This window comes from Cytobacillus sp. FSL W7-1323, assembly GCF_038595015.1.
GTDB lineage: Bacteria > Bacillota > Bacilli > Bacillales > Cytobacillaceae > Cytobacillus > Cytobacillus kochii.
On record NZ_CP151998.1, the window covers coordinates 2,188,538 to 2,303,880 of the forward strand.

Below are 115,343 nucleotides of genomic sequence, written 5' to 3' on the forward strand. Positions count from 1 at the left end.
TTCTACAAATAAATGCATATGGAGGGTTATCATGTCAATTAAAAACGCTGCTGCCATTGTCGGAGTAGGTGATATTGAGCTTGAGGAAGGAAAAGTAAAAGACGGTTTATCTGTCTTGCAAATTCAAGCAATCGCAGCAAAACGAGCACTAGATGATGCAGGTTTAACAAAGTCTGATGTAGATGGTCTGTTTGTTGCTGGTCTATGGGGATTACCTGGTGTTGGTACATTTCCTTCTGTTGTAATGGGGGAATATTTAGGGATTGAGCCGAACTATACAGATTCTACACAGATAGGCGGTTCTTCATTTGAAGCTCATATTGGCCATGCTGCAGCTGCCATTCAAGCAGGGCTTTGTGAAGTAGCATTAATTTTATATGGAAGTACACAGAAGTCAGAGAGGTCGCGATCTTTAGCAGGAAGACCACCTACGTTTACTGCACAATATGAAACACCTTTTGGCTTACCTTCACCAGCTGGTGCTTACGCGATGGCGGCACATCGTCATATGCATCAATACGGAACCACGAATGAAGACCTAGCAGAAATAGCAGTGGCAACAAGAAAGTGGGCTCAATTAAATCCATATGCGACAAAAAGGGATACGATATCCATTGAGGATGTGCTGCAATCGCCAATGATTACTGATCCTCTTCATATACTAGATTGCTGTCTCGTAACAGATGGAGCAGGGGCAGTAGTGCTTGTATCACCCGAACGGGCGAAGGATTGTCGGAAAAAACCGGTCTGGATCCTTGGCCAAGGTGAGGCACATAGTCATTGGTCTATTCAAGCGATGCCTGACTTAACCATGACATCTGCTGCGCAATCAGGTAAACGAGCGTTTGAGATGGCTGGAGTTGGCCATGATGACATTGATTTCGTTGAAATCTATGACTCTTTCACGATTACGGTGTTGCTCACATTAGAATCTTTAGGCTTTTGTAAACGTGGTGAAGGTGGCGATTTTGTGAAAAATCAACGTACAGCTCCAGGCGGTGATTTTCCGATGAATACGAACGGCGGGGGCCTTTCATATGCACATCCAGGTATGTACGGGATTTTTTTAATTATTGAAGCGGTTAGGCAACTAAGAGGTGAGTGTGGAGAGAGACAAGTGAAAGAAGCAAAAATAGGACTTGTAAATGGAACAGGGGGAACACTTTCCTCAACATCAGTCGTCATTTTAGGGAGGGACTAAACAGATGGATAAGATAATGAAGCCATTACCAATTATTGATAATGATTCGAAGTTTTTTTGGGAAGGGTGTGAGAAAGGAAAATTATTCATACAACAATGTCAAAGTTGCTCTTTGCATATCTTTTACCCACGTATTCTATGTCCTCACTGTGGAGAGGAAAACGTTACTTGGGTAGAAGCAAGCGGAGAGGGGACGATTTATTCTTATACAATTGCGCGAAGGGCTGGTGGACCTGCGTTTAAAGAAGATTTGCCGTATTGTGTTGCCCTCATCGATCTAAAAGAAGGGGTTAGGATGATGACGAACATTATTGATACGGATATGGAAGCAATTCATTGCGATCAACAAGTAAAAGTCGTCTTTCAAAAAGTCGGAGAGATGACGCTACCCATGTTTACGCCTGTATAACTTTGTTTTCATTGGCCATATCTGGATGGGAGGTTATTACATGAATAAAGGGAATAAAATGCTTCCATTAGTACTGCTGCTATTACTATGTTTTCTTTTAGCTGGATGTAACTCTGCTCCTCAAGCTTCGTTGCTCGCAGATGAATCGGGCCTAGCTGAGCAAATGACGTGGAGTGTATATGATGTAGGCTCTGGTGGTTATGCAGAAATGTCGGCTATTGCGAATGTGTTGACAGAAAAATATGATACAAAGGTGAGAATGCTTCCATCTGCAAGTGGTGTTGGAAGAATGGTGCCTTTAAGGCGTGAAATTGCTTCTGTAGGTAAAGTTGGAGATGAAATTCAACTGGCATTCGAAGGAAAGGAAGAATTCACTTCAAAAAAATGGGGACCTCAAAATGTTCGAGCTTATTGGGCACCCATTAGTCAATTCGGATTTGCTGTAAGAGAAAACTCAGATATACAAACTCTCAAAGATCTAAGGGGAAAGAAAATTCCAATAATAGCTGGAAACACTTCCGTCAATTTAAAAAATGAAGCAATGCTTGCTTTCGCCGGCTTAACTTGGAATGATGTGGAGCCAGTAAAAATCACTTCCTATTCAGGACAAGGAGAAGCACTTATCCAAGGGCAAATTGATGTTGCCGGTATTAATCCGACTGCATCTACAATGTTTGAAGCCCATAGTAAAGGTGGGATTCGTTGGTTAGAAATGGATAAAGATGACAACGGGGGATGGGGAAGAGTAGAGGAAGTGGCTGCGTGGTTATTTCCTATTAATACAAAACAAGGAGCAGGTATGGAAACAGGTATGGATGTTATGGGACATGGCTATTTAATTGGTGGATACGCAGATCAAAGTGAAGAGGCAATCTATCAGTTTATTAAATCGTTAAATGATTCTTTCCATTTATATGGCGATGCCCTACCTAATTTAGCTTTATATAGTAAGGATGAAGTCTTAACAGAGCCAAAAGGGATTCCGTTTCATGAGGGCACAATTCGTTTCTTTAAAGAAGAAGGCTTATGGAGTGAAGAAAAACAACAAAAAAATGATCAATTAATAGAACGGTACGAAGCGTTAAATGAAGTATGGGAAAAAACGGTTGCCTTCGCTGAAAAAGAAGAATTAACAGATGAGGAATTTGAAGCGCTCTGGTTACGGGAACGGGAATCTGTAAATTAAAAATGAGAGAATCATAACCATCCATTCTGATAAATGTGAGGTGAGGTTAGTCTATGGTGCAATCACGTTTAAACACTTTTTGGAAAACGATTATTATTAGCTCCACTTTAATAGGCATTTTCTTATCTGTAAACATGTTATTCTATCTTGAATTATTTGGCATAAATCCGATTCAAAATGCTTACATGATTTTATTATTAGCCTGTTTTCTCCCTTGTGCCTATCTTATGTTTCCCGCAAAGAAAACGGATCTTTCGATTAAATGGTATGATATCGCCTGTTTTTTATTATCCATGATCATTGCTATAGCCATTGGTTTGAATGGTGAACGAATTATTATTGAGGGATGGGATTGGGAGGCTCCAGTTTTACCGACAATTGCAAGTATTCTTCTATGGGGGTTAATTATTGAAGCTTTAAGAAGAACAGCTGGTCTTGTTTTAGCGATGATCTGTCTAGTAATCTCACTGTATCCCCTTATTGCTGGAATTATACCGATAGAATTGCTCCAAGGACAGTCTTATGATTTTCTTACCTTAGCGAGAAATCACATCATGAGTTCTAATAGCGTGTTTGGTATTGCTTATACAACGATTGGGAATTTATTACTAGGATTTTTAGTATTTGGTGTAGTCATTACGAAAACTGGTGGTGGTGACTTTTTCTTCAACCTCGCTCTTTCTATCTTTGGCAGAACGAGGGGTGGCTCTGCGAAGGTTGCCGTTGTAGGGAGTGCATTTTTTGGCATGTTGAGTGGTAGTGCCGTTTCAAATGCAGTGACAATAGGTGCAATGACCATACCGGCAATGAAGAAAACAGGCTATAAACCCCATTATGCAGCAGCTATTGAAGCGACAGCGTCTACAGGTGGTACCATTACGCCACCGATTATGGGTTCGGCAGCCTTTATCATGGCCTCTTTTTTAGCGGTCCCTTATTATGAAATCGCTTTAGCAGCTGCAGTCCCAGCATTTCTTTATTATCTTGGCTTATTTATTCAAATTGATGGGTATGCTGCCAAAAATGGATTGAAAGGGATGGCTGCTAAGGAAATACCATCATTCTGGAAAACGTTAAAAGAGGGTTGGTATTATATTTTTTCAATCGTAGTCATGATTTTCTTCTTAGCAGTACTAAACTCAGAAGGGCAAGCCCCTTATTATGCAAGTGCTGTATTGTTACTCATTGCCATGATAAAGAAATCAACGAGGATGTCAGCTAAAGATCTAGCAAATATGGTCGTGAATATAGGAAAGGTCTTAACTGATATCGTTGTTATTATTGCTGGGGTAGGCTTTATTGTTGGTGCGTTGTCTGCTACAGGTGTATCGTTTTCATTTTCTCGTGAATTAGTGGCTGCTGCTGGAGATAATACTTTCTTAATCCTAATTGGTGGAGCACTTACCTGCTTTATTTTAGGGATGGGTATGACTGTATCCGCTGTATATGTATTTTTAGCAGTTATTATGGCACCGGCACTTGTTGCTGTTGGTGTGGATCCAATAGCAGCACATTTATACGTTGTTTATTGGGCAACTGTCTCCTATATTACGCCACCAGTAGCATTAGCTGCCTTTTCGACAGCAAGTATAGCAGGAGCAAGTCCGATGAAAACAGCTTTTCAATCTGTCCAGTTAGGATCCGTCAAGTTTATCGTCCCTTTCTTCATGATTTATAATCCTTCCATATTAATTGGTCGCGGAGATCCGTGGGATACGGTCCTTAGTATAGTTGTTGCCGTCATAGGAATTGCTTGCATTTCCTTTTCATTAGAAGGATATCTTGTGGGAGCTGGTACTTTAGCCATAGTAGAGCGAATCATTTTATTTATCGCAGGATTGTTGATGTTTGTCCCAATGTGGCCGTTTATTATCGGTGGTATCGTGATTGCATTATGTCTTTATTTACTTAAATGGCGAAGAAAAAGAAGTAATTATAATCAAGGCAATGAACTGGAGGTATAACGAATGGATAAAAATGAAGCGATACAAAAATTTCTTCACCCAGAATCAATCGCCATTGTAGGCGTATCAAAAGATTTCACATCCATTAGTGGTAAACCGATCAAAAACCTTATTCAGCATCAATATAAAGGCAATATTTATCCTGTTAACCCTAAATATGAAGAAATTGGTGGTTATAAGTGTTACCCTTCTTTGGTTGATATTCCTGACTCCGTTGATGTCGCATTAATTGCTGTTTCAGCTAAAAGAATGTTATCTATCATCGATCAATGTAAACAAAAAGCGATTAGAAGTATCGTACTTTTTGGCTCAGGTTTTGCAGAAATAGGAGAAGAAGGTTCAAATCTACAGAATGAAGTGTTAGAAAAGGCTAAGGAAGCGAATATTCATATTCTTGGTCCCAACTGTGTCGGTTTATTAAATGTTCATTTATCACTACCAATGGGGTTTGCTACCTCGTTTGAAACAGATCGGCCCTTTATTTCTGGACCAGTCGGGTTTGCTTCTCAAAGTGGAGCGATTGGCTTTTCATTATTCGGGATGGCACAAGAAGAGAATATAGGATTTTCCTATGTCGTGAATACGGGAAATCAGATGGATATTACGACACTTGATGTCATGAATTATATGGTAAAGGATGAGCAGACATCAATCATTACTGGTTATTTAGAAAGTATTCCAGACGGGGAACAATTTATTCGATTAGCGAAAGCCGCAAAAGAAAAAGATAAACCACTCATCATGTTGAAGGCTGGAAGGTCAAAATTAGGACAGAAAGCGGCTTTATCGCATACAGCCTCAATGACTGGTTCTGACGAAACGTATCAAGCAATCGCCAAACAATATGGCATTATTACAGTGAATGATATTGATGACTTAATCACAACAGTCAAAGTCTTTTTAAATCAAAAAAGGGCAGCTGGAAATAAAGTGGTAACGATTTCTAATTCTGGAGCTGCAGGTATTGCAATGGCTGATTATAGTGAAGATTTGCAGCTTAATATGATTACGTTGACTGAAGAAACGAAGAGAAAAGTGGCAGATTTAATCCCTACTTACGGATCTGCGATGAATCCGATTGATGTGACTGCGCAAAGTTTAAAAGAACAACATATTCTAACCGATACATTGAAAGTATTATTAGAAGATACAACAATAGACAGCATTGTTTTTCAAACGACATTTGGAGGCGAATTAGGCTTTAATATTTGCAAAGCAATAGCGGAAATAGACGCGAAAACAGATAAACCGATACTCGTGACGATTACTGGCACAGATGAATTAACAGGCAAAGGAAGAAGGTATTTACAACAAAATAATATCCCAGTATATAAAACATCTTATGAAACGATGGTTGCACTAAGTTTACTAGTACAATATTCAACAAAGACTGTTAATGATGTTCAGGTAGCTGGTGAAAACATTTATCATACTGATGAAATAAAAGAACGAATTTGGACTGAAGTGAAGGTTAAACATTTATTAACAAACTTTGGCATCCGTACACCTAAAGGAGTACTCATCAATAAGGTAGATGAGATAGAGACTATGAAAGTAGACTGGGATATTCCTAAGGTGTGCAAAGTCATTTCTTCCGATATTCTTCATAAAACGGATGCAGGTGGTGTTATTGTTAATATACAGAATGAACAAGAATTAGCGTTAGCGGTTAAGGAGATAACAGAAAGTGTAAAGAAATATAATAAAGAAGCACAGATAGATGGCTTTCTTGTGGAAGAGATGGTTAAGCAAGAAGGTGTAGAATTTTTCATTGGCGTGAAAGAGGATCCTCAATTTGGTGCGATTATTGTCTGTGGGCTAGGAGGGATATTTATTGAAGTATTTAAAGATGTATCGCTAAGAAAAGCTCCAGTCAGTGAGGAAGACGCAATTGAGATGCTAATGGAATTAAAAGGTTATGCCGTTTTGCAAGGAGTTAGGGGAAAAGGCAGTCATGACATTCAGGCATTAGCTCGAGCGATAGAGAAGATATCACATTTTGCTGCTAATCAAAATGGTAGATTAAAAGAGATGGATATCAATCCTCTGATTGTGCTTGAAGAAGGAGAAGGTGTGCTTGCCCTAGACGGTGTCATCGTTTGGGATGAAAAAATTGATCATTTAATAGAATCCTTATGAATGGAGAAGTCTCTATTATGAAGAATGAATACTTACAATGGCTAGAAAAGGAGTTTAATACATCTCCTTATTGGCAGCTTCTTGGTATTACAATGGATGAATTGGAAGCAGGGAGAGCGCGCATTAAGATGTCAGTACAAAAACAACATTTAAACTCTAATGGTGTGGTTCATGGAGGCGCAACTGCCTCCTTATTGGATTCGGTTATAGGTGTCACTATTCGGTCAATGAAAGATGTTAAAGTTGCGACGATTTCATTAACAACTCAATTTCTCGCCCCTGTTAAAGAAGGGATCTTGTATGCAGAAGCGAAAATGATACATGAAGGAAGAAGAATCCAATATGTTGAGTCTATCCTTACTCAGGAAGATGGAAGTGTTGTTGCCAAAGCGCTAGGTACCTTTTCTATTAAACAGCGGATAAGTTAGGAGGTGGATTTATGGATGAGTCTATTAAAGTACCTCAACCGGAACCGATAAAAGGTGGCATGCCAGAACCGACAGAAATCAATTATTTCTTATCAGATCCCCATATTCATTTTTTATTAGCACACTATGTAAATGATGATTATCAATTAGTTAAAGATAAGTTAATTGAGTTAGGGGATAGAGCAAATAATGAAATCGATCCGCTTTCGAGAGAGGCGGACAGACATCCACCAACATTAACAATGTATGATAAGCGTGGACAACGAATAAACGATGTTAATTATCATTCATCCTATTCACGTCTCGAGGAAATCGGTTATGAAGAATTCGGCTTGGTTGCCATGAGTCATCGTAGCGGTGTCATGGGGGCTGAAACGGCTTTTAATAAAGTGATGAAATACACTTTTTGGTATGTATTTGCTCAAGCTGAATTTGGTTTATGTTGTCCGATGAGTATGACAGACTCAGCGGCGAAGATTTTGGAGGATTATGGAAGTGTAAAACTAAAGAAAGAATACTTACCCCAATTAATTAGCACGAAGAGTGATAGAATGACGGCTGCTCAATTTATGACAGAAAAGCAAGGCGGCTCGGATGTGGGTGCCAATTCAGTCAGAGCAGAAGCTAATGGAGATTCATGGTTAATCACGGGGGATAAATGGTTTTGTTCAAATGTTAGTGCTGATGTAGCACTTGTATTAGCGAGACCAACAGGTGCAAAAGAAGGAACAAAAGGGTTGGCCATGTTCTTAGTACCAAGAATCTTGCCTAGTGGAGAAAGAAATCATTATACGATCAATAAATTAAAAGATAAATTAGGGACAAAAGGAATGGCTTCAGGAGAAGTAACTTTTGAGCGGGCGACTGGTTACTTAGTTGGGGAACTTGATCATGGGTTTAAACAAATGATGTCAATGGTCAACGCTTCAAGGTTATCAAATAGTGTCCGTTCTACAGGTCTCATCAGGCGCTCTTATTTAGAAGCCTTATACACAACTAGAGGACGTATCGCATATAAAAAACCATTAGCCAAACTTCCTCTCATGCAGAAACAATTATTTGAAATGATGCTAACATCGGAAGTGGCGACATCCATGTCACTATACACGGCACATACCTTTGATTTGACCGAAACTAAAAAGGATGAGAAAGCAAAAACGATGCTAAGATTGTTAACACCTTTGTTAAAAGGTGTAATATGCAAACAAGCAAGAGTGATTGCAGGTGAATCAATGGAAATGAGAGGCGGCAATGGATATATTGAAGAATGGGCAAATGCTAAACTTGTACGTGATGCACATTTAGGGTCAATATGGGAAGGTACGACGAATATTGTTGCGCTGGATGTTTTAAGAGCAATTACAAAAAATAAGGCAAATACTGTGTTAATACAAACAATGAAAACGATTTTAAATGAAGTGACGTTTGTTGATTTTACCCCATTGAGAAAGAAGTTATTAACTAATATGCATCTATTAGAGGAAGATCTTAATCTAATAGGGCAAGTTAGCCCTACAGAAGTAGAAATGGAAGCTATTTCTATCATGCAACGCATTTATTATTTATTAGCGAATTGCTTATTGTTGAAAGAAGCTGAAATTGAAACAAAGGAAACAAGCAGTTATAGAAAATATTTTAATGCTTGTTATTATTATCATCTGCATATCCAAGAAAGTAAGTGTCGGTGTTTTCACCAAAGTGTATGGCAATGGGGAGAAGATGTTATCAATTGGGTGATTATCCCCAAATCAGCGATCTCTCATTTTAATGAGCAATTAAGTAAATAGAAAATTCTAAAAAATATTGCAATTGAAAATTGGATACAGTATCCTATAGATAACCATTTTTATAAGTAGGGTGAAGACGAACGACAATTTGTGAGAAAAAACGTGAAGCTTCGTTGTTACTCCTAGCAAACCATTAAAAACATCATTTAAAGGAACCTTTAATGATTGAATGAATGTTACGATGCATTTCCACAAAGAACATCTACGAACATTTGGCGAAAAATGAGCAGGTATTCGTCTCCACTTCTTTTAATGAATCATACTAAACCAACAAGAATATTAGGAGCAACTATGTCAATGATTGCGTATGGAATAAATGCTCATTTATAGCAAAAAAGGAGGATATAAATGAAAGTTGAGACATATGAAACGATTGACCTAAAAAAAACTCATCATAATCAAATTGCTATCTTACGTTTAAACCGTCCACAATCAATGAATGCATTGAACACCAAAATGGCGAGTGAAATCGTATCAAGTTTAGAAATCTTAAAATATGATCCAGATTTACGAGTCATTATTTTAACTGCAGAGGGGGATAAAAGCTTTTGTGTTGGAGCTGATTTAAAAGAGCGAAACGGAATGAGCCAACGTGACTGGAAAAAACAACATGATATTTTTGAAAGAGTGACTGAATTAATTCGTGAGTTTCCTTTTCCTATTATTTGTGCTGTAAATGGTTATGCGCTAGGCGGTGGTATGGAGATTGCATTAAGCTGTGATATGCGCACGGCAAATGAAAACGCTTCATTCGGTTTACCTGAAGCGAAACTCGGTCTCATACCAGGGATAGGTGGTACACAAATGGCCATAAGAGTATTACCACTTGCAATAGCTAAAGAAATTTTATTTACAGGTAAAAGAATCAGTGCTACAGAAGCTGAGACATATGGACTCGTGAATAAAGTTTGTCGAGAAGAAAGCTTATTAGAAGAGACAATTAAGTTGGCATCAGAAATTGCAGAGAACGCGCCACTTTCATTAAAGGCATTAAAGAAAGTTGTTAATAAAGGAGCAGATTGCGATTTATCTACGGGAATCGCACTAGAATTAGAAGCATATTATCGTTGTGCTAATTCTAACGATCGTTTAGAAGGAATTTATGCTTTTAATGAAAAAAGAAAACCACAATGGCAAGGAAAATAAAGGAGGGTAAAAATGGCACAGACGAAAGTCAATACTGAACATGACATGATTAGAAAAAGTGTGAAAAGTTTATGTGAGAGATTTCCGGAAACGTATTGGCAAGAAACGGATGAAAGGGAAGAATATCCAACAAGTTTCGTTCAAGCCTTAACAGATGAGGGGTGGCTTTCAGTTCTTATTCCAGAACAATATGGCGGAGCTGGTTTGGGAATGACAGAAGCGAGTATTGTATTAGAAGAAATTAATCGCTCAGGCGGGAATGCGGGTGCTTGCCACGCACAGATGTATACAATGGGTGCAATATTAAGGCATGGTAGTGAAGAACAAAAACAGAGATTTCTCCCAAAAATCGCCAGTGGTGAAGCAAGACTCCAAGCATTTGGGATTACGGAACCTACAGCTGGCAGTGATACAACTAGTATTGAAACTTTTGCCCACAAAGAGGGAGAAAAATATATAGTTAACGGACAAAAAATTTGGACATCTAGAGCTGAGCATTCTGATTTAATGCTACTTCTAGCAAGAACAACACCGAAAGAAACTGTAACGAAGAAAACAGATGGCTTAAGTTTATTCATACTAGATATGAAAGAACAACGCGATAAAATAACCATTCGTCCGATTGATACAATGATTAATCATGCGACAACAGAAGTATTCTTTGAAAATGCGGAAATTCCTGTAGAAAACTTAATTGGTGAAGAAGGTAAAGGGTTTAAATATGTTCTTAGTGGAATGAATGCGGAGAGAATATTAATTGCCTCAGAATCTGTTGGAGATGGTTTATACTTTATAGATCGCTCAGTACAGTATGCTAATGAACGTGTAGTATTCAATCGCCCTATTGGAAAGAATCAAGGTGTACAATTTCCAATTGCTAAGGCATTTATGGAAATAGAAGCTGCAAAGCTAATGAGAGATAGGGCGGCTGAATTATTTGATGAGGGAGTCAATTGCGGTGCAGAAGCAAATATGGCTAAATACCTTACTTCCGAAGCGACATGGAATGCTGGAAATGCGGCAATGGATACTTACGGTGGCTATGGTTTTGCCAAAGAATATAATATTGAACGTAAATTTAGAGAAGCGAGATTATTTAAGGTTGCCCCAATTGCCAATAATTTAGTATTAAGCTTTGTCGGACAGCATGTATTAGGATTACCAAGGTCTTATTAACTTGTACCATTTCTTTTACTACAGGGAGGGATAAGGATGACGGGACCTTTAGCAGGCATGAGAGTCGTTGATGTCACAACCAATATTTCTGGTCCAACTTTAACAATGATTCTAGCGGACTTAGGTGCAGAAATTATTAAAATTGAACGTCCGGGTACGGGAGATGACGCCAGAGGAATGGGGCCATTTATGAGTGGAGAAGGTGTATATTTTCTCCATATTAATCGAAATAAAGAGTCGGTTGTCATCGACCTTAAGAAACAAGATGGGAAACAAATCGTTTATGATCTTGTCGAATCGGCAGATGTATTCGTTGAGAACTTCCGACAGGGAAAAGCTGAGCAAATGGGATTAGGTTATGCTAAATTGAAAGCAATAAACAATCAAATCATCTATTGTTCATTATCAGCATATGGCCAAAGTGGGCCGCAAAAATTGCAACCGGGCTATGATGCTATTGCTCAAGCTGAAACAGGTATCATGGGTATCAATGGAGCCAAAGACGCTGAATTAGCGAGAGTACCTGTCTCTATTTTAGATCAAGGAAGTGCAATGTGGGGTGTGATTGGTATTCTATCTGCACTTTTGCATCGAAAGCATACAGGTGAAGGGCAATTTGTTTCTACTTCTTTATATGAAACCGGTTTATTTTGGAGTAGTTATCATATGCTTTCCTTTTTAGCGACAGGAGAAGAACCACAGAAAAACGGCTCTGGTCACACGGCATTTGCTCCTTATGGTGCTTACTTGGCAAGCGATACGTATATCATGATTGGCATTTCTAATCAATCGCTATTTGAAAGATTATGTCGGGTTTTAAATAGTATGGAGTGGCTATCAGATCAGCGATTTAGAGATAATAAAAATCGTGTGGAAAACCAATACATCTTAAAAGAAAAAATAGAACTGATACTTCAAAGGGAAACTGCTGATTATTGGGTGACGGAATTAAGCGCGGCAGGTATCCCAAGTTCCAAAGTGAAAAAAATATCTGAAGTCATTGACGCAAAACAGACAGAAGCCCTCGACATGTGGGAACAAGTAACACATGATACAATTGAAGATTTACGTCTCCCAAGACTACCTTTTCAGCTAAGTAAATCTACACCTAAGGTGAAAACGGCATCGCCAAAACTAGGGGAAAATACGGATTATGTCCTACAATCATTAGGCTATACGCAAGAAAGAATAGCAGAACTTTCATCCAGCCAAGTTATTGCACCTTATGAAAAAGAACTGAAAAACAGATAAAGCATTTATGAGCTCTTCTATTAATGTGGTAAGACATTTATAGGAAGAGCGTTTCTCTTGGTTCAACTAACACGTAAAATAGAACAACTGTTTTTCATCTACAGTATCAAAAAAGTTGAAGAAAAGATGTGTTTGATGAATATTACATATGAAGTGGTAATATTTCATTACTACGATAAATATTTCTTTTCATGAGAAAGATTTCTGCTATAATAGTTGTAATACTGAAACGTTTTAATAGAAGAAAGAGTCAAAATTATAAATGAACGATTGAAAGAGGGCTAGTAAATAGGGATTGGCATGAAAGAGAGTGGAATTTATCAGCTGAAAGATTCCACCATGTTTCAACCTATTGAACCTGCCTCTATAGTCTGGTGAAAACCATCAGCGGTGATTGAGACGTTAACTCATAAAGTGGAATGTTTAAAAGAGAGCATTCAATTAAGGTGGTACCGCGAACCTAACTCGTCCTTATGTATTAAGGCTTGAGTTAGGTTTTTTTTATCTTTTAAAAAACTAGACTGAGACATCACTACATGGGTGTTCGCGCTCTTAAAAGGAATGAATCATATGGGGAAGAAAAGAATGATCGTTAAAATTGGCAGCAGTTCATTAACGAATGAAAGGGGAGAGATTGACCGCTATAAATTTACCGATCATATATTAGCAATTGCAAAAATACAGAAGATGGGCCATGAAGTGATTGTCGTATCCTCGGGAGCAGTAGCAGCAGGTTTTAGAAAACTAGGTTATTCTTCCCGTCCCATTACATTAAAAGGGAAACAAGCTGCGGCTGCTATCGGTCAAGGATTATTAATTCAAAGTTACATGGAAGCTTTATTAAAATTTGACACCTTGGCAGCGCAAATTTTACTGACTCGATCCGACTTTAACAATCAAGTCCGCTTTAGAAATGCGTACGATACGATTATGGAACTGTTAGATCGTAAAGTCATACCGATTATTAACGAAAATGACACTGTTTCTATTGAGGAATTGACTTTCGGGGATAATGATATGTTATCAGCACTCGTTAGCGGGCTTGTTCATGCTGATTTACTTGTAATTTTAACAGATATTAATGGCTTATATGATCAAAACCCGTTTAAGTACCCAAATGCCAGCCGAATTGACTTCTTAAATGAAATTACTGATGTGCAAATGAAAGCGACAGACGGTGCGGGCTCTAAAGTTGGTACTGGCGGCATGTACTCAAAGTTGAATGCTGCTAAAACAGCTATGGAATTAAATGTTCCGGTTTTTATCGGTACTGGTAAAGGTGAAGACAAACTTATAAGCATCCTTAATGGAACTGGAGACGGTACATATCTTTCTAATCAGCAAATGAAAAAGATTAATACGAAACGGCAATGGATTGCCCTTCATTCAACGGTCAAAGGAAAAATCTATGTGGATAAAGGTGCCGAAAAAGCACTTGTGCATGGTGGTGGCAGTCTATTATCACCTGGAATTGTTAAAATTGATGGAAGTTTTCTTTCGGGTGAGGTTGTTGAAGTGAGGTTTGAAAATCAACTAATTGCTAGGGGAGAAGTAAGTTGTTCTAGTCAATATCTTACGCAAACAGCACATGAGAAAAACCGAATTAAAGAAGTGATTCATCGTGATAAATTAGTTTTGGAATCGAATAGGAGTGAAGGGAAATGACAAGTGAAGTATATGAAAAAGGTAAGTTAGCAAAAAAAGCGAGCTATCGTTTAAATGGAGCTACGACAGCAGAAAAAAATCAAGCATTAAAGGCCATTGCCAATCAATTAATAGAAGATCAAGAGGAGATCCGTTTAGCCAATGAAAAAGATATAAGGATGGCGCGTGGCCACATGAGTGACAGTATGATTGATCGTCTTATGTTAGATGAGTCTAGAATAAAAGCAATGGCACAAGCGGTCACTGATATCGCACAACTTGACGATCCTATAGATCGTGTATTGCAGACAATAAAAAAAGAAAATGGTCTACTTATTCAACAAAAGTCAGTCCCACTGGGTGTTATAGGCATGATTTACGAGGCAAGACCTAACGTAACTATTGATGCAGCTTCACTAGCTTTAAAGACAAATAATTGTGTAATTTTACGAGGGAGTAAAACGGCTCTACATAGTAATCGTGCGCTTGTCCAAACTGTTCATCGGGCATTACAATCGACGGAGCTACCAATTGATAGCGTCTTATTAATTGAAGATACGAGTAGAGAAGCTGCCAAAGAATTATTTCATCTTCATACTTTTCTCGATGTGCTTATCCCTAGAGGTGGAAAAGGATTGATTGATACTGTTGTACGTGAGGCATCCGTGCCGGTTATTGAAACAGGCGCAGGCAATTGCCATATGTATATTGATGAGTTTGCGGAATTAGAAATGGCGAAGAAAGTAGTATTAAATGCGAAGAAACAAAGACCTTCTGTTTGCAATAGTATCGAATCTCTTTTGATTCATACTCATTGGTTGGAAAAATACGGGGGAGAATTTTTAGCTTACATGGAGAACGAGGGAATTGAAATGGTTGGTGATCAATATGTGAAAGCCATTCTTCCTCACATCGAATTAGCCACTACAGAAGATTTTCACAGTGAGTTTCTTTGCTTAAAAATGAGCGTTAAAACAGTTGCCTCTGTTGAAGACGCCATTACTCATATTCGTCAATATGGGACAAAGCATTCAGAAGCAATTATAACTGAAAATAATAGTCGTGCAGCAACCTTTATGAATCATGTAGATGCTGCTGCTGTTTATCATAATGCTTCAACAAGATTTACAGATGGATTTGAATTTGGTTTTGGCGCTGAGATTGGCATTAGCACACAAAAAATGCATGTGCGTGGACCAATGGGATTAAAAGCATTAACATCAAGTAAATATTTTATTGAAGGCAATGGACAAATAAGAGAATAATTGTTAGCTAGAAGTTAGAGGAATTTTGCTAGCGTTAGAGAAGTATAAATGAATAAGATGATATTCTTCTAAAAAGGTGTGACTTATACATGGAAACTATTCCTAAGCCAGCGGCGACAGTCTTATTAATCAATCCACAAGGACAAGTATATATGACGAAACGCCCAGCAACAATGAAATTTCTTGCTGGGCATTATGTTTTTCCTGGTGGCGCAGTGGATGAGAAAGACTCGCTGCTATCTAATAGATTAATTGCTCCAACAGATCAGGCAAATATCCCTTTAGCTTATTATGTTGCTGCCGCAAGAGAAGTCTATGAAGAAATTGGAGTTTTCCTTGGATGTGATAGAACAGGGGAGCCGCTCTCATTTCAAAGAGAAGAAAGTTTGAACGATAGGAAAAGGCTCTTAAAAAAGGAAATAAGTTTTATCGAGTTATTAAAAGAAAAAGAAGCCGCGCTAGATTGTCGCTGCTTCACATATATCGGCCATAAAACGACACCAGCAAAAAGTCCAATACGTTTTGATACACGTTTCTTTATTACGCGTCTTCCAAAACGGCAACAACCAATTCCTGATCCTTATGAAGTGGCAGAAGCCAGGTGGATATATCCAAAAGATGCTTTGCATGCATATGAGAAGGGTGAAATTAAACTCATACACCCGACTATCCGTTCACTTGAAAAAGCAATTTGTTGGTTAGATGCAACTTCATGAATAACTTGAGTAAGCATTTCTGTTCTGTATAACCTTTCTTTCTTCTATCAACTTAATTAAATGAGCTTCTGTTGTTTTTTCTGCCACTACTTTGTTTGAAGGGTGAATATGACCAGCGTATATCTTATTCGTAATTTCGTGTAATAACAGGGGCTCATTCTCTTTTAAAATTTGTAAAATTTGTTCTTCTCTCTGTATCCTTCTATTCAGTACATAATCAATATGTTCGTATGGATTATTAATCCAATCGCCATGACCAGGACCAACCATTGTTAAGGATAATGATTTTATTTTTTCTAATGTGATGAAATAATCTTTCATATTCCCATCTGGTGTACCAATCCAAGAAGTTCCCTTTTCTATTAAATTGTCACCTGCCAGTAAAATCTTCTTAGAAGGTAAATAAAAGCTTAAATGGCCTGAAGAATGCCCTGGGAGATGTAATGCGATCAGAGATTCATCGCCTATAGATATTTCTTCGTGATCAGAAAGGTAATGGAGGTGATCAATTTGAACATTCCTTCTGATTTCCGGTTCCTCAAGTGGATGAGCAAATATAGGTATTTGCCAATCAAGAAGTTGTTTCACTCCAGGTGAATGATCTTTATGTCCATGGGTGAGAAGAATCGCTTTCGGAATGGGAAGCTCATGTTTTTTTAGTGCTGTATGTAGTGTTTCTCTTGTAATGGGTTGATTATAACCAGTGTCAATGATTAGAGTTTCCTCTTTATTACCAATGATGTAGCTATTTGTTGTTGTATATGGCCAAAGAGTGGGAGTAGGAATAGGTATTCGTAAAACACTAATATCAGATTTCATTATGTCCACCTTTTATAAATAATTTGAATATTATGAATATTTTTTAGCTATTGATACTTACTAAAAAAATATGCTATGATACATAAGTATGGCTGTTTGTTATTATTGTGTAAAAGTATCCAATATAATAATACCAAAAATATTGAGATGTGTCAACTAATTTTTTATCGAGGAGTGATTCTATGCAAGAGCGACAAGAAGAGCAAAAAAGGGTTGATAGAATAATACATGAAGTGATTAAGAAGCAAGTCGCTTATATAGAAAATCGCGACCACGTACAAAAGGATGTAAAGCAATTAAAAACAGGATTTTGGGATGATGTGACAGTCAACCTAGAGGAAATGGACGATGTAATTGAGACATTTCAAAGTGTAAAGCAGCAAGCAGAATTATTAGGGGAAAGAGAACGGCGAATGGGAATGCTCGATCAATATGTCAACATATTGTCGAAACAAAAAGACTCACCCTATTTTGGCAGAATTGATTTTAAGGAAGATGGGGAAGAAAAGGAATCCATATATATTGGTGTTGCCTCATTAATGGATGAAAACGATGAGCAGTTTCTTATTTATGATTGGCGGTCACCTGTTGCGAGTATGTATTACGATTACACACCTGGAAAAGCAAAATATGACACCCCTTATGAAACAATTATGGGAGAAATGTTATTAAAGCGTCAATTTATTATAAAAAAGGGGAAAATTGAAGGGTTATTTGATACGAGTTTAACGATTGGCGATAGTGTGCTGCAGGAAGTGTTAGGTGGACACGCAAATGCACAGATGAAAAGTATTGTTGCTACGATTCAAAAGCAACAAAATGCAATTATTCGCAATGTGAAAGACGATTTGATTATTGTTCAAGGAGTGGCAGGTAGTGGGAAAACATCAGCAGCATTACAAAGAATCGCTTACCTACTATATCATTATAGGAAATCATTACATGCTGAAAATATCATGCTATTCTCGCCAAATCCGCTATTTAATAGTTATGTTTCTCAAGTGTTACCAGAATTGGGTGAGAAAAATATGAAGCAGGATACTTTTTGGCACTTCATTCAAAGTAAGTATGATGCAAAGCTTACGATAGAAACACCGCTTGATCAATTAGAATTTCTTCTTCAAGAAAATGATTCAAGTGAAAAAAGAGTCCAGGAAATTGAAAATAAGTCCTCTTTATCCTATAAATCTTCTATGGATCAATATATTAGCCATTTATTAATAGAAGGGATGATTTTCCGTGATATCACCTTTCATAATGAAAAATGGCTGACTGTCGATGAAATCGGTGAGAAATTTTATTCTTACGAAAGTAATATCTCAATCGCGAACAGACTGCAACTTATACAAGAATGGATCCTTTCTATAATAAAGAAAAAGGAGAAAGCAGAACGGAAAAAGGCATGGGTTGAGAATGAAGTAGAATTACTTGATAAAGAAGATTATTTACAAGCATATAAAAAGGCACAGCAAATAGATAATGATGGCTTTATGCAACCAGAAGTTGAGCAAGCGTATTTGATGAAAATGGTTGTAAAAAGGAGACTTAAGCCACTTCGGAAACAAATCAAATCTTTCTATTTTGTTGATATACTTGCAATGTACGTTGAGTTTTTACGTACAAGTAACAAAGATGATTCGGGATTAGAGGCAACTGTATCTGGTGATATGCTGTATGAAGATGTGGTACCCTATTTATATTTAAAACAACAATTACTAAAGGAAGATGGTCATACGTCTGTACGTCATATTTTTATTGACGAAGCACAGGATTATTCACCCTTTCACTTTGCCTATTTAAAAGAGTTATTCCCGCATAGTAAGTGGACGTTATTGGGAGATGTGAATCAAACTATTCACTTTCACGCTGACAATCAGTCTGTCCTTTTTAGTAATGAAAAAGCTACAGTTTATCAATTAAGACAAAGTTATCGTTCAACAAAAGAGATTACGACATTTACTTCAAGTCTACTTTTGAATAATGAAGATATCATTCCTTTTAACCGAAGTGGCGAAAAGCCCGTTATCAAAAATGTGGATGAGAAAGAAGCGCTAACGATACTCATAGATGTCGTTCGTCGATCCGTCTCGCTAGGCCATGAAACCATTGCGATCATTGCTAGGAGTGCGAGTCAAAGTGAGGAGTGTTACCGTCAATTATTTCCTCATTTTAACAATGTGAACCTTATCCATCAAAAAACAACGGAATTTCAAAAAGGAATTACCATTATTCCATCTTATTTAGCAAAGGGGATTGAATTTGATGCTGTTGTTATCCCTGATGGTGAACAATATAAAAAAGAGAGGGACCGCTTTTTATTCTATACTGTGTGTACGAGGGCAATGCATCAATTAGTCATCCTGCAAAAATCGCAAACGAATCCGTTTATAAATGGAGCAAATGTGCACACATATGAATCTATATTATAATGATTGTTTTAGGTATGTAGGATATTATTCGTATCTTGCATACTTTTTTTATATCTTTTGATGTGTTTTTACAAATTAAAGGAGGAAAAGGGGATTTCTTGCATAACCCTTTTAAGGGAGCAATTTTTGCTTTCAACCTGATTAGAGGGAGGAATGTGAAGTGAAAAAAATGGTCGCTTGTATTGCCATCGTCACGCTATTTATGTTAACAACCTCTCAAGTATTTGCTGCTAAAACGATTACGCCTCAAGGAAAGCTTAAGCCACCAGGAGAAGTATTCACGCCGGGAGAATGGTTTCTCGGAAGTGTACCACCGAATTTAGATACAAGTAAACCCCCGCTTGTCTTTGTTCAAGGAAAAAATGGTAGTTCAACTAGTTGGTATGAAGAAACGGAATATCATGGTGTAAATGATATGTATACAAAAGCGTATGAATCTGGTTATCAAACTGTGTTTTTACAATTGCATGATGCGGCAGGGGAAGGTTCGGCAAGCCAATTTGATAACGGTGAACTTCTCGCTTCGATGCTTGCTGATATTTCCGCGCATTTTCAAGGGAGAAAATTAAATATTGTCGCTCACAGTAAAGGTGGGCCAGATACACAAGCGGCCCTCATTCATTATGGTGCACACGCATATGTTGGTCGAGTCATTACATTAGGTTCCCCTCATCATGGTTCACATTTGGCTGACCTTGCTTATAGTTGGTGGGCAGGGTGGTTAGGTACGTTGTTAGGGCAAAAGGATGATGGGACCTTTTCTTTACAGGTAGGTGAAATGGCTCACTTTCGCTCAATAACTGATCATCATTCTAATGCAACGAAGAATAAGTATTACACTGTTTCCGGGACAAATAAGGGACCGTCAATGTCCGCTTTATGGATGGGTGGCCAATACTTATCCTCTGAAGGTGAAAATGATGGTTTAGTTAATGATTGGAGTACAAGATTACCATATGGTACACATCTCTTTAATGACACCTCTCTCGATCATGATAAAATTCGTATGGGCTCCGCTGTATTTTCTAGAATTGAACCATATTTGCGTACATCATCTGTAGCCGGATTGAAAACGGATGATGTAAAAAGTAGCGACACATTTATGTCTGAAGATATTTCCTCCTATACCCACGGTGGCGAATGGCAAGGGAATGCCCCTTATAAACAATCCTTTCATGTGGATGAACAACTTAAAAACATACAAATCTGGACATCAACGAAGGATGTTAAAGTTAGATTAATCTCGCCAACTGGAAAAGAGTATCAAAGTTACGCTTCATCACCTAAAAGTGCAGAAATATTTAATGGGGCAGCAGCACATAGTTTTACTGGCATTATATCTGAAACAGGCCGTTGGCAAGTGCAACTAACATCTAATAAGAAAGATAATGCCTATGTGATGAATGTTACCCATGAAGGGAAAAATAATCTAGAACTAAAGATGAATCCACTTTTCTCAAAGGATCCAGTTGCTTTCTCCCTACAATCAAACAACAATATACAATCTATCACAATGAATACGAAATTAGTGGATAAGAACGGCAATACAGTAGTGGCACCTTTAGATGTACAAAACACTTCGCGTAATGGGTCAATTGGCCAATTTAATGCTAAGTTAAGTAGTGGTGTTTATAATATGACTATTGATATAAAAGGTAAAACACTTCAAGGGGCCCCTTATGAAAGAACAGTTATTCGCTCGTTTTATGTACAATAGTAGTGTTTGATTTATCGTTTGATTGATGTCTGAGGTGCTGATACTGGCATCTCTTTTTCTTTTTAACTAAAATAAAGGCAAGTCAATTGAATTAGATGGGGTGAGATGTGAATGAAGTTTATAAATAAAACAGTTATTGTCACTGGTGCAGGAAATGGAATTGGTCAAGGGGTTGCACTCGCTTATAGGCGGGAAGGTGCCAACGTAGTAGTGGCTGATTGGGATGATTCTAACTTTGCTGCGCTTGAAGCAAAGGGGCTTGATTGCCTTCAGATAAATGTCCAAGAAGAAGCAGACATTCAACGATTATTAGAACAAACAATCGAGAAGTATGGACAAGTAGATATTCTCATTAATAATGCTGGTGTATCTGTCTTTAAACCTTTGTTCGAATTAACATTAGACGAATGGGATCGTGTCATCAATACAAATGTAAGAAGCGTATTTCTAGCCACGAAAGAAGCGGCGAAATATATGAAAAATAACGAAACTGGTGGAGCGGTTGTAAATATGGCTTCTACTCGTTCGATGATGTCTGAAGTCAATTCAGAAGCCTATGCTGCTTCAAAAGGTGGCATAGTTAGTTTAACTCATGCATTAGCTCTTTCCCTAGCAGATTATCACATTACGGTTAATTGTATTTCGCCAGGGTGGATTGAGACGAATGAGAAGGCGGAACTGCGAGAAGTTGATCATCATCAGCACCCTTCAAGGAGAGTCGGGACGGTAGCTGATATAGCTAAAGCCTGTCTTTACTTAACAGATCCAGAAAATAACTTCGTGAACGGAGAGAATATTACTGTAGATGGTGGTATGACGAAGAAAATGATATATGAAGAATAAATAAATGATAAAAAGCAAGGTTCCTCTAGTAAAGAATAAAGGAACCTTGCTTGTTTATATTTCTATTTCATTGCGTCTGACCACTCTTCTACATTCCACACTTTTGTGACCCAATCTTCGTAAAAATCGGGTTCGTGGCAAACGAGGACAATGGTGCCTTTGTATGCTTTTAAGGCTCTTTTTAATTCTTCTTTCGCAGTAATATCTAAGTGGTTTGTTGGTTCGTCAAACAGCAGCCAATTGCTTTCGTTCATCATTAACTTGCAAAGACGTACTTTCGCTTGTTCTCCCCCACTTAGTTGGTTCATTGGTCTTGAAATATGTTCATTTTTTAGCCCGCATTTAGCGAGAGCTGCACGTACCTGATGCTGATCCATCGCTGGGAACTCGTTCCATACATCATCTATGGGTGTAATTTGCTCGCCTTTCACTTCCTGTTCGAAATAGGAAGGGTAGAGGAAGTCACCTCTTTCAATTTTTCCGCTAATCGCTGGGATTTTTCCAAGCATTGTTTTTAAGAGGGTAGATTTTCCGACACCGTTACAACCAACTATGGCAATGCGATCCCCTTTTTCAATCGTAATTGACATTTTTGGCAATAGGGCATGTGTATAACCAATTTCAAAATTCTCGCCTTCAAACACATAACGGCTACTAGCCCTCGACTCTTTAAATTCGAAAGTAGGTTTAGCGGCTGTTTCAGGACGATCAATTCTCTCCATCCGGTTTAATTGCTTTTGCCTACTTTTTGCACGACCTGTGGTTGAATATCTCGCCTTGTTTTTTGCGATAAAATCTTCTTGTTTCTTGATGAATTCCTGTTGCTTTTCATATGCTTGGATATGTTGATTTTTATTGATTTCTGCCAGTTCTAAGAATTTTTCATAACTAGCCGTATAGCGAGTAAGTTTAGAGAATTCTAGATGAAAAATAACATTTGAGACACCGTTCATAAATTCAGTATCATGCGAGATTAAAATGAAGGCATACGGATATTCTTTTAAATAGTTGGATAACCAGTCTATATGTTCAACATCTAAATAGTTTGTTGGTTCATCTAAGAGTAAAACTTGAGGTTGCTCAAGCAATAGTTTAGCAAGTAAGACTTTTGTTCTTTGCCCACCGCTAAGTGCTGCGACATCTCTATCCAAACCTATTGCATCTAATCCCAATCCTCTTGCGGCATCGTCTATTTTTAAGTCGATTGAATAAAATCCGCCTGCTTCTAGTGTATCTTGAATTTCTCCCATTTGCTCTAGCAAAACTTCTAATTCTTCTGGTGTGGCATCTGCCATCTTCGCTGTGACTTCATTTAATTCTTCTTCTTTTTTATATAATGGTAGAAAGGCATCTCTTAATGCATCGCGCATCGTTTTTCCAGGGGTTAAAACAGTATGTTGATCCAGATACCCATATTGAACATTAGGTGTCCATTCCACTTTGCCCCCATCGTGAATAAGTTGCCCTGTAATAATATTCATTAAAGTAGATTTACCTACCCCGTTCGCTCCAACTAACCCTACGTGATCTTCTGCTAATAAACGAAAAGACACGTCCTTAAATAATGTTCGATCGCCAAAAGTATGACTAAGATGATCAACTGTAAGTAAACTCATTTTGTAATCCTCATTTCTTCATAATCATTTAATAATCATACTAGATTTCTCGATGTTTAACTAGGGGAGAGGCGATATTTATCTATAAAAGAAAAATTCCTTTTGAGGAATGGGTGGTGGTATAATATGGTTTAAATACATATAAAAGGGGGATTGTTATGCAATTAACGATTCATGCAAAAGGAGAAGGAGCGAATGTCCTTTCTTTTTTATTGGCTAAACACCCTGAACGTCTTTATGAAAGAGATCATAAAGGGCATAAAGTACGTCTCTTTTATCAATCCTTTACTCCCAATGAGGTGAAAGTAACGATATACGTCGTTTTGGATGCTATAAGTTTATTAAGGGATAGTGGAGAGAAGTTAGATATTACACATTATATTAATGACCGTGAATTTGCAGTTAGTAGTTTGTTTTTATCGCTCATACGCTCTCCTCTTGCGACAGCCCTAAATGGCTTACCTAAGGAAGAATATTTATCATATGTGGGGCAGGTATTTCAATTTTCTTATTCATTTGGTCCAGTAAATACAGACCTTTCTGTAGAGAATCTTCGGGAGTTGTTTTCACCGCTTGGATTTAGCTTATCTGTGCAATCTGAAACGAAAAACAGTCCTCTTTATGTAACTGTTACAGGTGAGACAACGTTACAAAAGGGGTTAAGGCAGTTATTTATTCTCATTCCAGTTATTGATAATTATAAGCACTATTATATTGATGAAAAAGAGGCGGAAAAGCTTCAGCGTTTCGGAGAAGGTTGGCTAGATGATCATCCTCAAAAAGAATGGATTTATAAACGTGCCTTAAAGTATAAAGAGCTCTTAGGCGACAATATAACCGAACACACAAAGGTTGAAAAGGAAAAGAAGCAAAAAGGACTAAACCAACTACGTTATGAAAAGATAATCGAGATCATTCAATCTAAACCTCATCTTAGAAAGATAATAGATATGGGGAGTGGAGAAGGAAAACTTAGTACTAGATTAGGTTTTTTACCAAATGTGAGTGAAATAATCGCAGTTGAACCAAGTGAACGAGAAACGGTAAAGGCGACAAAAAGATATGCAAAAGCTGCCGAAAATCCGGGCTTCTTAATGCCAATGCAAAAATGGGGTTCGGTATTTTATTATGATGATGGACTAAAGAATAAAGACGTCTTTATTTTATGTGAAGTGATTGAACATATTGCCGAAGAAAAATTGCAAACGGCCATGCAACTTATTTTTCAAGAGTATAAGCCTGCGGTTTGTATTATTACAACACCTAATAAAGAATATAATACACTTTATCAACTTGGTGAATCCATGCGCCATTATGATCATCGCTTTGAATGGACAAGAGCAGAATTACATGCATGGGTTGAGAAGATGACTGCTATGTATGCATATAAGGCAAGCATTTCTAGTATAGGTGATATAGATCATGAACGAGGTGCGCCGACTCAAATAGTCGTTTTCGAAAAAGAGGTGATGGTATGAGGAGAAGAATCACAATTCCTAACGCTGGTGTCATTTTACTTGTTGGGCCTTCTGGTAGTGGTAAAACAACATTATTGCAGAACTGGATCGATAGCGGACAAATAAGAGACTCAGAAGTTTTAAGTTCAGATAAATATAGAAAAATAGTTGCAGATCAAGAGTACACCTCAGTTGAAAGCAGTAATAACAAGGTGGGGCAGATCTTATTTGAACAGTATCAAATGATTTCTAAAGAGGCATTTGAACTACTAGAATCAACCCTACAAGCAAGATGTCGTTTAAATAAATGTAGTTTCATTGATGCGACTAATATAAATAGTGATGATCGCAAAAAATTGATTTCCATTGCACATCGCCATCATTTACCGATAAGCGCAATTGTGATAGATATCGATTTAGATACATTATTAATGAGAGATAACGAACGAATATTCCCAAGGGGTTCAAAGCGCATTAAACAACAAATGAAAAGGTTCCAATATAATAAGCGTTATTTAAAAACAGAAGGTTATCATCAACTTCATATGATAAAAGAATTGAATCACTCTGTTGAAATAGCACGAATGGATGAAGTTCCTCCTATTGATGTGGGAGCAGGAATTGATATCATTGGTGATATTCATGGTTGTTATACTGAGCTATTACAATTATTAGAGAAGTTAGGTTATGAAGAAAATGAACAAGGGCTCTATACTCATCCCTTTGGGAGAAAGTTTTTATCACTAGGTGATATTATGAGTCGAGGACCGCGCTCTTTAGAAACGCTTTTATTTTTTAAAAATCATGTCAATAATAACTTAGCTTATATGATTGATAGTAATCATGGTTGGAAAATCTACAGATGGTTAAAAGGAAATCAAGTCACTTTGCAACATGGTGACGAATTGACGGCTAAAGAAATCAATCAATGGTTAGCTACCTATTCAGAAGAAGAGCAAAAACGACTGAAGGATGAGTTCATTCAGTTTTTAGGAAATGCTCCGGCACATTATATAATCGAGGATGAAGGTGTGCCGATGCTTATATGCACGCATGCAGGGATTAAAGATGAGTATATAGGTAAGAAATCCCAACAAATATCGGATTATTGTCGATACGGTGAATCATCAAGTCGCATGAAAGATGGTATTCCCATAAGAGATGAATGGTATCATCATCATACAGGTCATATGACCATAATATGGGGGCATGATCCGAGACCATATCCGACTACTATCAACTCTACGATTAATATTGATCAAGGTGTCGTATTTGGAGGGAAATTAACAGCCTATCGATATCCCGAGAAGTCATTTGTCGCGGTGGATGCTCTCAAAAATTATAACGGTGTAGAGCATAACCCAATAATAGAATGGAAGAGCAAGAGGTTGCAACCCCCTAATATACAAGCGCTTATTGAAGGTTATCGCATACAAATGGAAGAATTCGAAGATGTAAGTGTGAAAGGTAAGTATGTCAAACCAGTCATTGGTTCGTTATCTACAGCCGATACCCATTTTGGTCAACTGGTTTATCTCCCTCCTACTATGAGTCCTGTTCCTATTCCGAGTCAGTTGCCAGATTATTTAGAACATCCAGTAGAGGCTTTTAAATATTATCGGGATTATGGTGTTAATCAACTTATTGTTGAGAAAAAGCATATGGGTTCACGGGGGATTTTACTCATTTTTAAGAATGAGGAAGTAGCATTAAACTATACTGGGATTAGTAATTTAGGTGCTATATATTCAAGAAGTGGGAAGCGCTTTTTTAAAAAGGATATAGAAGAGCGAATATTAACGGTTATTCAATCTAGTTTAAAGAAAAATGACTATTTTGATAAGTACGAAACAGACTTTGTATTACTGGATTGTGAGATCATGCCGTGGAATTTAAAGGCACAAGATTTAATCAATAAACAATATAATCTTGTAGCTGAAAGTGCAATCTTAGACCGAAAAATCTTGGATAAAGCACTAAGTGAAGCATTGGTTGAGAACCAGTGGTTAAAAGAAAATGAAGAGAAGTTAGAACGTGCAGAAAGTTTTCAAAAAGTGTATGAAAAGTATTGCTGGGAGGTTTCTGACATAGATCGCATTGTGATAGCTCCATTTCATATCCTAGCACATAGTGGAAGAGTATATCACGAAAAACCCCATACATGGCATATGGCTCATGTGGAAGAACTATCCAACGTATGTAGTATTTTTAGGCCTACTGAATATTTGCTAATTGAAGATGAATCGGATTGGGAGCAAGTAATTAGTTGGTGGAAAGAAATGACAGAAGAAGGGCATGAAGGAATGGTTGTTAAACCCAACCAGTTTACCGTATGGGAAAAAGGGAAGCTGTTACAACCGGCGTTAAAGGTAAGGGGAAGAAAGTATTTACAAATCATATATGGCATGGATTATTTAGAAGAGAAATACTTAGAGCGGTTGAAGAAAAGAAACACGAAACGTAAACAAAAATTAGCTTTACAAGAATTTTCCTTAGGGATAGAGGCGTTAAACCGCTTTGTAAAGCAAGAAGAAATAGGTCGAATTCATGAATGTATTGTCGCTATACTTGCCCTCGAAGGAGATGAAGTCGACCCGAGATTATAGTCGTCATAGAGAAAAGTCATCTATATTGATGGCTTTTTTATGATGGAATTTTATCTTTCATAATCTTATTACCACAAGCGCAAATTGTACTATGCTTTAATTTAATCAATTTTGTTTTACATACTGGGCAAATTTTATCTTCTTTTTTCATCGGAATCATCCTTTCTCTATGCATTCTTGGCATTTCCCATACACTTCCATATTGTGATTATTGACGGAAAAACCTGTAAGATTAGCTACCATTTCTTCAATTTCTGTAAGTTCCGGATAGTTAATATCTGCAATTTTTCCACATAATTCACAGATAACGTGATAATGATTGGACTGACTAAATTCAAAACGACTTAATCCATTGCCATAAGGTAGCTCATTAATGATTCCTAATTCAACAAATAGTTTTAAGTTATTGTAAATGGTAGCGAGACTAATGATAGGGATTCTTTTTTGAATGTCTTCAGCTGTTGGATGTCCATTCATGTCAATCAGTGTCGTTAAAATTTGTATTCTTTGTGGTGTAACCCTTAAATTTTTTTCTTTTAATAAGGGAATTAAGCTTTCTATTTGGTCTTTGTTCATGCTATAACCCTCATTTATAATGATGTAATTGTAGAGAATGCCTTTAAGTAGAACTTAAAGGCATATGAGAAAAAGTGAAAAATAAACGAAATATGAGAATGACTAACATATTAACGATATATATTAATAATAACACTTCTCATTCGAAAATCAATACTTTTTTATAATAATTATAAATAAGGACTGTGTATAAATATAGTTTCGATATTTCCGGTAATATACCTTCGTTGAGTGTGTAATAATTTTAGTTTTTTAATCACCACTATACTAATATGTTACATGACATCAATGTGTGAAAGAATATTGAAAACGGAAGGGGATTATCAATTACACTTTGAATGGGGATTCTAGTTGATAAAAGAGTTTGAATTTTATACAAATATAAAATCCGTAATTTCTCAAAAACATTTGCGTTGTTTGGGACATTACGGATTTTTATATGTTTAATCTAATAATGGAAGTGAATGTTATTTTACTTTTTCTGACCAGTTAATAAAATTGATTACAACCTGATCTAAGAAATCTAAAGTTTGTTCGTGTACAAGTTCTCCTTGTTCATTTACTTTATCAAGGACGGTACCGATAAAAACTTCATTTCCTGGAAGCGTGACAGCGCCGACTCCAGCTGAGTTGAGTATTTGACGCAAGTGCATTTGCGCTTTTACTGTTCCCATTGCACCAGGCGTTGCACCAACAATCATCGCAGGTTTATTGACCATAACTTTTTCCACTCTTGAAAACCAATCAATGGCGTTCTTTAAAAAGGCAGGAATGGAGTGATTATATTCAGGGGTTAAAAATAATAACCCATCACTATCTTTAATTCTTTGGCGAATTTCTAAAACGGACGCTGGCGGTGTAAGTTCATCATCTTGATTATACATCGGTAATACTTCAAGAGGGAGGATATCTATCTCGAGCTCTTCTTTATAACGTTCTTTCATTAATAAGGCTAACTTTTTATTAATTGATTCTTTGCGATTGCTTCCGACAAATGCAGCTATTTTCATAATAAATGCCTCCATTATGTAATAATTAATGTTTCCATCATAGCATAGACCTATTTGAAATCTGTTATAAATGCTCAGAAAATCTAAACGTTTCCATTAAATTTGAACATTTTTTAAGTAAGATGGGTAAATTAACTAATAAAGTTCTTTTGAAAATATGTCCTCTATATGTGTACAATTATTTAAAATGTGGTAAAGTATAATTTGTAAAACCTATACATAGCAAATGTATAACTAGAAAATAGTTGTATTTTTACAGAGGACAGTTGTCTATTTTGAAAAGAAAATGAAGATGAAACACTAGGAGGAAAAGGAATATGTCAAGCAATATTCTAAATCAATTTTTAAGTGAAAATCTTGAGGATTTAAAAGATAAAGGATTATATAACGAAATTGACCCGTTAGAAAGTGCGAATGGTCCAATCATTAAAATTAACGGGAAAGAGTTAATTAACTTATCTTCGAACAATTATTTAGGTTTAGCAACAAATGATACGTTAAGAACAATTGCTAAAGAAGCGATTGATAAATATGGTGTTGGTGCAGGGGCAGTTAGGACGATTAATGGTACGTTGCAAATCCATGTAGAGCTTGAAGAAACACTTGCAAAATTCAAGCATACAGAGGCAGCAATTGCTTATCAATCTGGATTCAATTGTAATATGGCGGCGATTTCTGCAGTTATGGATAAAAATGATGCCATCCTTTCAGATGAGCTTAATCATGCTTCAATTATTGACGGTTGCCGTTTATCCAAAGCAAAAATCATTCGATTTAATCATTCTGATATGGACGATCTTAGAGCAAAAGCAAAGGAAGCAACAGAATCTGGGCAATACAATAAAGTAATGGTCATTACAGATGGCGTATTTTCAATGGATGGTGATATTGCTAAATTACCAGAAATCGTTAAAATCGCTGAAGAGTTTGATCTAATAACATATGTAGATGATGCTCACGGTTCTGGTGTATTAGGTAAAGGTGCTGGTACGGTAAAACATTTTGGTCTTTCTGATAAAGTGGATTTCCAAATTGGTACATTATCGAAGGCAATCGGAGTAGTTGGTGGTTATGTAGCTGGTAAACAACAATTAATCGATTGGTTAAAGGTGAGAAGTAGACCTTTCTTATTTTCTACATCTGTTACACCTGCTGATGCTGCTGCAAGTAAAAAAGCGATTGAGATGTTAATGGAGAGCACAGCGCTCAATGAAAAGTTATGGGAAAACAGTGAATACTTAAAAGCAGGCTTAAAGAAATTAGGCTTTAATATCGGTGAAAGTGAAACACCGATTACACCTTGTATCATTGGGGATGAAGTGAAGACGCAAGAATTTAGTAAGAAACTTAATGAAGCTGGAGTGTATGCAAAGTCCATCGTATTCCCAACGGTACCAAGAGGAACAGGCCGTGTACGTAATATGCCATCTGCTGCACATACGAAAGAAATGCTAGATCAAGCATTAACTATATATGAAACGGTAGGAAAAGAATTAGAGATTATATAAAATCACCCCTTTAGAGAGGGTTGAAAAGGGTAGGAGAAAAAATGAAAAAAATTATGATTACTGGTGCACTTGGCCAGATTGGCTCAGAGTTAACACTCAAATTAAGAGAAATCTATGGAACGGACCATGTCATTGCAACAGATATTAGAAGCAATGACTCAGAGGCAGCTACATCAGGACCTTTTGAAATGGTAGACGTTACAGATGGAAAAACGATGTTAGAAGTGGCGAAAAAGCATCAAGTTGATTCTATTATTCATATGGCTGCCTTATTATCAGCCACAGCTGAAGCAAATCCAGTGTTTGCTTGGAATTTAAATATGGGTGGATTGATGAACGCACTTGAAGCAGCAAGAGAAACGGGTGCGCAATTCTTTACACCAAGTTCCATTGGCGCTTTTGGACCTTCTACACCAAAAGACCTTACACCACAAGATACGATTTGCCGACCAACAACAATGTACGGCGTAAATAAAGTTTCTGGAGAGCTCCTTTCTGATTATTACTATCATAAATTTGGTGTGGATACACGCGGTTTACGATTCCCAGGATTAGTTTCTTACGTAACACCTCCAGGAGGCGGAACGACCGATTATGCTGTGGAGATTTATTACGAAGCGATGAAAAACAAAGCGTATACTTCTTATATTGCAAAAGGTACCTATATGGATATGATGTATATGCCTGATGCCTTAAATGCGATAGTCAACCTTATGGAGGCTGATCCAGCAAAATTATTACATCGTAATTCATTTAATGTGACAGCAATGAGTTTTGAACCGGAGCAAATCGCTGCTGAAATCCGTAAGCATATACCAGAATTCGTCTTAATGTATGATGTCGATCCAGTTCGCCAATCAATCGCTGATAGTTGGCCAAATGCCATTGACGCTTCAGCCGCAAAAGAAGAATGGGGATTTAAAGCAGAGTATGATCTCGCAAGAATGACTGAGGATATGTTAAATAAACTAAAATAAAGATAAAGAAAAACGCCCTTTTGTTACGCGGGCGTTTTTCTTTAAGTTAAAATAGATTTTAGTATATCCATGCAGGAGTTATCATATTGTAAATTTGTTTATTTTAGTTCGAATCCTGAGACGATAAAAGGTTCACATAATTTTATTATGTCAACTAAATATTGTATCATTATTTGTCTATGAAAATTTCCAAAATAGAATGCTGGTGAACGATTCGTAGTGGAGTTGTAATATGAGGAAGCATAAGTTTTCTGCTATATGTTGCACCATCACTTTTTGCAACAGCACTGATAATAAGCTCATCTCCCGTTGGTATAACTTGCACATGATGATAACGATCCTCTTCAATTAAGGCTTCAATTATATAAGCTGATTCAGTATCAAATACATCGATACGAAAGATAGACTCGTCTAAAAAAGATGTTAACGGATCAAGAAACATGCTTTCAAACCAACTCTGCCACTCCATATTCATACATATCACCCCAGTATGATAATGTATGCGTATACACAAATAATGTGAATCGTACAATCGATTTTTTTAAATGTTAATGTGGAAATTATATTTTCTTCCAAAATTGATGATAACTGTACAAGAACTACAGTTTATAAAATATATTTGTATGAAGCTACTTAATCAAGTTAAGGAAATGAATGATGTATTATTTTTATTAATAACAGTCCGGGGATAAGGTAAAATGAGTCCGATACAATACCGAACTCATTTCAAGAATGCAGAGTTATTTCATTAAGGTTTTTATTTTGATCATTTATTCAATTGTATCGAACAAACTTCTACATATCATGATGAGAGTGATTCTTTTGTCTTGAATGATTTCTATTCTTTACTTTCTTAGAGCCACTTAAAGGCTCAGGTTGTCCTGGGTTATCCCCTTTTGGAGCGTTTTTTCTCATATCTTTACCATCATTTTTATTCATTTTTTCATTTCCCTCCTTTTGTTTATAGGATGAAAGAATCCCCATTTTTTATACGGTATATTTTATCCTCACTCTGAACAATTTAATTGTAAGAAAAGCAAAAGAGGTGAAAACAAGTTATGCCTTATCATAAAAATAAACAGCAAGCATTTCAAGCAGCCCAACAAAGTATGGAAGATGTAGAAGAACAGTATCATGTAATAGATAAACATGCTAGTACGTATGGCCAACAACTCAAACATCTGTCTCAAGAAATAGCAGAAACTTATGAACAAATCCAAAATGCTTTAGAAGTTGCATCTGAGCATCAAAAAGAGCAATTGCTTAAATTTCAAACGGATTTGGATGCCATCACAAGCCAAGTGCAATCAGAAAAATAAAAATAGGGCTAAAAAAGTCGAAAAAAGTCAATTAAACGCGATTGGTTTATTTTCTTAATATAATAATTAAATGAAGTGTATTTCACACCGTAATTGATAACCTCTCTCAATTGCGGTGTTTTTATGTTTATCATATCATTTATTAGAAATACCATAAGAAAAACTTATCAATAACAATAACTTTCTTGTTATTTACTTATGTTGAATGTTGTATTATTATAGGAATTGTGAGAAAAGTGAGGATGGGTAAAAATTCAAACTTTTCGACTGATTACCATTAAGTGGTATTATAGTACTTTGTAGTTCGAATTAGGGGGTAATACTATGGCGAAAAATGATGTGTTTAATTCCCGTAAATCATTTGATGTAGATGGGAAACGTTATCATTACTATGACTTAGCAGCACTTGAAAATGCAGGTATAGGACAGGTATCTAAATTACCATATTCTATTAAAGTCCTACTTGAATCTGTACTACGTCAATATGACGGTCGTGTAATTACAAAAGAGCATGTTGAAAACTTAGCAAAATGGGGAACAGCAGATGTGAAGGAAGTGGATGTACCATTTAAACCTTCACGTGTTATCCTTCAAGACTTTACAGGTGTACCAGCAGTTGTAGACTTAGCTTCTTTAAGAAAAGCTATGGCTGATATGGGTGGAGATCCAGATATGATTAACCCTGAAAAACCAGTTGATCTTGTTATTGACCACTCTGTACAAGTTGATAAATATGGCACACCAGATGCACTAGATGCAAATATGGTTTTAGAATTTGAAAGAAACGCAGAACGTTACCAATTCTTAAGTTGGGCACAAAAAGCATTTGATAACTATCGTGCTGTTCCACCTGCGACAGGTATCGTTCACCAAGTAAACTTAGAATATCTTGCTGATGTTGTAATTGCAAATGAAACAACAGAAGGAGATTTTGAAGCATTCCCTGATACACTTGTTGGTACTGACTCTCATACAACGATGATTAATGGTATCGGTGTACTTGGTTGGGGTGTTGGTGGTATTGAGGCGGAAGCTGGGATGCTTGGACAGCCTTCATATTTCCCAGTTCCTGAAGTTGTTGGGGTGAAACTTGTTGGTGAGCTACCTAATGGAGCAACAGCTACTGACCTTGCCTTAAAAGTAACACAAGTTTTACGTACACACGGTGTTGTAGGTAAATTTGTGGAATTCTTCGGACCAGGTGTTCCTGCACTTCCACTAGCTGATCGTGCAACAATCGCGAACATGGCACCTGAATATGGTGCAACATGTGGATTCTTCCCAGTTGATGGTGAATCTTTAGAATACATGCGTCTAACTGGACGTAAAGAAGAACAAATCAAAGTTGTTGAAGCTTATTCTAAAGCAAATGGCTTATTCTTCGATCCTTCATTAGAACCAGTTTATACAGATGTAGTAGAAATTAACTTAGCTGATATTGAACCGAACCTTTCCGGTCCAAAACGTCCGCAAGATTTAATTCCGCTTTCTGCTATGAAAAAAGAATTTAATAAAGCTGTTACTGCTCCTCAAGGTAACCAAGGTTTTGGTTATGATGAGAAAGAGTTTGATAAAACAGCAACAGTTAACTTCAAAAATGGCGATTCTACGACAATGAAAACGGGTGCAGTTGCAATTGCTGCAATCACTAGCTGTACAAACACATCTAATCCTTATGTATTAGTTGGTGCAGGTCTTGTTGCGAAAAAAGCAGTAGAACTTGGTTTGGAAGTTCCTAAATATGTGAAAACATCTTTAGCACCAGGTTCAAAAGTTGTAACTGGATACTTAAATAACTCTGGTTTACTTCCTTATTTAGAGCAATTAGGATTTAACCTAGTAGGTTATGGATGTACAACGTGTATCGGTAACTCTGGTCCTTTAAAAGAAGAAATTGAAGAAGCGATTGCTGACAGTGATTTACTTGTTACTTCTGTTCTTTCTGGTAACCGTAACTTTGAAGGTCGTATCCATCCATTAGTGAAAGGTAACTACCTTGCTTCACCACCGTTAGTAGTTGCATACGCTCTAGCTGGAACAGTTGATGTTGATCTTCAACATGATGTTCTTGGTCAAGATAAAGATGGGAACGATGTATTCTTTAAAGACATCTGGCCAACAACTGAGGAAATCAATGCAGTCGTTAAACAAACGGTTACACCTGATTTATTCCGTGCTGAATATGAGCGTGTATTCGATGATAATGAGCGTTGGAATGAAATTAAAACAAGTAATGAACCATTATATACTTTCGATGAGTCATCTACTTATATCCAAAACCCACCATTCTTTGAAGGTTTAAAACCAGATCCAGAAGAAGTAAAACCATTAAATGGTTTACGTGTAGTTGGTAAATTTGGTGATTCTGTTACAACTGACCATATTTCTCCTGCAGGTGCAATCGGTAAAGATACACCAGCTGGTAAATACCTTCGCGAAAATGGCGTAGAAGTTCGTGACTTTAACTCTTATGGTTCTCGTCGTGGTAACCATGAAGTTATGATGCGTGGTACATTTGCTAATATCCGTATTCGTAACCAAATTGCACCAGGTACTGAAGGTGGATTCACAACGTACTGGCCAACTGGTGAAGTGACATCCATTTATGATGCATGTATGCAATATAAAGAAGATGGCACTGGATTAGTTGTACTTGCTGGTAAGGATTACGGAATGGGATCATCTCGTGACTGGGCAGCAAAAGGAACAAATTTACTCGGTATTAAAACAGTTATTGCCGAAAGCTATGAGCGTATTCACCGTTCTAACCTTGTGTTAATGGGCGTTCTACCACTTCAATTTAAAGCTGGTGAGAGTGCTGATACACTAGGATTAACTGGTAAGGAAACAATTAGTGTTGAAATTGGAGAAGACGTGAGACCTCGCGACTTTGTAAAAGTGACAGCAATTGCAGAAGATGGCACTATAACTACTTTTGAAGCACTTGTTCGTTTCGACTCTGAAGTGGAAATTGATTACTATCGTCATGGTGGTATCTTGCAAATGGTTCTTCGTAATCGATTGAAGAAATAATTGTAGCTTTCCTGCCCTCTACACCTCTAGATGTGTAGAGGGTTTTTAGTTTCCAAACTTCAACAAACTTCACCCCTTTTAGGAAGGAAATTGCCTCCATTCAATACACATAGAATCACGATGTGAAAGTTTAAAAAAACCTTAGAACTAAATGAAATGAGTAAAAATGATTGAGCATAGTAAAACAAAAGGAGATAACAATTGAAAGCATGGATGATTGGTCCGTTTTTAATTACTGTGAATCAGTTAAGTCTTGCGATAGCGTTTGTAATCACATATTTTCTTTTAAAAACTTTGTTTAAAGTTGATGGGAAGATAAAAGATGAAGTTAGTTCTAGTCTGGTGACTGGTCTAATTATTTTTCTCCTATGTTATAAAGGGCTACCACTAATAACGAGGTTTACAGATGTAATAAAAGACCCTCTTATAATTGTTTATTCAAATAGTGGACTGAAAGGTCTATTCTTCGCTTTAGTTATCATGGTAATTTATTTATTTATTAAAGCCTATCACTCGCATTTCTCTATGATTCAATGGATGCGTATCGCTTTTGTTTATTTATTTACGTATTTTCTTTCATTTTGGATGATCAGAACACTATATTTTCTTTTCTATTAGGAACAATAATGAAAGGAAGGAGTGTTCTAGTTGAAAAAAACCTTATTATTCCTTTGTTGCCTTTTACTATTTATCCCGCTAGAAACTGCAGCAGAAGATCAATTACCTGGTTTGAAGATCGGCACAAAAGCACCCGAATTTAAGCTTCAGACTATTGAAGGTAAAAATGTCAGTTTAACGGAATTTCGCGGAAAAAAAGTGATGCTCAATTTTTGGGCTACTTGGTGTGCGCCATGTAAACAAGAAATGCGTGATTTCCAATCATTTTATCAAAATAAAAAGGATACTAATATAGAGATCATTGCCATTAACATTGATACAAAAAGTAATGTCAGCAAATATGTTGAGCGATTAGGTATTACTTTTCCGGTTTTATTAGACGAGAATGATCAAGTAAATGAAATTTATCAAGTGATGGTAATACCAACTACTTATTTCATTGATGAAAAGGGCGTCATAAGGGATAAATACTATAGTGCTATGCCTTTATCATTAATTAAAGAAAAGTTAAAACAGTTTTAATCTATCTCTTTTATAATTCAATAACTAAGCCCATTATTAAATTTTCTAAAATTTGTAATAACTTTCTATTGAATGGGGCATACTGCTTATAAAATAGAAAGAAATGGTGGGTGAAGAATTTTATGAGAAAACCTAAAAGAAGAACGTTTGCTGATCTGGTATTAGAGAATAAGCTTCAATTAATGAAAGATCAGTCTGCAATGGATAAAATAGAAATGCGATTAGAAGAAAAACATGCTAGTCACCTAAAGGCAGAGTAGATTTTTACCTGACTATTTCACTTAACTTCCGAACATAATAAAATGAAGGAGGGATAAGTGATGGGTAATCCAAAAAAGAACAGTAAAGCTTTTGTCCCCAATCACCTTGGTACACAATCAAGAGGTTTTGGTGGCAATAAAGGTAAACAAATGCAGGATAAAACAGGCAAACAACCTGATGTGATTCAAACAAAAGGTGAATAAATGTCAAAAGGATGCTTAGGTAAGCCGTACCTAAGCATCCTTTTGTATGTAAGCGGCTTTACTTCAATATGAAGAAAAAAATATGGTATAGTTAGTTTAAACCATTGAATAAAGTGATGTGAATAGAATGAAACAAAAGAAAAAAACAGATATTGATAAAAATGGTTCCCAGCAAGTACATACTGAAAGAAATATATTTGAACAAATCTCTCGTTTAGATGAAAAAACGGATGCTGAACAATTATCAGAGTTGCTAACAGAAGCAGCGCAATTGTCTGCTATAAGGGACAAAACAGATGTTCAATTGCCAGTTGCATGGTTACAAAAGGCGATTGAATTATCACCGCAGAATCTCAGAGCAAAAGAAGCGCTCGCAGAAACAAAATGGATGATTAACAAAGAATTCATGGATCAACTTCAATATCCTATTATTCGTGAAACTGATAATCGTGCAACAAAAAAATATGCTGCAGAAGAAATGATAGCCATCACAAACCGTTTTATGCAACAAACTCATAAAGCAAAAGAACATTTAAAACGACAAAAAGAGGAACTACGTAAGTATAAAAATGATCAATTGAGTCCTTTTGTAAACGATTTATCTGCTATCCTCGAAGACGCTCTATCCATTGGCGGTGAATTAGTTGAGGTTGCCGAAGCATATGAGCAGTCGATATCTGGCGTATTTCATACAGCGATACATTATGATGAAGTAAAGAGAAAAATTGAGCAACTTTTGAAAGTGAAAGAAAAGTGGCAACAAAGAATTGAAGCCTACGAAATACAGAAAAAGCAACATGTGACTCCTTTAAATGAACTTGATGAAATGGTTGGTATGATAAATGTAAAGAAGAGAATTAAAGCTTATTATCAATTTTTACAGTATCAACATAGACGTCGTACTTTAGGTTTTAACCAGCGAGATCAAATGAGTCTCAATATGGTGATTACAGGGAATCCTGGAACAGGTAAAACAACTTTAGCGAGAACACTTGCGCGTATATACAATCATTTGGGTGTCTTACCAAGGGAGAATGTCATAGAAACTAATCGTTCACAATTAGTTGGTGCATATGTTGGGCAAACCGAAGAGAATGTTGGACAATTAGTCGAAAAAGCGCTAGGTGGAGTATTATTTATCGATGAGGCTTATACATTGAATCGATCAGATCAATCAAAGGACGATTATGGACAAGTAGCAATTGATACCCTTGTTTCGTTAATGACAAGTGAAAAGTATAGTGGACGATTGGCAGTAATATTGGCAGGCTATCCTGATGAAATGCGACAGTTTCTTGAAGTAAACCCGGGATTACGCAGTCGTTTCCCGCAAGCAAACCATCTCCATCTTTCAGATTACAATGACTACGAGTTGTTAGAGATAGGAAAGCGAATCGCTTTAAATAATGATTATGTGCTAACTAGTTCAGGAGAAAGGGCGTTGTTAAAGAGAATAGAAAGAGAGCGTGTTGATGATACCTTTGGTAACGCAAGAGCTGTACATGATGTCATTCTCGATGCGATATTTTCTAAAGGTATTAAGGGTGATCAAGCAGATATTAGAGAACTAACCATATTAGAAGAAGATGATTTTACCATCGATGAGGAAGAGTCTATTGATCAACCGCAGAAGCAACTGGATGAAATGATTGGATTGGAGCATGTTAAAGAAGAAGTAAAGACTTTAGTGTCATTTGTACAAGTACAGCATATGCGAGGGCAACAAGGATTACCGGCCATTCCTGTGCAGCTACACTCAGTTTTTACAGGGAATCCAGGTACTGGGAAAACGACGATAGCGAAAATCTTCGCACAATTATTAAAAGAATGCGGCTTGCTCAAACGGGGCCATCTTATTGTTTCGAGTAGAGCCGACTTTGTTGCTGGTTATATTGGCCAGACAGCATTAAAAACAAGAAAACTTATTCGCCAAGCATTAGGTGGTGTTTTGTTTATTGATGAAGCGTATTCTCTTTTATCTGATATCACTACTGATTTCGGAAAAGAAGTGATAGATACGCTTGTAGATGAAATGACTAAGCATAACGAAAACTTGGTAGTGATATTAGCAGGCTATCCAGTGGAAATGGAAAAGCTATTGGCAAGTAATCCTGGACTAAGGTCGCGTTTTAAAAAGTTTTTACATTTTCCGGACTATACTGCTGAAGAGATGCTGAAGATGATGAAAGCATTTTTAACAAGATATGAAATGAGTTTAACGAAGGCGGCCGAACAATTACTGCTGGAGTATTTTACGACTACAGTAACAGAAGGGAATGGTCGTTTAGTTGTGAATCTTGCTGAAGGGGCTATTCAGAATCAAGCAAGAAGAATTATGGAAGATTCACATACAAGTGAGTCATCGTTATCCACATTAACAGAGAGAGATTTTATAAATACAATTGGTCCGAATAGAAAGGAAGACAAGACTAGTGCTAGTTTCAACGAAAGAGATAGAAGTTAGATATGCGGAAACAGATCAAATGGGTGTGGTTTATCATGCCAATTATATTATTTGGATGGAACTAGGTCGAACGCAATTCGTAAAAGACCTAGGTTTTAATTATGCGGCATTAGAAGAACAAGGTGTATTATCACCTGTACTTGACATACAAGCATCTTATAAAAAACCTCTCCATTATGGAGAGACAGCTACAGTCAAGACTTGGGTAGAGGATTATGATGGTTTAAGGACAACTTATGGATATGAAATATATAACCAAGAAGGCATTCTCGCTGTTAGTGGGTCTTCATTACACACTTGTGTGAAGAAGGATAGTTTTCGACCGATTTCACTTCGGAGGAAGTTTCCAGATTGGCATGAAGCATACGAAAAAGCAAAGAAATAAAGAAAGAAGGCTTAAAAATGGCGTTCGGTATTACTAGGGTTGATGTAAGAAAGTGGAAATCTGATATAGATGCTGGAAAGATCGCCTTTCTTACTCATTATTGGCTTGATGATCGTTTTCCCACGTGTAAGACGGTCACGAAGGTGGGAGCGTCCGATTTGAATCAGCTCATTTTATGGGGGAAGAAGTACGGATTGAAGCCGGAGTGGATTCATCATCGTAAAGACGGATACTCTCATTTTGATTTATTAGGAGATAAACAAATTGAAATTATGAAGTTAGAGGGAAAAGAAGAGCATATTTGGAGATAATAAACATCACCCCTAGTTTTATAGAGCTAGGGGTGATGTTTATTTTTCATATTTATACTGCGGTTCGTTTAAGTCCTCGTCATATTGCACAATCAAATGATGATTATCGAAGTACCACAAGTCTTTTTCCTCGATAAAAAACTGGATACCGTCAGATTCTTTCGTAACGACAGGATTGACCGGTTCTTCATTAGAAATACCTAAAGAAAATCCTTGTTGTATCGGGCTTGAACCTCCATACCGGGCAAAAAAACGAACGTAATCTCCGGCAGTTAAAAGCATCTCATCTTTAAACCAGTTAATGGCTTTGTCACTCAATCGAATGTCCAAGGTCCCCACTCCTTTTATCTTTATAAGACTATTGTATACGAAAGCGAAACACACTGCTAAGATTTTGATTGGAAAGAGAAGGGAACCTTATTTATGCTCAGAAAAATATTCATTGATGGCACGAATCCAATTGATTCTTGTTACATCAGAGGCTGTTTGTTTGTCACCTGCTTCTAGCGCTTGTATGATCCGTTCATGCTCGTCGATAGATGATTCTGTTAAGATAATGGCTTTGTAATAGTAAAGTCTCATAACGTGAGGTTGGAGACCTTCAATCGCCTGAGTTATATAAGGGTTTTTTGTTTCATCTACTATTAATTGATGGAACTCTTCGTCATATTTAAGAGCAGAGAATGAATCCTCAGTTTTAATAGCTTCAGCAAATTTCTGATTAATTTCTTTTAAACGATTAATTACCTCTTGCCCCAGATTGCCTGCTACTAATTCAGAAGACAATGCTTGCAGGACACTTAATGGAGGAAGGATTTTCGTTATATCTTCGTGATTTACTGCAGTAACTTGTGTCCCTACACCCGGATACATTTCTACAAATCCTTGGGAATTTAATAATTGTAATGCTTCTCTAATGGGTGTTCTGCTGACTCCTAAAGCTTCCGCAAGATCAGCATCATTCAGCTTTTCTTTTGGTTTTAACGTGCCATCAATAATCCATTCTTGAATTTGCAAGAATGCTCGTTTTTTAGCTGAAAGTCGTTGTGGAGTTGAAAAATTACTTGGAATTGGCATAATATACCACCTTTGCGTATCAAATATCTGTAAATTACTCTGTTAGTATAGTGTGATTTTTCAAAATTGCTGAAAGAAATCCGGAAATATTCTATCCATATTAGTAATATATAGAAAAAATTATATAATAATATAGTTTTTAATGCAATATATCACCTTTTCCGTTAGTTTCTTAAGATAATTTATTGTGTTCATTATAGTGATATGTTATCTTATTAATGCAATATATTAACGGGAATTAGATAAGTGACAGAATTTTTAAAAATTATTTCAGAATATTTAATTTTATGAAGAATAAATATTCTGAAAAATACTAGCGGTGAAAAAATCATCTGCTAGTTGTAATTGAGAGGGGTAAACTTGTAAATATGAATCAAAAATCTTCAAATTCTTATGTGGTTGTATTAGGTTTAATGTTATTCTCTTTGTTCTTTGGAGCGGGTAATTTAATATTCCCGATTATGATGGGGCAAGAAGCGGGTACAAATGTTTGGGCAGCGACAGCTGGGTTTATTATAACTGGTGTGGGACTGCCATTATTAGCTGTTGTTGCTCTTGGCTTTTCAGGTAAGAGTGATTTGCAATCGCTTGCAAGTCGAGTGAATCCAACATTTGGACTGATTTTCGCTATTATATTGTATTTAGCTATTGGTCCATTATTTGCCATTCCGAGAGCAGGAAGTGTTTCATTTGAAATTGGAATTCGACCATTATTGCCAGAATCTTCACTGACGATTGGTTTATTAATATTCTCAATCTGCTTCTTTGGTGTTGCGACGATATTATCATTAAATTCATCAAAGATTGTTGATATTGTTGGTAAATATTTAACGCCTATTAAAATTAGCTTTATACTACTATTAATTCTTGTTGCTGTTTTTAATCCTCTAGGATCTTTTGGGGAGCCAACAGAAGCTTATTCACAACACTCATTCTTTAATGGCTTCTCAGAAGGCTATTTAACTATGGATGTACTGGCTGCATTTGTCTTTGGTGTAATTGTTATTAATGCACTGCGGGCAAAAGGTATAGAGTCAAATCGCTCTATTATGTTTGCTACGATGAAGGCTGGTTTGATTGCTGCGGTTTTATTAGCATTCTTTTATAGTGCGATGGCTTATATGGGTGCTAGTAGTGTTGCGGAATTAGGTATCCTTGAAAATGGTGGAGCTGTTCTCTCGGGTGTTGCCTATGCATATTTTGGCTCTTATGGAGGAATCGTTCTAAGTGCTGTTATGATTATTGCTTGTATGACAACAAGTGTAGGTTTGATCAGTTCATGTGCTAGCTATTTTAATAAGATCATGCCTAAATTTTCCTATAAGACATATGTAATTGCATTTGCTATTTTCAGTACTGCAGTTGCGAACTTTGGTTTAACAGAGTTAATAGCTATTTCTGTTCCAGTACTTACAGCGATTTATCCTTTGGCGATTTTATTATTAATTTTAACATTTTTCCATCAGTTTTTTAATGGGAAGAAGACTGTCTATCAAGTAAGTATGATTTTAACGTTTATTGTTAGTGTTTTTGACGGTTTAAAAGAAGCAGGAGTTCAAATAGAGCCTGTTTATCATTTATTCGCAAACATTCTTCCGTTGTATGAAGTGGGATTAGGTTGGATTGTACCAGCTATCATTGGTGTGATTTTAGGTATTGTAATAGATCTGTTTAAAAGAGAGACAAAGATAAAAGAGAATGAAGAAGTAATTTAACTGTTTTTTACCCTTACAAAAGATTTTCCTTTTGTAAGGGTTTTTTTATGTAACCTATAATAATATTCACTATTTTTTTGATAACTAGAAGGATTATTCTTAGTCATTCCAATCAAGAATGTAAAATTATCGAGGTCTCTACTAGTAAATTAAGTAAGAATAATTCTATTAATATATTACATATGACTATATTTTTTTAAAATAATATATTGCATTCATTACATGGATATGTTACTTTAATAATGCAATATATTGCTTGAATTTTTTCAGAGATTGTAATTCATACAATATTATATTTAAATATGAATTTTCTGAAGAATTAGTAAATTATAGTAATTGAAGATTGTTAACTACAACAGTAGAGGCAGAAGGGGGTAGAAGATATGAATCAAAAGGTTCCGTCTTCTTATATTATTGCAGTAGGATTTATGTTATTTTCATTATTTTTCGGTGCTGGGAACTTAATTTTTCCAGTAATGATGGGTCAAGAAGCAGGAACGAACGTATGGGCCGCAGTAGCGGGCTTTATTATAACAGGTGTTGGTCTTCCTTTATTGGGTGTAATCGCTTTAGGTTATTCTGGTAAAAGTGACTTGCAATCGCTTGCAAGTCGTGTAAGTCCACTCTTTGGTCTACTTTTTACAGTTGTTCTATATTTATCTATCGGACCATTATTTGCGATACCAAGAACTGGTACGGTCTCTTATGAAATTGGTATTAGACCATTCATTTCTGATGAATGGAGTACGATTGGATTAGTTATCTTCTCTATCATCTTCTTTGGAATTACCGCATTCTTCTCTCTGAATGCATCGAAAATTGTTGATATTGTTGGTAAAGTTTTAACACCTATTCTACTATTATTTATTTTAATTTTAATTGTAGTAGCATTTGTTAATCCACTAGGATCTCTACAAGCACCAAGTGAGGCATATACTGTTAACTCTTTCTTTAACGGCTTTACTGAAGGTTACTTAACAATGGATGCCCTTGCTGCTTTCGTATTCGGAATTATCGTAATTGATGCCATTCGTTCTAAAGGCGTTCAATCAACTAAAGTAGTGATGCTTTCAGTGATTAAAGCAGGATTAATTTCAGCCGGTTTGCTTGCTGTGATATATGGCTCACTTTCTTATATTGGTGCTAGTAGTGTTTCTCAATTAGGTATATTAGGAAACGGTGGGGCGGTTTTATCTCAAGTTTCCGGGCATTATTTTGGCTCATTTGGAGGAGTTATACTAAGTGTGATTGTCATTGCCGCATGCTTAACGACTAGTATTGGTTTAATCTCTTCATGTGCAGCTTATTTTAGTAAAATCATGCCTAAAGTCTCCTATAATACGTTTGTTATTGTTTTCTCAGTATTTAGTGCAGCGATTGCTAATTTTGGATTAAGTCAATTGATTGCTATTTCAGTACCGGTATTAACAGCTATTTATCCATTAGCGATTGTATTATTAATCCTTACGTTTTTACACCCGTTGTTTAATGGTAAGAAATCTGTTTACCAAATGAGTATGTTATTTACGTTTATTATTGGTATCTTTGATGGCTTTAAAGCAGCAGGATATACGATTACCTCAGTAGATAATCTATTCACTAGTATTCTTCCATTATATGATGTAGGGTTAGGTTGGTTAGTACCTGCATTTTTAGGAGCGGTTCTAGGAATAATCATTGGTTTATTTCAAAATAAAAAGGTTGAGGATGAAAAAGAACAATTAATTTAATAAGAAAAAAAGCCTCCGACTAAAACGGAGGCTTCTTTTTTTTGCTATAAAACGATGCCAGATCATTCGGATATGTGAAGTTAATCTCTCAATTGCTGTATGTATTTTCTTTATCTAGCGGTAAAGTAATCTTAATCGTTGTACCAACATTCATTTCAGATGAAATGTTAATCCAGCCATTATGTTGTTCGATAATTCTTTTACAAATGGATAACCCAATGCCTGTGCCCGTCGATTTAGTAGAATAAAAAGGTTGAAAAAGCTTTTCTAATGTCTCTTCATTCATTCCGAAACCAGTATCCTTTATAACGATTAAACATGTTTCAGCTGTCCTTCTAACAGAGATATTAATCGTATTTTCTTGATGCTGCTCTTGTGTATCAAATGATTCCAGTGCATTTTTAATTAAGTTGACTAGTACTTGTTTTAATTGTTTGGCATTACCATAAATATATGGATCGTCTTTTGATAATTGGAAGGAGAGTGCAGTATTCTTTAAAATCGCTTCACTCTGAAACAACAGGAAAGTATCGTGAACAAGTTTATTAATAGAAATACGTTCTTTAATATTGTCTGTTGGCTTTGCTGCATTTAGAAACTCATGAATAATATCATTGGCACGATTAATCTCATCTAGAGCAATATCAACATATTGATTTTTCCCTGACTCATTGAGATAGGGTTTTAACAATTGTAAAAAACCTTTAACTGTTGTAAGCGGGTTACGTATTTCATGTGCCATCGATGCTGCAAGTGTACTTAAATTTTGTGCGTACTCATTTGTGAAATTAGCTTCATTAATCTGAGACGCAGTTTCATGAATGATTTTCTTTTTTTCATTTAGTTCTAAGCTAAATCTGAGGAGTTTCTGCTCTAATTGTTGTGTTTGATAATTATGATCAGTAGATAATGAATGAAATAAGGGGTAGCAAAATAAATGACATGATTCTTCCTCAGGAATCGTATAGACGCGATAATTGTGATAACCGTTTCCGAAAAATAGCTGTAAATTAAGAACTGCTTTTTTCTTGCGTATTTCATTAAATTGTTCGACATCTTCGTAATTCATTAATTGTGTGAATGGGGTACCAATGATTGTATGCTGATTAACTATAGATGTTGAAACCACGTGATTATTGTTGTCAATTAAGAAGTATGGAAATGGTAGTTCTTTTAAGACAATCTCAGTTAATTTCATTTCTTATCATCCTTACCATTGTTTGTCATGTGGAAGTAGTATCTAATGTCATTCTCTTTTATTCTATTAGAAGAAATTGCATTATATGTTAGAAAAACATGTATATTGAGAAAAAAACACGAATCATCTCTACTTTTCTTGTTATGTATATGAGTTAAAATGTCATATTTTTAATTAAATCGCAATGATGGACTTATTAATCTTATCATACCAAAGTCATTCAATGGCTTTCAATCACCGTTTTCATTCGTTAAAGGAATTTTTTAGGAATTGTAAAAAAGATAGATTACTAGAAAAAATTATAGCTTCGATCTACCTAGTATAGAAATGAATAAATAAGAAAAGACAGCATTCTATAACGCTGTCTTTTGAATGTTAACTTTTCTTTTTAAATAAATTGACTTTTGGTTCGGTTTTATTGATAATCCTTTTAATATTTGTACGATGTCGATAAATGATGAACAATGTCATTAAGGCAATCACTATGATTAAAATTGAATCACCAAGAATGAGTGAATAAATCAATCCTGCAATACCAGCAATCATTGATGATAATGAAACATATTTAGTAGTGAGAAGTGAGATGAAAAATACAGCTAATATTACCACAAACATGACGGGCACGAACGCCAGCACAACACCTGCAGATGTAGCAACAGCTTTACCACCTTTGAATCCTGCAAATATCGGGTACATATGGCCAATAACAGCAAAAATTCCTATAATTACTGTATGTATATCTATATCAAAGAAGATTGGTAATAATCCAGCAGCTATGGTACCTTTCAGGATATCGGCCAGTGTAACGGTAAAACCTGCTTTTTTTCCTAGCGTTCGGAAAGTGTTTGTCCCACCAAGATTACCACTACCATGCTCACGAATATCAATGCCATAAAACACTTTACCAATGATTAATCCAGATGGAATGGAACCAATTAAATAAGCAATAAGAAAAACGATGATTACTTCAAATGTCATAAACTCTCCCCCACGGAATAAAAATACAGTTCTTATATTGTACCACGTAAATAAGTGAATGTACTATGTTGCTTTTAAATTATCTTTTCAATTGCAAAGATTACCCTAGTATGAAACGAATGTTAAATAGATATATGATTAAAATTAGTAGAAAAGAACTTTTTTGTTAAGTGGATTACGTGATATTTAGCGAAAAGGAAAGCTTTATAAAAAAGATGAAGCTGTATGTCAGAAAGAACAGCATTGCGATCTATTCGCATTTATACTTTAATTCAGATAAAATAGTGTAGAGTTCAAAATAAGAGGTGAATGTATTGAGTATAGAAAACCCATCAAGAACTGAAATCGGAAAGATGTTAAAACAAGCAAAGAGGATTGCCGTCGTAGGTTTAAGTGATAAACCTAATCGTACATCCTATATGGTGAGTGAAGCCATGCAAAAAAGTGGTTACGAAATCATCCCTGTTAATCCCAAAGTTAAGGAAGTATTAGGTGTAAAAGCGGTTGCATCATTAGCTGAAATAGAAGGCAAAGTGGATATTGTTAATGTCTTTAGACGTTCGGAATATTTGCCAAGTCTTGCGAGTGAATTTCAAAATATTGATTGTCCCATTTTTTGGACTCAGCTAGGTGTTGTAGATGAAGACGTATTTCAGCAGTTAAGTGATGCTGGTTATACCGTGATCATGGATCGATGCATTAAAGTAGAGCATGCGCTAACAAAATAACATTTGTAGCATGGGATCATGACATTGATTTCATGCTTTTTCTTTCATATGCGGTTTAGACGTATAAATATGATATAATGATTAGAACGTTTGTTCTTATTCACCTATTGCAACAGTATATACATGACCTTAATGCATGTTACAATGGGGAACATATATGCATACGACTCGCATGATAAGAAGGAATATAGTGAATAAGAATGGAATAATAAACCGATATCTATTGTAGAGAGGTGCATAAAGGCGCGGTTATGATATAATCAAACTCTATTGCCGACTCGGATTGATAGACAATAGATGGTTTTTGAAGAGATGAAAGGGGAATGCTTGTGGCAAAAAATCAGGAAGTATTTGACTATAATGATGATGCCATACAAGTACTTGAGGGATTAGAAGCTGTAAGAAAACGTCCCGGAATGTACATTGGAAGTACGGATGCAAGAGGGCTACACCATCTTGTATACGAAATAGTCGATAACGCTGTAGATGAAGCACTTGCAGGTTTCGGCGATCATATCATTGTCAAAATACATAAAGACAATTCAATTAGTGTTCAAGATAAAGGTCGAGGAATGCCGACCGGAATGCACAAGATGGGCAAACCTACAACCGAAGTCATATTGACTGTGTTGCACGCTGGAGGAAAGTTTGGCCAAGGTGGATACAAAACAAGTGGTGGACTTCATGGTGTAGGTGCTTCAGTTGTTAACGCCTTATCACAATGGTTAGTCGTTAAAATTAAACGCGATGGACTTGTTTATGAACAGCGGTTTGAAAACGGCGGAAAGCCAGTAACCACGCTTGAGAAGGTTGGTAAAACGAATCAAGTAGGGACAACGATCCACTTTAAACCAGATCCGACAATTTTCTCAACAACTACATATAATTTTGAAGTGCTAAGTGAACGATTACGTGAATCCGCTTTTCTCTTAAAAGGGATGAAAATCGAGATAACGGATGAACGTCATGATCTTAAAGAGATTTATCATTATGAAAATGGGATTGAAGCATTTGTTCAGTACCTAAATGAAGAAAAAGATACGCTCCATCCAGTAGTTAGTTTTGAAGGGGAGCATAATGGTATTGAAGTTGATTTTGCCTTCCAATTTAATGATGGTTTTTCAGAAAATGTCCTTTCTTTTGTTAATAATGTTCGTACGAAAGATGGAGGGACACATGAAGCTGGAGCTAAAACAGCGATGACTAGGGTGTTCAATGAATATGCCCGTAAAGTTCAGCTTCTAAAAGAGAAAGATAAGAACTTAGAAGGAACTGATTTACGAGAAGGTTTTGCGGCGATTGTCTCAGTACGTGTACCCGAAGAACTGTTACAATTTGAAGGACAAACAAAGGGCAAGCTCGGAACAAGCGAAGCGCGTTCAGCTGTCGATGCTGTTGTATCAGAGTATCTCTCTTACTTCCTTGAAGAAAATCCAGATACAAGCTCTTTATTAATTAAGAAAGCAATTAGAGCTTTTCAAGCAAGAGAAGCAGCACGTAAAGCAAGGGAAGACGCTAGAGGCGGAAAGAAGAAGAAACGGGCTGAAGCGGTTCTGTCAGGGAAATTGACACCTGCTCAATCACGTAACCCAGAAAGAAACGAATTATATTTAGTAGAAGGTGACTCTGCGGGTGGTTCAGCAAAGCAGGGGCGCGATAGAAGGTTTCAAGCAGTATTGCCATTAAGAGGTAAAGTAATAAATACTGAAAAGGCAAAGCTCGCAGATATCTTTAAAAATGAAGAGATAAACACGATTATACACGCTGTTGGAGCGGGTGTCGGTGGTGACTTTACGATTGAAGATATTAATTACGATAAAGTGATTATTATGACGGATGCTGATACCGATGGAGCCCATATTCAAGTGCTCTTACTGACCTTCTTCTACCGCTATATGAAACCGTTACTAGAAGCAGGTAGAGTCTATATTGCTTTACCACCATTGTACAAAGTGAGTAAAGGTTCTGGAAAGAAAGAAGTAATAGAGTATGCATGGAGTGATGAAGAGCTTCCTGATACGATTAAAAAGGTTGGTAAAGGCTATATTATTCAGCGTTATAAAGGACTTGGTGAGATGAATGCTGACCAATTATGGGAAACAACGATGGATCCAGAAACGAGAACGCTCATCCGTGTGAAAATTGATGACGCTGCGAGAGCGGAACGTAGAATTACCACTTTAATGGGTGATAAAGTTGAACCACGGAGGAAATGGATTGAAACAAATGTCGCATTCGGATTAGAAGAAGATGGCAGCATTTTAGAAAATGAAAACATTTCGACGCTTGAGGAGTTAGATTCATGAACAAAGCAGAACAATTTCGTGATCTGCCGTTAGAAGATGTCCTTGGTGACCGATTTGGCAGATATAGTAAATATATTATACAAGATAGAGCATTACCTGATGCGAGAGACGGGCTTAAGCCCGTGCAGCGTCGTATCTTATATGCCATGCATGTTGAAGGTAATACGCATGATAAAGGTTTTAGAAAATCGGCAAAAACGGTCGGTAATGTGATTGGTAATTTTCACCCACATGGTGACTCCTCTGTATATGATGCCATGGTGCGTATGAGTCAAGATTGGAAGTTGCGCAAGCTTCTTATTGAAATGCACGGCAATAATGGTAGTATCGATAATGATCCACCTGCTGCGATGAGGTATACAGAGGCGAGATTATCTTCTATTTCTTCTGCACTCTTAAATGATATTGAAAAAAGAACGGTTGATTTTATTCCGAACTTTGATGATACTTCGAATGAACCAACCGTTTTACCAGCTAGTTATCCCAACTTACTTGTAAATGGATCAACAGGGATTTCTGCCGGATATGCAACGGAAATCCCACCTCATCATCTTGGAGAAGTTATTGATGCTGTTATTCATCGTATGGATCGTCCACAAAGTACTGTCGATGATTTAATGCAGTATATAAAAGGACCTGATTTTCCTACCGGTGGAATCATACAAGGTGTAGAAGGCATTAAGAAAGCCTATGAAACGGGCAAAGGTAAAATTATTATCCGTGGTAAAGTAGATTTCGAGGATATTCGTGGTGGTAGAAAGCAAATAGTCATTACTGAAATCCCTTATGAAGTAAATAAAGCGAACTTAGTGAAGAAAATGGATGAATTTCGCTTCGATCGTAAAATCGAAGGAATCGCTGAAGTCCGTGATGAAACGGATCGTACAGGGCTAAGAATTGTCGTTGAATTAAAGAAGGATGCTGACCCACAAGGGGTTTTACATTATTTATATAAATATACTGATCTGCAAATCCCGTATAACTTTAATATGGTGGCTATTCATAACCGTCATCCGAAAACGATGGGTCTAGTCCCCCTACTAGATGCCTACATTGACCATCGAAAAGAGGTTGTCACACGTAGAACACAATTCGATTTAGAAAAGGCTCAAACACGTCAGCATATCGTTGAAGGCCTAATCAAGGCATTATCTATATTAGACGAAGTCATTGCGACGATTCGTGCTTCAAAAGATAAGCGTGACGCGAAAGAGAATTTAATGAGAGAGTATCAATTTACAGAGCCTCAAGCAGAAGCGATCGTCTCATTACAACTATATCGTTTGACGAATACAGATATCACTGCATTGCGTGCAGAAGCAGAGGAATTAGCGGCCAAAGTAGAGGAACTCACATCGATTCTTGCCAGTGACAAGAAACTCGCATCAGTGATTAAAAAAGAACTTCGTGAAGTGAAGAAGAAATTTGAAGACAATAGAAGAACAGTAATTGAAGCAGAAATAGAAGAAATTAAAATTAACCTAGAAGTTCTTGTAGCAAATGAAGATGTGATTGTTACTGTCACAAGAGATGGGTATATTAAGCGGACAAGCCAGCGTTCTTATTCAGCTTCAAATGGACAAGATTTAGCGATGAAGGAATCCGACCGTTTATTAACAAAGCTAGAGATGAATACAACGGATGTTCTACTTCTATTTACGAATAAAGGCAGCTACTTATATTGTCCTGTGCACCAATTACCTGACATCCGCTGGAAGGACATGGGTCAACATATTGCCAATATCATTGCCATCGATCGTGATGAATGTATCATTCACGCAATCCCTATTACTGATTTTGAACAAGAGAATGCAACATTATTATTTATTACGAAAAACGGTATGGTGAAGAAAACCGAATTAAAATCATATAAAGCTCAACGCTTTTCAAAAGCGCTCGTTGCACTTAACCTAAAAGGTGATGATGAGGTTGTCGATGTTCACCTAACACATGGCGAGCATGATGTGTTTCTCACAACTCATTTAGGTTATGGTCTCAGGTTTCATGAGAAAGAAGTAAACTTAGTAGGCCCAAGAGCTGCGGGTGTAAAAGGAATCAATCTAAAAGATGATGACTATGTTGTTTCTGGAAAAATGATTAGTAATGAGAAAGAAGAAGCAGTTGTCATTGCGACGCAACGCGGGGCAGTGAAAAAAATGAAACTGCAAGAGTTTGAACAAACATCAAGGGCAAAACGAGGTGTAGTGATGTTACGCGAATTGAAAAAACATCCGCATCGCATTGTTGGTATGGTTATAACAAATAATCATGAAACAGCATTTGTTGAAAGTGAAAAAGGGACAATTGAGTCCATAGCAATGAATGAACTTAGATACAATGATCGCTACTCCAACGGATCGTTTATATTAGATGAAGAAGAAAATGGTGCAATTATTCATTTATGGACTGAGACAAAGGAACAAACATAAACGATTTCTTCAAAAAGTTGAAAGGTTGTATTTAACTTAATGACACATTATTAAAAAAGTACACACTCATAAAAGTGATGTACTTTTTTAATGTGCATTATCATTCTTTTAGTTGATCATTTTAGTATTGAAAAAACACTGAAGGCATCCCTCTAACGTTTCTTGGTCAACAGGGAAGATTACTGTGTAAAGTAAATAATTTTTTTATTAATGTTAAGTCTTCTAGTTATCTAATCTTCATGATTAATGAACGGAAATAGACAGAACTTCTGTTCATTTAATCGTAGTTACTTCAAAATTTTAGATAGAATTTTTTTATGGGTGTTCGACAATTTTAACAAATTAAAGTTTCCAGCTCTAACTAAACTTTTAATGATTTTTACTTCTTTCCAAGCTAAATCATATAGAGGTTGATTAATAATACTATTTTTTAGCGCATCTTCAAGTTCGTCGTCATCCAAAACATATAATTCCCCGGTTGGTAATATAACAATATCTAAGAATAAATCGTCCATCCATGGAATATTATTGTCTATTCCATAATGGAGGCATATGTCTATATACCACTGAATGATATTCCCTTTAGAATCGAACATCGTAGTTACTGTATGGTTTTTTCTTAAAGGAAATTGTTGAAGCCACATATATCCATCATCCACTATACATAATTTCTTTCTCCCATAACTTACACATAATGGTGATGTAACGGATAGTGCATGTAATAAAGTTATGTGACCCTTAAAGTTTTTGGTATTGAGGAAAGCCTGTGAATATTTCCTTTTATCAATTCTTTTCCAATCTGAACGATCTCCGAACTTCCTCTTTAGCATCATCATCCCCCACGCAAGTTTTTATGCGAATTATAGCATTTGATTGTAACGAGTTTACTTATATTAAACAAAATTATTGGATGAAATTCTAAATTAAAGATTTATTCAACATATCATCACTTTTATTTGAAATATTAGATACTACCGAAGATATTTCATAAGTAATGCTGTTACCTCTAAAATTAATATGCTTCCTTTTACTGAGCTATATTAGTGAGAAAAAATTTAATTGAGGATAGAGGAATTTTACAATAGGAGGTCTAATACTATTAATAGTCAGAATATTTTACCTATAAAATGTAAGCGCAATCATTTAAGTAGAAAGGTGTGAGTAATTGATGGACAATCACAATCATCAAGATTTCCCTTCCTATGATGCAATCATTGTTGGTGCTGGGTTTTCTGGCATGTATATGCTCTACAGATTACGAGAACGTGGCTTAAGTGTCCGAGTGTTTGAAAAGGGAGCTGGTGTAGGGGGAGCTTGGTATTGGAGCCGCTACCCTGGTGCGAGGTGTGACTCAGAGAGCCATACGTATAATTTTACCTTTTCTGAAACGTTATATGAAGAATGGTCTTGGCGTTCTCGTTATCCGACTCAACCAGAAATTCTCGAATACTTAAACTTTGTAGCAGATCGCTTACAACTGAGAGAGGATATTGAGTTAGAAACAGAAATAAGAGCGGCTCATTTTGATGAAGAAATTACACAATGGAGAGTGTATTTACAAGATGGTCGACAATTGATATGTAAATATTTCATTACAGCTGTCGGTTGTCTGTCAGCACATGCGAAGAATATCCCGAAAATACCAGGTTATAGTCAGTATAAAGGTGAAAGCTATCACACAGGTACTTGGCCACATCACGAAGTAGATTTTCATGGCAAGAAAGTAGGGATTATTGGTAATGGTTCAAGTGGAATTCAAAGTTTACCGGTTATTGCAGAAACAGCAGCGGAAGTATATAGCTTCCAAAGAACTCCTCAATATGCGATTCCCGCACAAAATCACCCTTACACAGAAGAAGAAATCAATGAATATAAAGCAAATCGATTAGATACAAGAAAGAAAATGTTTCAATCTCATACTGGTTATCCCTTTTTTTCACGACCGATTTCTGCCTTAGAGGAAAATCAATTTAAACGGCAGGAAATTTATGAAACAGCATGGAAGAAAGGTGGCTTTGAGATAAGTGCCACTTATAATGATTTATTAATTAATGAAACCTCTAATGAAACACTTAGTCAATTTGTTCGAGATAAGATAAAACAAGTTGTTAAGGATCAATCGTTAGCAGAAAAATTGTTACCCACTTATCCAATTGCCACTAAACGTCTAGTTCTTGATACAAATTATTATGAATCATTTAATTTGCCACATGTCCATTTTGTCGATGTAAAATCTGCGCCTATAACACAATTCAGTGAAAAGGGTATTTGCACAACAGGCAGAGAGTATCCCTTAGATATGGTTGTGTTCGCTACAGGTTATGATGGAATGACCGGACCATTATTAACGATGGATATTAAAGGACGTGGAGGAGAATCACTTAAGGAGAAATGGGAACATGGAGCTAATGTATCAACTTATTTAGGTGTTGCCACTAACCTCTTCCCGAATATGTTTATGATTACTGGACCACAAAGTCCATCTGTAGCAACAAATATGCCGACAAGTATTGAACAGCATGTGGATTGGATTGACCGTTTTATTGCTTATATAGAGGCAGAGGGAATCGAAATGGTAGAAGCTAATGCGCAACAAGAAGAAACATGGCGTATCCACTGTGAAGAAGTATATAGACAAACATTATATAGTAAAACCCCTTCTTGGTATTCTGGAGCAAATGTAGAAGGAAAGCCTGAAGCATTTTTAATTTATCTAGGTGGGCTAGGACAATACGGGAAAATCCTCGAGAATTGTGCTACTAGTGAGTATAGTGGGTTTGACCAACATTCTTCCATCACAAAAAGTATGTAAAGGAGTGCTATTAATGGATTTTATCAGTAGAGTAGCAGAAGAAATAAGAGAAATCTGTGAGGTTTTCCCACCATTTAAGTTACCAGAGGGATTAGAAGCAGCAAGGCAGGCTGCATTCGTCCCAGTCGAAACATCCCCTTATGTAAGAATCAATCAGTTATCTATTCAAGGTGGAGATAAACAAAGAATGTTAGTGAAGATCTATGAACCTTCTAATAGAAATGAAGAGGCACTTCCAGCTGTTCTTTTCATACATGGAGGAGGGTATGTAACTGGTCATCCAGATGGTAGTGATGCTATTTGTCAAGCGTTTGTAAAAGAAGCTGAATGTGTGGTTGTGTCAGTCGATTATCGGTTAGCTCCAGAGCATCGCTATCCTTGTGCAATAGAAGATTGCTATGCTGCCTTGTTATGGATGCATGAGAGCTGTGAAGAATTAAAGATTGATAGAAGTAGAATCGCAGTAGCTGGTCAGAGTGCGGGCGGAGGATTAACAGCTGCCCTCTCATTGTTAGCACGAGATAGAAGCGGTCCGAAAATAGCCTTCCAAATGCCACTTTATCCAATGATAGATGATCGTAATACGACTGCATCAAGCTATGAAATCACCGATGAAAAAGCGATATGGAATCGTGGCAATAACCTAGCAGCATGGAGGATGTATTTAGGTAAAAATATCAATGGTGAGATTTCACCGTATGCTGCGCCGGCAAGAGCAAAAAATTATTCTGGCCTACCACCAACCTATACATGTGTGGGTCAATTGGATCCATTTAGGGATGAAACAATTGAATATGTCTCGAGACTTGCGAAAGATGGAGTCGATGTAGAGTTTCATATTTATCCTGGCGCTTATCATGCCTTTGAATTATTAAATCCAACTTCTGATTTGGGTAGTGCAGCCATTCACAACTATATACAAGCATTAAAGAAAGCGCTTAATCCAAAAGTAAAAATCATGAAATAAAAAAATGAGCTGCGAGATTGAATCGCAGCTTATTTTCACGAAAAATAATATTGTTAATTTAGAAATATCTGATATTTAATTGACGGGTAACAGAAATATGGGTTAAATTGGACATATAGAAAACAGATGTAAATAAGTGTTACCGTTTTCATTCGTTCTTTGAAGGGAGAAAAGAAAATGTCTCGTTTACCAAAACAATTTCAGCAATTACAGTTACCGGTCATTGGATCACCACTTTTTATTATTAGTAACCCAAAGCTAGTTATTGAACAATGTAAAGCTGGTATCGTTGGATCAATGCCAGCATTAAATGCCAGACCTTCTTCTCAGTTAGATGAATGGTTAGCGCAGATTACAGAAGAGCTTGCTGATTATAATGCACAAAACCCGGATAAACCGGCTGCACCCTTTGCAATTAATCAAATCGTACATAAATCAAATCAAAGATTAGAAAAAGATATGGAGCTATGCGTGAAATATAAAGTGCCAATTATAATTACCTCTCTAGGAGCGAGAGAGGAAGTATTCTCCGCTACTCATAGTTATGGTGGTATTGCACTCCATGATGTAATCAATAATACTTTTGCACATAAAGCGATAGAAAAAGGCGCAGATGGTTTAATTGCTGTTGCTGCAGGAGCGGGTGGCCATGCTGGTGATAAAAGTCCGTTTGCGCTCATTCAAGAAATTAGACAATGGTTTGATGGAACATTAGCGCTATCTGGCTCTATTGCGAACGGACAAGCCATTTTAGCTGCGCAAGCGATGGGAGCAGACTTAGCCTATATCGGCTCGCCATTTATCGCTACAGAGGAAGCTAGAGCCTCAGAAGAGTATAAACAAGCTATTGTTGATGGTTCATCCGATGATATTGTTTATAGTAATCTATTTACTGGGGTTCATGGTAACTATTTAAAACCATCCATAAAAGCTGCTGGTTTGGATCCTGATAATCTACCAGATAGTGATCCAAGCAAAATGAATTTTGGGGAAAATCGAGTAAAAGCATGGAAAGATGTTTGGGGAAGTGGACAAGGTATTGCTGCTATTTCCGCGGTGACAACTACCGCTAATTATGTCAATAAACTAAAACAGGAATATAAACAAGCACAAGAAGACTTGTTCGCTTATAGCAAACAATTTACGTGAACAATGAATCTTTTAGCCACCTTTTAGGTGGCTTTTTTAATGTTCGAAGTTATAAGCATACAAAAATTAACGAAAATAATTCTAACAGAACTATGTTCCAAATATTCAATAGATAAAGAAAAAACAAAAAATGCGATTAAGTAAGAAAAGGCCGAAAGTATAAAAAGTGACTTATTGCAATATACAGTTAGACTGTATATAATTGAACTATATAGTTTAACTGTATATATAGTGTCGGGGTGATTCAATGGACATAAATAAATATTCTCCATTAACCGAAACAACCTATTACATTCTATTATCATTAATTGAACCTTCCCATGGATATGTCATGATGCAAAAAGTGGAGGAATTAAGTGACAACAAAGTGAAAATAGCGGCAGGAACGATGTACGGAGCAATAGAAAATTTAGTGAAACAACGGTTAATACAATCTGTGGAAAGTGATGATAAACGTAGAAAAACGTATGTGATCACAGAGAAAGGAATTGAGGTACTAAGACAAGATTATAAAAGGATGAGCCATATGATTCACATTACTGATAACTTATTCTCTAATACAGATATTTAGTGGAGGGGAGAAGATGCGCAAATTCAAGGTTTTTATTGACTTTGATAAAGAGGAACAATGGTTAGAGAGAATGGCGAGTGAAGGGTACCAATTAGAAAGCACTTATTTCGGCTACAAATTTCGGTTAGTTGAGGCAAAAGAGAAGAAAATTAAAATAGATTTCAGAAAGTTCAAGCATTCAGCAGACTTTTTGGATTATATTACATTGTTCGAGGATAGTGGTTGGAGACATATTGCTGGATCAAAATATTCAGGGATTCAATATTTTGAGAAAATCGATGATCAAGCCACAGATGATATTTTTTCTGATAATGTTTCAAAGGCAAAAAGGTATAAACGTTACGCTCATTCTTCTCTCATGCTTGCCATTGGTAACTTCCCACTAATAGTCTTTCTTTATTATACAGGCATCATTGATCCAGCCTATTTCATTCGACCAAGTGAACTTTACTTAACTCCGGGGCTATGGGACAAAAGTGGAATGTCATTTTGGTTTTCGTTTATTTTTGAGACACCTTTTGCCTTGTTAAGAGGGGCAGCTTGGACATTCATTCCACTATCTGTTCTATCCTATTTATTCTTTAGTTATAAAGCAAATAAACGGTATATTCAATCAATGATAAAAAAATAACATGATTCTTCATAGCAAAGGTAGGAGAGAACAATGGAATCAGAATTAAAGAGGGGCTTTCTTGTAAGACAAAGAGCATTTTTGAAGTTATATTTACTAAAAATGATTGAAGCGAATAAGCGTTATGGTACTCAGTTTTTAGATGATCTTAGAACCGAATTTAAACCATATGGATATCATCCTACTCATTCCGAAATCTATAAAACATTACATGAATTAACGAGAGAGGGATGGGTGAGAAGAGAAAAAAAGTTACTTGGTGAACCTGGTGTAGATTTTCAAGAAATTATTATTTATCATCTTACGGATAAGGGGAAGCAAGAATACGAGCTATATAGAAAGCAAATGAAAGTGGAGTTTGACCGTTGTTTAGGACTGCTAAATCAGGCCATGAGTGATCATTATGGACCAATAAAAAGAAAATAAATTTTTCAAGTCTCTTTTTGCATTATTCTTCCAATAAAGGGCATCCTTATAATAATGTTAGGAGGGTCTTTATAATGAAGAAAGAAGTGCTTGTCGCATTAACTGCCTTTTTCTTGATGAGTTTATCCACGATGACCGCTGTATATGCCGGTGTAGACAAGAATGAAGAGCAAAAAACAGTCATTACCCAAGAAGCAGAGCTTTCTGGAAAAGAGATAAAAGAGACGATAAAGATTAAAGGTATCCGTTATGAAGAAGAAGCTGGTTTTTTTAAAGAATTATCATTAGAAGTAGAAGATGATCTTAAAAAAACTGTCAAAGTAGATTTAGAACCAGGGTTTGACCCACGATTAAAAATAATTGATTTTAATGATGATGGTAATAAGGAATTGCTAGTGAAAATCAACAGCGAAGATAGTGGAGAAAATGCTTCATTCTATCTTTATAGTTATCAAGATGGAAAACTAATTAACTTAGGTGTACCTGATCCAGTCACTTCTACTGCGCAATTAGAGGATAATTACGAAGCTGTTATCGCAGTAGAAAATGAAAATAGAGAAGTAACTTTTGATTTGGCTGAGAATGCAAAAGCATATGAAAAACTCGGTTTATATCATAAAGGAAAATTAAACGAACCTTTTGAACTAACTGTTAACTCATACAATATGCTTACTCCTTTTGAAAATACAAAGGGGGAAAAGGGCTTGAAGGGAATGCAAAGGGTCACAGGTATAGACCAAAATGATACTATAGCTTATTTGCAATCTTTTTGGAAAAGAGAAGATGAAAAATGGCAATTAGTGAACGTAGAAATTTTAGATGTAAGAAACAAATAAGCGGTTATTGCTAAAATGCTTATAGTTTATCTTCTTTTAAAGATAAACTATAAGCTATTTTTTATGATAAGGGCAGCTCAAGGAGCATTGAGTTTTCTTCTTTATGGTAAGAATGAGGTACAAATCTCTAGCTAGCACAACTTTAGTTAATGGGCATATGATGGATGTATAGAAGTAACAATCTTTTAATGAAGGGGAAGGATTCAATGAATCAAGAATTAGATTTAACAAAATTAAAGGTTGATATTCTTGCTCCTGCTACAAATGTTAAGCCAGTTGAATATAGAAATTATTACTTTCGACAGCCTTATGGAGATGAACAAGCTTATTTAAGCATTTCTATTGAGAGCGTAAAAGGCAATGAGAACAATCATTCTGACGCGCTTCAGGCACAGTGGATACCGCAAATGGGGCAATATGTATTGTTCTGCCGATTTCAAATTAGCAAAGGAGAATATACCGAACCGTATGCTAAGATACGATATCTTATTTATGAAAGAGAAATCAATAATTGGTTAACAGCGCTGGTTTTTGGAGATCAACAATTTTTACAGCATTATCCATGGTTACTTGATTCTCCAATCTACGTACAGTTTCAATCTGATTATCCTGCGTTTAATAAGATACAATATTACGGAAATGTAAGACAGTTTTTAAGCAAAGCTTTACAAAGACAATAATATTATTATGTAAACTAAAAGTTATAAATCATAGCATGGTTTATAACTTTTTCTATTTAAAATTCATAAAGTAGAAATATGTTGCAGTTAATTAAATTCGTGAATAATCTTAGTGATCAAGGAGTTATTTTTATATCATGCAGAAAGACATGATAATAGATAAAGCAATTTTTCTGTTACATCCAAACTTAATTATGAGCATTCAGCAGCTGGCAATGCTGGAGCAAGAGCCAGAGTACGATTAGAGGAAAAATAGAAAAGGTAGCTAAGAAAGAGCTAATACGATATTCTAATCGTATACAACATAGCTAGAGCAAGAACGTAAATAAAATTATTGAGTTAACTGGATTTTTTTATTGGATAATAGATTTATAAATACACTAAAACTTGAATCATATGCGAATCAATCATTTTGTTATATTTATTAAAGATGACATATTGATTTGCAATTTATCGCAGAATAAGATCAGAATCATAAAATTTTATTTTGTCTCAATGTTTTAAGTATACTTGGATATTGAGACAAAAATGATTATAATTATTTAACTTCCTATAATATATATTATGTAAACTAGATAAAAATGATAAGAATAGTAGATACTTTCATTTCATTGCGATTTCTCGCCTACGACTTCACCTCCATCTAACCGAAAAATAGCAACTCTATGTTTATTTTTTTTATGCCAGTTCTTTAAACTTTCATAATCCTTATTCTTTTGAATGCTCTGGATTATCAACTAATAATTTGTTTTAGATACTGAGGTACCTTAATCATCTCTATTTTTTTCTAAAGCCAAAAACCAGTCATCAGATGACTGGTTTTTGGCTTTCACTCTGTTAAAAGCATATTAATTGATAGCAACCTCGCTTTGATATTTTAAGTCACCTGCCGCTTTTACTCTTACTCTCGTTGCATTTCCTGGCAAGTAGGCCAATGGGACATCCTCAATATCTACAATCTCTACACTACTGGGTTCGGCTCCAGCTTGCACAGCTTCTTTTATTGCTTGTTCTTTTGCGCTTTGTAACGCAGCAGCTCTGCCGATCTCATCTAAAACAAATATCTTTTCCACTTGCCCGCTCACTTGAGCAATGGCTGAGCCGATGGCATTTGCTACTCCTGAATGGTTCGGGCGGATAACATGTGAGGCACCTTTAAGGGTTTCTGGTAGTAAAATACTACCTCCTCCAACAAGAATAACGGGAACTGGATCAGCACTTGTTTTCATTCTGTCTATTGCTTCTTCGACCATCTCAACCATTCTTACGTATATTTTTTCTAATAAATTTTTATCAAGATGTGACACTTTTTTAACGTCTCCTAAATTACTTTTCCCAAGTGCCACAACAACATCAGTAGTAGTTAATGTATCTCCACCGAAGACCAATCCTTTCTCTGGTAATCGATATCCCACACTTTCAGGACCGATTGTAAAAGAGTGTTCGTCTTCTATCTTTATAATTGTTCCGCCCCCTAAGCCTATAGAAACTAAATCCGGCATACGGAAGTTCGTTCTTGCTCCACCAATCTCAACTGCAAGAGAAGATTCTCGTGGAAATGATTGCACTAGCACACCTACATCAGATGTTGTTCCTCCAACATCTACGACTATGGCATCCGATAATTCACTTAAATATGAAGCTCCTCTCAAAGAATTAGTAGGTCCGCATGCAACTGTGAAAATAGGATATTTCATAGCGTATTTTACAGACATCAATGTTCCGTCATTTTGTCCAAAGAATACTTTCGCTTGAATCCCTTCATTTTTTAATGCATCGATAAACCCTTCTGCAGCCATCTTTGCGACATTAATAACTGAAGCGTTTAATATGGTCGCATTCTCCCTTTCTAAAAGCCCTACAGAACCAATCTCAGAAGATAACGATAATGCGATAGAGTCTCCCAATACTTCTTGAAAAATCTCGGCTGCTCTTTCTTCATGTGCCTTTGATACTGGAGAGAAAACAGAAGTAATTGCTATGGAATCCACTTTTTCCTTTAATTCATTTGCGATTTCATATAAGTGATTTTCATCAAGTTCAACTATTTCTCTTCCATCAAATTCATGACCCCCTCGCACTAAGAAGACATGTTCACCTAGTAATTCTCTAAGGTCATTTGGGACACCTATTAAAGGTTTGACTGCCAGTGTCGCTGGCGCACCAATTCGTACTACCGCCACTTGATTTAGTCTCTTTCTTTCAACAATCGCATTCGTGCAATGAGTTGTTCCTAGCATTGCATATTTTATATTTTCTTTTGGCACATTCGCATGAGAAACAATTTTGTGCATTGCGTGATATATGCCTGTAGCTACATCTTCAGTAGTTGAAGCTTTTGTTTCTGATATGACTTCATTCTTGTCATTTAACAAGACCGCGTCAGTATGAGTACCACCTACATCAATTCCAATTCTATATGTTGCCATCATTGTGTCACTCCTTTTTTTACAAGTTCCTCTACAGGTGTATATGCCATATCATAGCCAAAGTAGTTTGGTCCTACTGTTGCTATGCCTTTTTCTGTTCTCCATTTTGGATGACAAGGGATGCCAATTACAACACATCTAGATCCATAGCGTATGCCTTCTGTTGTTATAGGTAAACCTGTTTCTGAATCGAGTACAGCTATTAAATCCGGCGTCATACATAAAACCTTTTCATTCGTTTGAGCAATAAGATGTTCATTTTGAAAGCGGAGTTTTAAATTTTCACCTTTATTTTGTTCAAGCCCCTCAAAAGTAGCGACACCCTTTGCAAAACCTGATTCAGTTTTCCTATCTATATCAATGACTTTCCCTTTAAATAACTCAAAGCCATTGACTGTTTCTAAAATTTTTTCTATAGGATTCACATTATTTATTTTAGCTAATCTAATACTTTTACCAATTTCCTCTTCAAGCTTAAGAATATTTGTAATCCCACTTTTCTTAAGGTCTTTAGCTTTCATTGAATACATCGCACACATGACTGAACCACCCATTTGTATAGTTGCAGATCTAGCAATCCGCTCTGTCCATACATTATCAATTGTAGACAATAGCGCCGTATTTCCCTTTTCATCAGCTATTATTGCAGGAGTTGCTGATATCCCGTCTAAATAAAAGGTTACCATTTGGAGTTCTGGAAATGCTCGTCCCATCCCATCAGCATCTATTACTGGAATTCCTAATCTTGCAGCTAATGCAAAAGGTAACATGCTATTTACACCACCCGCTTCAATAGGAAAAGTCCCGTATATCTTTTCACCTAAATATTCCTCTAATTGATTAAAAGCACGAATAGCCTCCTCACCACTTGGTGCTTTTTCTAACATAACAGTGGGTGCACCCATCATTGATGATGGGACAACCAATGCATCGTCTGGTACTTCCTCTGGGTCTAATAATATTACTTCTCCATATTCTTCAATTGCTTGAAGCGCCATTAGCTTCCCGATGTACGGATCTCCACCTCCGCCCGTTCCAAGTAAAGCTGCACCAATTGCCATATCCTCAATTTCTTGTTTTCCTATTTTTCTCATTTCGCGCACTCCTTTGAAGTTTCTAAATATTTATGCTACATCTGCATGAATATCAGTTTTATATAATCGCTCCATTTTTTTTGCAACATAATAAATGACCGCACTAATCACTAACGAGTTAATAGACGGTATACCTATTGTAATAAAATAACCAGCTAATCCTCCGCATCCCCAGGCTAAAATCGTAGGCCAGCCAAGTTTCTCGGTATTTGCAGGCAATTGGCCCTTCTGGCGACTTTCGTCTAGTATTTTCCTATGTGTCTTTAAAATGAAATAGTCAATAACCATAATTCCCGCAACAGGTGGAACAAGTATCCCAAGTAAAACGAGAAAATCAGTGAAACGTTCTAGTATCCCTAATACAGATAATAGCGTCCCAATAATACCAATAAGTAACGTAACCATTCCACGATTTAATTGAATTCGAAATAATGAGTCAAAAATATTAGTAAAACCGAGGGATGATGAGTACAAGTTTAAATTATTGATTTTAACTGTGGAAAGGACCACAACCAAAACCCCTAACCAGCCAACTGTTGTCATCATAATATTAGCTACATCATTTGTTCTTGCTGCTAAAGCCATTAAGACAGCAATCATATTAATCCCTAACTCTCCAACTAATAATCCGATGGTAGTCATCCAGAAAACATCTTTTCCACTCTTAGCAAACCTACTAAAATCCGGGGTAATCACGGCACCTATGATAAATCCACCCGCAACCATCGTCGCAGCAACGCCAATTGATAAAGGCTCACCTGCTGGCTGTGTTGCTAGTAAATCAGAAAAACTCTGTCCTTTTAGTGTTTGATAAATTCCTATACTGACAGCTATTAGAAATAAAGGTACAGTGATAGAAGCAGTAATACTTAAAAGTTTAAAACCGAAAATAACCAAAATTGTTACGCCAATTCCTGTTAATGTTGCTGCTAAGGGTAAAGAAATCGCTCCATTCGTAGATTGTACAATTCCTTCAGCAAACACGGAATTTTGTACACCAAACCAACCAATACAAGAAATAGCTATAACTGCACCAATTATGCTCGAACCATGGCGCCCAAACCCTGTCCACCTAGCTAAAAGGCTTGTAGATAACCCTTCTTTCGCGCCTGCATACCCTAAAAGGAAACCAACCACTTGAAGAATCACACTACCTAGAAACGTAGCCCAAAATGCCTGCCAGAAAGTCATACCGTATCCTAAAGATGCTCCTAAAATAAATTGTGAAATGGTTGCTAATGCCCCGACACGAATGATCGTAATACTCCACAGTGATCGTCTAGCCTCCTGAGGCACCCTTGTTAATGAATAATCGTCCCCAATAGTAGAATGATTTGCCAACGTCCTATCCCTCCATTCAATTCGTATTCATCACCCTTTGTTTACTTGGCGGCTTCATATAAGTAATGCGACTTTGCTTCACTCCCATGCTTATTGTTGCTTCTAATAATTTAGTTGCAGCAAAGCCAGGATCTACAACTGGAATGTCATAGCCTTTTTCAGTTAGCTTCATTTGGAGTTCGCTAGCTACCCCCATAAATCCAGTACAGCCCAAAATTAGTGCTTCTGCTTGGTCTTCTTTAATCGCTTTTAACATTTCGTCTAAAAGGGCACTCTTTAACTTCTCTTTCTCATGTACTTCTAAAACGGGGATGTTTACATAACGAATAGAGGCAAGATTATGATAAACACCTGTTACTTTACTAATGTTACTAATCATTGAAACGACATTGGGGAGAACAGTTACAACAGAGAAACGTTTTGCCAGTGTGCTTGTAAACAGCATAGAAGCCTCGCAAGGGCCTATCACTGGAATATCAACGACCTCTCTAGCTGGCTTCACTCCTGGATCTCCAAAACAATTACTAATCACACCGTCGTACCCGTCTGCTTCCGCTTGTTTTACTTTTTCGATAAAATCAGGTACACATAAGGCTTCATCGTACTCACTTTCTATAGAAGCAGGCCCGTAATCTAGGTTTGTTACATCAATGGTTGTTTGAGGATAGGAAAATCCAGTAAATTCTTTTTTCATTTCATCCATAAATGTGTCTGAGATAATAGGTGCAATCACTTTAATTTTCATATTTCGCCCTCTCTTTTTTAAAATAAGATTATAAATCACCAAATGCCATTATTTTCAAACGAAACATTTCACCTTTTAAATAATCGAATGGAAATTCCTCCACTCTATTAATTTTGATCGTTTCAGGTTTTGCTCCTTTATGAATTAACTCTTTAATTACTCTCTCTTTCTCTCTTTCTACAATTTCTTCTTTTGTGCGATCATTTAGCCAAAAAACTTTGTCTAGACTTGAGCTTAGAGGAGCATAACAAGCCCCTACCGCATTACATATTTGATAACCTACAGGCTGGATAGCTTTATCAAATTTAGTGAAAATATTATTTAGAAGTAAAGGACTTCCACCCCCAACTAGAACGAGTGGGATGTATTGATCTTTAGGTTGTAATTGTCTGATTTTTTCTCTTATCCTGCTTGATACCGTATTTACTACTTTTAAACAATCTTCTGTTGAAATACCTTCTAAATTTTCATATTTAATGTGTTTATCCTTGAATGAATGAGGAAAGATTTTTAAAAACGAGTCGGATATTGTCCATTGCTCTCCTCCCCATGCAAGCCCATCTTTTGTTATATCACTTGCAATTGTATCTTCAATTAATAAATTCCCTTTATGAGTATTGACCAAATTGCCTCCACCTGTTGAAAGTGAATGTACTTTTGGAAGCCTAACATTTACTGGTATATCCAATACTTTTACAGGCCCTTCTTCTGTTTGTGGATGACCATGACTTACCATACCAATATCAATTGTGCTGCCTCCAACATCAATCGCTATGAAGTTCTTTAAACCAGTAAGTTTGGAAGCGCCGCGTAAACTATTAGTTATGCCAGAACCGATTGTGAAAATAGGTAACTTAATCGCTTCTTCTACTTTCATCAATGATCCATCATTTTGGGTTATCCAATAAGGGCAATGCAGACCTAAGTTTTTTAAGATATCATTAATGGAGCTTAAAGCATCCTTCATCACAAATGACAACATTGAGTTAAGCAAAGAGGCATTCTCACGATCTAAAAAGCCTATACTTCCTATTTCATTAGATACAGTGACAGAAAGAGAAGGCATATGAGAGGCGATCACTTTTTTTAAGTTATTTTCTTCATCCTCATAAAAGGAAGAAAAGGCGCCTACTATACATACAGCATCTACTTTTGCTTTTTCTATTTCCTTCATTATCTTCAATACACTTTCATAATCGATTTCATAATGAGGTATTTGCCTTGTAAAATCATATCTTGTTTCTAAATGAAACTCTTTTATAATGTATTTACTTAAATGACTTGGCCAAAATAAACCTGGTTTGATTTTCGATGGTTTCTTAGTTAAGCGAATCAAAGCTGTCTTGGCTAAATTTTTTGGATAGTACAATTCATTTAGTACATGTGTAGTGCCTAAGAAGACCCCTTTTATCGATTCTGACTTTACATTAGCCTCATTTAATAGTACTTTTGCGGTTTTATAGATGGTTTCTCCCAAGTTACTTGTCGTCAATTGCTTTGACCAGCCCTTTATATTGTCTGATTCATCAATGATAACTGCATCAGTATTTGTTCCACCTACATCAATTCCTAACCTCATTGGTCTTCCTCTTTCTTTAATAGTTGATAGGATTCTTTCATGTGTATGAGTGTTAACATATCTGTAGTATGCAATATGTTAGGAGCAGGTATAACTAAAACTATGACTGATTGAGCCTTTTGAATGTCTACAACACTGATTGGTTCAAGTGAATCTATATGGAGAAACACAATTAAATCTGGCACACGATAAATGTTTTCGCCATTATGAATGAAAAAAAATTCATTCATAAATTGGATTTCAATTTTCTGGTTATGTTGTTTTGTATAGCTTTCAATGAATAGTTTTCCAACAATCCCTTCATTTTCAAACCAACGAGAGACTTCTGTTACATACCCTTTAATCACAAAAGATAATTCTCCGTAGATAGAATTTTCAAATGCGTTCATTATTTGTCTTAATCGGGTCATTCCGTCGCCATAAGACGCAATAATTTTCCCTAAACGATAAGCTAAATAAAGTGTCCCTGACAACATGGAAGTTTTGATCTCATCTCCACTAGCACCATAGCCAACTAAGTGACTATGCCCTCCATTATTCTTAGCAAATGATTTCGCTTCATCTACTGCCTGATCGGAAGTGTATGAAGAAGGAATGAACTTCATATTTTCTTGCGTGACTAGTGAAAGAGGGGCAAGTGGAATACCATTTAAATGCAAAGTAGTCATATAAAGCTCTGGAAAGGCTCTTCCCATTCCATCTCCATCAATCACAGGAAGGTGCCGCTTTAGAGCAAGTAAAAGGGGAGCCAAAGCATTCACACCGCCTATTTCAATAGAAATGAGGGCATCTACATTTTTGTTAAATTCCTTTTCATATAAACTAAGTGCTGTTTCCACTTCTTCGCCTGTCGGTAAATCTTCATTAAAGAGGACTGTTGAACCCATAATTCCAATAGCAGTTACCCACCAATCATCCTTCACTTCATGAATGGGTATCACCTCTATCACATCATCGTCTTTCATCACAGACAAAATTAAAGCTTCAATTGATCTTGTATTACCACCACCTCCACAAGATAATATTCTTGCCCCAAGGGAAATGAATCGAATGTCTTCTTTAGTTATTTTCCAAGGCATTTCTTTATCTCCTTCCTTTACTAATTGCAAGTTCTGTACCAAAATTCAAAAATAAAATAATAACTTAAAAAACCACGAATCTCGTAACTTTATGTATCTAGATTAAACGTGAAAATCCTCTCAAGTGAGAGGATTTTTATATATTTACTTGAGAATGATAATTGAGAAAAACAGGTTAAATACATTGATTTCTCATTTTTTCTCAACTTTTCTCTTTGTTTCTCAAATTACTTAATTCTTAATTTATTCAGTTTGCGGTATAAGGTTGGTAAACTTATATTCAAAGATTTTGCTACTCTTTTTTTACCCAAGGTATCCCTTCCGAATTCATCTAATAGTCGGAGGATTTCCTCTTTGTTTTCATTGGATTGTTTTCTATATAAACGCTTTTGATTTGGTTGTAATTGTATTTGAGATTGTATTTCATCTTTAAGATACGTTGGCAAACTTTTTTGAGTCACCAATTCACCGATTTCTAATTGAACAAAGTGGTGAACGACATTTTGTAACTCTCTAATATTGCCGCTCCAATTGTTTTTCAATAAAATCTCCAATACTTCTTTAGAAATTCTTTTCGGTTTTTTTCCAGCTTGTTTTGATAAGTTTTTCATAAAATATTCAATCAATATCGGGATATCCTCCCTTCTATCTCTTAAAGGTGGGATGACAATCGGTATAACATTTAAACGGTAATATAAATCTTTTCTGAACTTACCTACTTGAACCAATTGCTCCAAGTTTTGATGAGTAGCAGTAATGATTCTTACATCAACTGGGGTTGATTGATTATCACCTACTTTTTCTATTCTTCTTTCTTGAACAACCCTTAATAACTTCGCTTGAAGAGAAGGAGATAAATCACCAATCTCATCTAAAAAAAGCGTACCGCCATTTGCGAGCTCAAAGCGCCCAACCCTTGTGGTATGTGAACCAGTAAATGCACCTTTTACATGGCCAAATAATTCACTTTCTAATAATGATTCCGGTATGGCCGCACAATTTAGTGCAATAAATGGCCTTTTACTTCGATTGCTTCCATGGTGAATAGATTGGGCAAAAATTTCCTTTCCCGTACCACTTTCACCTCTTAATAGAATAGATGAGTCACTATTAGCTACTCTCTGTGCTTTTTCAATCGTTTTTTGAATACTATGACTAGTCCCTTTAATTTGTTGAAAAGTATAGAGCGTTTGTTTAGCAATCGGTTTTTTCACAGTTCCTTTATCCATTAATATTTGTATTAAATAGGAGATTGTTACATCATTTGATTTGATTGTTCTTAAAGAAACCGTAGCTTTTCCTTTGTTCACCAATAATTCAACCTCTTCAATGACTTTATCCTTTTTGAGTCTTTCCCAATCTTTACTGTACATTAAAGTCGAAATATTTAAGCCTACTACATTTAATCTATCCTCATTAATAGATGAGAATGTTTGACTGGTCGTTTCAATGATGTCTTCTTTGTTAATTAGGACAAATACATCGCTTGTAGTTTGTAAAAAGATTTGCAGTTCATCTAACGTTTCATGATAAAGACGTTCTAGTTCTAGACTTTGTAATTTTATTTCGATCGTCGATTTACATAAGTCCAATTGAGAGTCAATGAGTTCTAATGTTTCATATCGCTGTTCATTTTTCATACCATTTTGAATAACAAGATATGCCACTATTTGATCCGCTATCCTAATTGGGGTCATACTTATTTCTTCATCTGGGTATTCAGTTAATGTACATAAGTCAGTACAAATGCTACATGATTCTTTAAATAATTGTCCAATATGGTTCCTCGTTTTCCGGAGTTTTTCTTCAATAAGGACACTAAAGGTTGAATTCTCCCTATCACAATTCTCAAAATAGATATGTATCTTACAAGAATAGTGGCGAAAGAACCTTATAGCAATTGTCGTTATTTCACTTTTGTATAATTCAGATAACAACAGGATCACCACTTTTACTGAGATTAAAGTTATTATAACAAATAATCTAGATTTCCCATTGGTATATTGACGCATTTAGATCAATGTTACTTTAAATGATCTTATGAAAAATAAACCTTAGTTTAAATAATTCCATTCATATAAAGGTGAATTAAGGTCGCGCCTCCCAAGGCTTAAGTGTGCCAATGATGGTGAAATCCCTCTCTGATTGCATACTGTCAATTGTACCAGCTGATATTTCTTCGTGTGTGAGCCACCTGGAAGATGTTCCGTTATATTTGAAGCCTAGTTGGATGATTTTAAGCTTACATTGGTCTTGGTAGTTTTGTTGGGAGGATTTGATACTTTCGATGTCTGAACTGCTGCCTTTTACAAGATAGAGTGTCCAAGGTTCATTTTGTAATTGCTCTATTTGTTTGTTCATTATAGGAATAGCGTTGGGGGCTGTATTGTGAATCCATGCTAAAACAGTGTGAATGGGACCGCCATCTTTGTGAGCAAGGGTAATCTCTTCAATAAGTTTGTCAGTATCTGTGTAATCTAAAAGGCGATAAGTTGTATTTGAATGCTCTAGGGATTTGCTCTTTCTTCCATAGATTCTTGTTTGAGTCGTGCGATCAATTAACCATTTTGTTGTTTCCTTTAACATACCTGTTCCTCCAAAAATGAGCGTATGTCCAAAGTTTTTCATACTGCTTCTCCCTCCTTCTAATTAGCTGCGATGTTACTGCGAGCGCATACATAAAACTTCCATTTATCAGCGATTAAACCCTCTTTTTTACAAAATTTCATTGAAGAATTTTGACGGTTTAAAGAACTTGCTTCTTGTATTGGAAATATTTCTTTTCTAATTTTGCAGAAGTTGCAAAGATATATTGGTAGCTTTGCTGAATAAGCTGAATTAAATCATTTAGTTGCACATTCGATTCATTCACTACTTCTTCTCTCATCTCTTTAAGTGATTGATGAAAGCCTTTAATGTCTTCATATTCCATAATGTCATAGAGTGTTTCCATATCTTCATATGATGTATAGATGAACCGTTTCATTAGTTCGTGTAATCTTTTTGCTTTCAGATGGTAATCAATGTCTAAATTAAAAACATTAGAGTATAGTAATGCTTCATTAGCAATCTCTTTATATTTAGGTTCAATCTTCGTCGTTATTAAAAGTAGTTTTGAGGTAGCGGTTGAGAGAAAGATTTCCTTATCACGATGCCAAATGGTTACTCTAACACCGTAGAAGGTAATCATTCCGCCAATAATCGCTCCAACAAATCCGATCAAACCAGCTATAATGGTCAAGTCCCATTCAAACATGATATGTAAACAAGCCCCTAGAATCAATGTAATACATAATAGTAATAGAGTAATGATGATGATTAAGAAGCTGTTTTCCTTTTGATGAATCATTGCCTTCCCCACCTATTTAAAAGGATTATTAAGAAAGATTATATTAATCAAAGGCTAATACTTTCCATTTTAGTTACTTTCATTTACAATAAAAGATAAATAGTCAGATTTTTCTATCTTTATTTTATGACCTCTATTAACTGATAATACCTTTTACTGATTTATTTTCATTTACATATTAATTTTATCAATTTCATTTGCGTTTTCTCATATCCTCCTTCTCTTTTTACTATTTTACAAGAATAAAAGGACCCTAATATTCCATTGTTTATCCTCTTAGAATATAATTTTCTCGTAAATTTCATCTTTTCCCTTTACTTTTTTTATTATATTTTATTATAATCATTATATAATAATTATTATTATCTGAGATTGATTAGTAGATGATGATAATTACCTCACTTCACAATAAAGGAGAATCAGTATGAGCGAAAATAATATTATTTCTGAAGCAAACCATTCAGGCGGAGGTGGCTGCCCTTTTCATCATGGAAGTGTAACGAAGCAGCAATCTGAAGCAACGACTAACAAAGATTGGTGGCCCAATCAATTAAACTTAAATATTCTTCACCAACATGATAAAAAGTCTAATCCAATGGGTGAAGATTTCGATTATACTGAAGAATTTACTAAACTAGATTACTATGCTTTAAAGCAAGATCTTCATAAATTAATGACGGATAGCCAAGATTGGTGGCCAGCAGACTTCGGTCATTACGGACCACAGTTTATTCGTATGGCTTGGCATTCTGCAGGTACTTACCGTACAGGTGATGGCCGCGGGGGTGGCGGTACAGGTTCACAACGGTTTGCCCCTCTTAATAGTTGGGCAGACAATGCCAACATTGATAAATCTCGTCGTCTTTTATGGCCTATTAAACAAAAGTACGGTAACAAAATTTCTTGGGCAGATCTCATTCTATTAGCAGGAAACGTTGCCATCGAATCGATGGGTGGTAAAACATTTGGTTTCGGTGGTGGCCGAGCAGATATTTGGCACCCTGAAGAAGATGTATACTGGGGTAATGAAAAAGAAATGCTTGGTGATAACCGCTACTCAGGAGATCGTGAATTGGAAAATCCTTTAGCGGCTGTACAAATGGGTCTGATTTATGTGAACCCTGAAGGTCCAAATGGGAAACCAGATCCTGTAGCAAGTGGTAAAGATATTCGGGAAACATTTGCACGTATGGGTATGAATGATGAAGAAACAGTTGCCCTTGTTGCAGGTGGACATACTTTCGGTAAAGCACATGGTGCTGGAGATGCTGCGCAAGTTGGCCCAGAACCAGAAGCAGCGCCAATTGAAGCGCAAGGACTTGGTTGGATCAGCTCACATGGTAGTGGTAAAGGTCGTGACACAATTACAAGTGGAATTGAAGGTGCATGGACTGCAAACCCTACTCAGTGGGATAACGGTTTCTTCGAACAATTATTTGGATATGAGTGGGAATTAACAAAAAGCCCTGCCGGTGCGTATCAATGGCAAGCAGTAGGTCAAGATGAAGCACATATGGCGCCTGATGCCGCAGATAGCTCTGTCCGTGTAAAAACAATGATGACAACTGCTGATATGGCGCTACGTATGGACCCTGCTTATGAGAAGATCTCTCGTAGGTTCTATGAGAATCCAGAAGAATTCGCCGATGCTTTTGCACGTGCTTGGTTTAAACTTCTGCACCGTGATATGGGTCCACGTGATCGTTATTTAGGTCCAGAAGTACCAGAAGAAGAATTAGTATGGCAAGACCCCATCCCTAAAGTAGACTATGAACTAACAGATGCTGAAGTGTCTGAGTTAAAAGCCAAAATTTTAGATTCAGGTTTATCAATAAGTGAGCTTGTTACAACTGCATGGGCATCAGCTAGTACATTCCGTGGTTCTGACAATCGTGGAGGTGCAAATGGTGCGCGAATCCGTTTTGCTCCACAGAAGGACTGGGAAGTGAATCAACCTGAACAACTTTCTAAAGTACTTCATACATTAGAAGGTTTACAAGCTGGATTAAATAAAAAAGTCAGCTTAGCTGATTTAATTGTACTTGGTGGTAGTGCGGCGATTGAACAAGCAGCAAAAAATGCTGGTTTTGACGTCACTGTTCCATTCTCAGCAGGTCGTGGAGATGCCACAGAAGATCAGACGGATGTAGAAAACTTCGAAGTATTAGAGCCAATTGCTGATGGTTTCCGTAATTATCAAAAGCAAGAGTACAGTGTAGCTTCTGAGGAGTTATTGGTAGATAAAGCACAACTACTAAACTTAACTGCTCCTGAAATGACTGTGTTAATTGGCGGTATGCGTGTATTAGGTACAAATCATGGTGGCACAAGCCATGGCGTATTTACTGAAAATGTAGGCACACTATCCAATGATTTCTTTACGAACTTACTTGATATGAGTGTAGAATGGAAACCAGTTCAAGGCGGTATTTTTGAAGGCCGTAATCGCCAAACAGGTGAAGTTGTTCGTACCGCTTCAAGAGTGGACTTAGTATTTGGTTCTAACTCTGTATTACGTTCGATCGCTGAAGTATATGCACAAGAAGATAATAAAGAGAAATTTGTTAAAGACTTTATCTCCGCTTGGGTTAAAGTAATGAATGCCGATCGTTTTGATTTAAAAATCAAGGATGCCGTATTAAGCAAGTAATATTATTCTAAAAAGAAACGCCGCTACTTATGTAGACGGCGTTCTTCTTATTTGCTTCTGCGTGCGGCTTGTTGCACTGGGTCCCATACCCCGTTGAAAGGTGGCGCATACGATAAATCTAAATCCATTAAGTCATCGATAGACATTTGATTGTATAACGCAGTGGCAAGAACGTCTATTCGCTTATCTACCCCGTACTCTCCAATTATTTGTCCCCCAAGTAATGTGCGATATTTCTTATGGTATAAAAGTTTAACCTTCATTCTTTTTGCATCTGGGTAATACCCAGCAATATCGTGAGCGTCTGTTACGACAATCTCGTAAGGAATATTTAGTTCTTTAGCTTCCTTTTCAGAAATACCTGTTCTTCCTAATGTTAAGTTAAAAAATTTAATGACAGATGATCCTACGATTCCTTTAAACGGCTTAGGAATTCCTAATAGGCTCAGACCTGCAATTTGTCCCTGTTTATTTGCGTGTGTGCCCAAAGGAATATGATCATCTAACGCTTTAATTCGATGATATTGCGTAGCACAATCTCCTGCTGCATATACATCTTTTATACTGGTTTGCATATAATTGTTCACCCGTATTGCCCCGTGCTGACTGAGTGAAATATCTGTTTTTTCGAGAAATGCTACGTTTGGCTTGACACCAATTGCCACTAAGACAAGATTTGTCTTGTATGACCCTTTATCAGTCGTAATGCTTTCGACAAAAGCCTTTCCTGAAAAGGATTGAACTTCTTCACCTAATTTTAAAGTTACTTGATGCTCTTTAGCCTTTTGATGGATTAGCTGTGCCATATCTTCATCAAAAATGGTAGCAAGTTGTTTATTCCGCTCGATAATGGTTACCCTTTTCCCTAACCTCACAAAGCTTTCAGCCATTTCCAAACCAATGTATCCACCACCAATAATCGTCACATGTTTAATCGTTCGATTATTCATTTCCTGGATTATTTCATTTGCGTCAGGTATGGTTTTTAAAGTGAATATTCCTGGAAGATCAGTCCCCTCCCAATCAGGCATAACAGGACTAACTCCAGTGGCAATCAATAATTTATCGTATGTAAGTTGAAATGGTTGTTGATCAATATAGTTATATCCCTCAACAATTTTCGTATCTGTATTAATATTAGAGACTTCATGTTGTACTTTGGCATCAATTCCATATTTCTCGCGGAAAGTTGTTACAGAACGGGCAATTAAGTCTTCTTTTTGAGGAATTACCCCACTAATATAATAGGGAAGACCACATTGTCCATAAGAATAAATCGTTCCTTTTTCTAATACAGTAATTTCGTGATTTTCCTTGCTGTTGCGAATGATTTGCATCGCTGCACTCATCCCGGCAGCATCGCCACCAATAATAATTATTTTCATCTTTCATTCCTCCCTTCACTAGTTTTGCTCAACAATGTGTTTTTCACACAATGATTCGTTTATTACCTACAATTAAACGATTGAACGAAGTTAATTGAGGATTAACGTTATCGTTTCTTATCCTCTTCCACCATCGTGAATTTCTTAATTGAATACCCTTTAGTTCATTTTAAGAAACCATAATGATTGCTTGAGTAATTTATACTCATTGATGGGGCCCAGTAGCAAAACGCAAACTTGTTCACTTATATCATCAGAAATGCTAACAAACGCTAACATTGGTTCTGATGTAAGCTATGCTCTTCCTCTTAACCACATTCTTTTACTATCTTACAAAATTGCTTGGCATTAATGTCGATACAGGGATGTCTTTATGTTTCACTTTTCATTTCCTTTTTTAGCCTGCTTCCTTATCTAAATAACAATAGATAGTTCTACGAAGAAATCCCCCCATTTAAGCAACATCCTTTATAGGGAGGCCGTTTGCCAAATTTGTTTTCTGCATTACTATTTCTTCCTTTCTAATTTTACTGATTTTCAGCCTCATCTACTTCTAACCTTCGCTGCTATCCTTCAGCTTGCTGAATGTTCTTGAATAAGGTTTCGTTCCGGAGAGATTCCTCAAATCCTTTTCTTTCCTCTTTTAATCCACTCATTTGTCAGTTAAGATTTCTTCACAACCATGACTTTTTAAAGCTCTATTGCAAGTCCAACTTCTGAAGACCAGTTGATAGACAAGCTAACTATTTTCATAGAGAACCACCATTTCTAATTATTCCCAAAAATAATTGTACCATAACTTGATGCAATGGTATTAAGGAAACATAGATTTATTAACAGAGTTAATGTGAATTATTTGCAATAAAATATAGAAAACTAGATTACAAAATATTTTCTACAGAAAAAGATGACTTTCCGGACTGAACTCAATAATAAAATAATCTTCTATTTGTATATTTCATTTTCTCTTTTCGGTTATTTATCTCTCTTTATATGAATGAACAAACCCCCAAATAGCGTTAAGATTCCTCCTATAACAGAAACGGTAGTCGGTACCTCTCCAAGCCAAACCCAAGCGATCACAAATGTAAGAGCTGGTGTTAAGTAAAGGGAGCTTGTCGCCTCTGAAGCTCCTACCCGAGATGTTACATAAACTAATACAAGATAAGGAATAACCGTAGGAAAGAGACCTAAGTACAAAATGCTATAGGGAGGATCTTATTATTTCCTGACCCAGTCCCGGGAGATAGAAAAGCATAAAAAATGTACCTGCCAAATCGTATATGTAGTAAAAGCAAGAAATCCATACTTTATTAAATACCGCTTTTGAAAAACGAAGTATAAACTTTCTGAAAAGGATGCTAAGAGAATCATTCGTGAATTAGTAAAGTGTTAATAAAAAATCCTCTTCCAATAGAAAATTGGTTGAGGATTTTTGTTTACGCTTCCTGTCTGTTGATTTTTGAAGTCTTTATTATATTCCTTAATCTTTTTATACAATTTACAATTAAACAGATTCTGGTGTTGCTATTATTGTTATTGTTCCATTTCAAGTAGGTTGAGATCAAATGATATCTTTTTCGACCATTGTCAATACAATCTGGACTGAATTCCAAGCAGCCCCTTTTAATAAATTATCTGATACAATCCAGAGGTGGAAACCATATGGATTGTCAGGGTCTTTTCGAACTCTTCCAACAAACGTTTCTGTTTTTCCTACCGCGTAAATAGGCATTGGATATAGTTGATTACTTGGAGAATCCTGCAAAACAACGCCCGGTGCCGAAGATAATACTTCTCTCATTTCATCAACAGTTGCTACTCGTTCTAATTCAATATAAACAGATTCAGAGTGCCCTGTTACAACTGGCACTCTGACACAAGTCGCAGCCATTTTTAGGTTAGAATCTTCGAATATCTTCTTCGTTTCTTGAATTATCTTTACCTCTTCAAAGGTGTAATCATTTTCAGTAAATACATCTACTTGCGGGATTACATTATAAGCAATTGGATAATGTTTCTTATCTTTTTTTGCAGGCATTATAGAAGCGGTAGCCTCCTCACCCGCGAGTAAACTCATTGATTGATCTTTTAACTCATTGATGGCATGTATTCCAGTTCCTGATACAGCTTGATATGTAGAGACAATAATTCTTTCTAAACCAAATAATCTTCTAATTGGCTGAAGTGCTGTCACCATTTGTAAAGCAGAACAATTGGGTACTGCAATAATCCCCTTGTGTCTAATAAGAGTATGTGCATTCACTTCTGGAACAACAAGTGGGACTTCACTTGACATACGATATTCGCTAGTATTATCAATCACCACTGCGCCACTTTCGACCGCGAATCTTACTAATTGTCTGGAAACTTCTCCGCCAGCACTAAAAAATGCAATATCAACATCCTTAAAGCTTGCTTCATCCGCTTCCTTAATGATGATTTCTTGACCTTTAAAAGAAATTTTCTTACCAGCAGATCGCTTCGATGAAAGAAGAGTGATTTCGTTTATATTAAATTCAGTTATTTGCTCCAGTAAGTTAATAATTTTCTGGCCAACTGCACCAGTAGCACCTACAACAGCGATATGATAGCTCTTTTTCCTCATATTATTCTCCTCCGTTAATTAATTTTAAGAAGTGGAATAGGTCCATTTTTTTATTCCTACTTTTACTATAATGGAAGAGTTATTATTTGATAAATTGAAATATATGATATAATCATTCATAAATTATGATACTAAAAAGAGGTTTAGCTATGGAGATGAGACATGTTAAGACTTTCTGTGCTGTTGTTAAATATGGTGGATTCTCAAAAGCAGCGCGTGAATTAGATTATGCACAATCCACTGTAACAACGCATATTAAAGCTTTGGAGAACGACTTACAATCTCCACTTTTCGATCGGTTAGGGAAAAAAGTACTTTTAACAAAATCGGGGCATCATTTTCATCCTTATGCGTTAGAGTTACTTGCGATTTACGAAAAAGCACAAGAAATCCCAAAAGATAGCAACCATCCTGAAGGTACGCTTACGATTACTGCGAATGAATCTTTAGCTGTTTATCGATTACCAAATATACTACAAAAATATAAACAGATAAATCCTAAAGTGAATATTGTTCTTGAGACGGGAACAAATGAACAAGCAATTAAGAAGCTGAGAGATGGAGAAACAGATATCATTTTTTTGATTGGACAATCAATGGAGTACGATGAGCTCATTACGACTCCTTTGTTTGATGAGACCTTAGGTTGGGTTTTACCGGCTGACTTAGCTTCATGTAAAAATCCATTAAAGATATTAAAGGATTATCAGTTTATCTATACAGAGAGAAATTGTGGGTACAGATCCATGGTGGATAATTACATACGTATGAGTGGACAGATGCCTGACAGAACATTTGAAAGTTCAAGTATTGAAGTTATTAAACAATCAGTTTTGTGTGGGTTGGGCCTTGCTATTCTTCCTTATATTGTTGTGAAAGAAAATTGTAACAATAACGAACTAATCTTTAAGCCAATTGAAGCATCACAACTTATTAAAAGTAATGTGATTTATCATAAATCCAGATGGATCTCTCCAGTACTACAATCTTTTCTTAGTATATTAGAAAAGTAGAGTAATTTAATGTATGATTAAATACTATTATTTTTTCAAACAGTTAGTAACGATTTTAAAGAGCCTTACTATGTATAAAATGTAGTAGGGCTCTTTAAAATCGTTAAGTTAAATAACCAAAATCGACTTTTTTAATATCAAATTTGCTTAGCGTATGTTTTCCGCGTATTGCTACCAGGCCCCCTTGATTTGGATGAGACCAATGTCCTCTAAAATATAATGAACTCGTACTCAAAAAAATCAGTAATATGATAATAATTAGCCCAATCTACTTCAGAGTATGTAAAATTACTCTCATCTATAATCACTATAAATATTTTTTATATCTAATGATTTAAACACTTCGATCGGAGCAACTCCACTATTAATAATAACAGTATCATTCATCTACTTTGAAAATTATTGTATCTTGATCAATATTAGTTACTATAAAATTATTATGTAAACTAATCCTCCTTCAGATTGTCATGTATACAAAAAATTATTACAGTGAAGCAAATAAGGATAAATTACCGGATTAGGTGTAAATTTTGTATAATAATAAATTTTATTAGATGATAGTCCCGATAATTTTGTAATAATATCCTTTTTAAAGTATAATTATGCATCGTAGTTTTCCATAAACAAAGGAATTATACTTGCTTTTTTCAACATGTGTTGTAGTAATATCTTTAATATCAGTTTACAATTTACACTTATTGTAAAAAAGGGGTCAAACTGAATAAAATATATCCTCTAAAGTATTTAGTCCATTTTTATAGTATTATAGTCTAAAAGGTTTGCCGCTTACATAAAGTGGATATGTCATAAGAAAGGAGAATTTACATGAAGACGATAGAGATAAAAAGATTTTCTGTTGGTAGTGTTGTAAAAAGCACATTGTACTTATTATTTATCCCCATTATTGGGATGATTATTTTCGGATTATTTTCTTCCTTATTATTGTTTACCGAAGATGGTGTCATCGCCTTTACTGGCATTTTATTTATGCTTTTATTATCTGTATTGTATGCGGCCATTTATTTTGGCATACTTGCACTCATGACCGTTATTTATAATTGGTTAGCTGGAAAGTTTGGTGGCTTGACGATGGTAATTGAAGAGAAAGAGTAAAGAAACTAGGCTGGGATCATTTCATCCCAGCCTTACTGGTGTTTTAAGAGTTTAAATGTAGCATTTTTTTATGGTAGATTCGAATGATTGTAAAGATAATTGCTGTTACCCATATGATTGCGACAGCACTATACACAATGGGATGAATCTCTTCATTACTAATCCATGTTTGTACAATTGTTTGAATGTTAATGAGAATGATGAATCCTCCAACAAGCACCCCCATTAATTGTGGATTTAATTTCTGTACAAGCCAAGCAGCGATAGGTGCTGCAATCACACCCCCTACCATGAGTGCTCCCACCCAAAGCCAATTTACCTCGTTCCATCCTAAAGAAATAAGAAAACCAATGGATGCAGAAAGGGCAATCGCAAATTCACTTGTGTCAACAGTCCCAACAACTTTCCTTGGGCTTACCCCTTTTTTTGAAAGCAATACTGGTGTTGTAACTGGACCCCAACCGCCACCACCTGTGGCATCAGCAAATCCGGCTATAAAACCTAAAGGAATCGATTGCTTTTTACTGAGATTGATCGATGACTTGTGGCTACTTTCCTTATATTTAAATAAAAATCGTATAAAGATAAAAACACCTAATAGTAAAAGGAAAAGGGCAATATATGGCTTAGCTAAATCACCTGGGATATTACTTAAAAATGTGGCACCTAAGAACGCACCAATGGAACCAGGGATGATTAACTTAAATACTGTTTGTTTATCTACATTGCCAAATTTAATATGTGAGATACCTGAAGCGGCAGTAGTGACAACTTCAGCAAGATGTACCGATGCGGAAGCAACGGCAGGTACAATGCCAAAAGCAAGTAAAAGCGATGTAGAAGTCACTCCGTATGCCATTCCAAGAGCACCATCAATTAACTGTGCGAATAAACCAATAAAAATAAAAAGCAATAAATTTTTCATGGGTAACACCTCTTTCGTTAAATAAAAAAAGACAAAATCTATTTTCTAGATTTTGCCTTCGGTTGACCGAACAGCAGCTATATGTAATGCTTCTAAGCTCTCTCTTTGTTGTTTATTATTTACACGGAATTCATCTGCTAGTACCTCTTGTAAATAGTCATTTTTTTCAATCTTACTTATAGGCAATTTTTTAACCAACTGCCTATATTCGGCAAGAAACGCTGTATACTCCGTCCAACTTTCATCAAATTGTTTACTTAATTGTTGTTTTAATGCTCTTGTTAACTTTGGACTACTGCCATTTGAAGTAACCGCTACTTGCAGATGCCCTCTCGTTACAGTAGCGGGGAAGATTGTATTGCCATCCGTTAATTCATCTACTACACAAACTAACTTTTGCTGGGTTAATATTTCGCCAAAATGGTTATTAATCGCTCGATTATTGGTGGCGAGAATACAAAGAAACGCATCCTCGAAATCAGCCAATTCGACCTCTCTTTCTATGCATTGAAAATGATTTTGTTGCGCTAATTTCAAGACTTCATTTGAAAATGCAGGTGCGATAAAAGTAATATTGGCTCCTTGTTCTAATAAAACTTTCGCTTTGCGTGCGGCAATCTTCCCACCTCCCGCAATGACAATTGCCTTATTACTTAAATCAATAACGAGTGGTTGCAATCTTCTGGGCCCCCTTTATTTAAATATTGCATCAATCGAAGTTGTATGTTGGAGATGCGACTTAACGGTTCAATGATGAAAGTTTGATCTCCTAAAGCTCTTTTTTGTTCGGTGAATTGCTGCAATTCATCTAGTAATAACCCTGAAAATAATAAGTAAGGGATAATAATTACTCTATTATTTGTACGATTCTGTGATAAATGGTAGCCCTCTTCAAGTCGAGGAGTGGCTGCAGCAAGAAAGCAGGAGGTCACGTTATTCACAGCTAACCTTTCCTTTAACCCAGTTGTAATTAAGTGGAAATCCTTATAAATGTTCATATCGCTACTTCCACGTCCTACTACAAGTAAATGATCTGTTTCGGTAATGGGAGAATATTTTTCGTTTATTAAATCAGTTATTCCGTCTAAAATATAGCTCTGGACGCCAAAAGGTGGATGCAAATTGATTTTAATAGCTGAAAAGCGCTTCTTCAATAATAGTAGAAGGCCAGGAATATCCTTCTTGTAATGCCCTCCTTTTAATAAAAGTAACGGAATGACATCAATTTCCCGTGCTCCTTGATGAACACAAGCTTCTATTCCTTGCTCAATCGTTGGGGCACATATTTCTAAATAGGACCATTCTTGTATAGGGACATTTACTTGTTTCATGATGGTCTGCAAAAAACCTTCTACTTCCCGTATCCCTTTTTTTGACCTTGTGCCGTGAGCAATATAAAGGATGGCTTTCATTCGCTATGTACCTTCTGAAGGGCTGAGCCATTTTCAATATACCAGTTCAGTTCGTCTCGTAGTTTAACGACCTCCCCAATAATAATCATACTTGGATTGATGATTGCTTCTTCTTCCGCTAAGTTTACAATCGATTTTAAATTTCCAGTTATCGTCCGTTGTTTTAATGTTGTTCCCCACTCCACAATAGCAATTAGGGTATCACTATTTTTTCCGCTTTTAATAAGATGATCGACAATGACAGGCAATTGTGAAACACCCATATATATACAAAGTGTATCAACCCCATGTGCTAAGTGATGCCATTTTTGGTCAGCAACTGAGTCACCCGCTTGATGACCGGTAATAAATGCAAAGCTTTGACTGATTTGCCGATGGGTGACAGGAATGCCGGCATAGCTCGCAGCGCCAATGCCAGCAGTAATCCCAGGAATCACTTCAAATGGAACACGATGTTTCACACATTCAAGGGCCTCTTCTCCTCCACGACCAAACACGAAGGGGTCCCCACCTTTTAGGCGAACAACTGCTAATCCTTTTTTTGCATATTTCACGAGGAAATTGTTGATCGTTTCTTGTTTCATCGTATGATAATGAGGAAGCTTCCCACAATAAATCAATTGTGCCTCTTCTCTCGCAAATGATAAAATTTCCTGATTGACTAGTCGGTCATATAAAATTACATCCGCTTGCTGAATTTTTTTTATTGCTTTTAATGTAAGTAATTCAGGATCACCACAGCCTGCACCAACAAGGTAAACATAACCCTTCATTTATCCGCCTCCATTATTCATCTAATATAAAACCGATTTTTTTCGTTATTCGTTTCTTTTCTCTTAACGTGACCTCGTCTATTTCTGGCAATTTTAAATAATATTTTTCTAGTTCAATATCTAATTGGGTAAATGCTTCATCATCAGAATCAGCTACAATGACTGCTGGAATTTCCTTATTTACCAATGACAATTCAAACCTATATAGAAAGGCCATCTTTATGATTCTCCAATACAATATTTAGTTGATCTTGCAAAGATTGTGTGCCATTTCTTTGTACAAAAGTATAAAAGTTCTCACCTGCCATTTTTTCTTTATTAAAAAAATGTAGTAGATGTTCAAGTGTATCTGTGAGGAAGTTGGCTGGTACTTTTCCTTTTAACTTTTTGTTAAACTCTCCGCCAGATTCTAACGTTCCTCCAACATACACTTCATAAGCTTCTTCCATTTCCTTATTCTTGTTTCGTACCATCACACCTTGTAAACCGATATCGGCTATTTGCCGTTGACCGCAGGAATTCGGACAACCGATCATATGCATGCGTACCGGAACATCAACAGTTAAGCGACGATCGAGTTCTTCTGCAATTTGGCGCATTCTTTCCTTTGTCTCAACTAAGGCTAAGTTACAAAATTGGATACCTGTGCAAGAAACGGAATGTCCGATGAAAGAATTCGGATTCACTGTAATTCTATTAAAAATGGGCTCGGCTAGTAGCGATTCTACATGTTCTTCTGGGATATGTGGAATAATCAAGTTCTGTGAATTACATGTTCTAATTTCACCTTGACCATATTGATCAGAGATTCGAACAAGTTCAAATACTTCATCAGCTGTTAAACGGCCGACAGGTACATTAAAACCGATGAACTTAAGCCCTGATTGTTTCTGATCATGGACGCCATAGAAATACCCTGCATTCCATTTCTTCACGGGTTCAACTCCTTTAGAAGGCAATTCCCCTGTATATTCTTCAAGTTTTTCTTTAAATTTCTCTACACCCCAGTCAGCAATTAAAAACTTTAATCTAGCACGATGACGTTTATCTCGATAACCGTAATCTCTAAATATTGTCGTTACGGCAATAGCAATCTGCAACACTTGCTCTTTTTCTACAAATATATCAACGGTTTCTGCCAGAAAAGGCTTAGCAGATAGGCCTCCCCCTACTTTTAAATGAAAGCCTTGTTTTACTTCACCATCAATGTTTTTTTCAGCCGGTGTAAAAGAGACACAGTTAATTTCTGCATTAGCGGCGTTGTGTAAGTTTGTACTGATAGACATCTTATATTTTCTTGGTAAATTCGAAAATTCCTCATTAAATTGAAAATACTCATACACTTCTTTGACAATATCTCTCGTATCAAATAATTCGTCAGGGTCGATGCCTGCAATCGGATTTCCGACTATATTCCTCGTTATATCCCCACATGCACCAGCACTGGAAAGGCCAACACTTTCTAGTCTTGTAAAAATATCAGGGATTTCCTCAATTGTTAACCAGTGAAATTGAATCGCTTGTCGCGTCGTAATGTCGAAAATCCCGCGACCATAATCTTTGGCAATACCAGCAAGAATATTCGCTTGTTCCTTCGTTAAAATTCCTGAAGGTACATTTACGCGCATCATAAAATAACCTGCTTCTTTAGGCTTTTGCAAATACAAGCCTGCCCATTTGAAAAGATCCCATTGGTCTTTAGGAATAGACGAGAAGCCATTCTTTGCATAATGTGGAATGTCTTCATAAATTTTCAGTCCATCTTTTTCGAGTTTAGCTATTTCGCTTTTGTTTAGTTTTTCATTATTTGACCAATGCTTTGTATAAGCCATTGCCTACAACTCCTTAATGATTTGTTGTTGTTGTAAAAACGATAGTATTTCAGTTATTGCTTCCTCAACTGATAACCGGTCGGACCTAATAGTTAAATCCGGATGTTTAGGAGGCTCATAAGGTGAATCGATTCCGGTGAAGTTTTTTATTTCACCTCTTCGCGCTTTCTCGTATAATTTCTTCGGGTCTCTTTTCTCACATTCTGCTAACGGGCAGTCAATAAATATTTCAAAAAATTCATTGGAAGCAAACTGTTCACGTACACAATCACGGTCTGCAGAAAATGGTGAGATGAATGCCGTAACAACAATTGTTCCACTATCAACAAACAGTTTAGCTACTTCCCCAATACGGCGGATATTTTCTGTACGATCTTTTTCAGTAAAGCCTAAGTCTGCATTTAGACCATGTCTGATATTATCTCCATCAAGCACATATTCCTTTATGCCCTTCTCAAATAGTTTGGCTGATAAGGCATTCGCTAAAGTTGATTTACCAGAACCTGATAATCCTGTAAACCATAATGTGCAACTGCTATGTTGCTGTTTACTACGGCGCTCGTCTTTTGTAATCACGGCATCATGCCAAGTAAGGTTACGATTCGTCATATTCATTCACCCTCTCGTAACCGTTGCATCTGACTTTAATCCGTTAATCAATACATCAATCACTTCTTTACGACTAAATGTGGAAGGTGGCTGTTCACCCTTACTTAATAGCTCTCGTACTTTTGTACCAGATAAAATTACACGATCTTCCATTTCATGAGGACAAGTTTTATCTGAAGCCATTCCCTCGCAACGGTGACAATAGAAACTATGTTCAAAGAACAACGGTGTAATACCCAGCTCTTCTTTCGTAAAGTTGTGGAAAATTTCTTGGGCATCGTATGTACCATAATAATTGCCAACACCAGCATGGTCTCGCCCAACAATAAAATGTGTACACCCGAAGTTTTTTCTAGCGATAGCGTGAAAGATGGCTTCCCTCGGCCCAGCATATCTCATTGCTGCTGGGTATACACCGAGGTGAACACGTTCACGAGGGAAATATTCTTTTAAAAGAATGCGATAACTTTCTAAACGAATAGTTGCCGGGATATCATCCGCTTTCGTTTCACCGACTAAAGGGTTCACAAATAAGCCATCGACAGTCTCAAGGGCGGCCTTTTGAATATACTCATGGGCACGATGAATCGGGTTACGTGTTTGAAAGCCAACAATCGATTGCCAACCTTTTTCTACAAACAAAGCCCTAGTGTCTTTTGGCTCTAACCAAACATCTGTAAAGTCTTTTTTCTCAGGTTTTCTTATAAGGGTGATCTCACCAGCTACGTAATGATTGCCTCTTTCAAAAAGTCGTTTCACACCTGGATGCTCATGGTCGTTAGTTTGATAAACATGATGTGCCTCTATCTCTAAATCTGGTCTAAACCATTCCGACACTGTGATGACTCCATAAGTTGTATTCTCGAAATCCAAGCGATATTGTTCCCCTTTATCGAGTTGTTCTGCAACCGATAGATCAACAGGTAATGTAATGGGAATTGACCAAACCGTGCCATCACTTAATCTCATTTTTTTCACGACAGATTCATAATCTTCTTTGCCTAAGAAACCGGTTAGTGGGCTAAATAGGCCAATAGCAATCAACTCTAAATCACTTAATGCAATTCGGTCGATTGCGATTGTTTTTGTCACTTTAGCTAGATCGAATTGTGGTTCATATTTTTGAATTAATGTTCCTCCATGTGGACTAGGTAAGCTCATTTGTTTACTCCTTTTTATGAATTAGTATGCAAGCCGCATTCTGTTTTCGTTAAGCCTTGCCAACGACCCGCGCGGGAATCAGCGTCTTCATTTGTTGGTTGCGTGCAAGGAAAACACCCAATACTCGGATAGTTCACATCATGTAAAGCATTATAGGGTAATTGTTTTTCTTTGATATAATCCCAGACATCTTTCGTGCGCCAATGAATAAGTGGACAAATTTTGATGTTTGTGAATTTCTCATCCTTGTTCACAAAATTAGTATGCTTTCTTGTGGGTGACTGTTCGCGCCTAAGACCTGAAATCCACGCTTTTTTTCCCACCATTGCTTCTTGTAAAGGTAGTATTTTACGTATTTGACAGCATTGATTCGGATCTTTTTTCCACAATGCCGACTCGTAACGAGCGGCTTGTTCATCTAATGTTAAATGAGGTTTTTTCATTTCAACTTGAAGCGCTGGAAAACGTTTTTTTATATCTTCAATCACTTGATAAGTTTCAGGAAAGTGTAAATCCGTATCAAGAAAAACCAACTTAGCCTCTCTTTTGATTTGCGTAATTAAGTCGATAAGGACGATGGCTTCGGCACCAAAACTAGAAGCATACACAATTTCATCCTCGTTGTACGTGTGATAGGCCCACTCTAGAACAGACAAAGCGCCTTTCGAGTGATCATCGGTAGTAAAGCTTGCAGAAATATCCTGCCAGTTCTCATAAGTAATCGCCTGTTGCATTTCATCCCTCCTTTTCCGATAAAAAAAGACGGCATTTCCCCATTGAAGGAAAATGTCCGCCTTTAGTTGTCTAATCAGCGAATGACTATTATTTTTTAAGAATCACCTCTTATACAAAAAACACCTTTTCAATAAGAAAAGGTGTGAGATAACGATTCATGACACCTTATCTTTCAAAATGAATCAACATTTTGCTGGAATTAGCACCTTGCATTAAGCAGGTTGCCGGGTTTCATCGGGCCAGTCCCTCCACCTCTCTGGATAAGAAAATATTGGATAAGATAAATCCTAACATACTATCAATAAAAGTCAATACAAAAATCTAATTTTTATGATTTGTCAGAATCATACTCCTATATCGCAATAATTTTCCGCTGAAAACAACTAGGTAAATACCTATTAAAAAAAAGATAATTTCGTCTGAGGGCGATTCTCAAGCATCCTAATTACTGGAAATATATAATTTTATTTTCATAGATTTCTATGATAATATATAAGTAAAGATAATTACGCATTATCTTTACTATACATAATATAATTATTGTTAATTATAAAGGAGTTCCTTCTTATGGATGAATTAATTTTATTACATACCATTTCAAATGAAGATTATTTACGGCAATTACAAAATCGGCTAGCATCTAGTAACTTACTAGATTCCAATCGAAATCTCAGCTTAAAAAATGCAAGTGATCAAGAATTACTTGAAATGTTTTTTGTCGTAAAGATTTTTACAAGTAATAAAGAGTTATCTCCCCATACTTTGAAAGCTTATCGTACAGATGCAAAAACATTATTAATTTTTATGAATGATCATCAGCTTGGATTTAGAGATATCGGTTTTCCAGAAGTGAAAGCCTATAATCATTATATTAATGAAAAATATGCACCAAAATCGGCAATTAGAAAATTAGAATTTTTTCGGAGAATATTAGACTTTGGCTATGAGACACAATTTTATGTCGCACATTTATCTACGTGGGTTTCGAAACCTTCTAGTAAAAAAGGGCATTTTGCCCAACCGGATAGCGGTCAAGTACGAGAACTAACACCTCATGATGCTGAACATTTGATAGCCTGCTTTCCCCAAGTTGTAAAAGCAAAGAAAAATCGAGAGGCCTTGCAAAATCGCAACTTATTAATTGGATATTTACTTTATACAACCGGTATGCGTGCCAGTGAGTTATTAAGCTTGAACTGGGGAAGTTTTCGTATTAACCGTAGAGGAGCACTTTATGCTGATGTGTTAGGAAAAGGAAAAAAGCATCGTTCCATACCCATTCGAGGAGAAGTAAAAGAAGTTCTCTTTACTTATCGAGAAAGTATTTGTGCACCGATAGAATGGAATAGCAATGATACAACGCCTCTCTTCTTCTCCCTCTACAATAAAAATGATATTGAGACAGATCCAAAGCGCTTGTCCTATCCTGCCTTGTATAAAATTGTAAAAGAAGCCGTTACCTTAGCAGGAAAACAATCAAATATCTCCCCGCATTGGTTCAGACATACATTTGTTACGATGTTGCTCGAAAACGATGTCCCCCTTGCCGTTGTCAAAGATTGGGCTGGACATGCAGATATATCGACTACCAATATCTACTTGGAAAGGATTAATCAAGATGATTCATTTAAACATTTACAAAAAGTGTCTATATTTCAATAATACCCCTATAAAGTTTGTTTTGCATGCCATCCCCTTTTGAATGTTTGAGGCAATGGCTTCGGACTATTCGCCTGTTTATCTTTAAATTGGTGAATAGTCATATCTATCAAGAAAAGAATATAAGCTTTTTCTCTATCACTCTGCATTCGTTTGTTGTTTGCTACCTTTAGATTTCATGTCAGTCCGTACCCTTTAGTTAGCTCATTACAATTTTTACCTTTGCTTATGTGGGAGTACTCAATAAAGGGGCTGGGTAATCACTAAATGAGCTAACCTTAAAAACAATCAGTAACAAATGATGATCTTAAGAACATCATTTGCAAAAAAGTCCTTACCATTGTGCTACAGACACTCGCTTTCCGAGATAAGGGGCTGAGCATCCACGGCATTGCTTGCGGGGTCGCAGCTTTCCCATTTCACTATTTACATCATATAAGGAAATCATTACAAAAAATCCGAATGATTAGATGTTAGATACGCCTAATCACTCGGATCAATCCTTAGCTAGAATACTTATGTCCCAACCTCTTTTTAAAATATGATGATGTCTAACAATAGGATGAAAATAAGAGCTACTACATGTGGAGATAGGCTGTTTGATTTTGAGTAATCGCTATCTTCTTATTGAGTCTCTTCCTATTTAATATATTGTGTTTTAGATAATGCTTGATTCATATAAGCCAGTTCACTGGCTAAGTTTTTCACTCTCAATAAGACATCTTTATCAATTAGTTCGTTCTTATGATTGAAATGATCAATATGTGCGTACACATAGCTTGGAGATACATATGCACGAAAATAGCCTGCAATCGGTTTTAATTGATTTTCAATTACGAGATAATGTTGATATGTTCCTCCTGTCGCAATAAATCCCATGACTTTGTTACGAAATACATCTGGAGGAACTAAATCAAACAAATTTTTAAGTACGCCTGTTATCGATCCTTGAAAAATAGGTGATCCGATAACATAAAAATCAGCGGAAGTGATGGTTTCAATCACTTTTTTTGTATCATCATTGTAATCAGAAGGATGTCTGCCATCACAAAATTGCAGGTCAAAATTCTTTAAGTCTAGTAACTCTACTTCTATTTCAGGGTGAATTGATTTTAATTCATCTAATACTTTATTTACTACGACTAACGTTTTCGAGCCTGTTATTGTTCCAGAAATCCCTAATAATCGCATCCTTAATCTCCCCTTTATTTAGCATTGTTAATATAAGATTAAGTTGCAATATTTATGCCAATTTAAAAAGTAGTGATTAGATGACACAGCTTATTTTATATGTATCATATTCGAACCAATATGATGAATTTTGCAACATTGGGAGCGTTAAGATTCGACGATGATTATATTCAAATTAATTCTTCTTCATTTAACTTCCGCCATAATGTACTTCTGCTGATCCCTAGTAATTTTGCTGCCTCACTTTTGTTCCCATTTGTTTTATTTAGCACATCTTTGATTGTACTCATCTCTGCCTTTTTTATTAGATCTTGATATGATGTGTTTTCCTCATAAAGGTCAGCACTTAATTGTGAAAAGTCATTATCCTCTAATGTTTCAATTAAATAATTCATTAACTCTTTTCTAGTCAACTTTATTGGTGATTCTAAGTAGGCAAATAATCGTTCAAGATTGTTTTCCAATTCCCTAATATTTCCCTGCCACTGGTACTCTGCTAATAGTTCTGTCATTTCATAAATGTGCTCATTTATCGTATGTAAAAAATGAGGATATCGCTTGGCAGTATAAGATAAAACCAAATCTTCCAAATCTTCTTTGCGTTGATTTAATGTCGGTAAAATAAGATTTAATACACTAATACGATAAAATAAATCTAAACGAAACTCACCTTTCCTCACTTTTTCAAGCAAGTTCACATTTGTAGCAGCAATAATTCTCACGTCTATTGGGATAATCGAAGCACTTCCCACACGTCTAACGACTTTTTCTTGAAGAATTCTTAATAATTTTGATTGCATGCTTAATGGGATTTCTCCTAATTCATCTAAAAATACAGTACCTTTATGAGCAAGTTCGAATAAACCTGCTTTTCCCCCTTTTTTTGCGCCTGTAAAAGCACCTTCTGTATAACCAAAAAACTCTGATTCAATTAAGTTTTCCGGGATTGCTGCACAATTGATTGCAATAAAAGGTTCAGATGAGCGAGAGCTTTCATTATGTATACTTTGTGCAAAAAGCTCTTTCCCAGTTCCTGATTCTCCAATGATTAAAACATTTGCATCGGTTTTCGCAAACTTTCTGGCCTTTAACTTTGTCTTTTGAATCGCTGTACTCTTACCGACAATATCATGAAAGTCGTAAATGGCGCGATTGGATTGATCATATAACTTTTTTCTTATTTTCTTTTCATGTTTTTGTATCTCGTCCGTGTCCGAAATAATGATAACCGTTCCGTCAAAAATATCTTTAACATAGATTGGGAAGGAGTTTAAAAATAAAGTTTTGTTTTTATAATCAAGTAATTTCCCCTTGATAAGAACATTTTGTTTTGAGCTTTTAGAAATAAAACCAAACTCCCCAATTTCATTGATTGAAATCCCTTTCAAATCTCGATATTTTTGTAGATCTAACAATTCGATTGCTTTTTGATTGATTTGAAGGATTCTGTTTGTTACGTTTAAACTAATGACACCTTCATTAAAGTGTTCTAATATATATTCTTGACGTTTTAAATTACTTTGCTCTTCAAATCTCCCGGCTAATACATTGAATGCAATATCGACTGCCTGTTTTACACTTTCTCTTCCATACCAAATGAACCCGCTTAATCCTTTTTTAATAGCTTTAGAGACAATTAAGCCAGAACCTATGACACTTTTTTGTTTGTTCGCAACAAGCTTATCTATTAAATCATCAATGGACTCTACATTCGGATAAGAGTATTGGTTAATCTTTATATTCAATAAATTTTCTAAATCCGACAAATCTTCCTTAAAAAACTTTTCTTTATAATTAATAATATTAATTTCATTTCCAAGTCGTACGGCTTGATTTAATGCTTTTAGAAATTCATTCGTTTGTACGCGAAATGGAATCAAATGCCCTCTAACATGACGCTTCTTAAACTCTTCATAAATGGTAGCACCACAAATTAATACATCATCATTTTGTATATAGGTAGGGTTTTTCAAAATATCTTTTGCTTCTAATTTTTGTACTACTAATTCTTGGAAATTTTGTTTCCTTATTGAGATTTCTTCTTCGACAAACACATCCAAAGGTGAAAAACCAGTTACAAATAACTTCATCCTCATCCCCCCTTATCTAACGATATTAATGAAACATTTGGGTATGTTGATTTTCAATTAATTTAACCATGTTTTCACATTTTCATAGAGCATCGTATGGATTTGTTCTTCACTTACCCCATCAGCTATCAACATAGGAACCACTTTATCTAATAAAAATGTCATTGACCAATCGGGGTATACTTCCTTTTTTAAACTTTCAGGTTTATATCTATCTGTCGTACAACAATAATCTTGTGATAAAAACATTCTATTAGTGTATCCTTTTTGAATAAGCGCGTTTATTGTCGCATTTCGTCTTTCTGTTGATAAAGTAGAGGTAAGACCATAGCGGTCCATTCCGATATAAACCCCTTTATCTAACAATCTTTCGAGATAACCCAGTTGGTCAGTGTCCCCACAATGACCGATTAGGACTTTATTCAATTGAACGCCTTCCTCTTCAAAAATTTCAATTTGAGTGAGGCCATTTTCTTTGGAGGGTACTGAATGAGTCATGATAGGTACTCCTGTGCGGAGGTGTGCCCGAGCGACTGCTCTTAAAACTTTTTCTACTTGAGGAGTAAGACCAGGTACATCCGTTGCACATTTTAAAAAGCCTGCTTTGATCTCACTATTTTGAACGCCTACTTCAATATCCCTTACAAATTGTTCTACCATAAAGTCGATGTCATTGAACATAAAGCGTGTCGGTAAATAATGAAATGTAAAGATACCTGTAGCAGCAATGATATTTACTCCTGATGCCCTAGAAACCCTTTGCATAAATCTGACGTCACGATCTAGTCCCATTACACTTGGATCAAAAATAGTCTGTACCCCTTGTTTCTTAACACCAAGCACTTGTTCTAAAGCTAATTGATATTCTTCATCATGATTGTATAAATGGGGGAATTGAACAGCGACTTCTTCTGCTCTTGTCCTTAAATGTTCATGGATAAGTGTTTTACCTAGTTTGTTGACTTCAATTGGCCCGGTAACCGAATGAATTACTTTCATATATTCAACCTCCATTCATTTTTTAATTATTTCATAAATTTATAATTTTGAATACAAATGAAGGGAGAAGATAGATGTAGTAAACGTTTTCATTTTCACCTTCTCCCTGATTGAAGCAAGTTGGATGTACTTTTGAAGAAAATTGAATCACCTTACGTAATTCGGTAGAAATAGGGCGATTTCAGGGAAAATATATAACAATATTATTAATGATAGAATTGGAATCATGAACAATAGTGCGCCTTTAAATATGGATTGAAGGTCAAGGTCGTCCACGACGCCCTTCAACACAAAACAATTCATCCCAACTGGTGGTGAAATTAAGGCCATCTCTACGAGGAGAACAATAATTACGCCAAACCAAATCAAATCAAATTCAAGCGCTTGAATGATTGGCATGATGATTGGGATTGTGACGACAATCATTGCCATTGTATCCATAATGGCTCCTAAAATTAAATACATAAGCACAATGAGTAAAAAAATCATTGTTGGTGATAATTCTTTACTAAATAAAAAGTCGGCTAATAGATTCGGTACTCTCGTAATCGTCAAAATAAAGTTTAAGAGAAATGCCCCCATCACAATAGCGAAAATAAAACCAGTCGTTTTTACTGTACTAAAAATCGCTTCACGAAATCGAGCGAATGTCAGTTTTTTTCTTAATAAGGCAACAAGTAAAGCACCTAATGCCCCAAAACCAGCTGCTTCTGTAGCGGTGAAAAATCCGATATATATTCCACCCATAACTAGGATAAATAGTAAAATAATCCATATATTCGTTTTTAAAGATTTAACTTTTTCACTCCAAGGTACGTTGTTCTCATAAGTCCCCGAAACTAAACTAGGCTTAATCAATATACTAATCCATATCGTTAGCATAAAAAAAAGCGTCAATAAAATTCCAGGTACAATGCCTGCCATTAGTAACTTACCTATAGATTGCTCGGTCATCATGCCATAAAGAATGAACATGGTACTTGGAGGGATAAGTATACCTAATGTTCCTCCTGCGACAATCGATCCACCTGTTAAGCTTTTAGCATAGCCCGCTTTGAGCATTTCTTTTGATGCGACGACTCCAATGGTTCCTGTTGTTGCTAAACTCGAACCTGAGGAAGCGGCAAACATAGCCGATGCCCCAATGGTTGCTATACCTAAGCCGCCTTTAAGCTTGCCGAACCAATTCTTGAATGCGGTGAATAATTCGTCACTAAATCCAGCAACATATAAAAATTGTCCCATTAATACAAATAGAGGAATGGTACTTAATGTATAGCTATAACTATGGTGCCAAATGATGCTTTCAATAGCAGTAAACAATGCATTTTCACTTTTTAAGACTAAAATACCTATACAGGCAGGTACCGCCATTGCTACTACAATCGGAATTCTTAAAAACATTAAAATAAACACAAAAACTAAAACAAGCACACCTATAGCAGATACATCCAAACGAATCCCCTCCCTACTTTCCTTGTGTGAGCAACTTAATGTTACCAACTATCTGCTTGATTGATTCAAATCCCCAGCCGATGAAACCAAATATTAATAGGGCTTTAAAGTAGAAAAAAGGTATCCTGAGAATGATAGAGGCTTCGGCGAGATCAAATTTGATGAAAAAAACATAAGCAACTAAAAAAGCAAAAATAGTAATTAATATAGAAGAAATTAAATCAATCACATATTGAACTTTTATTGGGAAATGATCTGCTAGAATCCCTACCGAAATATGAGCTCTATGATATTCAGTATACGAAAGGGCACCGACAATCAATGTAACCATTGTTAATTGGACAAGCTCAACATCACCGACAATCGGACTACCTAAACCTCTTGATATAGCTGAAAAGGCAACAATTATCATCATTACTATCAATGAGAGGAATGCCAACCATTTATTGATTTGATTACATATGGAAATTATTTTCGCCCACATTTTTAACCCTCCAATCACAAATGATCATTACTATTAAAATATGTTGGGGCTCACTTGGTAGCCCCTTTTCACTATTCTGGAATGATAATCCCTTTTTCTTCAAGTAGACTTGTAAAGTACGCCATCATTTCTTCGCCAGGATAGCCTCTCTTATTTGCAATTTCTACCCACTGATCCATTACAATTTTTGCAGGTTTTCTAAACATAGCTAGTTCTTCTTCAGTAGGAACGATCACTTTACCTCCATCTTCTTTTACATTCAATTCAAAAGTATCTATCGCTTTGTCAGCACTTTGTGTGTAAAGGTCTGTAATCAAACTAGCGTATGCAGGGCCAAATTTTTCATAAAACATCTCTTTTATCTCTTCAGGTAAGCTCTCTAAAAAATCATGATTCATCATAAACATTTGTGTTGCCACACCAATATCTAATTTCGTCATATAAGGGCTCACTTCTTCTAATTTGAATCCATTTGCACCGACTGCAGTGTAAGCAACGGAATCGACTATGCCTTTTTCAACAGATTCATATAATTCTGTATTATTCAGAGATACTGGTATGGCGTCTAACTCTTTGAATAACTCGATTCTTTCAAGAACGGAATCGGCTATTTTCAGTTTCTTCATATCCTTCATCGTACGAATTGGTTGAGTACTATATAATTGATAAGCGTCAGTGGAAGAAATTGACATAAATTGTCCTTCTTTAAAAGTATCTTTCATATATTTATCTTTGAATTGAGTAAGGACAGATTCTGCGATTGCGGGGTCATCAATTAGAAAAGGCAAATCACCAATAGTTAACGGGAAAAGGTCTGTATCTATATGTCTACCTGGTGATACAATTCCAGCTTCATAAAGGCCTGATTTTATATCTTCATAGGCAGAAGAAAGCTCTCCTAAAGCAGCACTAGGGAAAATATTAACTTGAACAATCCCATTCGTCTCTTCTTCAACCATTTCTGCCCACGGCTCTGCTACTTGTTTGGTAAAAGGATGTACAGGTCCGGCTGAAACATTTAAGTTTAATTGATATATTTTTTCGCCGGAAGCTGTTTTTTGAGAAGAACAAGCTGATAAAAACAAGAGTGAAATGAACAGTGTAACTATTAATGCCTTGTATCTCATAAAGTCCCCCCCTTTTTAGTAAACGTTTTCATTACGACGCATTAGCGAATGGAATGTTCTGTCTGCGAAAAATATGGCATCACTTTTTCTGAGAACAACTTCATCGACTTTAACACTTGCCGTTGTGGTTGACCGCCAATATTCATCCAAAGAATCATATTATTTAAACCTGTAATTCTCTTGTATTCTTGTATATCATGTATTACTTTTTCTGGTGATCCAACTAATGTATTCTCCGATTGTAAAAAACGTTGGTAATCTATATTTCTTTCTCTATCAATCACACCAAATGTTGGTCGGTTATCCCTTTCACTCATATACCATTCAAGCCCTTTTCTATATTCCTCTTGTGCTTGTTCAGTCGTTTCTGCAACATAGCAGAAAAGTAACTTTCCAGAACGAGCAACCGCATTTTCAACATATTCAGGAGTTAAACCTGATTCAAGTGCAGACTTTTTATACAATGCAATCTTGTGATTCGTATCTTCATTCGTTATTCCTCCTAGAACAAATGAATGCCCCTGTTTTGCTGCATTAATGATAGAAGAATCATTACCAGATACCATTACAAAAATCGGTGGTCCTGAACGACGGACCGGTCTTGGATAAACAGGAATGTCTTTAATATCAAAGAATTTTCCTGCATAAGTAACCTTCTCATTTTTCAATGCGGTAGTAATAATATCTAATGACTCTAAGTATTTTTCATGACGTTGATCAAAGTCAATATTATATGCTTCATATTCTAATGCATCGTAGCCTTTACCAACGCCTAAATACAATCTACCATTACTGATAATATCAACTAATGCCATATCTTCAGCTAATTGTAATGGGTGATGGAGAGGTAATCTAGAAACGGCAGAGCCCAGCATAATTGTATTCGTTTGTGCGGCTGCTGCTGCCAGATAAACAGATGTAGAACTAACAACACCGTAAGCACGAGCATTATGTTCAGCAATCCATGCTGAATGAAATCCTAATTGATCAGCAACCTTTATTTGTTCTAATCCATCACGTAACTCTTCTGCATCCGTTTTCCAAGGGGCAACCGAATTCAAGAAGAACAGTCCAAATGTCATATCTTTTCCTAAAATAGGCATTATCCAACACTCCATTTCATTTGATTTTCAACTTTTGACTAAATATTACAAAAATTTAACTAGAGACTATAATTGTATCTTTAGAATCCCTTAAATCTAAGGACTTCTTTTTATATTTCTGAAAGCGCTTCTTCCAAAATAGGCAAGCTTATATGAAAAGTACTACTGCCTTGTGTACTGACAATTTTTAAAATTTCCATTATCTCTTCAAAGCTAGCTCCATACTTCAATGCATTTCTTATATGAATTCGAATCCCATTCTCGAATAAATGTGTTGTAGAGCTATCGATTGCAATATAAATAAATTCTTTTAGCTTTGCACTGATGATGTCTTTTTCCCAAGGGTTTGTTAAAACTTTAAGATAACTTTCAAAAAATGGTTCATCATTAACTAGAAGTATGTCACGAAAACGGTTCCAATAGCCCATTTTCTTTATAAACTGATCTTTTTGTTCCTTTTGCCTTTCGTTCAACTTTACAGGCATAGAATCGTTTGAGTACGCATTATATTCATCTACTAAAATCGGTATTCCTACTGCACAAGTATGCATGCCTAGCACACTAACGAGTTTAAGAACCTCGAAGATTTCCTCTTTTTTTGCCCCGTGATTGATTGCGTTTTACATATGCATTTCTAGTTTGCTTTGGCAAAGGTTTGTCGGAGAAGCGTTTATTGCGATATGAATCAGCTCAATTGTTTTTGCATCAAAAATATGATTTGTATAAGGAGTACATAAGAAGTCTTTGTATATATTATAAAAGTCAGTATCGAAAGTCGATATATAATCCATTATCGAATCCCAATAACCCATTTCTTTTAGTTGATCTTCTGCGATTGTTTTTTTAGTATTGCCGTTAGTTTCCAACGATAAATCCTCCTTCCGTGGGATGAAGAGATGGATTGATCCGTCAAGCAAAACTGGTGACTTAACTTGTTCTACATGATCAATTTTTCTATCCCCTTTTAGTCACAAGTTCAATAAAATCCATAGTCTGTTAATTATTTGGAGCTCCTGATACATAGATGATTTGTCCTGTAACATAATCGGATTTTTCTGTTGCCAAAAATTCAATGACATTTGCCACATCTTCTGGTTGACCAATTCTTCTTATTGGATTCCGATCGAGTATCGCTTGCTTCATTTGATTGAAATTATCAATTCCCCTCTTATGCGCATCGGCTTCAGACACTTTACTCATCTGTGTTTCTATATAGCCGGGGGCAACCGCATTAACATGGATGCCGTGGGGACCAAGTTCAATGGCTAAAGATTTTGTCAGTCCTTGAATGCCTGCTTTTGCAGCAGCATAGTTGACTCTTCCTTGTGTACCTAGAGCTGCGACGGATGAAATTAATATTATCTTTCCTTGTTGCTGTCTCTTCATATAAGGTGTAACCGCTCTACAACAATTAAAGGAACCTTTTAAATTTACATCAATGACTGTATCCCACTCATGATCTAACATATCATCAATTAGATGATCTTTTAATATTCCAGCACAATTGATCAAAATATCAATGCGATTAAACTTTTTATATACACTCTTTACAGCTTCTTCAACCTCTCTTCTATTCCTAATATCTACTTTTATTTCCTCAATATCGTCTTGATAGCCTTGCCATTTTCTTTGTTGTAAATCAAAAACAACTACTTTTGCTTCCTCACTCAACAATTTCTTCACTGTTGCTTCGCCTATTCCCCCTGCACCGCCTGTAATAATAGCCACTTTCCCTCTGAACATCCTGATAGGCATCATCCCTCCTTTTAAATTTCTTGTTCATTAAACCATTGAATGGTTGGCTTAAGGCCCAATTCATTTATTTTCTCTCTAATTGATTGAATCCCTTCAGTCGTATGGATAATTGCATCCTGTTCTGGACCAAACATTACACTCGTTCTAAATCCTTGAATGTCCATTACGCGATTATGTGCTTGCTTCTTTAACTTCAAAATATCAAGAGGTGTTTTGGCAATTCCTTTAGCAATTTCTAATGTTTTATCTTCTAATTCAGCTTCTTTAAAACAACGAGCGGCAAATCCATACTCTGTTGCTTCAATACCTGTTATTCTACTTCCAGCTGTTAAGTCTAGTAATTTTGCTCGTTGATGCCCAATATGCCACCCCCAATAAATCCCGACAAATCCTCCTCCAAGAGGCAGAGAGGGAAAGCCAAATTGTGCATTCTCCGCTGTGATGACAAAGTCACATGAAGCTAATAGCTGTGTACCCCCTGCCAATGCATAACCATGCACTTGAGCAATGATTGGTTTGGGAAAGGCCCATATTCTTAACCATCTTTTCGTAAATTCCTCTAATTTATCTCGATCTTCAGTGACAGTCGGATGACTGTACTTACCAACATCGTAGCCTACACTAAAGGCTCTCCCACTTCCTTTTATAATGACTACACTAATAGAATCATCTTGTTCAATTTCGTTTAGCGCTTGATCAAGTTCTGTTAACAGCTGGTTATTTAAAGCATTTAATTTTTCTGGGCGATTCAATATGATATAGGCTATTCTTCCTTTTTTTTCTTGTAATACTGATAATTCTGACATCTGATGACCTCCCATATATATTTTTTTAAAACCCACCACCACTAACATCCAATGTTACACCTGTAATATAAGATGCATCGTCTGAGCTTAAGAATGTAACAGCAGCAGCTTGCTCATGAGGTGCGGATGGTCTGCCGATTGGAACATTTCTTAATGTAGATCCAACATCTCGGTTCTTCCATATTTTCTGCATTCTCTCACCACTAACACAATAGCCTGGAGCAATTGCATTAATCCTAAATCCTGATGGGGAAAACTCTTTTGACATATGCTTAGTTAAACCTATAACAGCCGCCTTTGCTGCACTATAATGTGGCCTTATCGAATTATTTGGGTTGATTCCTGCTTGTGAAGCCATATTGACAATTGTTCCTTGTGTCCCTTTTTCAACATGATTTCTAATAAACGATTGAGATACGAGGAAAATACTTTTTGTATTTAAATCAAATACACGATTCCACATGTCTTCTGTTAGTTCCAATAGATGAATGGGGTGTTCCATACAACCTCCACCCGCATTATTTATTAAAATATCGATAGTACCTAGTTGTTTCCAACAATCTTTGATGACATTGTTCACTTGATTACTCGATGTGACGTCACAAATCTTCGGTAGGCAAGAACCAGGAACTTGATGATTGATTTCATTACAAGTGACATGTAAAGATTGTTCGTCTATATCTAATACAATCACGCGAGCTTCTTCTTGAACAAAACGCTCGACAATTGATCTGCCAATTCCTGAGCCTCCTCCAGTGACGAGCGCAATCTTGTTTTTTAGTTTCCCCATTTCAGCTCCCCCTTGTAATAATGCTTCTGTTTAATTAAAGTTCAAGTCACCTTTTAATAGGCTTCTAGCTATTGTTCGTCTATGGATTTCTGATGTACCATCAGGGATTCGCAGGATTCTGGCATAACGGTATCCTGCTTCAAGCTTTAATTCATTTGAAACGCCGACTCCTCCATGAACCTGGATGACTTTATCATATACACGCCCTAACATTTCCGTACAGTAAGCTTTTACCATCGAGATTTCTTTCACCGGTTGTTTTTTCGTGTTTTCAATTTTCCATGCGCAATGTAAAGCCATATTCCTAGCAGCATAGATATCCATGGCAGATTCTGCGATCATATTTTGAATAGTTTGGTGCTCACCTATTGTTTTTCCAAACGTTTTTCGCATATTTGCATAATCTATTGCCTGTTTCAATGCCCATTGAGCAGAACCGATACATTTCCCGCTCATCCCTAATCTGCCATTATTAATCCCGTGCATAGCCTTTGTAAAGCCTTGATCTAATTCTCCAATAATATTTTCTTCTGGAACTCTTAATTGATCGATGCTAATAATTCCAGCATCCCCTCCTAATTCCCCCATAACTGGAATGACTGAATCTACGTTGAAGCCTGTGCTATTTGTTTCAACAAAGAAACAAGTAATTCCACCTTTTCTCTTCGCATGTAATTCGGGATTTGTCACTGCAAATAACATACAGTAATCCGCATAAGGTGCATTCGTTATCCACTGCTTTGTTCCATTTATTACCCATTCATTGTTCACTTTAACAGCCTTTGTTTTAATCCCCCAAACATCAGAACCGGCATCTGGTTCAGTTAAGCCAAAGCATAATGTTTTCTCTCCCTTTCTTATCCCATCTAGATACTCATCTTTTAGTTCTTGTTTCAACCCTCTCAGTACTGGTGTAATTCCATTGGTAAATGGAGAGGGAATCACTATAGGGTCGATTAGTTTTCGATTAGGATAGTTTTTTGCAATCGCTTCTTGCGTTAATAATGCCGTAATAGGTCCAAGTTCCTCTCCACCTAGTTCTTTATCCCCGAACATTGTATAAAAGCCAGCTTCTGCTGAAGCCACTCTTACTTCTTTTCTTAAGCTCTCAACCTTTGGATGACGTTTACCATTTTCTAGATAATAATTCCTTTCATTGTAGAGTAATTCTGCGTTTTCTTCTTCTAAAGGAATAACCTTTTTATCAATAAATTGTTTTAAGCCGTTTATAATTTCTAAAGTTTCTTCTGGTACAGTAAAATTCATGCATAATCCTCCTTCATTATTTATTTAACTTAATTTCATCAATGCGTCCGCAACCTTTACACCTTTCCTACCTTCAAACACCATAATAGGGTTTAGGTCAACTTCCTCTAAAACCCCTTCTTGCATACTGATTACAAAACTAAACCGTGAAATGAGATTACATAATGAGTCAACGTCGTACTGAGTTTTTCCTCTAAACCCTTTTAAAATCTGGCTTGCTTTTAATTCCTCTACCATTTCTTTCGCAACTTTTGGCGATACCGGCGCTTTTCTCATTGAGACATCCTTAAAAACTTCAATAAAAATTCCGCCTAAACCGACAAGTATCATTTGGCCGAAAATGGGGTCTTTCTTTGCACCGACATACATTTCTATCGAATGATCGTTTATCATTTCCTGTATTAACACACCATCAAATGTTGCCTCTTCTTCGTTTTGAATAATCGTTTTAAGTTGATTGAAAACATCTTTGACTTCTTGGTCACTGTTAATATTTAATTGCACTAGTCCCTTTTCAGTTTTATGTAATATTTGTGGTGACATGCCTTTTAACACTACTGGATACCCTATTGAATTTGCCGATTCCACCGCTTCTGTTGGAGATAGTGCCAATTGCTCTACTGTTATAGGAATCTTGTAATGACTCACTATTTGTTTGCTTTGAAATTCTGTTAACGCTTTTTTACTAGAGTATGAAATGAATTGATTGATTCGATCAAGCGGTACCCTCACACCCTCGTCAGCAGACATTTCTTCTAGATGGTTTTTAGATTTTCTCAATTCATTCATTGCGGAAAGAATCTTTACAGCTCTAGTTGGGTCTTCATTTAAGACCATTCCCGATTCATGGATTAATTTTTTTGCTTCGGGATTACATAATGTAACCATGACACAAGGAATATCAGGAAATTGTTGTTTCATATGCATCAGAGATGTAAGCTTTGTAGCTAATGAATCCGGTTTCAATCCTGAAAAGCCTAAGAACACTATTGCTGCATCATATTGCCCACTCTCTAAAACCGCTTTCATAAACTCTTCTAATAATGTCGGCATGTAAGAGACTTGTGCTGTAGTATCGAGGGGGTTTTTCACTCCAGCAATAGGAATAATTGATTTTAAATGTCTTTGAACTTCTTTAGGCGTTTCTGGTAAAGTGAGTCCGTTTTCTATTACTTGGTCGGAAAGCATAATGCCTACACCTCCAGAGACCGTAAAAATGGCTACGCGGTCCCCTTTCATCCGCGGTAATTGTGCGAATGCGTTTGCTACATCAATAAACTCATCGATCGTCTCTGCCCTGTAGACGCCGTACTGTTTAAAAATCGTGTCATATACCGAATCAGAGCCGACCATTGAACCGGTATGTGACATAGCCGCCTGCATACCTACATCTGACTTTCCTACTTTTAGTAAGACGATTGGCTTTTTCTTTTGCGCAGCTAACTTAAACATATTGATTAATTTTTTTCCATCTTTTGCTCCTTCAAGATAACAGGCAATCACACTTGTTTTATCATCATGTACCAAATACTCGATGCAATCTGCCACATCAATATCACTTTCATTTCCAGTGGCAACAAAGTGACTAAAACCGATATGATGTTGTCTTGCTAAAGTAAAAACATGTGATCCAAATGCCCCACTTTGACTGACGAAACCAATTTTCCCTTCAGTTAATGGTTCTTCGTTTTCTAATATGGTGGAAAAGGTAGCATACATTCTTTTACTTGAATTAAATAACCCTAAACAATTCGGCCCTAATACTCTAATATGATGTTTTTTGGCAAGGGCAGTAATTTGCTCTTGGTCTTTTTTGCCATCTTCCCCTAATTCTGAGAAGCCAGCACTAAAAATAACAACAGACTTCACATTCTTTTTGATACAAGCTAGAAATGTATGGAGAACTAATTTTTGTGGCAACGCAATAATTGCTAGATCAATCTCACTTGGAACATGCATAATGGTCTCATAACACTGCATGTCTTCGATCATTTCATAATTAGGATTAACTGGAAAAATGCTTCCTAAGAATCCATATTTCAATAAATAATCTAACGGTCTGCCACCAATTTTTTTTTTGTCAGGGGAACAGCCTATAATGGCAATACTTTCAGGCTCAAATAGAGATTTTAATTCATTCCGCATAAAAGACTCCTTTCATGAAGTAATTATTAACCTTGTTGCAATTTGTGTGCCAAAAAATTTAGAATAATTAAAATAATGGAGATAACTATTCTTGTTATAGAGAATCTTAAGTGACGGAGGGTGAAATTCAAATATCAAAACGATGAATGTGTTTCAAAATAAAATACTAGCTTTTTAAAATGAAACAAATAAAAGATTTCATACTGTTATTTGGGAACATCATTTTCATGAATGTTAGTCTTATTAAACGCATATTTAGTTTTTTAACTGAGCAGGTTTGATACACACTGGATAAATGGGGCGGCGGTTAGGTTGGATGCTAGTTTTTTTAATTGAAAAATCCCTCCTGCAAGCAGAGGGATCCTCAATCATAAACGCTATTGTTTCTTGCTTTTTAACACATAAGTTGCTCTCCCTGTTGCTAATAGCTTTCCATCTTCATCAAATATATCTGCTACACCAACTACAAGGGTCCCTCCTTTATGAATAATTTTGCCTTCTGCTTTTATCACGCCTTTTGAAACTGGGCGGAAATAATTAATATTCATTTCAGCTGTCATAGCATTATGATGATCTGTGAGAATGGTTCTAACAGCTGTCCCAATGACAGAATCGATTAAAACTGATATTACGCCTCCATGAACAACTTGATTCGGTTGTAGTAATTTCTTACTTACCGGTAGAATAAGTATCGCCTTACCATCATCAATTTCTTCCAACTTCACCCCAATTAGTTGACGAAAATGGTTGTTTTTCATCCGGTGTATTTCTTTATCCCATAACTCATTTTCCAACGAAATCTCCCTTTCTCTCATAGGTATCTAAACAATTATGTATCATGCAAATTATATGCCTATCTCAACAAGTAAAGATTCTCCCAAATACTTTGTTAACTATTAACTGATGAAAAGCTGGTTGCCTTCATTGGATTGTTTGAATAGAAATATGAAAAAGACAGCCTGGGCGAGCTGTCTTTTTCTCCGTTTGAGGTGAATCAGTTTTTCAGAAGGATTACTATACTATATGTACAAGCAGGGAATGTGGACAAGGACAATGGTCTATTTTTAAAAATTTGGGCTATACTTAAATTTGATACCCCTTATTTACTTCCTTTAATTTTCGTGCAAGTGAGCTAATCTTTAAACCCTCTTCGTGACTTTGTGCCACTTCCTTCATTAAATGGTTTGAATCCTTCACCATTTGCTCTGATTTTGCTAAAGTCTCTTGCGAAATCGCTAAAGCATATTCTGTTTTGTCCTCCATTTGCGGTAGAATAGTCTGTAAACCAACTAATTGTCGTTTTGATTCATCTATAATGTTACAAACAGAAAGGACTTCTTTCATTAACAAATCGAATGCTGTTCGATTCTTAGTCATGATCTCTTTATATTGTATAAAATGGTTATTCGTTTCTTCAGATTCAAAAAGTGTTCTAGATGAGATGTCTTTCATTGAAATAATATTTTCTTTGACTAGTTCAACAGCTTGTGCTGATTTTTCTGCCAAAGCCCCGACTTCAGTTGCCACTACTGCAAAACTGCGCCCTGATTCCCCTGCTCGCGCTGCTTCTATGGAAGCATTTAAAGCTAGCAGCTTTGTTTGAGTTGAAATATCTTGTATAACTGAGGTCACCTTTTCAATAGAAGAAAAATAGTTATTCATTTGGGCAACAGTGTGAGTCATTTTTGAAAATGAAGTTGAAAAAGATTCAAATGTGGCGATGACTTTACTTATACTCTCTTCACCATCTACCGCAGTACCTTCCATTGTATATGCTTTTTTCATCATACTATCCATACTATCAAATAATTTATTGGTTTTTTCTTTCATAGATTGAAACTTCTTAATACTCTCTTCAGAACTAATGGCAGTTTGCTCTGCTCCCTGTTTTACTACTTGAATACCGACTAATAATTCTTCATTTTCTAATTTTACTTTATGAGAAATATGATCAAGACTATTGCCTGATTGGGATAAATTGTCTGTAGCATCCATTATATTTGTTAATAAATTCCTCATATGAGCAATCATTGTTTGATAACTATTAATAAGTGAGACAATTTCAGGTGTTGTACTTTCCATTTTTATATCATTTATTAGTTGTCCTTTACTAGCCTGTCTCATCATTATTGTTAACTTTGAAATAGGGTTGGTCAAATTTCTTACTAAAAGAATGACAATCACTCCAGTTACTAACAAACATAAAAGGACTGTTACACCAATAAACTGGCTCATTTCTGTTAATGTTTGTAGATACTGTGATTGAGGTATAGCAATAGTGTAGATTCCCTTTAATTCTTGAATGTTACGAAATGCTATCGTGTAGGTTTCCCCATTCATGTCACGCTCAATGATTCCATTTTGTTGTTGAGTAATAGTTTCAACAACGTTATCAGGAAAGTTAATTGGTCGATTTTCACTGACAGAAAAAGGGTCTGCTCTGTTTTGATTAATCAAAAAGAAATATGCACTGAATCCATCTTGGGCTAATTGTGATTCCTGTCTTCTGATCACTTGATTCAGTTTTGTTGTGTACTCACTCTCGTCACCTATGTATATGAGTAATAAATTTTGGGCAATTTCATAAATATAACTCGTTTCCTTATCAAGTCTTTGTTCCATAAAGCCAATAATAGTTTCTTTTGATTTACTAATAGAAATCATTGTCACTACTGTTGCTGAAAAAAGCAGAATAGTAATAACAATAATCAAGAGTCTTGCTTGTAAAGAAAGTTTTCCAACAATCCCTTTGATTGCGTCTAAAACATTTTCCATATCTCTCCCCCTTGTTCTCATTATGAGGGTGAAATATAAAGAGAATGTAAATAATGAGTTATAATTGTTTTAATTCTTTATACCCATCACTAAAGTAGTGAGAATGAAAAGTTGTGCACTCATTCTTAATACATTGAATAATGCAATTTCTGTCATTTTTTAATATTCATTTGACATCAGATGTCATACTACCTTATCATCAATACTATTGGAGAAAACTTTTTAAGGGGAGACATCATGGTAAATATTTTAATAGGAATTTTAGGTTTTTTTCTCGTTCTCGGCTTAGCATACCTTATTTCCAATGATAAAAAAAATATCAACTATAAAGCGATTGCTATTATGGTTGTCTTACAGATTATCATTACTTTATTCATGTTCCAAACAACCATTGGTTTAAAGTTAGTTGAATGGATTTCTAATGGCGTTACAACTGTTTTAAATTTTGGTTATGAAGGTATTGATTTTGTATTAGGTGGCTTGGTGCAAGAAGGACAAACAGTCTTCTTTATGAATGTACTTATGCTCATTATTTTCACTTCAGCATTATTATCCATTCTTACTTATATTAGAGTTTTACCACTCGCTATTAAGTATATTGGTGGGTTTTTAGCGAAAATTACCGGTTTGTCAACAGTAGTTACATTCAATAGTATTAACTCCATTTTCTTTGGCCAAAGTGAAGCACTATTGGCGATTAAATCACATTTAGCAAGAATGAGTGATAACAAACTATTTATTATTAGTACATCAGCAATGGGGAGTGTATCAGCTAGTATTATGGGCTCTTACATGACAATGGTTCCTCCTCAATATGTTTTAATAGCGATGATTTTGAATTCGCTTTCAGGCTTGATTATCGCGACAATGATGGCTCCGATCAAAAACAATGAAAAAGAAGAAATTGATGTAAAAGACGTAACGGGGTCAAAATCATTATTCGAAGCTATTTCTAACGGTGCACTTGATGGTGGTAAAGTAGCTTTAATCGTTGCAGCTATGCTTGTTGCCTATATTGCGTTAATGGCTTTACTTAATGCCATGTTTGATGGAATATTCGGTATGGATCTAACAACAATACTAGGTTATATATTTGCTCCTGTTGCCTGGTTGATGGGTATACCATCAAATGAAATTATTACAGCAGGATCCATTATGGGAACAAAACTTGCTACAAACGAATTTGTTGCAATGTTACAATTCCAACCACTTATTGGAGAGCTTTCAGAGAAAACAGTTGCGATTATTTCAACATTCTTGATCTCTTTCGCTAACTTTAGTTCAATTGGTATTATTAGTGGTTCGATTCAAGCTATTAATGGTGAAAAAGCGGCAGTCGTTGCTAAATTTGGTTTGAAGATTCTATTAGCAGCAACATTGGCGTCTACCTTAACATCCATTATGGTCGGTTTATTTAGTTAAACACAAAAAAAGGCATATATCTCTATGCCTTTTTTTCGTGTTAAAATCATGAGTTTGTTCGACTGAACTTATACTTACTTTGATTAAATCTAAAATCACCGCCCTAAGAGCTTATGATAAAAAGATAAAATTGACCAGATGAATATAGGTAGCACAAAAGCACCTATAAGCATATAAGCGAGCGTTTTAATTGCATCATTTGGACCGCTTCCATAAAACAGAAAAATTGTCAATGTAGCTAAAAATAATATGATTATTGTATTTATGAAAAATACACTTCTTTGTTTCCCTTGAACTTTCCATTTATTTGATTGAATTTTAATCGCTGTCCAAACAGCTGGTACTACTATCATCGTTAATATTACTGCTACAACTGTGAGTATATTTGCTATCATTCCAGTTGTAAATATTGTACCCGTCCAAGAACTTACTGCAAACAACACTATTGCTCCTATTCCCCATCTTGCCGTGTTACTTAAGGATTCTTCATGTTTTTGGGCAAGTGTTTCCATATCTGAATAAATTGGTTCAGTACCAGGATCGGCGCGAAATAAATGAATACCTGCTTCTGAGAAAACGTGGTTCCAACCTGCGTCTTCAAAATAGCTTAAATATTCCTCTTCCTCATTTTCTTCTACTGTACGGTAATCAATGCTGTATATATACTCTTCTTCTTCACCTTTCACCAATGTATATCCCATGAAACTTAGCTTTTTAACATGCCACCCTTTAAGAGACTGCTGCCTCAGTTTCTCCATATCTTTACTTTCTGCAAATGCTAACCCACCAGACATCATATACTTTGATTTACTCATTGTCCATTCCACCCAATCCTTCTTCAGCTAATTGAACCATTAGCTTTCTCACATTCATTTCATCTTTTAAAACCACTTTACCTTGTTTAGTCAATTCATATACTTTTCTTCTTGAATCTGAACCGTCCTGCAAATAAATCCATTCTTGTTTTAAGAGCTTCTTTATAATCGTATACATCGAGGCTGGTCCAATGGCTATTCTCCCCTGTGTAGTCACTTCGATCAAAGACATAATTGCATATCCATGCCTTGGACGGGTTAGTGCTGTCATAATATAAAACATAGAATCGGTTATCTGCACTTCTGATTTCAATTTACATCATCCTTAATGTATCCTTTTTTTGATATATCACAAACGGATATATTAAGAATATATCACTTTATGATATAAGTGTCTATAGTTATATCATAAAGTGATATAAATTTTTATAAAAAAAAGCTTCCTTCAACATAAAGAAGCTTCCTAGTGAATATTAACGGCGAACATATCTTTGCAATTTTAATTTATTTTACTCAAACATTGCGCACTACTTCAAAGAATATACCATCAACCAATGACTATCCTTATTTATTTTTCTCATTTTCGTAAACCCAACTTTTTCATAACAAGCAATAGCACGATGATTGTTTGTCGCAGTATCTAAAATAACCATCTTTGCTTCAGTTCTTTGCGCAATGTATTCAACAAATAGTTTCACCATTCTTGTTCCAATACCTTTTCCGAAAAGCATTGGTTCACCGATGAACTGATCGATTCCATAAATCAGTTCATTGTCCCCAAATCCAAAATATTCATTATCTACCTGATAATACTGCATAAATCCAATCGGTTGATCTTTGAGTTCTACGATAAATGGTGGGACATTGATTTCGCCGTCTATACGAGGACCGTATTTCTCTTTCACCATTTCTAGAGAAAAAGGTTCATTAACATCTCCGTAGAATGTCAACACTTCTTTCGTACTTAACCATTTATTCATATACTGATAGTCATTTTCACACATTTTTCTTATAAATAAATCATTTTCCTTCAACACGAACTCTCCTGTTCAAGATATAGAGTGACCTCTCGCACGAATAAAAGCAGATTGATTGAACGTCCAACCTACCGAATAAGAAAAGTCTCCCCTTGGAAAAATAATCGTATCTTAACTGTTCCAAAGAGAAACAACTGAAATTCCGAATATTTATTCACATGTTTATCCATACACATACCTGCTTAATAGGACTGAATTTTCAGTTAATTAATTACACACTATTTCTTAAAGTCCTTATCTATTAAAGGTTTACCATCTGAATCAACCATAACAGTTAATCCACTGACCGGACCTGCATAATGGAACATATACATCACTCCGGTTTCATTATCTCGAATAATCTTAAAAATTTCTATTTTCCCTTGAGAATAAATTGTTTCAAAACGTTTATTATCCATCATTCAACGCTCCCTACATCTTTTTTAATGAAGTTCCTCTGAGGTAATATAGCTGTATATAAGTTTCATTAACTTATTTTTACCATAAAACCATCTCTTGAACAATGCACATTTCAAAGCATTTCTCTTTTAGAGATTAAATCGAAAATTTTCATAAACAATTCTTAAAAATAAAATTTACTACATTAAAGTGATATAGCAGACTAAATTATTATATTCCATTCAAGTTAAAGTCCTCTCAACGCCTGTATTGAGTGAAACTAAAAATCACCTAAATAAAAGCTTGTTAACTTCAAAAGCTAACAAGCCAAAAATGATCTTATTCTGGTTTTCTTTTTTGATCTTTGTTTCGTTTATTTCCCTTACTATTATCACCACTTATTGCGCTTTGAGTTCCTTGCGGTGAGCTTTGGTTCTTACTGCCGTTATTAGGTACTTTCGTCAAACTGCTTCACTCCCTTCTATTAAGGAGTATTGTGGACCGTTCGAGAAAATTCTATACAAGCCCTCTTCTTATCAAATCACGAGGCGAGTAATTCCATCCATATTGCTCTATTGTTTTTTTGAATGATAACCAGTGGTTTCTTCCTCAAAGCAAGAAAAACAAATCATTTTACCATCAGCTTCAAGAACACCACCTAAAAATCCGCCATGACAATAAATCCCCTCACCACAACCACGACATTGACCAAGATACTCTTTTTCCATATATCCTCCTTTAAAAATAAGTGCTCTTTTTACTTCAGACCTTAAAATACTTCATATGTTCTTTTGTAGAATTGAGTCCGATCAAATGAATCTCAAAATTAATTTAGGTTATATATATATTTAGACAACCAGAAAACATATTCCCTCTAGTTTGAAGCCATTTGATGAGAATTTTTGGTAAACTTAAAAGGTACTTTGAGTTTTTATAAAGGAAGAAACACGTAAAATACAAGTGCAAGTTGTAATAAGAGACTTTCTTTTATCATATAGCTACAAATGTTTTTCAAAATTAAGGGGGAATTTATAATTATGTAGTAGAGAAAAATATGTATATTACTACAAAGTAGACGAAATTATTGCAGGTATAAGCGTGCTAAGAAATTATTTAAAAACTACCTGGAATGCTAGATTCCACGTAGTTAATAGATTTTACGATTTCATTCTACTGTTTCGCGTAACAATCAAAAATAACTTTGTAACGTCTCATCCCCAATCTCAGAGATGTGTGAAAGTTTTATCATGTTTTATGACCCGTACTTTTAATATTTTTAAAATCTCTGGGCTTGCCAATTACATTGTTCGTCTATTACAAAGTTAATTATAGTAATAGCCTTAAAAAATAATAAGTAAGAAACCTCATTATCTAAAATGAAGTTTCTTTACTTAACTATAATTAAATGCTCATTACGCCACCTTTTGATGCATTTGTTACTAGTTTGGAGTACCTTCCCAACCAGCCATTTTTAATCTTTGGTTCAAATGGTTGTAATGATTTTTTTCGGTTAGCTAATTCTTCATCAGATAATTTTACGTTCATCGTTCTGTTAGGTAAGTCGATCACAATGATATCTCCATTTTCAATAAGTGCGATTGGGCCACCCTCAGCAGCTTCTGGAGAAATATGACCAATGGAAATTCCGCGTGATGCTCCGGAAAAACGACCGTCTGTTAGCAAAGCAACTGAACTACCTAATCCTCGACCCATAATGGCTGAAGTTGGTGCTAGCATTTCCGGCATTCCTGGACCACCTTTAGGTCCCTCATACCTGATGACAACAACATGACCTTCTCTTACAGCTCCATTATCGATTGCTTGTTGTGCTTCTTCTTGTGACTCAAAAACAATTGCTTCTCCTTCAAACTCTTGAATCGTTGGGTCCACTGCGCCGACTTTGATGACAGCACCTTCAGGGGCGATATTTCCATATAAGATGGAAAGGCCACCAACTGGGCTATAGGGATTATCTTTAGGACGAATGACTTGTTCATTAGTAATGTCATGTCCACTTACTAACTCACCCATTGTTTTACCTGTAATCGTTATTCTCTCTGGATGAATGGCATTTGGAATTTTCGTTAATTCATTAATGATTGCACTAATGCCCCCAGCTTTATTAATATCATCCATTGAATAATCTGACGCTGGCATAATTTTTGCTAAATATGGTACACGGGCAGCGATTTTATTAATATCTTCAAGATTATAATCAATACCAGCTTCATTTGCGATTGCCAAAGTGTGAAGCACTGTATTAGTCGAACCACCCATCGCCATATCTAAAGCAAAGGCATCATCAATGGCTTCTTTCGTAATGATGTCACGTGGTTTCACATCTTCTTCAATCATGCGAACTAAATGTTTAGCAGCTTCATAGATTAACTCTTTCCGTTTTGCACTTGTTGCGACAATCGATCCGTTACCAGGAAGAGCGACACCTAGCATTTCCATTAAGCAGTTCATTGAATTAGCTGTAAACATCCCTGAACAAGACCCACATGTTGGACACGCATTATTTTCAATATCATTGAACTCTTCTTCTGTCATTTTTCCTGACTTAAAAGCTCCTACTCCTTCGAAAACAGATGTTAATGAAAGTTGTTTTCCGCTCGCACTTGTTCCTGCTTCCATCGGTCCACCTGAAACAAAAACGGAAGGGACATTTGTACGCGCCGCTGCCATTAACATACCAGGAGTGATCTTGTCACAGTTTGGAATATAAAAAACGCCATCAAACCAGTGGGCATTAATAACGGTTTCCGCACTATCAGCAATTAACTCTCTGCTAGGTAAGGAATAACGCATACCAATATGCCCCATGGCTATTCCATCATCAACACCGATTGTATTAAATTCAAAGGGAATGCCACCTGCTTCAATGATTGCTTCTTTAACCACATCTGCAAATTCTCGTAAATGAACATGTCCAGGAATAATGTCAATATATGAATTACATACACCAATAAATGGTTTCTCTAAATCTTTTGCT

101 protein-coding genes, 1 pseudogene and 1 riboswitch (1 of these 103 cut by a window edge) are annotated in these 115,343 nt (G+C 36.1%); of the genes and pseudogenes, 47 read left to right on the plus strand and 55 right to left on the minus strand.

Translation table 11 applies throughout. The features are described 5' to 3' along the window. Window positions 1-31: 31 nt before the first annotated feature. The 13 genes from MKX67_RS11310 (at window position 32) to MKX67_RS11370 (ending at window position 16,312) form a co-directional block, all read left to right on the plus strand. Entirely contained in the window at window positions 32-1,201 is a 1,170-nt protein-coding gene (locus MKX67_RS11310; protein ID WP_341055477.1) for an acetyl-CoA acetyltransferase, read from the plus strand. 4 nt (window positions 1,202-1,205) lie between these two features. After that, window positions 1,206-1,610: an OB-fold domain-containing protein gene (locus tag MKX67_RS11315; RefSeq protein WP_095373358.1), complete on the plus strand. Its 405-nt coding sequence runs from the start codon at window positions 1,206-1,208 to the stop codon at window positions 1,608-1,610. A gap of 40 nt (window positions 1,611-1,650) precedes the next feature. Next, window positions 1,651-2,796, plus strand: a complete 1,146-nt coding sequence (locus tag MKX67_RS11320) for a TAXI family TRAP transporter solute-binding subunit (protein ID WP_307314098.1) — start codon at window positions 1,651-1,653, stop codon at window positions 2,794-2,796. A 53-nt stretch (window positions 2,797-2,849) separates the two neighbouring features. After that, window positions 2,850-4,760 carry a TRAP transporter fused permease subunit gene (locus tag MKX67_RS11325; RefSeq protein ID WP_342489241.1) on the plus strand — a complete coding sequence of 637 codons (1,911 nt, stop codon included), beginning with the start codon at window positions 2,850-2,852 and terminating at the stop codon, window positions 4,758-4,760. A 3-nt stretch (window positions 4,761-4,763) separates the two neighbouring features. Next, window positions 4,764-6,899, plus strand: coding sequence for an acetate--CoA ligase family protein (locus tag MKX67_RS11330; RefSeq protein WP_341055483.1), 2,136 nt, complete (start codon window positions 4,764-4,766; stop codon window positions 6,897-6,899). Window positions 6,900-6,916: 17 nt separating this feature from the next. Beyond that, a complete protein-coding gene (locus tag MKX67_RS11335; RefSeq protein WP_180316969.1) occupies window positions 6,917-7,327 on the plus strand; it encodes a PaaI family thioesterase in 411 nt (136 codons plus the stop codon). An 11-nt stretch (window positions 7,328-7,338) separates the two neighbouring features. Beyond that, window positions 7,339-9,114 carry an acyl-CoA dehydrogenase family protein gene (locus tag MKX67_RS11340; protein WP_341055485.1) on the plus strand — a complete coding sequence of 592 codons (1,776 nt, stop codon included), beginning with the start codon at window positions 7,339-7,341 and terminating at the stop codon, window positions 9,112-9,114. Window positions 9,115-9,462: 348 nt separating this feature from the next. Beyond that, window positions 9,463-10,260 (plus strand): enoyl-CoA hydratase-related protein, encoded by a 798-nt coding sequence (locus MKX67_RS11345; protein ID WP_307314088.1) that lies wholly within the window; start codon window positions 9,463-9,465, stop codon window positions 10,258-10,260. Window positions 10,261-10,272: 12 nt separating this feature from the next. Further along, window positions 10,273-11,436: an acyl-CoA dehydrogenase family protein gene (locus MKX67_RS11350; RefSeq protein WP_307314087.1), complete on the plus strand. Its 1,164-nt coding sequence runs from the start codon at window positions 10,273-10,275 to the stop codon at window positions 11,434-11,436. A gap of 36 nt (window positions 11,437-11,472) precedes the next feature. Further along, window positions 11,473-12,687 carry a CaiB/BaiF CoA-transferase family protein gene (locus MKX67_RS11355; RefSeq protein ID WP_095373351.1) on the plus strand — a complete coding sequence of 405 codons (1,215 nt, stop codon included), beginning with the start codon at window positions 11,473-11,475 and terminating at the stop codon, window positions 12,685-12,687. A 570-nt stretch (window positions 12,688-13,257) separates the two neighbouring features. Next, window positions 13,258-14,352, plus strand: a complete 1,095-nt coding sequence (gene proB, locus MKX67_RS11360; protein ID WP_095373350.1) for a glutamate 5-kinase — start codon at window positions 13,258-13,260, stop codon at window positions 14,350-14,352. Further along, complete coding sequence (locus MKX67_RS11365; protein WP_095373349.1) at window positions 14,349-15,596, plus strand: glutamate-5-semialdehyde dehydrogenase; 1,248 nt, start codon at window positions 14,349-14,351, stop codon at window positions 15,594-15,596. Before proB ends, MKX67_RS11365 begins: the two co-directional genes overlap by 4 nt. 89 nt (window positions 15,597-15,685) lie before the next feature. Then, on the plus strand, window positions 15,686-16,312 hold the full coding sequence (locus MKX67_RS11370) for an NUDIX hydrolase (RefSeq protein ID WP_095373348.1): 627 nt from the start codon (window positions 15,686-15,688) through the stop codon (window positions 16,310-16,312). Here the strand turns inward: MKX67_RS11370 and MKX67_RS11375 are convergent. After that, window positions 16,307-17,131, minus strand: coding sequence for an MBL fold metallo-hydrolase (locus MKX67_RS11375; protein WP_095373347.1), 825 nt, complete (start codon window positions 17,129-17,131; stop codon window positions 16,307-16,309). The two genes, MKX67_RS11370 and MKX67_RS11375, sit on opposite strands and share 6 nt — an antisense overlap. 182 nt (window positions 17,132-17,313) lie before the next feature. Here MKX67_RS11375 and helD point away from each other — a divergent pair, with 182 nt between their 5' ends. The 3 genes from helD (at window position 17,314) to MKX67_RS11390 (ending at window position 22,120) form a co-directional block, all read left to right on the plus strand. Continuing rightward, window positions 17,314-19,560 (plus strand): RNA polymerase recycling motor HelD, encoded by a 2,247-nt coding sequence (helD, locus tag MKX67_RS11380; protein WP_342489242.1) that lies wholly within the window; start codon window positions 17,314-17,316, stop codon window positions 19,558-19,560. A 169-nt stretch (window positions 19,561-19,729) separates the two neighbouring features. Beyond that, window positions 19,730-21,277: a hypothetical protein gene (locus tag MKX67_RS11385; protein ID WP_095373694.1), complete on the plus strand. Its 1,548-nt coding sequence runs from the start codon at window positions 19,730-19,732 to the stop codon at window positions 21,275-21,277. A 111-nt stretch (window positions 21,278-21,388) separates the two neighbouring features. Continuing rightward, complete coding sequence (locus tag MKX67_RS11390) at window positions 21,389-22,120, plus strand: SDR family oxidoreductase (protein WP_095373345.1); 732 nt, start codon at window positions 21,389-21,391, stop codon at window positions 22,118-22,120. A 62-nt stretch (window positions 22,121-22,182) separates the two neighbouring features. Here MKX67_RS11390 and MKX67_RS11395 read toward each other — a convergent pair whose 3' ends face one another. Continuing rightward, window positions 22,183-23,736, minus strand: a complete 1,554-nt coding sequence (locus tag MKX67_RS11395; protein ID WP_095373344.1) for an ABC-F family ATP-binding cassette domain-containing protein — start codon at window positions 23,734-23,736, stop codon at window positions 22,183-22,185. A gap of 158 nt (window positions 23,737-23,894) precedes the next feature. On the opposite strand from MKX67_RS11395, the gene MKX67_RS11400 reads away from it, so the two are divergent. Both MKX67_RS11400 and MKX67_RS11405 read left to right on the plus strand, forming a co-directional pair. Next, window positions 23,895-25,214 (plus strand): 3' terminal RNA ribose 2'-O-methyltransferase Hen1, encoded by a 1,320-nt coding sequence (locus tag MKX67_RS11400; protein ID WP_342489243.1) that lies wholly within the window; start codon window positions 23,895-23,897, stop codon window positions 25,212-25,214. Next, window positions 25,211-27,799, plus strand: coding sequence for an AAA family ATPase (locus MKX67_RS11405; protein WP_095373342.1), 2,589 nt, complete (start codon window positions 25,211-25,213; stop codon window positions 27,797-27,799). Before MKX67_RS11400 ends, MKX67_RS11405 begins: the two co-directional genes overlap by 4 nt. A 156-nt stretch (window positions 27,800-27,955) precedes the next feature. On the opposite strand, the gene MKX67_RS11410 is transcribed toward MKX67_RS11405, so the two are convergent. Then, a complete protein-coding gene (locus MKX67_RS11410; RefSeq protein WP_322909307.1) occupies window positions 27,956-28,375 on the minus strand; it encodes a Fur family transcriptional regulator in 420 nt (139 codons plus the stop codon). Between the two features lie 467 nt (window positions 28,376-28,842). Beyond that, window positions 28,843-29,385, minus strand: a complete 543-nt coding sequence (locus tag MKX67_RS11415; protein ID WP_095373340.1) for an NAD(P)H-dependent oxidoreductase — start codon at window positions 29,383-29,385, stop codon at window positions 28,843-28,845. 317 nt (window positions 29,386-29,702) lie between these two features. On the opposite strand from MKX67_RS11415, the gene MKX67_RS11420 reads away from it, so the two are divergent. Together MKX67_RS11420 and MKX67_RS11425 are read left to right on the plus strand one after the other, a co-directional pair. Further along, window positions 29,703-30,893 (plus strand): glycine C-acetyltransferase, encoded by a 1,191-nt coding sequence (locus MKX67_RS11420; RefSeq protein ID WP_095373339.1) that lies wholly within the window; start codon window positions 29,703-29,705, stop codon window positions 30,891-30,893. Between the two features lie 41 nt (window positions 30,894-30,934). Then, complete coding sequence (locus tag MKX67_RS11425) at window positions 30,935-31,870, plus strand: L-threonine 3-dehydrogenase (RefSeq protein WP_095373338.1); 936 nt, start codon at window positions 30,935-30,937, stop codon at window positions 31,868-31,870. Between the two features lie 169 nt (window positions 31,871-32,039). Here MKX67_RS11425 and MKX67_RS11430 read toward each other — a convergent pair whose 3' ends face one another. Together MKX67_RS11430 and MKX67_RS11435 are read right to left on the minus strand one after the other, a co-directional pair. Then, window positions 32,040-32,345, minus strand: coding sequence for a heat-shock protein Hsp20 (locus tag MKX67_RS11430; protein ID WP_095373337.1), 306 nt, complete (start codon window positions 32,343-32,345; stop codon window positions 32,040-32,042). A 320-nt stretch (window positions 32,346-32,665) separates the two neighbouring features. After that, window positions 32,666-32,809: a small acid-soluble spore protein P gene (locus MKX67_RS11435; RefSeq protein WP_224936401.1), complete on the minus strand. Its 144-nt coding sequence runs from the start codon at window positions 32,807-32,809 to the stop codon at window positions 32,666-32,668. Between the two features lie 119 nt (window positions 32,810-32,928). Between MKX67_RS11435 and MKX67_RS11440 the strand changes: the two genes are divergently transcribed. From MKX67_RS11440 to MKX67_RS11480, 9 genes are all read left to right on the plus strand, one after another. Beyond that, a complete protein-coding gene (locus MKX67_RS11440; RefSeq protein WP_095373336.1) occupies window positions 32,929-33,189 on the plus strand; it encodes a hypothetical protein in 261 nt (86 codons plus the stop codon). A 324-nt stretch (window positions 33,190-33,513) separates the two neighbouring features. Further along, window positions 33,514-36,222, plus strand: a complete 2,709-nt coding sequence (gene acnA / locus MKX67_RS11445) for an aconitate hydratase AcnA (protein ID WP_095373335.1) — start codon at window positions 33,514-33,516, stop codon at window positions 36,220-36,222. Window positions 36,223-36,423: 201 nt separating this feature from the next. Further along, complete coding sequence (locus MKX67_RS11450) at window positions 36,424-36,840, plus strand: hypothetical protein (RefSeq protein WP_095373334.1); 417 nt, start codon at window positions 36,424-36,426, stop codon at window positions 36,838-36,840. Window positions 36,841-36,870: 30 nt separating this feature from the next. Then, window positions 36,871-37,362 (plus strand): TlpA disulfide reductase family protein, encoded by a 492-nt coding sequence (locus MKX67_RS11455; protein WP_095373333.1) that lies wholly within the window; start codon window positions 36,871-36,873, stop codon window positions 37,360-37,362. Between the two features lie 122 nt (window positions 37,363-37,484). Continuing rightward, window positions 37,485-37,622, plus strand: coding sequence for an FbpB family small basic protein (locus tag MKX67_RS11460; RefSeq protein ID WP_095373332.1), 138 nt, complete (start codon window positions 37,485-37,487; stop codon window positions 37,620-37,622). Window positions 37,623-37,682: 60 nt separating this feature from the next. After that, window positions 37,683-37,826, plus strand: a complete 144-nt coding sequence (locus tag MKX67_RS11465) for an acid-soluble spore protein N (RefSeq protein WP_095373331.1) — start codon at window positions 37,683-37,685, stop codon at window positions 37,824-37,826. A gap of 127 nt (window positions 37,827-37,953) precedes the next feature. Next, entirely contained in the window at window positions 37,954-40,290 is a 2,337-nt protein-coding gene (locus tag MKX67_RS11470) for an AAA family ATPase (protein ID WP_095373330.1), read from the plus strand. Beyond that, the gene (locus MKX67_RS11475; protein ID WP_095373329.1) at window positions 40,259-40,675 is read left to right on the plus strand and encodes a thioesterase family protein; all 417 of its coding nucleotides are present in this window, start codon (window positions 40,259-40,261) and stop codon (window positions 40,673-40,675) included. Before MKX67_RS11470 ends, MKX67_RS11475 begins: the two co-directional genes overlap by 32 nt. Before the next feature lie 17 nt (window positions 40,676-40,692). Beyond that, on the plus strand, window positions 40,693-40,986 hold the full coding sequence (locus tag MKX67_RS11480) for a hypothetical protein (protein WP_307314047.1): 294 nt from the start codon (window positions 40,693-40,695) through the stop codon (window positions 40,984-40,986). Window positions 40,987-41,025: 39 nt separating this feature from the next. Here the strand turns inward: MKX67_RS11480 and MKX67_RS11485 are convergent, their stop codons facing one another. After that, window positions 41,026-41,316, minus strand: a complete 291-nt coding sequence (locus tag MKX67_RS11485; protein WP_307314045.1) for a HesB/YadR/YfhF family protein — start codon at window positions 41,314-41,316, stop codon at window positions 41,026-41,028. Between the two features lie 87 nt (window positions 41,317-41,403). After that, window positions 41,404-42,063 (minus strand): GntR family transcriptional regulator, encoded by a 660-nt coding sequence (locus MKX67_RS11490; RefSeq protein ID WP_095373327.1) that lies wholly within the window; start codon window positions 42,061-42,063, stop codon window positions 41,404-41,406. Window positions 42,064-42,431: 368 nt separating this feature from the next. On the opposite strand from MKX67_RS11490, the gene brnQ (MKX67_RS11495) reads away from it, so the two are divergent. Together brnQ (MKX67_RS11495) and brnQ (MKX67_RS11500) are read left to right on the plus strand one after the other, a co-directional pair. Then, on the plus strand, window positions 42,432-43,778 hold the full coding sequence (gene brnQ / locus MKX67_RS11495; protein ID WP_095373326.1) for a branched-chain amino acid transport system II carrier protein: 1,347 nt from the start codon (window positions 42,432-42,434) through the stop codon (window positions 43,776-43,778). 383 nt (window positions 43,779-44,161) lie between these two features. Further along, window positions 44,162-45,508 carry a branched-chain amino acid transport system II carrier protein gene (gene brnQ, locus MKX67_RS11500; protein ID WP_322909312.1) on the plus strand — a complete coding sequence of 449 codons (1,347 nt, stop codon included), beginning with the start codon at window positions 44,162-44,164 and terminating at the stop codon, window positions 45,506-45,508. An 88-nt stretch (window positions 45,509-45,596) separates the two neighbouring features. Here brnQ (MKX67_RS11500) and MKX67_RS11505 read toward each other — a convergent pair whose 3' ends face one another. After that, on the minus strand, window positions 45,597-46,706 hold the full coding sequence (locus MKX67_RS11505; protein WP_095373324.1) for an ATP-binding protein: 1,110 nt from the start codon (window positions 46,704-46,706) through the stop codon (window positions 45,597-45,599). Window positions 46,707-47,081: 375 nt separating this feature from the next. Then, window positions 47,082-47,684 carry a glycerol-3-phosphate 1-O-acyltransferase PlsY gene (plsY, locus tag MKX67_RS11510; RefSeq protein ID WP_340974819.1) on the minus strand — a complete coding sequence of 201 codons (603 nt, stop codon included), beginning with the start codon at window positions 47,682-47,684 and terminating at the stop codon, window positions 47,082-47,084. A gap of 314 nt (window positions 47,685-47,998) precedes the next feature. On the opposite strand from plsY, the gene MKX67_RS11515 reads away from it, so the two are divergent. From MKX67_RS11515 to parC, 3 genes are all read left to right on the plus strand, one after another. Then, a complete protein-coding gene (locus tag MKX67_RS11515) occupies window positions 47,999-48,412 on the plus strand; it encodes a CoA-binding protein (protein WP_095373322.1) in 414 nt (137 codons plus the stop codon). Window positions 48,413-48,741: 329 nt separating this feature from the next. Beyond that, complete coding sequence (parE, locus tag MKX67_RS11520; RefSeq protein ID WP_307314041.1) at window positions 48,742-50,718, plus strand: DNA topoisomerase IV subunit B; 1,977 nt, start codon at window positions 48,742-48,744, stop codon at window positions 50,716-50,718. Then, on the plus strand, window positions 50,715-53,147 hold the full coding sequence (gene parC / locus MKX67_RS11525) for a DNA topoisomerase IV subunit A (RefSeq protein ID WP_307314039.1): 2,433 nt from the start codon (window positions 50,715-50,717) through the stop codon (window positions 53,145-53,147). The genes parE and parC overlap by 4 nt, the downstream gene beginning before the upstream one ends. A gap of 287 nt (window positions 53,148-53,434) precedes the next feature. Here parC and MKX67_RS11530 read toward each other — a convergent pair whose 3' ends face one another. Beyond that, complete coding sequence (locus MKX67_RS11530; protein ID WP_341055504.1) at window positions 53,435-53,977, minus strand: DUF402 domain-containing protein; 543 nt, start codon at window positions 53,975-53,977, stop codon at window positions 53,435-53,437. Window positions 53,978-54,315: 338 nt separating this feature from the next. On the opposite strand from MKX67_RS11530, the gene MKX67_RS11535 reads away from it, so the two are divergent. The 8 genes from MKX67_RS11535 to MKX67_RS11570 all read left to right on the plus strand — a co-directional run bounded on the left by MKX67_RS11535 (window position 54,316) and on the right by MKX67_RS11570 (window position 61,219). After that, window positions 54,316-55,959 carry an NAD(P)/FAD-dependent oxidoreductase gene (locus tag MKX67_RS11535; protein ID WP_095373320.1) on the plus strand — a complete coding sequence of 548 codons (1,644 nt, stop codon included), beginning with the start codon at window positions 54,316-54,318 and terminating at the stop codon, window positions 55,957-55,959. Between the two features lie 13 nt (window positions 55,960-55,972). Further along, a complete protein-coding gene (locus tag MKX67_RS11540) occupies window positions 55,973-56,926 on the plus strand; it encodes an alpha/beta hydrolase (protein WP_322909314.1) in 954 nt (317 codons plus the stop codon). 177 nt (window positions 56,927-57,103) lie between these two features. Continuing rightward, complete coding sequence (locus tag MKX67_RS11545) at window positions 57,104-58,075, plus strand: nitronate monooxygenase family protein (protein ID WP_095373318.1); 972 nt, start codon at window positions 57,104-57,106, stop codon at window positions 58,073-58,075. 247 nt (window positions 58,076-58,322) lie between these two features. Further along, window positions 58,323-58,646 (plus strand): PadR family transcriptional regulator, encoded by a 324-nt coding sequence (locus tag MKX67_RS11550; protein ID WP_095373317.1) that lies wholly within the window; start codon window positions 58,323-58,325, stop codon window positions 58,644-58,646. Between the two features lie 13 nt (window positions 58,647-58,659). Beyond that, entirely contained in the window at window positions 58,660-59,277 is a 618-nt protein-coding gene (locus tag MKX67_RS11555; protein WP_095373316.1) for a DUF2812 domain-containing protein, read from the plus strand. A 33-nt stretch (window positions 59,278-59,310) separates the two neighbouring features. Beyond that, complete coding sequence (locus MKX67_RS11560) at window positions 59,311-59,703, plus strand: helix-turn-helix transcriptional regulator (protein WP_095373315.1); 393 nt, start codon at window positions 59,311-59,313, stop codon at window positions 59,701-59,703. 74 nt (window positions 59,704-59,777) lie between these two features. Next, the gene (locus MKX67_RS11565) at window positions 59,778-60,539 is read left to right on the plus strand and encodes a hypothetical protein (RefSeq protein WP_095373314.1); all 762 of its coding nucleotides are present in this window, start codon (window positions 59,778-59,780) and stop codon (window positions 60,537-60,539) included. Window positions 60,540-60,745: 206 nt separating this feature from the next. Beyond that, on the plus strand, window positions 60,746-61,219 hold the full coding sequence (locus tag MKX67_RS11570; protein ID WP_180316968.1) for a staygreen family protein: 474 nt from the start codon (window positions 60,746-60,748) through the stop codon (window positions 61,217-61,219). A gap of 848 nt (window positions 61,220-62,067) precedes the next feature. Here the strand turns inward: MKX67_RS11570 and MKX67_RS11575 are convergent. The 9 genes from MKX67_RS11575 to MKX67_RS11615 all read right to left on the minus strand — a co-directional run bounded on the left by MKX67_RS11575 (window position 62,068) and on the right by MKX67_RS11615 (window position 72,835). Continuing rightward, window positions 62,068-63,648, minus strand: coding sequence for a hydantoinase/oxoprolinase family protein (locus MKX67_RS11575; protein WP_095373693.1), 1,581 nt, complete (start codon window positions 63,646-63,648; stop codon window positions 62,068-62,070). Beyond that, on the minus strand, window positions 63,648-64,742 hold the full coding sequence (locus MKX67_RS11580; protein WP_307314022.1) for a DUF917 domain-containing protein: 1,095 nt from the start codon (window positions 64,740-64,742) through the stop codon (window positions 63,648-63,650). The genes MKX67_RS11575 and MKX67_RS11580 overlap by 1 nt, the downstream gene beginning before the upstream one ends. Before the next feature lie 30 nt (window positions 64,743-64,772). Further along, on the minus strand, window positions 64,773-66,083 hold the full coding sequence (locus MKX67_RS11585; RefSeq protein WP_322909316.1) for a cytosine permease: 1,311 nt from the start codon (window positions 66,081-66,083) through the stop codon (window positions 64,773-64,775). 16 nt (window positions 66,084-66,099) lie between these two features. Continuing rightward, window positions 66,100-66,828 (minus strand): aspartate/glutamate racemase family protein, encoded by a 729-nt coding sequence (locus MKX67_RS11590; RefSeq protein ID WP_095373692.1) that lies wholly within the window; start codon window positions 66,826-66,828, stop codon window positions 66,100-66,102. A 28-nt stretch (window positions 66,829-66,856) separates the two neighbouring features. After that, entirely contained in the window at window positions 66,857-68,407 is a 1,551-nt protein-coding gene (locus tag MKX67_RS11595) for a hydantoinase/oxoprolinase N-terminal domain-containing protein (protein WP_322909317.1), read from the minus strand. After that, entirely contained in the window at window positions 68,404-69,486 is a 1,083-nt protein-coding gene (locus MKX67_RS11600) for a DUF917 domain-containing protein (protein ID WP_322909318.1), read from the minus strand. Before MKX67_RS11600 ends, MKX67_RS11595 begins: the two co-directional genes overlap by 4 nt. Window positions 69,487-69,713: 227 nt before the next feature. Further along, window positions 69,714-71,423 carry a sigma 54-interacting transcriptional regulator gene (locus tag MKX67_RS11605; RefSeq protein ID WP_322909319.1) on the minus strand — a complete coding sequence of 570 codons (1,710 nt, stop codon included), beginning with the start codon at window positions 71,421-71,423 and terminating at the stop codon, window positions 69,714-69,716. Window positions 71,424-71,574: 151 nt separating this feature from the next. Further along, the gene (locus MKX67_RS11610; RefSeq protein WP_322909320.1) at window positions 71,575-72,114 is read right to left on the minus strand and encodes a short-chain dehydrogenase; all 540 of its coding nucleotides are present in this window, start codon (window positions 72,112-72,114) and stop codon (window positions 71,575-71,577) included. Window positions 72,115-72,232: 118 nt separating this feature from the next. Further along, window positions 72,233-72,835, minus strand: coding sequence for a hypothetical protein (locus MKX67_RS11615; RefSeq protein ID WP_095373306.1), 603 nt, complete (start codon window positions 72,833-72,835; stop codon window positions 72,233-72,235). A 424-nt stretch (window positions 72,836-73,259) separates the two neighbouring features. Between MKX67_RS11615 and katG the strand changes: the two genes are divergently transcribed. Beyond that, window positions 73,260-75,485, plus strand: coding sequence for a catalase/peroxidase HPI (gene katG / locus MKX67_RS11620; RefSeq protein ID WP_095373305.1), 2,226 nt, complete (start codon window positions 73,260-73,262; stop codon window positions 75,483-75,485). Window positions 75,486-75,532: 47 nt separating this feature from the next. On the opposite strand, the gene MKX67_RS11625 is transcribed toward katG, so the two are convergent. From MKX67_RS11625 to MKX67_RS11635, 3 genes and pseudogenes are all read right to left on the minus strand, one after another. Continuing rightward, complete coding sequence (locus tag MKX67_RS11625) at window positions 75,533-76,870, minus strand: FAD-dependent oxidoreductase (protein WP_322909321.1); 1,338 nt, start codon at window positions 76,868-76,870, stop codon at window positions 75,533-75,535. Window positions 76,871-77,845: 975 nt separating this feature from the next. After that, a pseudogene (locus tag MKX67_RS11630) lies at window positions 77,846-78,244 on the minus strand (DMT family transporter); the annotation flags it as partial. Window positions 78,245-78,434: 190 nt separating this feature from the next. Continuing rightward, on the minus strand, window positions 78,435-79,478 hold the full coding sequence (locus MKX67_RS11635) for an aspartate-semialdehyde dehydrogenase (RefSeq protein ID WP_322909322.1): 1,044 nt from the start codon (window positions 79,476-79,478) through the stop codon (window positions 78,435-78,437). A 125-nt stretch (window positions 79,479-79,603) separates the two neighbouring features. Here MKX67_RS11635 and MKX67_RS11640 point away from each other — a divergent pair, with 125 nt between their 5' ends. Both MKX67_RS11640 and MKX67_RS11645 read left to right on the plus strand, forming a co-directional pair. Then, on the plus strand, window positions 79,604-80,491 hold the full coding sequence (locus MKX67_RS11640) for a LysR family transcriptional regulator (protein ID WP_322909323.1): 888 nt from the start codon (window positions 79,604-79,606) through the stop codon (window positions 80,489-80,491). Between the two features lie 825 nt (window positions 80,492-81,316). Continuing rightward, window positions 81,317-81,604 (plus strand): SoxR reducing system RseC family protein, encoded by a 288-nt coding sequence (locus MKX67_RS11645; protein ID WP_095373301.1) that lies wholly within the window; start codon window positions 81,317-81,319, stop codon window positions 81,602-81,604. Between the two features lie 43 nt (window positions 81,605-81,647). Here the strand turns inward: MKX67_RS11645 and MKX67_RS11650 are convergent, their stop codons facing one another. Genes MKX67_RS11650 through MKX67_RS11690 form a run of 9 tightly spaced genes read right to left on the minus strand, consistent with a single transcriptional unit; the run spans window position 81,648 to window position 89,050 of the window. After that, the gene (locus tag MKX67_RS11650) at window positions 81,648-82,529 is read right to left on the minus strand and encodes a sulfite exporter TauE/SafE family protein (protein ID WP_095373300.1); all 882 of its coding nucleotides are present in this window, start codon (window positions 82,527-82,529) and stop codon (window positions 81,648-81,650) included. A gap of 45 nt (window positions 82,530-82,574) precedes the next feature. Further along, window positions 82,575-83,207 (minus strand): NAD(P)-dependent oxidoreductase, encoded by a 633-nt coding sequence (locus MKX67_RS11655; protein ID WP_322909325.1) that lies wholly within the window; start codon window positions 83,205-83,207, stop codon window positions 82,575-82,577. Beyond that, window positions 83,183-83,941 (minus strand): sirohydrochlorin chelatase, encoded by a 759-nt coding sequence (locus MKX67_RS11660; RefSeq protein ID WP_095373298.1) that lies wholly within the window; start codon window positions 83,939-83,941, stop codon window positions 83,183-83,185. The genes MKX67_RS11655 and MKX67_RS11660 overlap by 25 nt, the downstream gene beginning before the upstream one ends. Further along, window positions 83,938-84,714 (minus strand): uroporphyrinogen-III C-methyltransferase, encoded by a 777-nt coding sequence (cobA, locus tag MKX67_RS11665; protein WP_342489245.1) that lies wholly within the window; start codon window positions 84,712-84,714, stop codon window positions 83,938-83,940. Before cobA ends, MKX67_RS11660 begins: the two co-directional genes overlap by 4 nt. Before the next feature lie 13 nt (window positions 84,715-84,727). Continuing rightward, window positions 84,728-84,931 (minus strand): DUF3906 family protein, encoded by a 204-nt coding sequence (locus tag MKX67_RS11670; protein WP_095373296.1) that lies wholly within the window; start codon window positions 84,929-84,931, stop codon window positions 84,728-84,730. Next, window positions 84,915-86,546: a ferredoxin--nitrite reductase gene (locus MKX67_RS11675; RefSeq protein ID WP_095373295.1), complete on the minus strand. Its 1,632-nt coding sequence runs from the start codon at window positions 86,544-86,546 to the stop codon at window positions 84,915-84,917. The genes MKX67_RS11670 and MKX67_RS11675 overlap by 17 nt, the downstream gene beginning before the upstream one ends. Window positions 86,547-86,549: 3 nt before the next feature. After that, window positions 86,550-87,155 (minus strand): adenylyl-sulfate kinase, encoded by a 606-nt coding sequence (gene cysC / locus MKX67_RS11680; RefSeq protein WP_322909326.1) that lies wholly within the window; start codon window positions 87,153-87,155, stop codon window positions 86,550-86,552. A gap of 6 nt (window positions 87,156-87,161) precedes the next feature. Continuing rightward, a complete protein-coding gene (gene sat, locus MKX67_RS11685) occupies window positions 87,162-88,316 on the minus strand; it encodes a sulfate adenylyltransferase (RefSeq protein ID WP_322909327.1) in 1,155 nt (384 codons plus the stop codon). A gap of 14 nt (window positions 88,317-88,330) precedes the next feature. After that, entirely contained in the window at window positions 88,331-89,050 is a 720-nt protein-coding gene (locus MKX67_RS11690) for a phosphoadenylyl-sulfate reductase (RefSeq protein WP_322909328.1), read from the minus strand. A gap of 163 nt (window positions 89,051-89,213) precedes the next feature. Beyond that, window positions 89,214-89,318: riboswitch (SAM riboswitch) on the minus strand. A gap of 300 nt (window positions 89,319-89,618) precedes the next feature. Here MKX67_RS11690 and MKX67_RS11695 point away from each other — a divergent pair. After that, entirely contained in the window at window positions 89,619-90,713 is a 1,095-nt protein-coding gene (locus tag MKX67_RS11695; protein WP_307313929.1) for a tyrosine-type recombinase/integrase, read from the plus strand. A 636-nt stretch (window positions 90,714-91,349) separates the two neighbouring features. Here MKX67_RS11695 and MKX67_RS11700 read toward each other — a convergent pair. The 16 genes from MKX67_RS11700 to MKX67_RS11775 form a co-directional block, all read right to left on the minus strand. Continuing rightward, window positions 91,350-91,901: an NAD(P)H-dependent oxidoreductase gene (locus MKX67_RS11700; protein WP_095373291.1), complete on the minus strand. Its 552-nt coding sequence runs from the start codon at window positions 91,899-91,901 to the stop codon at window positions 91,350-91,352. A gap of 170 nt (window positions 91,902-92,071) precedes the next feature. After that, a complete protein-coding gene (locus MKX67_RS11705; RefSeq protein ID WP_342489246.1) occupies window positions 92,072-93,991 on the minus strand; it encodes a sigma 54-interacting transcriptional regulator in 1,920 nt (639 codons plus the stop codon). Between the two features lie 57 nt (window positions 93,992-94,048). Then, window positions 94,049-94,990: a phosphotriesterase gene (locus tag MKX67_RS11710; protein WP_095373289.1), complete on the minus strand. Its 942-nt coding sequence runs from the start codon at window positions 94,988-94,990 to the stop codon at window positions 94,049-94,051. 147 nt (window positions 94,991-95,137) lie between these two features. Next, entirely contained in the window at window positions 95,138-96,445 is a 1,308-nt protein-coding gene (locus MKX67_RS11715) for a TRAP transporter large permease (RefSeq protein WP_095373288.1), read from the minus strand. A 13-nt stretch (window positions 96,446-96,458) separates the two neighbouring features. Then, entirely contained in the window at window positions 96,459-96,929 is a 471-nt protein-coding gene (locus MKX67_RS11720; RefSeq protein WP_340974893.1) for a TRAP transporter small permease, read from the minus strand. Between the two features lie 71 nt (window positions 96,930-97,000). Next, window positions 97,001-98,056: a TRAP transporter substrate-binding protein DctP gene (gene dctP / locus MKX67_RS11725; protein ID WP_341093360.1), complete on the minus strand. Its 1,056-nt coding sequence runs from the start codon at window positions 98,054-98,056 to the stop codon at window positions 97,001-97,003. 41 nt (window positions 98,057-98,097) lie between these two features. Continuing rightward, window positions 98,098-99,159 carry an LLM class flavin-dependent oxidoreductase gene (locus MKX67_RS11730; RefSeq protein ID WP_342488204.1) on the minus strand — a complete coding sequence of 354 codons (1,062 nt, stop codon included), beginning with the start codon at window positions 99,157-99,159 and terminating at the stop codon, window positions 98,098-98,100. Between the two features lie 110 nt (window positions 99,160-99,269). Continuing rightward, window positions 99,270-99,710 (minus strand): carboxymuconolactone decarboxylase family protein, encoded by a 441-nt coding sequence (locus tag MKX67_RS11735; protein WP_342488205.1) that lies wholly within the window; start codon window positions 99,708-99,710, stop codon window positions 99,270-99,272. A 69-nt stretch (window positions 99,711-99,779) separates the two neighbouring features. Beyond that, window positions 99,780-100,025 carry a hypothetical protein gene (locus tag MKX67_RS11740; protein WP_342488206.1) on the minus strand — a complete coding sequence of 82 codons (246 nt, stop codon included), beginning with the start codon at window positions 100,023-100,025 and terminating at the stop codon, window positions 99,780-99,782. A gap of 130 nt (window positions 100,026-100,155) precedes the next feature. Then, complete coding sequence (locus MKX67_RS11745) at window positions 100,156-100,914, minus strand: SDR family NAD(P)-dependent oxidoreductase (protein ID WP_342488207.1); 759 nt, start codon at window positions 100,912-100,914, stop codon at window positions 100,156-100,158. Window positions 100,915-100,925: 11 nt separating this feature from the next. Next, the gene (locus MKX67_RS11750) at window positions 100,926-101,720 is read right to left on the minus strand and encodes an enoyl-CoA hydratase-related protein (RefSeq protein WP_322909347.1); all 795 of its coding nucleotides are present in this window, start codon (window positions 101,718-101,720) and stop codon (window positions 100,926-100,928) included. Window positions 101,721-101,745: 25 nt separating this feature from the next. Then, window positions 101,746-102,510, minus strand: coding sequence for an SDR family oxidoreductase (locus MKX67_RS11755; RefSeq protein WP_342488208.1), 765 nt, complete (start codon window positions 102,508-102,510; stop codon window positions 101,746-101,748). A 30-nt stretch (window positions 102,511-102,540) separates the two neighbouring features. Further along, window positions 102,541-103,776 carry an acyl-CoA dehydrogenase family protein gene (locus MKX67_RS11760; RefSeq protein ID WP_322909348.1) on the minus strand — a complete coding sequence of 412 codons (1,236 nt, stop codon included), beginning with the start codon at window positions 103,774-103,776 and terminating at the stop codon, window positions 102,541-102,543. A 24-nt stretch (window positions 103,777-103,800) separates the two neighbouring features. Beyond that, window positions 103,801-105,921 carry an acetate--CoA ligase family protein gene (locus MKX67_RS11765; RefSeq protein WP_342488210.1) on the minus strand — a complete coding sequence of 707 codons (2,121 nt, stop codon included), beginning with the start codon at window positions 105,919-105,921 and terminating at the stop codon, window positions 103,801-103,803. 377 nt (window positions 105,922-106,298) lie between these two features. Next, the gene (locus tag MKX67_RS11770; protein ID WP_307313896.1) at window positions 106,299-106,715 is read right to left on the minus strand and encodes a PaaI family thioesterase; all 417 of its coding nucleotides are present in this window, start codon (window positions 106,713-106,715) and stop codon (window positions 106,299-106,301) included. Window positions 106,716-107,004: 289 nt separating this feature from the next. Continuing rightward, complete coding sequence (locus MKX67_RS11775) at window positions 107,005-108,696, minus strand: methyl-accepting chemotaxis protein (RefSeq protein WP_342488212.1); 1,692 nt, start codon at window positions 108,694-108,696, stop codon at window positions 107,005-107,007. A gap of 237 nt (window positions 108,697-108,933) precedes the next feature. On the opposite strand from MKX67_RS11775, the gene MKX67_RS11780 reads away from it, so the two are divergent. Beyond that, window positions 108,934-110,118 (plus strand): nucleoside transporter C-terminal domain-containing protein, encoded by a 1,185-nt coding sequence (locus MKX67_RS11780; protein WP_095373276.1) that lies wholly within the window; start codon window positions 108,934-108,936, stop codon window positions 110,116-110,118. A 95-nt stretch (window positions 110,119-110,213) separates the two neighbouring features. Here the strand turns inward: MKX67_RS11780 and MKX67_RS11785 are convergent, their stop codons facing one another. From MKX67_RS11785 to ilvD, 7 genes are all read right to left on the minus strand, one after another. Next, window positions 110,214-110,933 carry a DUF2812 domain-containing protein gene (locus MKX67_RS11785; protein WP_307313888.1) on the minus strand — a complete coding sequence of 240 codons (720 nt, stop codon included), beginning with the start codon at window positions 110,931-110,933 and terminating at the stop codon, window positions 110,214-110,216. Then, window positions 110,926-111,246, minus strand: coding sequence for a PadR family transcriptional regulator (locus tag MKX67_RS11790; protein WP_341055557.1), 321 nt, complete (start codon window positions 111,244-111,246; stop codon window positions 110,926-110,928). Before MKX67_RS11790 ends, MKX67_RS11785 begins: the two co-directional genes overlap by 8 nt. 214 nt (window positions 111,247-111,460) lie before the next feature. Next, on the minus strand, window positions 111,461-111,967 hold the full coding sequence (locus MKX67_RS11795) for a GNAT family N-acetyltransferase (protein ID WP_341055559.1): 507 nt from the start codon (window positions 111,965-111,967) through the stop codon (window positions 111,461-111,463). 221 nt (window positions 111,968-112,188) lie between these two features. Further along, window positions 112,189-112,368 carry a DUF6440 family protein gene (locus MKX67_RS11800; RefSeq protein WP_307313880.1) on the minus strand — a complete coding sequence of 60 codons (180 nt, stop codon included), beginning with the start codon at window positions 112,366-112,368 and terminating at the stop codon, window positions 112,189-112,191. A gap of 319 nt (window positions 112,369-112,687) precedes the next feature. Beyond that, complete coding sequence (locus MKX67_RS11805) at window positions 112,688-112,813, minus strand: hypothetical protein (RefSeq protein ID WP_281203241.1); 126 nt, start codon at window positions 112,811-112,813, stop codon at window positions 112,688-112,690. Window positions 112,814-112,920: 107 nt separating this feature from the next. Next, on the minus strand, window positions 112,921-113,076 hold the full coding sequence (locus tag MKX67_RS11810) for a hypothetical protein (RefSeq protein WP_342488217.1): 156 nt from the start codon (window positions 113,074-113,076) through the stop codon (window positions 112,921-112,923). Window positions 113,077-113,749: 673 nt separating this feature from the next. Beyond that, window positions 113,750-115,343: the 3' portion of a dihydroxy-acid dehydratase gene (ilvD, locus tag MKX67_RS11815; protein WP_307313873.1), read on the minus strand. Its footprint extends 80 nt past the window's final position; the window shows 1,594 of its 1,674 coding nt (coding positions 81-1,674); its start codon lies off the right edge, out of view; it ends in the stop codon at window positions 113,750-113,752.

Excerpts from the sequence above, each read along its gene's own strand:
- MKX67_RS11310 (WP_341055477.1), top strand. The coding sequence starts at position 32 with ATGTCAATTAAAAACGCTGCTGCCATTGTCGGAGTAGGTGATATTGAG.
- MKX67_RS11315 (WP_095373358.1), top strand. The coding sequence starts at position 1,206 with ATGGATAAGATAATGAAGCCATTACCAATTATTGATAATGATTCGAAG.
- MKX67_RS11320 (WP_307314098.1), top strand. The coding sequence starts at position 1,651 with ATGAATAAAGGGAATAAAATGCTTCCATTAGTACTGCTGCTATTACTA.
- MKX67_RS11325 (WP_342489241.1), top strand. The coding sequence starts at position 2,850 with ATGGTGCAATCACGTTTAAACACTTTTTGGAAAACGATTATTATTAGC.
- MKX67_RS11330 (WP_341055483.1), top strand. The coding sequence starts at position 4,764 with ATGGATAAAAATGAAGCGATACAAAAATTTCTTCACCCAGAATCAATC.
- MKX67_RS11335 (WP_180316969.1), top strand. The coding sequence starts at position 6,917 with ATGAAGAATGAATACTTACAATGGCTAGAAAAGGAGTTTAATACATCT.
- MKX67_RS11340 (WP_341055485.1), top strand. The coding sequence starts at position 7,339 with ATGGATGAGTCTATTAAAGTACCTCAACCGGAACCGATAAAAGGTGGC.
- MKX67_RS11345 (WP_307314088.1), top strand. The coding sequence starts at position 9,463 with ATGAAAGTTGAGACATATGAAACGATTGACCTAAAAAAAACTCATCAT.
- MKX67_RS11350 (WP_307314087.1), top strand. The coding sequence starts at position 10,273 with ATGGCACAGACGAAAGTCAATACTGAACATGACATGATTAGAAAAAGT.
- MKX67_RS11355 (WP_095373351.1), top strand. The coding sequence starts at position 11,473 with ATGACGGGACCTTTAGCAGGCATGAGAGTCGTTGATGTCACAACCAAT.
- proB (WP_095373350.1), top strand. The coding sequence starts at position 13,258 with ATGGGGAAGAAAAGAATGATCGTTAAAATTGGCAGCAGTTCATTAACG.
- MKX67_RS11365 (WP_095373349.1), top strand. The coding sequence starts at position 14,349 with ATGACAAGTGAAGTATATGAAAAAGGTAAGTTAGCAAAAAAAGCGAGC.
- MKX67_RS11370 (WP_095373348.1), top strand. The coding sequence starts at position 15,686 with ATGGAAACTATTCCTAAGCCAGCGGCGACAGTCTTATTAATCAATCCA.
- MKX67_RS11375 (WP_095373347.1), bottom strand. The coding sequence starts at position 17,131 with ATGAAATCTGATATTAGTGTTTTACGAATACCTATTCCTACTCCCACT.
- helD (WP_342489242.1), top strand. The coding sequence starts at position 17,314 with ATGCAAGAGCGACAAGAAGAGCAAAAAAGGGTTGATAGAATAATACAT.
- MKX67_RS11385 (WP_095373694.1), top strand. The coding sequence starts at position 19,730 with ATGGTCGCTTGTATTGCCATCGTCACGCTATTTATGTTAACAACCTCT.
- MKX67_RS11390 (WP_095373345.1), top strand. The coding sequence starts at position 21,389 with ATGAAGTTTATAAATAAAACAGTTATTGTCACTGGTGCAGGAAATGGA.
- MKX67_RS11395 (WP_095373344.1), bottom strand. The coding sequence starts at position 23,736 with ATGAGTTTACTTACAGTTGATCATCTTAGTCATACTTTTGGCGATCGA.
- MKX67_RS11400 (WP_342489243.1), top strand. The coding sequence starts at position 23,895 with ATGCAATTAACGATTCATGCAAAAGGAGAAGGAGCGAATGTCCTTTCT.
- MKX67_RS11405 (WP_095373342.1), top strand. The coding sequence starts at position 25,211 with ATGAGGAGAAGAATCACAATTCCTAACGCTGGTGTCATTTTACTTGTT.
- MKX67_RS11410 (WP_322909307.1), bottom strand. The coding sequence starts at position 28,375 with ATGAACAAAGACCAAATAGAAAGCTTAATTCCCTTATTAAAAGAAAAA.
- MKX67_RS11415 (WP_095373340.1), bottom strand. The coding sequence starts at position 29,385 with ATGAAAATAGCTGCATTTGTCGGAAGCAATCGCAAAGAATCAATTAAT.
- MKX67_RS11420 (WP_095373339.1), top strand. The coding sequence starts at position 29,703 with ATGTCAAGCAATATTCTAAATCAATTTTTAAGTGAAAATCTTGAGGAT.
- MKX67_RS11425 (WP_095373338.1), top strand. The coding sequence starts at position 30,935 with ATGAAAAAAATTATGATTACTGGTGCACTTGGCCAGATTGGCTCAGAG.
- MKX67_RS11430 (WP_095373337.1), bottom strand. The coding sequence starts at position 32,345 with ATGAATATGGAGTGGCAGAGTTGGTTTGAAAGCATGTTTCTTGATCCG.
- MKX67_RS11435 (WP_224936401.1), bottom strand. The coding sequence starts at position 32,809 with ATGAATAAAAATGATGGTAAAGATATGAGAAAAAACGCTCCAAAAGGG.
- MKX67_RS11440 (WP_095373336.1), top strand. The coding sequence starts at position 32,929 with ATGCCTTATCATAAAAATAAACAGCAAGCATTTCAAGCAGCCCAACAA.
- acnA (WP_095373335.1), top strand. The coding sequence starts at position 33,514 with ATGGCGAAAAATGATGTGTTTAATTCCCGTAAATCATTTGATGTAGAT.
- MKX67_RS11460 (WP_095373332.1), top strand. The coding sequence starts at position 37,485 with ATGAGAAAACCTAAAAGAAGAACGTTTGCTGATCTGGTATTAGAGAAT.
- MKX67_RS11465 (WP_095373331.1), top strand. The coding sequence starts at position 37,683 with ATGGGTAATCCAAAAAAGAACAGTAAAGCTTTTGTCCCCAATCACCTT.
- MKX67_RS11470 (WP_095373330.1), top strand. The coding sequence starts at position 37,954 with ATGAAACAAAAGAAAAAAACAGATATTGATAAAAATGGTTCCCAGCAA.
- MKX67_RS11480 (WP_307314047.1), top strand. The coding sequence starts at position 40,693 with ATGGCGTTCGGTATTACTAGGGTTGATGTAAGAAAGTGGAAATCTGAT.
- MKX67_RS11490 (WP_095373327.1), bottom strand. The coding sequence starts at position 42,063 with ATGCCAATTCCAAGTAATTTTTCAACTCCACAACGACTTTCAGCTAAA.
- brnQ (WP_095373326.1), top strand. The coding sequence starts at position 42,432 with ATGAATCAAAAATCTTCAAATTCTTATGTGGTTGTATTAGGTTTAATG.
- brnQ (WP_322909312.1), top strand. The coding sequence starts at position 44,162 with ATGAATCAAAAGGTTCCGTCTTCTTATATTATTGCAGTAGGATTTATG.
- MKX67_RS11505 (WP_095373324.1), bottom strand. The coding sequence starts at position 46,706 with ATGAAATTAACTGAGATTGTCTTAAAAGAACTACCATTTCCATACTTC.
- plsY (WP_340974819.1), bottom strand. The coding sequence starts at position 47,684 with ATGACATTTGAAGTAATCATCGTTTTTCTTATTGCTTATTTAATTGGT.
- parC (WP_307314039.1), top strand. The coding sequence starts at position 50,715 with ATGAACAAAGCAGAACAATTTCGTGATCTGCCGTTAGAAGATGTCCTT.
- MKX67_RS11530 (WP_341055504.1), bottom strand. The coding sequence starts at position 53,977 with ATGCTAAAGAGGAAGTTCGGAGATCGTTCAGATTGGAAAAGAATTGAT.
- MKX67_RS11535 (WP_095373320.1), top strand. The coding sequence starts at position 54,316 with ATGGACAATCACAATCATCAAGATTTCCCTTCCTATGATGCAATCATT.
- MKX67_RS11540 (WP_322909314.1), top strand. The coding sequence starts at position 55,973 with ATGGATTTTATCAGTAGAGTAGCAGAAGAAATAAGAGAAATCTGTGAG.
- MKX67_RS11545 (WP_095373318.1), top strand. The coding sequence starts at position 57,104 with ATGTCTCGTTTACCAAAACAATTTCAGCAATTACAGTTACCGGTCATT.
- MKX67_RS11550 (WP_095373317.1), top strand. The coding sequence starts at position 58,323 with ATGGACATAAATAAATATTCTCCATTAACCGAAACAACCTATTACATT.
- MKX67_RS11555 (WP_095373316.1), top strand. The coding sequence starts at position 58,660 with ATGCGCAAATTCAAGGTTTTTATTGACTTTGATAAAGAGGAACAATGG.
- MKX67_RS11560 (WP_095373315.1), top strand. The coding sequence starts at position 59,311 with ATGGAATCAGAATTAAAGAGGGGCTTTCTTGTAAGACAAAGAGCATTT.
- MKX67_RS11565 (WP_095373314.1), top strand. The coding sequence starts at position 59,778 with ATGAAGAAAGAAGTGCTTGTCGCATTAACTGCCTTTTTCTTGATGAGT.
- MKX67_RS11570 (WP_180316968.1), top strand. The coding sequence starts at position 60,746 with ATGAATCAAGAATTAGATTTAACAAAATTAAAGGTTGATATTCTTGCT.
- MKX67_RS11575 (WP_095373693.1), bottom strand. The coding sequence starts at position 63,648 with ATGGCAACATATAGAATTGGAATTGATGTAGGTGGTACTCATACTGAC.
- MKX67_RS11580 (WP_307314022.1), bottom strand. The coding sequence starts at position 64,742 with ATGAGAAAAATAGGAAAACAAGAAATTGAGGATATGGCAATTGGTGCA.
- MKX67_RS11590 (WP_095373692.1), bottom strand. The coding sequence starts at position 66,828 with ATGAAAATTAAAGTGATTGCACCTATTATCTCAGACACATTTATGGAT.
- MKX67_RS11595 (WP_322909317.1), bottom strand. The coding sequence starts at position 68,407 with ATGAGGTTAGGAATTGATGTAGGTGGAACAAATACTGATGCAGTTATC.
- MKX67_RS11600 (WP_322909318.1), bottom strand. The coding sequence starts at position 69,486 with ATGCCTTGGAAAATAACTAAAGAAGACATTCGATTCATTTCCCTTGGG.
- MKX67_RS11610 (WP_322909320.1), bottom strand. The coding sequence starts at position 72,114 with ATGAAAAACTTTGGACATACGCTCATTTTTGGAGGAACAGGTATGTTA.
- MKX67_RS11615 (WP_095373306.1), bottom strand. The coding sequence starts at position 72,835 with ATGATTCATCAAAAGGAAAACAGCTTCTTAATCATCATCATTACTCTA.
- katG (WP_095373305.1), top strand. The coding sequence starts at position 73,260 with ATGAGCGAAAATAATATTATTTCTGAAGCAAACCATTCAGGCGGAGGT.
- MKX67_RS11625 (WP_322909321.1), bottom strand. The coding sequence starts at position 76,870 with ATGAAAATAATTATTATTGGTGGCGATGCTGCCGGGATGAGTGCAGCG.
- MKX67_RS11635 (WP_322909322.1), bottom strand. The coding sequence starts at position 79,478 with ATGAGGAAAAAGAGCTATCATATCGCTGTTGTAGGTGCTACTGGTGCA.
- MKX67_RS11640 (WP_322909323.1), top strand. The coding sequence starts at position 79,604 with ATGATACTAAAAAGAGGTTTAGCTATGGAGATGAGACATGTTAAGACT.
- MKX67_RS11645 (WP_095373301.1), top strand. The coding sequence starts at position 81,317 with ATGAAGACGATAGAGATAAAAAGATTTTCTGTTGGTAGTGTTGTAAAA.
- MKX67_RS11650 (WP_095373300.1), bottom strand. The coding sequence starts at position 82,529 with ATGAAAAATTTATTGCTTTTTATTTTTATTGGTTTATTCGCACAGTTA.
- MKX67_RS11660 (WP_095373298.1), bottom strand. The coding sequence starts at position 83,941 with ATGAAAGCCATCCTTTATATTGCTCACGGCACAAGGTCAAAAAAAGGG.
- cobA (WP_342489245.1), bottom strand. The coding sequence starts at position 84,714 with ATGAAGGGTTATGTTTACCTTGTTGGTGCAGGCTGTGGTGATCCTGAA.
- MKX67_RS11670 (WP_095373296.1), bottom strand. The coding sequence starts at position 84,931 with ATGGCCTTTCTATATAGGTTTGAATTGTCATTGGTAAATAAGGAAATT.
- MKX67_RS11675 (WP_095373295.1), bottom strand. The coding sequence starts at position 86,546 with ATGGCTTATACAAAGCATTGGTCAAATAATGAAAAACTAAACAAAAGC.
- cysC (WP_322909326.1), bottom strand. The coding sequence starts at position 87,155 with ATGACGAATCGTAACCTTACTTGGCATGATGCCGTGATTACAAAAGAC.
- sat (WP_322909327.1), bottom strand. The coding sequence starts at position 88,316 with ATGAGCTTACCTAGTCCACATGGAGGAACATTAATTCAAAAATATGAA.
- MKX67_RS11690 (WP_322909328.1), bottom strand. The coding sequence starts at position 89,050 with ATGCAACAGGCGATTACTTATGAGAACTGGCAGGATATTTCTGCAAGC.
- MKX67_RS11695 (WP_307313929.1), top strand. The coding sequence starts at position 89,619 with ATGGATGAATTAATTTTATTACATACCATTTCAAATGAAGATTATTTA.
- MKX67_RS11700 (WP_095373291.1), bottom strand. The coding sequence starts at position 91,901 with ATGCGATTATTAGGGATTTCTGGAACAATAACAGGCTCGAAAACGTTA.
- MKX67_RS11705 (WP_342489246.1), bottom strand. The coding sequence starts at position 93,991 with ATGAAGTTATTTGTAACTGGTTTTTCACCTTTGGATGTGTTTGTCGAA.
- MKX67_RS11710 (WP_095373289.1), bottom strand. The coding sequence starts at position 94,990 with ATGAAAGTAATTCATTCGGTTACCGGGCCAATTGAAGTCAACAAACTA.
- MKX67_RS11720 (WP_340974893.1), bottom strand. The coding sequence starts at position 96,929 with ATGTGGGCGAAAATAATTTCCATATGTAATCAAATCAATAAATGGTTG.
- dctP (WP_341093360.1), bottom strand. The coding sequence starts at position 98,056 with ATGAGATACAAGGCATTAATAGTTACACTGTTCATTTCACTCTTGTTT.
- MKX67_RS11730 (WP_342488204.1), bottom strand. The coding sequence starts at position 99,159 with ATGCCTATTTTAGGAAAAGATATGACATTTGGACTGTTCTTCTTGAAT.
- MKX67_RS11735 (WP_342488205.1), bottom strand. The coding sequence starts at position 99,710 with ATGCATACTTGTGCAGTAGGAATACCGATTTTAGTAGATGAATATAAT.
- MKX67_RS11745 (WP_342488207.1), bottom strand. The coding sequence starts at position 100,914 with ATGCCTATCAGGATGTTCAGAGGGAAAGTGGCTATTATTACAGGCGGT.
- MKX67_RS11750 (WP_322909347.1), bottom strand. The coding sequence starts at position 101,720 with ATGTCAGAATTATCAGTATTACAAGAAAAAAAAGGAAGAATAGCCTAT.
- MKX67_RS11755 (WP_342488208.1), bottom strand. The coding sequence starts at position 102,510 with ATGGGGAAACTAAAAAACAAGATTGCGCTCGTCACTGGAGGAGGCTCA.
- MKX67_RS11760 (WP_322909348.1), bottom strand. The coding sequence starts at position 103,776 with ATGAATTTTACTGTACCAGAAGAAACTTTAGAAATTATAAACGGCTTA.
- MKX67_RS11765 (WP_342488210.1), bottom strand. The coding sequence starts at position 105,921 with ATGCGGAATGAATTAAAATCTCTATTTGAGCCTGAAAGTATTGCCATT.
- MKX67_RS11775 (WP_342488212.1), bottom strand. The coding sequence starts at position 108,696 with ATGGAAAATGTTTTAGACGCAATCAAAGGGATTGTTGGAAAACTTTCT.
- MKX67_RS11780 (WP_095373276.1), top strand. The coding sequence starts at position 108,934 with ATGGTAAATATTTTAATAGGAATTTTAGGTTTTTTTCTCGTTCTCGGC.
- MKX67_RS11785 (WP_307313888.1), bottom strand. The coding sequence starts at position 110,933 with ATGAGTAAATCAAAGTATATGATGTCTGGTGGGTTAGCATTTGCAGAA.
- MKX67_RS11800 (WP_307313880.1), bottom strand. The coding sequence starts at position 112,368 with ATGGATAATAAACGTTTTGAAACAATTTATTCTCAAGGGAAAATAGAA.
- MKX67_RS11810 (WP_342488217.1), bottom strand. The coding sequence starts at position 113,076 with ATGGAAAAAGAGTATCTTGGTCAATGTCGTGGTTGTGGTGAGGGGATT.